The organism is Providencia rettgeri, from assembly GCF_001874625.1.
Taxonomy (GTDB): Bacteria; Pseudomonadota; Gammaproteobacteria; order Enterobacterales; family Enterobacteriaceae; genus Providencia; species Providencia huashanensis.
Genome location: NZ_CP017671.1, coordinates 922,743 through 1,038,085, shown reverse-complemented (window position 1 = coordinate 1,038,085; position 115,343 = coordinate 922,743). Strand labels below are relative to the sequence as shown.

The 115,343-nt window shown below is 40.3% G+C and carries 114 protein-coding genes and 3 pseudogenes (1 of these 117 only partly in view); 53 read left to right on the top strand and 64 right to left on the bottom strand.

The genetic code is table 11. From position 1 onward, the window contains the following. Positions 1 to 113: 113 nt before the first annotated feature. Positions 114 to 1,154, bottom strand: a complete 1,041-nt coding sequence (locus tag RB151_RS04540; protein ID WP_071547782.1) for a YagK/YfjJ domain-containing protein — start codon at positions 1,152 to 1,154, stop codon at positions 114 to 116. Positions 1,155 to 1,978: 824 nt separating this feature from the next. Here RB151_RS04540 and RB151_RS04535 point away from each other — a divergent pair. From RB151_RS04535 to RB151_RS04490, 10 genes are all read left to right on the top strand, one after another. Further along, positions 1,979 to 2,956, top strand: coding sequence for a hypothetical protein (locus tag RB151_RS04535; RefSeq protein WP_071547781.1), 978 nt, complete (start codon positions 1,979 to 1,981; stop codon positions 2,954 to 2,956). A gap of 268 nt (positions 2,957 to 3,224) precedes the next feature. Then, entirely contained in the window at positions 3,225 to 3,953 is a 729-nt protein-coding gene (locus tag RB151_RS04530; RefSeq protein ID WP_071547780.1) for a DUF3944 domain-containing protein, read from the top strand. A gap of 56 nt (positions 3,954 to 4,009) precedes the next feature. Beyond that, positions 4,010 to 4,687 carry a helix-turn-helix transcriptional regulator gene (locus RB151_RS04525; protein WP_071547779.1) on the top strand — a complete coding sequence of 226 codons (678 nt, stop codon included), beginning with the start codon at positions 4,010 to 4,012 and terminating at the stop codon, positions 4,685 to 4,687. A 9-nt stretch (positions 4,688 to 4,696) separates the two neighbouring features. Continuing rightward, positions 4,697 to 5,746: a hypothetical protein gene (locus RB151_RS04520; protein WP_071547778.1), complete on the top strand. Its 1,050-nt coding sequence runs from the start codon at positions 4,697 to 4,699 to the stop codon at positions 5,744 to 5,746. Between the two features lie 57 nt (positions 5,747 to 5,803). Continuing rightward, positions 5,804 to 6,022, top strand: coding sequence for a hypothetical protein (locus RB151_RS04515; RefSeq protein ID WP_071547777.1), 219 nt, complete (start codon positions 5,804 to 5,806; stop codon positions 6,020 to 6,022). Positions 6,023 to 6,111: 89 nt separating this feature from the next. Continuing rightward, positions 6,112 to 6,528: an antirestriction protein gene (locus RB151_RS04510; protein WP_071547776.1), complete on the top strand. Its 417-nt coding sequence runs from the start codon at positions 6,112 to 6,114 to the stop codon at positions 6,526 to 6,528. 240 nt (positions 6,529 to 6,768) lie between these two features. Continuing rightward, positions 6,769 to 7,203 carry an antirestriction protein gene (locus RB151_RS04505; protein WP_071547775.1) on the top strand — a complete coding sequence of 145 codons (435 nt, stop codon included), beginning with the start codon at positions 6,769 to 6,771 and terminating at the stop codon, positions 7,201 to 7,203. A gap of 95 nt (positions 7,204 to 7,298) precedes the next feature. Continuing rightward, positions 7,299 to 8,120, top strand: coding sequence for a DUF932 domain-containing protein (locus RB151_RS04500; protein WP_071547774.1), 822 nt, complete (start codon positions 7,299 to 7,301; stop codon positions 8,118 to 8,120). A gap of 17 nt (positions 8,121 to 8,137) precedes the next feature. After that, a complete protein-coding gene (locus RB151_RS04495; protein WP_094301198.1) occupies positions 8,138 to 8,620 on the top strand; it encodes a JAB domain-containing protein in 483 nt (160 codons plus the stop codon). Positions 8,621 to 8,628: 8 nt separating this feature from the next. Beyond that, positions 8,629 to 8,850 (top strand): DUF987 family protein, encoded by a 222-nt coding sequence (locus RB151_RS04490; protein WP_071547772.1) that lies wholly within the window; start codon positions 8,629 to 8,631, stop codon positions 8,848 to 8,850. 116 nt (positions 8,851 to 8,966) lie between these two features. Here RB151_RS04490 and RB151_RS04485 read toward each other — a convergent pair. Continuing rightward, positions 8,967 to 9,110 (bottom strand): annotated as a pseudogene (locus RB151_RS04485) (IS1 family transposase); the annotation flags it as partial. 866 nt (positions 9,111 to 9,976) lie between these two features. Between RB151_RS04485 and RB151_RS04480 the strand changes: the two are divergent. Continuing rightward, on the top strand, positions 9,977 to 10,987 hold the full coding sequence (locus RB151_RS04480) for an FUSC family protein (RefSeq protein ID WP_071547771.1): 1,011 nt from the start codon (positions 9,977 to 9,979) through the stop codon (positions 10,985 to 10,987). Positions 10,988 to 11,395: 408 nt separating this feature from the next. Here the strand turns inward: RB151_RS04480 and RB151_RS04470 are convergent, their stop codons facing one another. The 19 genes from RB151_RS04470 to hypT form a co-directional block, all read right to left on the bottom strand. Further along, complete coding sequence (locus RB151_RS04470) at positions 11,396 to 11,773, bottom strand: CrcB family protein (RefSeq protein WP_042848762.1); 378 nt, start codon at positions 11,771 to 11,773, stop codon at positions 11,396 to 11,398. A gap of 12 nt (positions 11,774 to 11,785) precedes the next feature. Beyond that, positions 11,786 to 12,166 (bottom strand): fluoride efflux transporter CrcB, encoded by a 381-nt coding sequence (crcB, locus tag RB151_RS04465; protein WP_042848763.1) that lies wholly within the window; start codon positions 12,164 to 12,166, stop codon positions 11,786 to 11,788. A gap of 150 nt (positions 12,167 to 12,316) precedes the next feature. Continuing rightward, positions 12,317 to 12,916, bottom strand: a complete 600-nt coding sequence (locus RB151_RS04460; RefSeq protein WP_071547770.1) for an ATP-binding cassette domain-containing protein — start codon at positions 12,914 to 12,916, stop codon at positions 12,317 to 12,319. A gap of 19 nt (positions 12,917 to 12,935) precedes the next feature. Beyond that, positions 12,936 to 14,171 carry an SLC13 family permease gene (locus RB151_RS04455; protein WP_071547769.1) on the bottom strand — a complete coding sequence of 412 codons (1,236 nt, stop codon included), beginning with the start codon at positions 14,169 to 14,171 and terminating at the stop codon, positions 12,936 to 12,938. Between the two features lie 101 nt (positions 14,172 to 14,272). Beyond that, entirely contained in the window at positions 14,273 to 15,448 is a 1,176-nt protein-coding gene (locus tag RB151_RS04450; protein ID WP_042848766.1) for an ion channel, read from the bottom strand. Positions 15,449 to 15,478: 30 nt separating this feature from the next. After that, positions 15,479 to 16,468, bottom strand: coding sequence for an urea transporter (gene yut, locus RB151_RS04445; protein ID WP_071547768.1), 990 nt, complete (start codon positions 16,466 to 16,468; stop codon positions 15,479 to 15,481). Positions 16,469 to 16,609: 141 nt separating this feature from the next. Further along, positions 16,610 to 17,575: an urease accessory protein UreD gene (locus RB151_RS04440; RefSeq protein ID WP_042848768.1), complete on the bottom strand. Its 966-nt coding sequence runs from the start codon at positions 17,573 to 17,575 to the stop codon at positions 16,610 to 16,612. Positions 17,576 to 17,577: 2 nt separating this feature from the next. Next, on the bottom strand, positions 17,578 to 18,210 hold the full coding sequence (gene ureG / locus RB151_RS04435; RefSeq protein ID WP_048608267.1) for an urease accessory protein UreG: 633 nt from the start codon (positions 18,208 to 18,210) through the stop codon (positions 17,578 to 17,580). 29 nt (positions 18,211 to 18,239) lie between these two features. After that, entirely contained in the window at positions 18,240 to 18,926 is a 687-nt protein-coding gene (locus RB151_RS04430; RefSeq protein ID WP_042848770.1) for an urease accessory protein UreF, read from the bottom strand. Between the two features lie 29 nt (positions 18,927 to 18,955). Further along, entirely contained in the window at positions 18,956 to 19,612 is a 657-nt protein-coding gene (gene ureE / locus RB151_RS04425) for an urease accessory protein UreE (RefSeq protein WP_042848771.1), read from the bottom strand. 63 nt (positions 19,613 to 19,675) lie between these two features. After that, complete coding sequence (locus RB151_RS04420) at positions 19,676 to 21,394, bottom strand: urease subunit alpha (RefSeq protein ID WP_042848772.1); 1,719 nt, start codon at positions 21,392 to 21,394, stop codon at positions 19,676 to 19,678. A 62-nt stretch (positions 21,395 to 21,456) separates the two neighbouring features. Next, entirely contained in the window at positions 21,457 to 21,882 is a 426-nt protein-coding gene (locus tag RB151_RS04415) for an urease subunit beta (protein WP_042848773.1), read from the bottom strand. A gap of 19 nt (positions 21,883 to 21,901) precedes the next feature. Then, positions 21,902 to 22,204 carry an urease subunit gamma gene (locus tag RB151_RS04410; RefSeq protein ID WP_042848774.1) on the bottom strand — a complete coding sequence of 101 codons (303 nt, stop codon included), beginning with the start codon at positions 22,202 to 22,204 and terminating at the stop codon, positions 21,902 to 21,904. Between the two features lie 221 nt (positions 22,205 to 22,425). Further along, positions 22,426 to 23,205 (bottom strand): ATP-binding cassette domain-containing protein, encoded by a 780-nt coding sequence (locus RB151_RS04405; protein ID WP_071547767.1) that lies wholly within the window; start codon positions 23,203 to 23,205, stop codon positions 22,426 to 22,428. After that, positions 23,205 to 24,011 carry an ABC transporter permease gene (locus RB151_RS04400; RefSeq protein WP_042848776.1) on the bottom strand — a complete coding sequence of 269 codons (807 nt, stop codon included), beginning with the start codon at positions 24,009 to 24,011 and terminating at the stop codon, positions 23,205 to 23,207. Before RB151_RS04400 ends, RB151_RS04405 begins: the two co-directional genes overlap by 1 nt. Then, positions 24,008 to 24,991: an ABC transporter permease gene (locus RB151_RS04395; protein ID WP_410054837.1), complete on the bottom strand. Its 984-nt coding sequence runs from the start codon at positions 24,989 to 24,991 to the stop codon at positions 24,008 to 24,010. The genes RB151_RS04400 and RB151_RS04395 overlap by 4 nt, the downstream gene beginning before the upstream one ends. Then, positions 24,976 to 26,565, bottom strand: a complete 1,590-nt coding sequence (locus tag RB151_RS04390; protein WP_071547765.1) for an ABC transporter substrate-binding protein — start codon at positions 26,563 to 26,565, stop codon at positions 24,976 to 24,978. Before RB151_RS04390 ends, RB151_RS04395 begins: the two co-directional genes overlap by 16 nt. Positions 26,566 to 26,668: 103 nt before the next feature. Continuing rightward, on the bottom strand, positions 26,669 to 27,913 hold the full coding sequence (locus tag RB151_RS04385; protein WP_042848779.1) for an ammonium transporter: 1,245 nt from the start codon (positions 27,911 to 27,913) through the stop codon (positions 26,669 to 26,671). A gap of 930 nt (positions 27,914 to 28,843) precedes the next feature. Beyond that, on the bottom strand, positions 28,844 to 29,752 hold the full coding sequence (hypT, locus tag RB151_RS04380) for a hypochlorite stress DNA-binding transcriptional regulator HypT (protein ID WP_042848780.1): 909 nt from the start codon (positions 29,750 to 29,752) through the stop codon (positions 28,844 to 28,846). A 460-nt stretch (positions 29,753 to 30,212) separates the two neighbouring features. Between hypT and RB151_RS04375 the strand changes: the two genes are divergently transcribed. The 6 genes from RB151_RS04375 to RB151_RS04350 all read left to right on the top strand — a co-directional run bounded on the left by RB151_RS04375 (position 30,213) and on the right by RB151_RS04350 (position 37,764). Next, positions 30,213 to 30,941, top strand: coding sequence for an aspartate/glutamate racemase family protein (locus RB151_RS04375; RefSeq protein WP_071547764.1), 729 nt, complete (start codon positions 30,213 to 30,215; stop codon positions 30,939 to 30,941). A gap of 80 nt (positions 30,942 to 31,021) precedes the next feature. Next, entirely contained in the window at positions 31,022 to 32,323 is a 1,302-nt protein-coding gene (locus tag RB151_RS04370) for an anaerobic C4-dicarboxylate transporter (protein ID WP_042848782.1), read from the top strand. Between the two features lie 733 nt (positions 32,324 to 33,056). Beyond that, positions 33,057 to 34,130, top strand: coding sequence for a zinc-binding dehydrogenase (locus tag RB151_RS04365; RefSeq protein WP_042848783.1), 1,074 nt, complete (start codon positions 33,057 to 33,059; stop codon positions 34,128 to 34,130). Between the two features lie 149 nt (positions 34,131 to 34,279). After that, a complete protein-coding gene (locus RB151_RS04360; RefSeq protein WP_370661211.1) occupies positions 34,280 to 35,140 on the top strand; it encodes an ABC transporter substrate-binding protein in 861 nt (286 codons plus the stop codon). A 157-nt stretch (positions 35,141 to 35,297) separates the two neighbouring features. Next, positions 35,298 to 36,782: a sugar ABC transporter ATP-binding protein gene (locus tag RB151_RS04355; RefSeq protein WP_042848784.1), complete on the top strand. Its 1,485-nt coding sequence runs from the start codon at positions 35,298 to 35,300 to the stop codon at positions 36,780 to 36,782. Between the two features lie 4 nt (positions 36,783 to 36,786). After that, positions 36,787 to 37,764 (top strand): ABC transporter permease, encoded by a 978-nt coding sequence (locus RB151_RS04350; protein ID WP_370661210.1) that lies wholly within the window; start codon positions 36,787 to 36,789, stop codon positions 37,762 to 37,764. 63 nt (positions 37,765 to 37,827) lie between these two features. Here RB151_RS04350 and RB151_RS04345 read toward each other — a convergent pair whose 3' ends face one another. From RB151_RS04345 to RB151_RS04335, 3 genes are all read right to left on the bottom strand, one after another. After that, positions 37,828 to 38,835, bottom strand: coding sequence for a LacI family DNA-binding transcriptional regulator (locus tag RB151_RS04345; protein ID WP_048608281.1), 1,008 nt, complete (start codon positions 38,833 to 38,835; stop codon positions 37,828 to 37,830). A 215-nt stretch (positions 38,836 to 39,050) separates the two neighbouring features. Further along, positions 39,051 to 39,845 carry a sulfite exporter TauE/SafE family protein gene (locus RB151_RS04340; protein WP_048608283.1) on the bottom strand — a complete coding sequence of 265 codons (795 nt, stop codon included), beginning with the start codon at positions 39,843 to 39,845 and terminating at the stop codon, positions 39,051 to 39,053. Between the two features lie 56 nt (positions 39,846 to 39,901). Further along, on the bottom strand, positions 39,902 to 40,246 hold the full coding sequence (locus RB151_RS04335; protein ID WP_042848788.1) for a thioredoxin family protein: 345 nt from the start codon (positions 40,244 to 40,246) through the stop codon (positions 39,902 to 39,904). Between the two features lie 128 nt (positions 40,247 to 40,374). On the opposite strand from RB151_RS04335, the gene RB151_RS04330 reads away from it, so the two are divergent. Next, a complete protein-coding gene (locus RB151_RS04330; protein WP_071547763.1) occupies positions 40,375 to 41,250 on the top strand; it encodes a leucine-rich repeat domain-containing protein in 876 nt (291 codons plus the stop codon). Here the strand turns inward: RB151_RS04330 and RB151_RS04325 are convergent. Then, positions 41,243 to 41,476 carry a hypothetical protein gene (locus RB151_RS04325; RefSeq protein ID WP_158516013.1) on the bottom strand — a complete coding sequence of 78 codons (234 nt, stop codon included), beginning with the start codon at positions 41,474 to 41,476 and terminating at the stop codon, positions 41,243 to 41,245. The two genes, RB151_RS04330 and RB151_RS04325, sit on opposite strands and share 8 nt — an antisense overlap. Positions 41,477 to 41,685: 209 nt before the next feature. Between RB151_RS04325 and RB151_RS04320 the strand changes: the two genes are divergently transcribed. Next, the gene (locus tag RB151_RS04320) at positions 41,686 to 41,841 is read left to right on the top strand and encodes a SymE family type I addiction module toxin (protein WP_071547762.1); all 156 of its coding nucleotides are present in this window, start codon (positions 41,686 to 41,688) and stop codon (positions 41,839 to 41,841) included. Positions 41,842 to 41,884: 43 nt separating this feature from the next. On the opposite strand, the gene RB151_RS04315 is transcribed toward RB151_RS04320, so the two are convergent. After that, entirely contained in the window at positions 41,885 to 42,409 is a 525-nt protein-coding gene (locus RB151_RS04315; RefSeq protein ID WP_225832857.1) for a hypothetical protein, read from the bottom strand. Next, positions 42,406 to 42,675: a hypothetical protein gene (locus tag RB151_RS04310; RefSeq protein WP_071547761.1), complete on the bottom strand. Its 270-nt coding sequence runs from the start codon at positions 42,673 to 42,675 to the stop codon at positions 42,406 to 42,408. The genes RB151_RS04315 and RB151_RS04310 overlap by 4 nt, the downstream gene beginning before the upstream one ends. A 112-nt stretch (positions 42,676 to 42,787) precedes the next feature. Between RB151_RS04310 and RB151_RS04305 the strand changes: the two genes are divergently transcribed. Next, complete coding sequence (locus tag RB151_RS04305; RefSeq protein WP_071547760.1) at positions 42,788 to 43,015, top strand: SymE family type I addiction module toxin; 228 nt, start codon at positions 42,788 to 42,790, stop codon at positions 43,013 to 43,015. Positions 43,016 to 43,066: 51 nt separating this feature from the next. On the opposite strand, the gene RB151_RS04300 is transcribed toward RB151_RS04305, so the two are convergent. Together RB151_RS04300 and RB151_RS04295 are read right to left on the bottom strand one after the other, a co-directional pair. Then, positions 43,067 to 43,378, bottom strand: a complete 312-nt coding sequence (locus RB151_RS04300; RefSeq protein ID WP_071547759.1) for a hypothetical protein — start codon at positions 43,376 to 43,378, stop codon at positions 43,067 to 43,069. Between the two features lie 4 nt (positions 43,379 to 43,382). Continuing rightward, positions 43,383 to 45,047: a polymorphic toxin type 50 domain-containing protein gene (locus RB151_RS04295; RefSeq protein ID WP_071547758.1), complete on the bottom strand. Its 1,665-nt coding sequence runs from the start codon at positions 45,045 to 45,047 to the stop codon at positions 43,383 to 43,385. A gap of 217 nt (positions 45,048 to 45,264) precedes the next feature. On the opposite strand from RB151_RS04295, the gene RB151_RS04290 reads away from it, so the two are divergent. Then, positions 45,265 to 45,420: a SymE family type I addiction module toxin gene (locus tag RB151_RS04290; RefSeq protein ID WP_071547757.1), complete on the top strand. Its 156-nt coding sequence runs from the start codon at positions 45,265 to 45,267 to the stop codon at positions 45,418 to 45,420. 34 nt (positions 45,421 to 45,454) lie between these two features. Here the strand turns inward: RB151_RS04290 and RB151_RS04285 are convergent, their stop codons facing one another. The 3 genes and pseudogenes from RB151_RS04285 to RB151_RS24580 all read right to left on the bottom strand — a co-directional run. Beyond that, positions 45,455 to 45,844, bottom strand: coding sequence for a DUF6896 domain-containing protein (locus RB151_RS04285; RefSeq protein ID WP_048609012.1), 390 nt, complete (start codon positions 45,842 to 45,844; stop codon positions 45,455 to 45,457). Position 45,845: 1 nt separating this feature from the next. Further along, positions 45,846 to 46,160 carry a ParB/RepB/Spo0J family partition protein gene (locus tag RB151_RS24135; protein ID WP_048609013.1) on the bottom strand — a complete coding sequence of 105 codons (315 nt, stop codon included), beginning with the start codon at positions 46,158 to 46,160 and terminating at the stop codon, positions 45,846 to 45,848. A gap of 150 nt (positions 46,161 to 46,310) precedes the next feature. Continuing rightward, positions 46,311 to 46,397, bottom strand: a pseudogene (locus tag RB151_RS24580) (hypothetical protein); the annotation flags it as partial. A 265-nt stretch (positions 46,398 to 46,662) separates the two neighbouring features. Between RB151_RS24580 and RB151_RS04275 the strand changes: the two are divergent. Beyond that, positions 46,663 to 46,842 carry a SymE family type I addiction module toxin gene (locus RB151_RS04275; protein WP_071547756.1) on the top strand — a complete coding sequence of 60 codons (180 nt, stop codon included), beginning with the start codon at positions 46,663 to 46,665 and terminating at the stop codon, positions 46,840 to 46,842. A 296-nt stretch (positions 46,843 to 47,138) separates the two neighbouring features. On the opposite strand, the gene RB151_RS04265 is transcribed toward RB151_RS04275, so the two are convergent. Next, entirely contained in the window at positions 47,139 to 48,023 is an 885-nt protein-coding gene (locus RB151_RS04265; RefSeq protein ID WP_048609017.1) for a hypothetical protein, read from the bottom strand. Positions 48,024 to 48,208: 185 nt separating this feature from the next. On the opposite strand from RB151_RS04265, the gene RB151_RS04260 reads away from it, so the two are divergent. Then, positions 48,209 to 48,364, top strand: coding sequence for a SymE family type I addiction module toxin (locus RB151_RS04260; RefSeq protein ID WP_071547755.1), 156 nt, complete (start codon positions 48,209 to 48,211; stop codon positions 48,362 to 48,364). Positions 48,365 to 48,409: 45 nt separating this feature from the next. Here RB151_RS04260 and RB151_RS04255 read toward each other — a convergent pair whose 3' ends face one another. Both RB151_RS04255 and RB151_RS04250 read right to left on the bottom strand, forming a co-directional pair. Then, positions 48,410 to 48,733 carry a hypothetical protein gene (locus RB151_RS04255; protein WP_071547754.1) on the bottom strand — a complete coding sequence of 108 codons (324 nt, stop codon included), beginning with the start codon at positions 48,731 to 48,733 and terminating at the stop codon, positions 48,410 to 48,412. Between the two features lie 16 nt (positions 48,734 to 48,749). Beyond that, positions 48,750 to 49,400, bottom strand: a complete 651-nt coding sequence (locus RB151_RS04250) for a hypothetical protein (protein WP_071547753.1) — start codon at positions 49,398 to 49,400, stop codon at positions 48,750 to 48,752. Between the two features lie 367 nt (positions 49,401 to 49,767). On the opposite strand from RB151_RS04250, the gene RB151_RS04245 reads away from it, so the two are divergent. Further along, positions 49,768 to 49,923, top strand: a complete 156-nt coding sequence (locus tag RB151_RS04245; protein WP_071547752.1) for a SymE family type I addiction module toxin — start codon at positions 49,768 to 49,770, stop codon at positions 49,921 to 49,923. 39 nt (positions 49,924 to 49,962) lie between these two features. Here the strand turns inward: RB151_RS04245 and RB151_RS04240 are convergent, their stop codons facing one another. The 3 genes from RB151_RS04240 to RB151_RS04230 are packed head-to-tail and all read right to left on the bottom strand — an operon-like array spanning position 49,963 to position 51,049. After that, complete coding sequence (locus tag RB151_RS04240) at positions 49,963 to 50,229, bottom strand: contact-dependent growth inhibition system immunity protein (RefSeq protein ID WP_225832854.1); 267 nt, start codon at positions 50,227 to 50,229, stop codon at positions 49,963 to 49,965. A 19-nt stretch (positions 50,230 to 50,248) separates the two neighbouring features. After that, positions 50,249 to 50,566 (bottom strand): RNase A-like domain-containing protein, encoded by a 318-nt coding sequence (locus RB151_RS04235; protein ID WP_071547750.1) that lies wholly within the window; start codon positions 50,564 to 50,566, stop codon positions 50,249 to 50,251. Positions 50,567 to 50,596: 30 nt separating this feature from the next. Continuing rightward, positions 50,597 to 51,049, bottom strand: coding sequence for a hypothetical protein (locus tag RB151_RS04230; RefSeq protein WP_071547749.1), 453 nt, complete (start codon positions 51,047 to 51,049; stop codon positions 50,597 to 50,599). Between the two features lie 162 nt (positions 51,050 to 51,211). Here RB151_RS04230 and RB151_RS24130 point away from each other — a divergent pair, with 162 nt between their 5' ends. Continuing rightward, positions 51,212 to 51,493 (top strand): SymE family type I addiction module toxin, encoded by a 282-nt coding sequence (locus RB151_RS24130; protein WP_315984924.1) that lies wholly within the window; start codon positions 51,212 to 51,214, stop codon positions 51,491 to 51,493. Positions 51,494 to 51,545: 52 nt separating this feature from the next. Here RB151_RS24130 and RB151_RS24125 read toward each other — a convergent pair whose 3' ends face one another. Together RB151_RS24125 and RB151_RS04215 are read right to left on the bottom strand one after the other, a co-directional pair. Then, positions 51,546 to 51,938, bottom strand: coding sequence for a hypothetical protein (locus RB151_RS24125; RefSeq protein WP_071547748.1), 393 nt, complete (start codon positions 51,936 to 51,938; stop codon positions 51,546 to 51,548). 14 nt (positions 51,939 to 51,952) lie between these two features. Next, positions 51,953 to 52,768 carry a hypothetical protein gene (locus RB151_RS04215; RefSeq protein ID WP_071547747.1) on the bottom strand — a complete coding sequence of 272 codons (816 nt, stop codon included), beginning with the start codon at positions 52,766 to 52,768 and terminating at the stop codon, positions 51,953 to 51,955. Here RB151_RS04215 and RB151_RS04210 point away from each other — a divergent pair. Then, a complete protein-coding gene (locus RB151_RS04210; RefSeq protein WP_071547746.1) occupies positions 52,736 to 52,933 on the top strand; it encodes a SymE family type I addiction module toxin in 198 nt (65 codons plus the stop codon). The two genes, RB151_RS04215 and RB151_RS04210, sit on opposite strands and share 33 nt — an antisense overlap. Before the next feature lie 52 nt (positions 52,934 to 52,985). On the opposite strand, the gene RB151_RS04205 is transcribed toward RB151_RS04210, so the two are convergent. Together RB151_RS04205 and RB151_RS04200 are read right to left on the bottom strand one after the other, a co-directional pair. Further along, a complete protein-coding gene (locus RB151_RS04205; protein WP_071547745.1) occupies positions 52,986 to 53,342 on the bottom strand; it encodes a hypothetical protein in 357 nt (118 codons plus the stop codon). A gap of 39 nt (positions 53,343 to 53,381) precedes the next feature. Then, positions 53,382 to 54,134, bottom strand: a complete 753-nt coding sequence (locus tag RB151_RS04200) for a hypothetical protein (RefSeq protein ID WP_071547744.1) — start codon at positions 54,132 to 54,134, stop codon at positions 53,382 to 53,384. A 197-nt stretch (positions 54,135 to 54,331) separates the two neighbouring features. Here RB151_RS04200 and RB151_RS04195 point away from each other — a divergent pair, with 197 nt between their 5' ends. Next, entirely contained in the window at positions 54,332 to 54,487 is a 156-nt protein-coding gene (locus RB151_RS04195; protein ID WP_081363933.1) for a SymE family type I addiction module toxin, read from the top strand. 52 nt (positions 54,488 to 54,539) lie between these two features. On the opposite strand, the gene RB151_RS04190 is transcribed toward RB151_RS04195, so the two are convergent. Next, positions 54,540 to 54,908 (bottom strand): hypothetical protein, encoded by a 369-nt coding sequence (locus RB151_RS04190; RefSeq protein ID WP_071548820.1) that lies wholly within the window; start codon positions 54,906 to 54,908, stop codon positions 54,540 to 54,542. Between the two features lie 4 nt (positions 54,909 to 54,912). After that, positions 54,913 to 56,499, bottom strand: a complete 1,587-nt coding sequence (locus RB151_RS04185; RefSeq protein WP_071547742.1) for a VENN motif pre-toxin domain-containing protein — start codon at positions 56,497 to 56,499, stop codon at positions 54,913 to 54,915. Between the two features lie 198 nt (positions 56,500 to 56,697). Between RB151_RS04185 and RB151_RS04180 the strand changes: the two genes are divergently transcribed. After that, on the top strand, positions 56,698 to 56,853 hold the full coding sequence (locus RB151_RS04180; protein WP_071547741.1) for a SymE family type I addiction module toxin: 156 nt from the start codon (positions 56,698 to 56,700) through the stop codon (positions 56,851 to 56,853). Positions 56,854 to 56,897: 44 nt separating this feature from the next. Here the strand turns inward: RB151_RS04180 and RB151_RS04175 are convergent, their stop codons facing one another. Together RB151_RS04175 and RB151_RS04170 are read right to left on the bottom strand one after the other, a co-directional pair. Continuing rightward, complete coding sequence (locus RB151_RS04175; RefSeq protein WP_225832848.1) at positions 56,898 to 57,422, bottom strand: hypothetical protein; 525 nt, start codon at positions 57,420 to 57,422, stop codon at positions 56,898 to 56,900. Next, entirely contained in the window at positions 57,419 to 58,531 is a 1,113-nt protein-coding gene (locus RB151_RS04170; protein ID WP_071547740.1) for a VENN motif pre-toxin domain-containing protein, read from the bottom strand. The genes RB151_RS04175 and RB151_RS04170 overlap by 4 nt, the downstream gene beginning before the upstream one ends. Before the next feature lie 242 nt (positions 58,532 to 58,773). On the opposite strand from RB151_RS04170, the gene RB151_RS24120 reads away from it, so the two are divergent. Next, a complete protein-coding gene (locus RB151_RS24120; protein ID WP_225833231.1) occupies positions 58,774 to 58,884 on the top strand; it encodes a type I toxin-antitoxin system SymE family toxin in 111 nt (36 codons plus the stop codon). Between the two features lie 21 nt (positions 58,885 to 58,905). Here RB151_RS24120 and RB151_RS04160 read toward each other — a convergent pair whose 3' ends face one another. The 3 genes from RB151_RS04160 to RB151_RS04145 form a co-directional block, all read right to left on the bottom strand. After that, the gene (locus RB151_RS04160; protein WP_048609026.1) at positions 58,906 to 59,250 is read right to left on the bottom strand and encodes a hypothetical protein; all 345 of its coding nucleotides are present in this window, start codon (positions 59,248 to 59,250) and stop codon (positions 58,906 to 58,908) included. A gap of 3 nt (positions 59,251 to 59,253) precedes the next feature. Beyond that, entirely contained in the window at positions 59,254 to 60,060 is an 807-nt protein-coding gene (locus tag RB151_RS04155; protein ID WP_048609027.1) for a hypothetical protein, read from the bottom strand. 607 nt (positions 60,061 to 60,667) lie between these two features. Beyond that, entirely contained in the window at positions 60,668 to 61,543 is an 876-nt protein-coding gene (locus tag RB151_RS04145; RefSeq protein ID WP_071547738.1) for a hypothetical protein, read from the bottom strand. Positions 61,544 to 62,054: 511 nt separating this feature from the next. Here RB151_RS04145 and RB151_RS04140 point away from each other — a divergent pair. Then, a complete protein-coding gene (locus RB151_RS04140; protein WP_071547737.1) occupies positions 62,055 to 62,231 on the top strand; it encodes a SymE family type I addiction module toxin in 177 nt (58 codons plus the stop codon). Positions 62,232 to 62,263: 32 nt separating this feature from the next. Here RB151_RS04140 and RB151_RS24115 read toward each other — a convergent pair whose 3' ends face one another. Beyond that, complete coding sequence (locus RB151_RS24115) at positions 62,264 to 62,686, bottom strand: hypothetical protein (protein WP_048609034.1); 423 nt, start codon at positions 62,684 to 62,686, stop codon at positions 62,264 to 62,266. 9 nt (positions 62,687 to 62,695) lie between these two features. Continuing rightward, positions 62,696 to 64,177: a VENN motif pre-toxin domain-containing protein gene (locus RB151_RS22870; RefSeq protein WP_081363931.1), complete on the bottom strand. Its 1,482-nt coding sequence runs from the start codon at positions 64,175 to 64,177 to the stop codon at positions 62,696 to 62,698. Positions 64,178 to 64,218: 41 nt separating this feature from the next. On the opposite strand from RB151_RS22870, the pseudogene RB151_RS04120 reads away from it, so the two are divergent. Further along, positions 64,219 to 64,407, top strand: a pseudogene (locus RB151_RS04120) (helix-turn-helix domain-containing protein); the annotation flags it as partial. On the opposite strand, the gene RB151_RS04115 reads toward RB151_RS04120, so the two are convergent. Further along, on the bottom strand, positions 64,404 to 64,652 hold the full coding sequence (locus RB151_RS04115) for a hypothetical protein (RefSeq protein WP_145927296.1): 249 nt from the start codon (positions 64,650 to 64,652) through the stop codon (positions 64,404 to 64,406). The pseudogene RB151_RS04120 and the gene RB151_RS04115 sit on opposite strands and share 4 nt — an antisense overlap. Before the next feature lie 214 nt (positions 64,653 to 64,866). Here RB151_RS04115 and RB151_RS04110 point away from each other — a divergent pair, with 214 nt between their 5' ends. After that, the gene (locus RB151_RS04110) at positions 64,867 to 65,025 is read left to right on the top strand and encodes a SymE family type I addiction module toxin (protein ID WP_071547734.1); all 159 of its coding nucleotides are present in this window, start codon (positions 64,867 to 64,869) and stop codon (positions 65,023 to 65,025) included. 238 nt (positions 65,026 to 65,263) lie between these two features. On the opposite strand, the gene RB151_RS04100 is transcribed toward RB151_RS04110, so the two are convergent. Continuing rightward, positions 65,264 to 66,802: a VENN motif pre-toxin domain-containing protein gene (locus RB151_RS04100; RefSeq protein ID WP_071547732.1), complete on the bottom strand. Its 1,539-nt coding sequence runs from the start codon at positions 66,800 to 66,802 to the stop codon at positions 65,264 to 65,266. 80 nt (positions 66,803 to 66,882) lie between these two features. Here RB151_RS04100 and RB151_RS04095 point away from each other — a divergent pair, with 80 nt between their 5' ends. Next, the gene (locus RB151_RS04095; protein ID WP_080750944.1) at positions 66,883 to 67,170 is read left to right on the top strand and encodes a SymE family type I addiction module toxin; all 288 of its coding nucleotides are present in this window, start codon (positions 66,883 to 66,885) and stop codon (positions 67,168 to 67,170) included. A gap of 40 nt (positions 67,171 to 67,210) precedes the next feature. On the opposite strand, the gene RB151_RS04090 is transcribed toward RB151_RS04095, so the two are convergent. The 6 genes from RB151_RS04090 to RB151_RS04065 all read right to left on the bottom strand — a co-directional run bounded on the left by RB151_RS04090 (position 67,211) and on the right by RB151_RS04065 (position 83,947). After that, positions 67,211 to 67,516, bottom strand: coding sequence for a hypothetical protein (locus RB151_RS04090; protein WP_042848802.1), 306 nt, complete (start codon positions 67,514 to 67,516; stop codon positions 67,211 to 67,213). Between the two features lie 6 nt (positions 67,517 to 67,522). Then, a complete protein-coding gene (locus tag RB151_RS04085) occupies positions 67,523 to 79,282 on the bottom strand; it encodes a hemagglutinin repeat-containing protein (protein ID WP_071547731.1) in 11,760 nt (3,919 codons plus the stop codon). Between the two features lie 11 nt (positions 79,283 to 79,293). Then, on the bottom strand, positions 79,294 to 81,003 hold the full coding sequence (locus RB151_RS04080) for a ShlB/FhaC/HecB family hemolysin secretion/activation protein (RefSeq protein WP_042846835.1): 1,710 nt from the start codon (positions 81,001 to 81,003) through the stop codon (positions 79,294 to 79,296). 453 nt (positions 81,004 to 81,456) lie between these two features. Then, a complete protein-coding gene (gene ccmB, locus RB151_RS04075; protein WP_042846836.1) occupies positions 81,457 to 82,122 on the bottom strand; it encodes a heme exporter protein CcmB in 666 nt (221 codons plus the stop codon). After that, complete coding sequence (gene ccmA, locus RB151_RS04070) at positions 82,107 to 82,739, bottom strand: cytochrome c biogenesis heme-transporting ATPase CcmA (RefSeq protein ID WP_042846837.1); 633 nt, start codon at positions 82,737 to 82,739, stop codon at positions 82,107 to 82,109. Before ccmA ends, ccmB begins: the two co-directional genes overlap by 16 nt. A gap of 29 nt (positions 82,740 to 82,768) precedes the next feature. Beyond that, positions 82,769 to 83,947 (bottom strand): ion channel, encoded by a 1,179-nt coding sequence (locus RB151_RS04065; RefSeq protein WP_042846838.1) that lies wholly within the window; start codon positions 83,945 to 83,947, stop codon positions 82,769 to 82,771. Between the two features lie 329 nt (positions 83,948 to 84,276). Here RB151_RS04065 and cptA point away from each other — a divergent pair, with 329 nt between their 5' ends. Next, complete coding sequence (gene cptA, locus RB151_RS04060) at positions 84,277 to 85,986, top strand: phosphoethanolamine transferase CptA (protein WP_042846839.1); 1,710 nt, start codon at positions 84,277 to 84,279, stop codon at positions 85,984 to 85,986. A gap of 44 nt (positions 85,987 to 86,030) precedes the next feature. On the opposite strand, the gene RB151_RS04055 is transcribed toward cptA, so the two are convergent. Then, positions 86,031 to 86,717 carry a DUF421 domain-containing protein gene (locus RB151_RS04055; RefSeq protein WP_042846840.1) on the bottom strand — a complete coding sequence of 229 codons (687 nt, stop codon included), beginning with the start codon at positions 86,715 to 86,717 and terminating at the stop codon, positions 86,031 to 86,033. A 308-nt stretch (positions 86,718 to 87,025) separates the two neighbouring features. Here RB151_RS04055 and RB151_RS04050 point away from each other — a divergent pair, with 308 nt between their 5' ends. The 4 genes from RB151_RS04050 to RB151_RS04035 all read left to right on the top strand — a co-directional run bounded on the left by RB151_RS04050 (position 87,026) and on the right by RB151_RS04035 (position 90,774). After that, positions 87,026 to 87,349, top strand: a complete 324-nt coding sequence (locus RB151_RS04050) for a hypothetical protein (protein WP_042846841.1) — start codon at positions 87,026 to 87,028, stop codon at positions 87,347 to 87,349. A gap of 216 nt (positions 87,350 to 87,565) precedes the next feature. Next, positions 87,566 to 88,009: a GNAT family N-acetyltransferase gene (locus RB151_RS04045; RefSeq protein ID WP_071547730.1), complete on the top strand. Its 444-nt coding sequence runs from the start codon at positions 87,566 to 87,568 to the stop codon at positions 88,007 to 88,009. A gap of 71 nt (positions 88,010 to 88,080) precedes the next feature. Next, positions 88,081 to 88,347: a DksA/TraR family C4-type zinc finger protein gene (locus RB151_RS04040; RefSeq protein ID WP_042846843.1), complete on the top strand. Its 267-nt coding sequence runs from the start codon at positions 88,081 to 88,083 to the stop codon at positions 88,345 to 88,347. Positions 88,348 to 88,767: 420 nt separating this feature from the next. Continuing rightward, positions 88,768 to 90,774 carry a BCCT family transporter gene (locus RB151_RS04035; RefSeq protein ID WP_042846844.1) on the top strand — a complete coding sequence of 669 codons (2,007 nt, stop codon included), beginning with the start codon at positions 88,768 to 88,770 and terminating at the stop codon, positions 90,772 to 90,774. A 98-nt stretch (positions 90,775 to 90,872) separates the two neighbouring features. Here the strand turns inward: RB151_RS04035 and RB151_RS04030 are convergent, their stop codons facing one another. The 4 genes from RB151_RS04030 to hpaR all read right to left on the bottom strand — a co-directional run bounded on the left by RB151_RS04030 (position 90,873) and on the right by hpaR (position 99,695). Further along, positions 90,873 to 91,475, bottom strand: a complete 603-nt coding sequence (locus RB151_RS04030; RefSeq protein WP_042846845.1) for a hypothetical protein — start codon at positions 91,473 to 91,475, stop codon at positions 90,873 to 90,875. A gap of 11 nt (positions 91,476 to 91,486) precedes the next feature. Next, a complete protein-coding gene (locus RB151_RS04025) occupies positions 91,487 to 96,781 on the bottom strand; it encodes a DUF637 domain-containing protein (RefSeq protein ID WP_225832842.1) in 5,295 nt (1,764 codons plus the stop codon). Positions 96,782 to 96,805: 24 nt separating this feature from the next. Further along, positions 96,806 to 98,566 (bottom strand): ShlB/FhaC/HecB family hemolysin secretion/activation protein, encoded by a 1,761-nt coding sequence (locus RB151_RS04020; RefSeq protein WP_081363930.1) that lies wholly within the window; start codon positions 98,564 to 98,566, stop codon positions 96,806 to 96,808. A gap of 673 nt (positions 98,567 to 99,239) precedes the next feature. Beyond that, positions 99,240 to 99,695: a homoprotocatechuate degradation operon regulator HpaR gene (hpaR, locus tag RB151_RS04015; RefSeq protein WP_042846846.1), complete on the bottom strand. Its 456-nt coding sequence runs from the start codon at positions 99,693 to 99,695 to the stop codon at positions 99,240 to 99,242. A 428-nt stretch (positions 99,696 to 100,123) separates the two neighbouring features. On the opposite strand from hpaR, the gene RB151_RS04010 reads away from it, so the two are divergent. The 15 genes from RB151_RS04010 to RB151_RS03940 form a co-directional block, all read left to right on the top strand. Then, the gene (locus RB151_RS04010; RefSeq protein ID WP_042846847.1) at positions 100,124 to 100,753 is read left to right on the top strand and encodes a fumarylacetoacetate hydrolase family protein; all 630 of its coding nucleotides are present in this window, start codon (positions 100,124 to 100,126) and stop codon (positions 100,751 to 100,753) included. Beyond that, entirely contained in the window at positions 100,753 to 101,532 is a 780-nt protein-coding gene (locus tag RB151_RS04005) for a fumarylacetoacetate hydrolase family protein (RefSeq protein ID WP_042846848.1), read from the top strand. Before RB151_RS04010 ends, RB151_RS04005 begins: the two co-directional genes overlap by 1 nt. Beyond that, a complete protein-coding gene (gene hpaE, locus RB151_RS04000) occupies positions 101,532 to 102,998 on the top strand; it encodes a 5-carboxymethyl-2-hydroxymuconate semialdehyde dehydrogenase (protein ID WP_042846849.1) in 1,467 nt (488 codons plus the stop codon). The genes RB151_RS04005 and hpaE overlap by 1 nt, the downstream gene beginning before the upstream one ends. 223 nt (positions 102,999 to 103,221) lie before the next feature. Next, complete coding sequence (hpaD, locus tag RB151_RS03995) at positions 103,222 to 104,103, top strand: 3,4-dihydroxyphenylacetate 2,3-dioxygenase (RefSeq protein WP_042846850.1); 882 nt, start codon at positions 103,222 to 103,224, stop codon at positions 104,101 to 104,103. Positions 104,104 to 104,112: 9 nt separating this feature from the next. Continuing rightward, positions 104,113 to 104,496, top strand: a complete 384-nt coding sequence (locus tag RB151_RS03990) for a 5-carboxymethyl-2-hydroxymuconate Delta-isomerase (protein WP_071547729.1) — start codon at positions 104,113 to 104,115, stop codon at positions 104,494 to 104,496. Between the two features lie 40 nt (positions 104,497 to 104,536). Next, the gene (locus tag RB151_RS03985; RefSeq protein ID WP_080750906.1) at positions 104,537 to 105,763 is read left to right on the top strand and encodes a Bcr/CflA family multidrug efflux MFS transporter; all 1,227 of its coding nucleotides are present in this window, start codon (positions 104,537 to 104,539) and stop codon (positions 105,761 to 105,763) included. Next, positions 105,760 to 107,223, top strand: coding sequence for an NAD-dependent succinate-semialdehyde dehydrogenase (locus RB151_RS03980; RefSeq protein WP_042846852.1), 1,464 nt, complete (start codon positions 105,760 to 105,762; stop codon positions 107,221 to 107,223). The genes RB151_RS03985 and RB151_RS03980 overlap by 4 nt, the downstream gene beginning before the upstream one ends. Positions 107,224 to 107,415: 192 nt before the next feature. Continuing rightward, a complete protein-coding gene (hpaH, locus tag RB151_RS03975; RefSeq protein WP_048608303.1) occupies positions 107,416 to 108,219 on the top strand; it encodes a 2-oxo-hept-4-ene-1,7-dioate hydratase in 804 nt (267 codons plus the stop codon). A 9-nt stretch (positions 108,220 to 108,228) separates the two neighbouring features. Then, positions 108,229 to 109,035 (top strand): 4-hydroxy-2-oxoheptanedioate aldolase, encoded by an 807-nt coding sequence (gene hpaI, locus RB151_RS03970; RefSeq protein ID WP_071547728.1) that lies wholly within the window; start codon positions 108,229 to 108,231, stop codon positions 109,033 to 109,035. 163 nt (positions 109,036 to 109,198) lie between these two features. Continuing rightward, the gene (gene hpaX, locus RB151_RS03965; RefSeq protein WP_042846855.1) at positions 109,199 to 110,566 is read left to right on the top strand and encodes a 4-hydroxyphenylacetate permease; all 1,368 of its coding nucleotides are present in this window, start codon (positions 109,199 to 109,201) and stop codon (positions 110,564 to 110,566) included. A gap of 189 nt (positions 110,567 to 110,755) precedes the next feature. Beyond that, positions 110,756 to 111,646 (top strand): 4-hydroxyphenylacetate catabolism regulatory protein HpaA, encoded by an 891-nt coding sequence (gene hpaA / locus RB151_RS03960; protein WP_042846856.1) that lies wholly within the window; start codon positions 110,756 to 110,758, stop codon positions 111,644 to 111,646. A gap of 513 nt (positions 111,647 to 112,159) precedes the next feature. Next, positions 112,160 to 113,722, top strand: a complete 1,563-nt coding sequence (gene hpaB, locus RB151_RS03955; RefSeq protein ID WP_042846857.1) for a 4-hydroxyphenylacetate 3-monooxygenase, oxygenase component — start codon at positions 112,160 to 112,162, stop codon at positions 113,720 to 113,722. Between the two features lie 19 nt (positions 113,723 to 113,741). After that, positions 113,742 to 114,260 carry a 4-hydroxyphenylacetate 3-monooxygenase, reductase component gene (hpaC, locus tag RB151_RS03950; protein ID WP_042846858.1) on the top strand — a complete coding sequence of 173 codons (519 nt, stop codon included), beginning with the start codon at positions 113,742 to 113,744 and terminating at the stop codon, positions 114,258 to 114,260. A 227-nt stretch (positions 114,261 to 114,487) separates the two neighbouring features. After that, positions 114,488 to 115,045, top strand: a complete 558-nt coding sequence (locus RB151_RS03945) for a LemA family protein (protein WP_071547727.1) — start codon at positions 114,488 to 114,490, stop codon at positions 115,043 to 115,045. Positions 115,046 to 115,075: 30 nt separating this feature from the next. Next, positions 115,076 to 115,343 carry the 5' end (the start) of a hypothetical protein gene (locus RB151_RS03940; protein ID WP_173424827.1) on the top strand. It continues 773 nt past the right edge of the window, so the window shows 268 of its 1,041 coding nt (coding positions 1–268); its start codon is at positions 115,076 to 115,078; the stop codon falls past the right edge of the window.

The window sequence follows — 115,343 nt, the reverse complement described above, 5'->3', positions numbered from 1 at the left end:
GGTAAAACTCCTGTTTTTAATGTGTGTAAAAAGCAGGAGCGATATCGAAAAATGGGATGTGGATATCACTCCACATCATTAACCGGATGTGTAAAAAATAACTTGGTTGCTAACTACTGGCGTTTTCTTGGTTTGATTTCACCTCGCCAAAAGGTGCGTTTAAGTTCAGGCACAGCCAGACGGACCCATGCATCGGCTTTACATAAATACCTTACCGCATTGAACAATCCTTTCTTACTCCCCGCATCAGCACGTTTTAGTAAGCCAATCCCCAGTTCACGATACTTTTCTTTTTGGTAATTACAGTTAAAGTACAGGCCTGCCCACTCTGTAATACGTTCTTGCCAGAGTTCACCAATGAGTTTACCCAGCGTGATGTCCTGCCTCACTTTCTGACCGTTAAAGAAAAACAAAGCGTGGTAATGGAAGCCTTTTTCCATACCGAATTCCAATTTCAAGATATACCCGACGCAGCATGAAAAGAGTGGGTTGCTATTAATGGCTTTGTACAGGGCTTGGCGATGCTGGCGAAGGTGATGAGCTTTGACTCTGTGACAAATACCACTTTTGTAAGACAGATCTACTCGTACAACTAACAGTTTGGAGTAACGTTGGTACAACGAGTCAATGTACTGCTGAGCCCGTCTGTAGTTCCTCTGAGCGCCTTGCTCGAAGGTATGAACTTGCTTTTTGTAGTCAGGGCTCTTCAATGTGCTTTGAAACTCACGGAAGACTTCATTAAGCCACTGAACGTGTTCAGGGGTATCCACCAACCAGTATTTATCTTTGTCTATCAGAATGTCGCTTAGGCGGTATTTGTTAACAAGAGAGACCAAGAGCACAAGAGTGGGATGCAAGCGCTGTATTTGCGATATTTTCATTGATTGAATGTAACGGGTGAACTTGAGCGTTTCTAAAAAGAGCTCACCTTTGGGAGATGTCGAGGTGAGTTTTAAGCGTGGGTTATTAGGCGACAAAGGAATGCCTTTATATAAATCTAATTTATGAGTTAGATGTTTTGAAAGGTGTTTAATATTACCCATGAGTAGAGACACCAGCTCACGCAGTGAGTGGTCTCGAGTGAGCGTTAAACAGTCATGTTCAAACGTGGTTGAGAGAACAACTTGATTTAAGTGAAGTGCACAATTTGTCATTTTAGTTACCTGCGATCGAATAAAGGTTCGTATCATCAGGCAGAGAAGTTATTTTTAATTTTTAATGGGTATCAGTCCTAATCTCTAATGAAAAGTAAGGGCCGATAATGATAACGAGTCAGTCGCTTAACAAGATTAGTATTTTACGGTGCTCCTTAATCAGTATTTTCAGATAATGAGGAAGCCGTATGTAAAGGTGATTACTGTCAGTAGAACTCTAATTACCCGTTGTTGATATGATTTGTGTTATTTATTAAATACGAGCATCTATTTACCGCTTAATGTAAAAATAGGGTTCAGTAATCACTATTTGAATACGTTATTATTCTAGCGGAGTAATTGGTTTAAAGACTGTACAATAAGAGTAAGCAGTGTATACTTAGTAGACAATTAATCGTAAGCATTGTGTTTGCTACTATAATGAAAAACGTAGTGTATAATTATAAGGTGATAAATTGAGTATTATCATAGTTAATATAGTTATAATATAATAATAAACAATCCTAGTTTTGATATGGTTGCTTTTAGGTCAATTAAATACAAAAGCATACCCTATACATAAAATAACACTACAATGGCTTAGTCAGTAGAATTGAAAAGTTAGTCCTTTTTTCAAGCGAAAATTCACGTTATTTCTCGCGATAACAGGCTCCTTTTTATCCATTCAATGATAAATCACCGCCTTTTTTCACTACATCCCTACAACAAATAACCTTCCCTTTTTCATCTTTTTTGTACTGATATGCCTACAACGTCACATAAAAAAAATAAAAATAGATTCATAATAAACGCACATACACTACGACGTAGAAGGCAGATTTTAGATGGTCATTCAATCATACATCAACAACTTAATAAAAAATAAAAATGGAATAAAGGCACTTTTCTTTATTAGAGTTTTGCTCGGAAATAGATATCTTGAGCATCTGAATACACCCGGTTTAGATGTAAATAACTTCACAATAATTAAAGATACGTTAAATTATCTTCTCGAAAGAAGAGATTATCGAGATGAGGAATATCTTTTCTCAGCAATGGATGTAACGGAGAGGAATGTATTACCGGAGTCTGATTTCTCTTGGTTTTTTAATGACGAAAATGCATGCGCTTTTATTTGGGGAGTGTTATTTAATAGTGGTGATAATTCGGGATTTTATCGTCGATATGCTTTCGATATTGATAGAGCGGCATCAGGATTTTATTTATCCAAATATAATGATGATGTCCCAAGAAATTGGTTTGAATTACTTCGCATTGAACCTGTTCAATTATCACATATAGATAGATTCAAAGCGATTACCTATTTTTTTAATTGCGCGGTTTTTCAGCGCAATACAAAAAAAATGCTGATGGACGAAATTAAGGCGCAATGGAATGAGGAGTCTCAAAATGTCAAAGAGATGACTTGGTTAAGCGATGGAGGAAGAGATGCGGCTATTTGGACATGGGAATACTTAAAAAAATATAATGATAAAGAAAGAGCTGAGCGTAGTTACGGGGGGATTAATACTCTTGAATTATTTAATCCAAGTGGTGAAGGGGAATTACCCTTAGTTATTTATGCCGTACTGCGCTCTTGGCATTTTAGACACCATAGTGAGAGAAAAATGTTGTTATTGGATATGAAAAAAGCGTGGAGACAACGTGCATATCGTAAAGGACGAAACAATATAAAAATATTAAATTGTGAGTTGGATATTGATGTAAAAAATCACTTGGATGAGTTGGCCCAAGCCTACAATAAGTCCATTGTTGATATGGTTACGGAGCTGATTGAGAAAGAATATCACGGTCGCAAATGATGAGCATAATAGACTAGTTATTTAGAATTTCCTCATGGTTGGTTTATCCCAGTCTTTTAAGTTGGTGTTAACTCAAGAAAATTTCAAATATACAGTACTGTTATGACATATGAAATAGCATACATATCAAAATGATATAACTCTTTTGTGACACACCCTGTCATTTCCCTTCATTTTTCCTCCGAAAAAAAGTCAAATAGCCGGACATAACCTGTCCGGTGAGGTTGTTATCGTGGTGTTCTCTTTTTCAAGCTAAGGAATAACACCGATGGCAACTTACCGATTAGATACCGATTTAGCGTTCTTACGTGAATGCAGTAATGAAGAACTGGGCTTACTTGTATCCGTCCTGACTCACGACAGTAAAGATGGACAAAAGCGCTGGACTGAAACCTTGACCAGCTCACCTGAATATCAACTCTACCACCCTGAACACCAACAATATTGGATGTCGATTGCGGCTGAGCTGCAAGCCTTTGGGGCTAACAGCTTGATGAGTCTCGTTCGAGGTAATAAAGGCGTGTTGTACCGTGAAATTTTACAAGATGTCTGTGACCACCTTGATGTCAATTATCCAAAGGAGGGTAATACCGAAACCTTGGAATTAAATTTGTTATTGAAAGTATTAGAAAAAAGCTTAAATGAGCTGACCACAGAAGAGCTACAAACCTTCTCTCGTGATATGCAACTTAACCTCACCAACCCCACGCCACAATTGATTTTGATTGCGGTTCAAGCGGCTATCCGTACCTCAGGCATTGCTGCTCTGGAAGTGGCCACACTCTCAGCCATTGGTGTGATTAATGCGCTCGGCGGGGTTGCCACCATTGGTACACTCTTTGCCGCACACCGAGCACTTTCCTTGATTGCTGGGCCGATTGGTCTTGCCGTGAGCTCGGCATGGCTTGTCGCTGACTTAGCGGGACCCGCTTATCGCGTCACCGTCCCCGCCTGCATCATTGTGGCGTACTTACGACAAAAAGCCTTATCGCAATAAGGCCCACCACTCCCATTTTATCCGCTTGCCGGAGCTATTTTAATAAGGACAACATCATGTCGACATCTGTGTCTCGCCATGACCGGCTTGCGTCTCGGTTGGCGTTTATTATCAGTCAATTATTTCGAGGAGAAACCGTTTATTTATCCGAGCTGTCAGAAGAGCTCAATGTCTCGACTCGTACCCTACGGCGTGACTTTAATGAGCGCCTTCAATATCTGGACTTGGAATATCACCAAGGTGGCTATCGATTGGCAGCATCACAGCGTCCCTTTCGTACCGATAAGGACATATTGCGCTTTGCCGCCATTACGCATGTCACCTCACTGTTTCCGGCTTTAGACAGGAAGCTGCTGACGGTTCTGCTCGACCCGACGATTGATTCACCGTTCATTGTCTACCATACACCACCTAAGCAGCGTCCTTCGCTGTTTGGGGGATTTTATGTCCTCACACAAGCTATTGTGAAACGGCGTTTACTGCAATTTACCCACCAAGGAAAAAGCATCACGAACGTCGCCCCGTATAAGTTGATTTATTACCACGGTCATTGGTATCTCGCCGCTGATATCGCGCAGCACATTCATGTCTTTGATGTGATCGCCTTGCAAGACGTGGTCATGACGGCGCGGGGCTTTCGTTATCGTGAAGACCTCAACCAACGGTTATGTGAAGAGGCGTTTATTCAAGCCTTGCCCCATTACCAATATATTCAATCACTCGTTAAATTATAAGGTATTAAGATGAAAACTATTTTTTATACCGTCTGCATCAGCAGCGCACTCTTGCTGGGATGTGATGATGCAACCTCAACGACTGCTAAGACTGTTTCCCAAGACATTTTGCGTGTTCAAGGATTGATTTATGATTACGACCGCAGTGTCACACTCGGTGGGGTACTCAACCATCGTAAAGATTGTGTTTCGCCAACATGGGAAACCTTAACGGATGAACAAGAAAGGCCCTTGGTGGTCTATAAGTGTCAGTTAGCTAAAGGGGCATTACAAAACGCCATTAACCACGATTTAAATAACTGGTATCAAACGGCAATAGACGGTATGACTAAATTCATACCGCGCTTTGCCAATGCGGAAACACCGAAAACAGATTCAACCCTTGAGGAGCAGAGACTTACACAGGTTTTACAGCTCATCACAACACTGTCCCAACATGACTGGTCATTGCTCAAAGGCAATGTTGACCAGCCCTATGCAATGACGACACCGATTGCATTTAATGCCGGTTATACTCCGTCAGAGGAAGCCGAGCGCCAGCTTAAAGCGTGGAATACGTTAACGGAGACATTGAATGACCACGCCCCTGATGTTGGCCTGTATTTATTACCGTGGTTAAACCAAACGGAAAATGTCGAGGCAATGCTCCGGAAAAAGGTCTCTGAGCTTCAGCAACACAATGCCAATGCGTTAACACAATTTAGACACCAGCAAAATGAAGCCATTCAAATCACGGAGCAATACATCACAGACCTAAAACGTGCACAACAAAATGCACACGACTGGTCAATCACCCAAGTTTTTATTTGGAGCCTCGTTAACCCTGAAAAGCCTGTTCTAACGCATGTTCTGTATAACCTAGAGGATAAACAAGGGCAGGAGGATTTTACCCCTATGATGGAAAAAACATTGAGCCGTTTAGCAAGAACAGATGCCGTCGCATGGGCGTATCAAGGTAAACTTGAAACCCCTCAAATTATTAACGGAATAGCAAAAGCGTTATTTTACTACCAAACACAATCCTTTCAAAAACCGGATATCGCCCGATATCAATACTGAGTTTTCACACACTATTCGGCGTTCATATTCAATGAACGCCTGACTAAAGGGTAATCTATGTCCATTTTTAAACTTATCGCCACCTCTGTGAGTGTTGTGACACTGGTGTCTATCACCTACTACACCCAGAAGACGGTCAATGAACAACTTGCGCTTGAAGGCAAGTATTCCGACACGGAAATTCAAGCGGCTCGACTTGGGGCGACGCTTGCTTGCACAACCTTATTGGGGGGAGCCATTGAACGACTACTCAACGGGCTATTTAGTGACCACTAAAACTCAACTATTTCAATGTAGATTCAACATAACGGCAGACCAATCGGTCTGCCTTTTTTATTTCGTAACATCCACAAAAGGGCTTTTTTATGACACTTAAACCCATCATCTCAACACCCGCTTCCAACCGCCAGCGCACGCATTTTTGGCAAACTCATTTTGGCAACGTTAAAGGCTTTTCAACCTTTGAAGTGGTGATTTTTACTACCATGGGCCAGTTTTGTGAGGACTACCACGGCGGGTATTGGGAATATTGCACTTTATCTAATGGCGGCGCTTTTATTTATCCCGATTTGAATCAAGAGGAGCTTACGCTATTCAATCAGCATAACGGCAATGAGGCTAACGTTAGCTGTGAAGCGGCAGGCATTGCTGTGTGTTTGATGATGTACAGTTTATGGTCATTTCAAACGGAAAGTGACATCCTCGTCGATCGCTTTTATCAATTGCGTGATTATGCGGCGCAACACCCAGAACGTTCCGCCATTTTCCATCTAATCGATTAACCACGTCCTTATTTACGCCTTCGTATTATCTGATTCATTATAAAAGCATCATCAGACTAACCCATTAATTAACTTACATTTATTTTTATATCTATATTATTTTAGTGAATCAATCATCAGAATGCGTCACTAAAAATGATACTCAATATACCTATCATTTCGAGAAAGCTCTGCACCGCAAGGTGTAGGGCTTTTTTGTTTATTACTGTCTATCAATATCGACTGAATTGGAGTTCTATTATGTTTACTTTACAAGAGCAAGAATCAACGGTTATCAAAACCAACCTCGTCAATTCCCGTGGTCGTAGTACCTTCTGGCGTTTTTACTTTGGTACTGTGCCAGACTGGCAACGTATTGAAGGCGATATCTTTAACATGATGGCGAAGCTTTGTCATCGCTATCAAGATGCTTTCTGGGAGTTCAGTATGCTGTCTAATGGCGGCGCATTTATCTGGCCTGATATGCTCGAAACCTCCCTGCAAATGTTTAACCCGCATAACGGAAATGAAGCTGAGTTAAGCCCTGAAGCAGCCGGTATCGCAGTTTGTCTAATGGTGTATAGCATCTGGTCGTTTAAAACCGAGAGTTCTGTGCTGGTAGAGTATTTTTACCAACTTCGTGACTATGCAATGCAACATCCCGAGCAAGCACAAATCTTTCGCCTTATAGACTGATTTATCAGTCACGGTTTTATCTTTCCCCCACCAGCAATCTTCATTTAATCCATTTATCGAATGATTTATCAGTTTAATTATTGAGGAGAACCCCTATGTCTCGTTTAGCTTCCCGTTTTGGCAATGCTTACTCTATTCGTCGTGACCGCCCGCTAACTACCGAAGAGTTATTTCGCACAGTACCTAGCGTATTTTCAGAAGAAAAACACGAATCCAGAAGTGAACGTTATACTTACATCCCTACGATTACCTTATTGGATAGTCTTCAAAAAGAAGGCTTCTATCCGTTCTTTGCTTGCCAAACGCGTGTGCGAGATGACAGCCGTCGAGATCATACTAAGCATCTGTTACGGCTGAGACGCCATGACCAAATTACGGGCAGCCTAGTGCCTGAAATCATCTTACTCAATAGTCATGATGGCTCATCGAGTTATCAGATGTTACCGGGGATGTTCCGATTCGTTTGTCAGAATGGCTTAATTTGCGGACAAACCTTTGGTGAGGTGCGTGTACCGCACAAGGGCGATGTGGTGGAAAAAGTGATTGAAGGGGCTTATGAAGTGTTAGGGCTATTTAAACGCATGGATGAGCAACGTGATGCCATGCAGTCCCTATTATTACCGCCACCAGCCCAACACATCTTTGCTCAATCTGCTCTCACATATCGTTATGGTGAAGCGCATCAACCTGTGACCGAAGCGCAAGTATTACAGCCACGCCGTGTAGAAGATAAGAAGGACGATCTTTGGACGGTGTACCAACGTTTGCAAGAAAATTTAATTAAAGGGGGATTATCAGGCAGAAATGCGAAAGGTAAACGCGCTCGCACGCGTTCAGTGAATGGGATTGATGGTGATGTGAAGCTTAACCGAGCCTTGTGGGTGATGGCTGAAAATATGCTTCAACTAGCCTCGTAATGATGGAGATATTAACGATGGAGAGTATCAATACTTATACGAATACCTTAACACTGCTTCCTAATGAACAACGTACTATCAAACGTGCGTTGACCATACTGGATAAGTATCTGCGTGAACCGGGTATTGCTTTTACATCAACGCAAAATGTGAGGGATTGGTTACAGCTAAAAATGTCAGCATTAGAGCGTGAAGCGTTTATTGTGCTCTACTTGAATCAACAAAATCAGTTGATAAACAGTGAAACCCTGTTTGCTGGCTCGATTAGCAGCACACAGGTTTATCCTCGTGAAGTCGTCAAACGAGTACTTCATTTTAATGCTGCTGCCGTTATCTTTGCACACAATCATCCGTCAGGCGATATCACACCAAGCCAAGCGGATAAATCTATCACGCAACAATTAATAAAAGCATTGCAGCTAATTGAAGTTCGAGTACTTGACCATCTGATCATCGGTGGTCAGCAAATCTTCTCTTTCGCTGAGCATGGCTTAGTATGAGGTGAACCATGAATATCATCCGTAAATCCGCAGCAATGAAGATCCATCAGCAACATTTAGGCTCTCGCCTTGCTCGTTATTGTGGGGGAAAGTATAAATGGGTTGGTAATAGCGAGCATTATATTGGTAAGGAGGTGCCAGATTGTCGTGGCGTGTTAGCTGTTTATGTTGAACGTTGCCAAGACAGAGATGGCCCTTATGCGTGTGTCATGTGTGTGACATTGAATTGAATAAGTACTGATCACTTTGAGTTTATCCTATATTGGATGGATAAATTAAGCCTACTTCCACTTTGATTACTATTTTTATAAAAAATGGGTCACGTATCCAAAGGGTTGATGGCATTTCAAACGTAATACTCTCGCTCAATGAAAGTCCCAATGATCTTGTCATGCATGCCAGATGATTTTGAATACCCTAACGTCTTGCGATTAAGTCGTTTCAATCGGTTACGCAACGTCAGATTTTCACGCTCAATTCGCTGGAGAAAAAAGACTGGATTCAATGGCACATATCAAACCGTTGGATCTTAACTGAATTAGGCATTGAGGAATTAAACAAAAATGACACAATAAGACATCATTAAACATGTCAAATTGGCAATACCATGATTCATACTAGAAACAATTAACATGAACATGATCCCCATTAAATGTATACTTAAAAAGGATTCGAATACGTTATAATTACACCTGTCATCTGTGCAAAAAACCAATCTATTTGCTGCGCTCTATCGCCCCAACCGTGCTCAACAAAACCCACCAAACGGACCGAGGGTACAAAAGAGGGTACAAATAAAATCAAATTCAATTAATATTTTTAAATACAACTAGTTATAATGAAAAGTCGATTCCGAGTCCGGCACCACCTCATTATTAACAGACGTCAATCGACGTCTGTTTTCGTTTGTAAAGCCCGCTAATTTCAACACTCTCCTAAGTTTCAACTCGACTCTATCTATTATCAACTTCATTGTCCGAGTGTTGTTTAAGAGTACTCGATATTGTACTCACATCCCCCTCAGGAAGCTCACTATAACTGTGACTGATATATGTGATATTGCCAGCGTAATGTCATTAGGTAAAAATTGACGCTTACCTATGTGAGGCCCATACCGATGCTCTCTTGTTTATCGTGGGCTGCAACAATTTTTATCTGTTAAAAAACCTACTCAGTTTTAGGAACCAACAGAATAACCACCAATTAAGTTTACCAATTAGTTAAAATTTACATAAAAATTAGCTTAATATTATTTAAATAAGCACCTTTGTACATAAAAACAATACGTTTTCCGACTATATAACTTCATTCAAAAATATGATACAAACAACTTAAAAAATGAAATGAGTGAGCAATATGAAAGATATTAATAAAAAATTAAAATATGTTAACTTTAGAAATAACGGAACATTTTTGATTGCAGCAATAGTAAACTCAACTATCTGTTTCTCTTTATTTGGCACCATTGGTGGAGTATTTGGCGTTATAACAACATTATTCTCTAATATCGTCTATGATGCAAAACCTGATAGCAGCAATATTTTTTACATCTTTTTTCTATTATGTTTGGTTATCGTTGGTGGGGGAATTGGTTTTCTACTAAAGCTAACCATTTATTTTTATATCTATTTATTTATCCTATCATATTGTTATTACCTTTTTTACAAAAAAGATGATTATTTAGATCGCACATTTCCATTTTTAATTATTTTTTCCTGTATGGGAACAACGTTAGACTCTATTAGCATTGACTTGCCAATGGCATATCTCTCGGGGGTTGCCGTTAGTTTAGTCATTTTTAGCCTACTGAAACATAAAAACAATGAAATTCATGCGTTTAAAAATGGGTTATTTTCAAAAGCAATTTATCATAGTGACGAAAAAATATATATAAGAGCCTTCTTTTTCAGCTTTTTTCTATTCTTAAGCCTTTCAATACCCGACTATCTAAATCTATACAAACCTTATTGGGCTCCTCTAACATTCATTATGTTACTCCACCCAAAAGAAATGAATATAATAAAAGTTACGTTACTTAGGTTTTTAGGAAGTCTATTAGCAGCAGCTTTTGTCATCACTATGTTTAGTATAACAAAATCAAAAGAAACTTATATTTACTTATCTGTATTAGCTTTAACCATATTTTTTATCCCTACATTTTTCCGTTTAAATTACATGCTAAAGACCTTCTCTATTACTGTATTTGTTTTACTTCTTCTTGAGGAAACGCTATTTTTACATAACCCAACTTATTTACTTCCCATATCAAGGGTATATGAGACATTTATAGGCGGGGTTGTAGCAATCCTTGCTAGCTTGGTTTTAAACATTATAAGGATTATAAAGAAAAGGAAAATCACAAGTTAATAGTAAGGAAAAACAGGGAAGCTTCTTCTTTATAAGCCATGAAGCTTCCTCTCTTTTTAGACCACAACAGACGCTAGTTATGACAAAAAAGCAAATGTAGCTTTATCAAATTTTTGTATATCTATGCACTTATTTTTCACGTCTATTACAATACCAATGGCTAAACCAACGTGTAATGTAAATATAAATCAGAATAACTAATGTAACAATAAAAACATCCATATCTAGAGTTTTAGTATCAAAGCCAATTATACTTATGAAGATCACAGGTGATAATATTAAAAGTATTATATCAAAAAATAATTGTAATCTATAAGGCTTTGAAGTGATCCCATGCCATATTGATTTACCTATTTTCATTTCAAAACCTCTTATTCTCTTATAAATTTAAAAATATTAGTATGATAATTAACTATATTGCTTATTACCTACTGAGTATCCGATATAAATCGCAACAAACCCGATAACGATACTTAAAACCAAATAGCTTATTGCAACTAAGAAGAACTGTGGGTACTTCATTATTTCCACTGCTCCATACACAAAGCTGGAAAATGTCGATAACCCTCCCATGATCCCTGTAGCTAAAAAAGCATTCATCCCTTGGCTTATTTTATTTCTCATAAGTAAGCCTGCAACAATACCCAACAATAAGGATGCGACGATATTTGCTATAAATATGTCAAGAGGGAAATGGTCATTCATGGTTGGAACAGATATCATCAATAACTCGCGACAAATTGCACCAATTGCACCACCAATAAAAACTAAGATCATGATATTCATTTTTAGCCCCTGTTAGTTTGCTAACCAAGCACCAGTAAATGCCGCAGCTAACCCAACTAAAACCGAAAGTAATAAATAAAATAAGGCGAGCAATTTTTGTCTAGTTTGAGTTAACTTCAAGGCATCAAGCTGCATACTACTGAACGTTGTATACCCCCCCAGTAATCCAGTTAAAATTGCTGATTGTAGAAATGCACCATAACGGTCATCCCAATCGATCGCAAAATAACGGCTTAAAAAACCAATAACAAATGCTCCTGAAATATTAATAATGAATGTTGATAATGGGAATTTCCCATGATAGCGCTCCCCCACTAAGCGACCAATCCACCACCGCAGTAATGAACCAATACCGCCGCCAAAACCGACTAATAAAATATCAACAGCTACCATTGCAACGCCCTCTATTTAATATCATAGATATAAAGACATCGTTTTTAGAATTTAAATTAAAGCACACACATTAATTGAACATCGTTAATCAATAATCGTTAAATGACGATATTAAATAGCCAGTAATCTTATTTAGCTTTATAAGATAATTCATTCTGATATTGCCATATTCCAAACCAATGTACACACCTTTTCCAATAGGAACTTATTATGACTAAAAACAATCATCGATAATGGTCTTTCTTCCGAAAGTTGAATTAAAAACTGCCATATATCTTTCTGTAAATGCGCATCTAACTGTGCGGTAATTTCATCCGCAATTAATATTTTTGTTCTTGGGTCTAAGGCTCTTAATAAGGCAATTCGAGCAAGTTCACCACCAGAAAGCTCACTTGGCCTTCTAACCAACCACTCTGATTTAATGAACAACCTTTCAAGGTAGTATGGGTCAGGCTCCCAAGCATCCCTAACACTTTCCCCTACTGTCCGGTACGGGTTAAAACATTTTTCAGGGTGCTGAGGAACTAACTGAATAGGACAATATTCTTTTTGAGATAAACTTTTACCATTAAATAATACATTTCCTTGGGTCGGTATTTGCCATTGTGCTAATACACGGCCCAAGGTTGTTTTACCAAAACCACTCGGTGCTGAAATCCCTAATCGCTCATTTTTATCCAGTGAAAAAGAAAGCGAATCCCATAAGGTTCGGTTATCTTGCTTTATACATAAGTTTTTAACTTCTAACATATTTTCAGCTCTCTATAAGCTAATAGATGGATAACCAAACAACAGCAATAAAAATACAAATGATGGAAATAATACCGCCAGATCTAGTGAACTCTAAAAACGATATTTTAATGCCGTGGGCTGAAGATTGTTCAACGGCAATAATTCCAGCAATACTACCGAATATAAATATATTACCTGCAAAACAAGCACCTAAAATTAACGCTGCACCGAGTAAATCAACATTGCCATGAGGGTAAACAAACTGGATCAATAAAATAACCGTTGGTGTGGTTCCGACAAAAATACTCATCACGATAGTGACTAAAAATAACGTAATCGGGCTATTTAGGTCGATACCTTTACCCAATAAGTAATGTAGTATCTCTTGAGGAATACCCGTATTTGAAAATGCGGCATTAATAATAAATAGCCCCATCATTAGCAGAATTAAGTCACCATCAACATGCTTTAACATGTCACTGGACGCTATTTTTCTGTTTAACAATAAAAAGCATGCTGCCGATAATGCAACAAGCTCACGCGGCAAATCACTGAATAAAAAAGCCAAAATAACAGCAAATAAAACTGTAGCGGCCTTTATTGTTTCCCACCAATTAAATTCAATAACTGAAGGCTCACCACTAGACATTAATAATTTTTTATCTTCAGATAAATACCAGCGGTTACGATAAAGTAAGGAGATCACACACCATACAATTGGAATTGAAAATAATACTGGAATAGCCGTAATATTGAGTATTCCAATAAAAGATAAGTCCAATCCTTGTGCAACAACCATATTTTTAGGGCTACCAATTAAAGAACCGGCGGCACCATTATTGGCAGCAAAGCAAAAGCCAAGTAAAAAAGGAATAGGGTTAAGGCCTCGAGATAACGTGATAGACACCAATAAAGGCGTCATTGCAACGACAACAATATCGTTTGTAAGTACTGAAGCAAGAAGTGCCCCAACAATAATGAAAACCGCCATTAATTTGGGTGGGCTAATATTTAAGCTAGCGACTTTTTGAGCCGCTTGGTGATAAAAACCTGATACCGTAAATGATGCGGATACCACCATTAAACCAAATAATAGCCCAATTGCACTGTAATCAATAGCATCCCAAGATAATTTTGGCGAGATAATCCCAAACCCTATCATGGCCAATGCACCCGCTACAGATGCGCCAGTACGGTCAATTTTAATCCCAGGGAAAGTCCCAAAAGCCATTGCGACGTACACTAAAATAAAAATAATAACGGTTAGATCCATAATAAATTCTCTATCTCTTATCTATATTTTTATTTCTTCGTATAAATGATAAAGCTGTAGATATTCCATAACAGCAATTATACAATTGAGACCCTTGCATACTATGAATCTAAGATGTTGTTTGAAAAGATAATATTTTCCATCACTTGGTTATTAATATTTTCTCCAAAAATCATTTTAATCAACACTTCACTCCCTAAAGATGAGAGAGAAATAAGCAAGTCTGCATGCAATAACTGCATGTTTTCGTAATTTTTATCATCATTGACAGCAATAACACTTTTAATGTTTCCGCCAACAATTTCTTTCGCCGCTAACATAGAAATAGTATTTTCAGAATCAGAGCTACCTAGAATAAATAATGCTTTAGCCTGGCCTAAATTAGCGCTATTTAATGTATGTTTATTAATTTTCTCCGTGGCAATAACTTGCGCATTATCTGGATAGTTCTTTTTCTGTTCTTCATGGCAAAGTACCATGACGTCTAAGTCGCGTTTTCTTAATCCGTGGTAGGTGTTTAAAGCTAAAGGGCTTGCGCCAACAATAATGTAATGGTTTTTCATACGAAATAATCTCTTCTTAACAATTTCTTGTGTGCTCTTTGCAAATACCCCTAGGAAATAGACAATAGAGGTTGTAAAAATTGTAATACCTAAAATAACAATCGAAATTGTAAATAACCTAGCTTCAACACTAATCGGAATAATATCGCCAAACCCGACTGTCGTCATACAAACTAAAGCGAAATAGAATGCGGATGAGATATCAGTAACATGAGGTTGAAATTGTTCGCCTAAATACAAAGTCCCAAATACAGAATAGCCCAGTAGGACGCTTAAGCTCATAAAAGCAACAAAGCCAGCGCCAGATAAGCTATGGCGATTAAATGCTTTCCAATTTGCAATGGCAATAATCAACACTATTAGTGAAAAGGTTCCAGTCAGCGCATTTTCTCTCGCTAATACCAAGTTAATTAACATAATAATGAACAGCATAAAGCAGCTAAATAACCAACCTATACGCAGTCCTAAATAAACAGGAATAGCAAGAATAATGAGCACTACACCAATAGCAAACCTTGGAATATCTAATAATTTAACTAAACCTAAAGATTGTAGCCAATCAACAAAACCTAGATGCTGCGAGTATAAATGGAAATCATAAGTTGAAATGATGGGGGAAATAATCAAGCCCCCATCAGCAAGTATTAATAATGAGAGCACTATGCGTAGCATTCTCATATTTTGAATATATTTATATATTGCATTTTTTTTCATAATTGAATACCAAAAAGTTTTATTGCAATATTATTGCCGATGCTTAGGCATAATATCTTGGTTCGGTACTAAAAATAGCCATGATGCTAGAACAAATGGCATCGTTAAAGTCGGGATACCAAATGGTTCAAGAATAATGTCGAGTGCGCCTTGAACAAATACGGTGAATATCACACCAACGATGGCATAAACCACCACCCGATAGCTCGGTTTATTAAACGTAGAACCTAGAGCAATCGCGGTTAATACAGCGCTAAATGAATATAAACCAGTGTGAATACTCGCAAAATCACCTTTTAAAAAGGTCGCAACGATAAAAGCAAGAAGAGAACCAAATACGGCAAATATCGCCGCCCACATAGAACTCACCGCTAGACCAATTACAAAAATGATACCAACAACCATGCTACTAAGTAAAAATACTTCAGAAATACCACGAAAAATATCAGCGATTAGGTCACTGTGAGGAATTGACCCTATAGGTTCAATAAGTTGTTTTGGCAGAGCAGGAGTTGGTAACGCAACGCCTTCAATACCTAAGAAGTTATAACTCGCGAGCAGAATAATCCATGATACTAAAACAAAAGGAGCAGTTAATGCTGCGACTTTCCAATTTTTTAGAAAATCCATTAAAGAGATAGTGGCTATAACGGAAACAATGCTCCCTAATACGATAGTTAACCAAACAAATGGGGTATTCTCTAAAAAAGTCGGTAGTGCAACTCCAACTAAGCAGCCATTATAACCATAAAGCCCTGAACGCAACGATTCAGTATCTAACTTACTAATATAAGCTGTAAGTGTAGCGACAACGGTGCCTAACAAACAACCTAGAGCGACTTGCGGCATCCCTTCTAAAAAAGCACCGATGAAAATCGCAATAAAAAATAGAAGTCCGGTTAGTGCGTTATTTTGAAACATAACTTGAGCACAGCCACGCAAAACGATATCAATAAATTGTATCGCTATATTTTCGCTGGCCAACTTATTCCAAGCGTTCTGGTTTATTGTTTTTTCCATCGTGAAATTCCTTAATAGGAATATCAGTAGAGAAATTATAAAAATCACTCTACTGATAATATATTAATAAATTACCTTGATAACCCAAAAGGTTATTTCAGTCACTTTATGACTACTGTGTATCTCATTGCTAAAAAATATTTAACGCCATAAAAAAGGTTCTTGTAGCGAAATACCTAATATTTCTTCTCTCGCTATTTGCCAAAAATACCTGACGGCATCCTTCACTTTTGGACTATCAACCCCCAATGCTTTAAATATTAACCCACACTCATTCGGTAATTGAGTTGCCCCAAAAGCAATTTCATTTTTCGGGTCATATATCGCATCTAACCGTTCTAAAATGCGTTCATGATGAATTTTAGGTGTCAGTAAAATCACATTGCCAAAAGTATCGAAGCTATCCATAACCGCAGTAATGTTTAGCGGTGCCTTTTTGGGCTCTAAAATATATTTTTCAACAAACAACTCTTTATTTAACGATGACTCTGCTCGAATATGTGATGAAAAAACATCAAACCCAAACTGCTCATCTGGGTGATGATATTTTCGACCTGACATCAGTATTTCTGAGTAAATCATCGTTGCACTTGGATGAATATTAATCCGCGTGTCAGTAATAAACCGAGAATTACGGTGAGGAATGATTGGGTCTGGTAAATATTCTAAATACCCATCTTCCTCAACGACAATATTCTGGTACTGTGTAGCGTAGTTCGCTTCCATCATATGAACTTTGGTCGCAGACTGCGTTGTCACATGAGCACAAGCCCCCTTTTCAACAATAATATCAAGGGCTTGTCGGTCACCTTGTAATAGGCTACCTGAAGTTGAAATCATCGTGACACAAGGCAGTTGGGGCATCAGTTCATCCCAATAAAGTGCTTTTTGCACTAATGAGGGAACACGACGCTCCATTTCCACCAGCTCACTACGATATTCACCTTGAGCAAACCTTAATTTTAAGTAACCACTTTTACCAACAGCACCACTTTGCATTTGTTTCGGTTCATCTTGATATGCGGCGAGTTCAGGTGCATTGCTGCCTAAAATATGAGCTTTAACACGCGTTGGAGTATTTGCTATATCTGCCCTGAAATTCGTCATCTTTACCCCCTTGGAACTTGGTGCGTAAAGAGGAATTTATCCATGATCATATCAACTAACTCAATAACCCCTTCCCCTGTTTTACAGTTGGTTAGTACATAGGGACGGTCGCCACGAACGATTTTCGTGTCGTGTTCCATCACATCAAGGCTAGCACCAACATAAGGCGCTAAGTCAATCTTATTAATAACTAAAATATCAGCTTGTACTAAACCTGGGCCATTTTTACGTGGAATTTTTTCACCTTCAGCTACATCAATGACATAGATGTAGAAGTCTGCTAGTGCAGGACTAAAAGTTAAAGTAAGGTTATCGCCACCACTTTCAATCATGATCACGTCGCTATCAGGGAAACGTTCTTCCATATCTTCAACTGCAGCAATGTTCATGCTTGGGTCTTCACGTACCGCGGTGTGAGGACATGCCCCCGTTTCAACACCTAAAATTTTCTCTTCATCAAGAATACCTTTCAAGGTACGTTTTACTTGTTTCGCATCTTCGGTCGTCACAATATCGTTTGTGATGATTAGCGGCTTAATGCCTCTTTCAATAAGGATCGGGGTGATCACTTCAATAATTGCAGTTTTTCCTGAGCCAACAGGCCCACCAATTCCGATCCGAGTCATTTTTTTCATCGTTTTTCCCCAAAATTTTTAGTTGTTCGTTAGTTCATAAACAAACGGACAAATGATTTAGTGTGTACCGCAGCTAAGACATCAATAACAGGAACATATGAGGACATTTGTTCTATGTCACCACAGGCTGCGATGTCACAAAAAACCTTAATTTCTTCATTTAATTCAAAAAGAATATGCTGAGTTTCATAGTGAGTGATACGCATTAATCGCATCGCCGCACTTAAAATTGTCATGGCAATACCATATTGGTGCATCACGACAACATCTCTTTCTGTTATTCCTTGTACTGCCATAACCATGGCTTGTATCACCGGCTGGGTTCCCGGAACCTCATTCGCTTTGATTTTTGCAAGCCATCCACTCACTAGTGGATCTTCAAAAATATGAACTGAGATTTCAGCGAGTTTTTTCCCCATTCGGGTTGTCATTATTCGTGCTTCTTCATTCAGCTTACGGTTATTTACAGCCCAATCAATTTTCGCCAATGTGTCGCTATCTTGAGCAAGAGTGGCGCGATGTGCAGCCACAATAGCAATGCAATCTGAATGTGCAGCAACCTTCAAAGACGTGTGAACAAAGGATTTCAGCGTTTCTTTGTCGTGGACAACACCTTTTTGAATGGCGGATTCAACCCCATTTGAAAATGTAAATGCACCAATTGGCAATGCTGAATCACCAAACTGCATAATTCTAATTAGGTCAGATGCTTCCATATCACTTTCCTTACTCATTAACACGAACGTTATTTGTGTGTATGAGAGTGCCCATGGTCATGATGATGATCATGGTTGTGATCGTGGCTGTGCCCATGACTATGGCTGTGTCCGTGGATCTGCCCTAATTCCACATGAACATGCGTATCCGTTTCTTCTGCCCCACCAAATAATAAACGCGCTTCAGAGTGGCTCAATTCAGGTAAAATAGTTTCGCCCTTCACGAAGGTAAAGGTATCTTCACCAAAACCATGCGTGCGCATGACCGACCCCATTACCTTTTCACTTACCGTTAGCGGTACGTAAACAAGGTCTCCCTTTAAAACGGCTTTCCAGTGTTGGTTACCTAATGCATGCCCTAATTCGAAGCTAATACGAATATGTTCTTCTGTACTTAGATTTTTTAGGTGGGATAAGTTGACCATCATGACGTCACGTAAGGAGATCTGAACTATCGTCATTGCGTTGGTAGCTTCATCAAATAGCAAAACGTCGCCATCAGATAACAAGACATTCCTGTCCAGCGCGATACCTAAATCTTGGCCTTTTTCGGTATTTTTACGGCAGCGGCTTTTCTGAGCTTCTCGTTGATCGAGGATCAAAATATCAACATCAGCATTTTTCTGACGTGCTTGCCACACTGGGTCTTTTTTAACATTGCCAAGAATATGTTCAATAATGATCATAATATTACCTTTTATGTTAATTCTGCCCACCACCGGCGGGCAGATAATCCAAACATGTACTGATTAGCTAAAGAAATAACGTTGATTCATTGCAGCTTCGCTAATCGGCTGGCAAGTTGCGTGTTCACCATTCACTTTTACAGCAAAAGTTTCAGGATCAACTTCGATATTTGGTGTTTCACCGTTACGCACTAAATCACGTTTCCCGATAGCTCGGCAGTTATTGACTGCAACCACTTGGCGCTCAAGATCGGCTTTTTCTTTAATGCCATCATCTAATGCTGCTTGTGAAACGAAAGTCACACAGGTGTCATTGACAGTTTTACCCATCGCACCAAACATTGGACGATAGAAAACAGGCTGAGGTGTTGGCAAGGATGCATTTGGATCACCCATTGCAGCCCAGTTGATCATGCCACCTTTAATGACCAGTTTTGGTTTAGCCCCAAACATACGTGGGTCCCATAATACGAGATCGGCCATTTTGCCAACTTCAATCGAGCCTAAGATATGGCTGATGCCTTGAGCAATTGCAGGGTTGATTGTGATTTTTGCCACGTAACGCAGAACACGGAAGTTATCATTACCCGGAGCATCTTCAGGTAGCTTGCCACGGGAAGCTTTCATGGCGTTCGCAGTCTGGACAATACGTAGCCAGTTTTCCCCCACACGCCCCATCGCTTGTGAGTCACTTGAGAACATCGAAATAGCGCCCATATCATGCAGAACGTTTTCTGCTGCAATGGTTTCAGGGCGAACACGGCTTTCCGCAAATGACACATCCGAAGGGATATTTGGGTTCAGGTTATGACATACCATGATCATGTCAAATAGCTCTGACTGGCTATTCACGCCAAACGGTAACGTTGGGTTGGTTGAACTTGGTAATACGTTAGGTTGGCTAACAACTTTAATGATATCTGGAGCATGTCCACCACCCGCACCTTCTGTATGGTAGGTGTGAATAGTTCTACCTTCAAAGGCCTCGATGGTGTCTTCAACATAACCACCTTCATTTAAGCTGTCTGTATGCACTGAGATTTGTACATCAAATTCATCAGCAATACGTAACGCATGACGAATAGCGTTCCCTGTTGCGCCCCAGTCTTCGTGAACTTTCAGCCCCGCAGCACCTGCAACTAATTGTTCGATAAGTGGCTCACGTGTATACGAGTTACCTTTCCCTAAAATACCCACGTTAATAGGTAAACCTTCGATAGCACGTAACATAGAGCGCATGTTCCAAGGGCCTGCCGTCACTGTTGTACCGTTAGTTCCATCAGTTGGGCCAATACCGCCACCAAAGAAAGTTGTCACACCATTTGATAACGCGGCATAGGCTTGTTGCGGAGAAATCAAGTGGATATGGGTATCAATACCGGCAGCCGTTAGGATTAAATGTTCACCAGAGATAGCATCCGTAGATACCCCGACAACCATGCCCGGTGTGATGTTATCTTGAATATTTGGGTTACCACTTTTCCCTACACCAACAATTTTACCCGCTTTAATCCCCACATCGGCTTTAATGACACCTAAACGTGCATCCACGATGGTGACGTTAGTGATAACTAAATCTAAAACGCCATTGTCGCTGGTAAAAGTGTTATTTGCTCCCATACCATCACGTAAAGATTTACCTCCACCATAGACAGACTCTTCGCCATATCCACGTAAATCTTTTTCGATTTCAATATATAAGTCGGTATCGCCTAAACGAATTTTATCGCCTACTGTTGGCCCGAATAAACCGTTGTATTCTTGTCTAGAAATTTTTGGCATGTTATTTACCTTTAATGTTAAGAAGGTGCATTGTTATTCATCATTACTGACATCTAACGCGCTTACTGTTCCTTATGCTTAAAACCACGAGCAATTGCTTTATTTAAGGCGATTGCTTTAGCAGGACGTTCAGTAGCGGCAACGTTGTCACCCGCCCAACCATCAACAAGGTTATTAAACCCATAGACACTTTGTTTTCCGCCATAAGGGATCAGTGAAACTTCTACTTCATCACCTGGCTCAAAACGAATTGCCGTTGTAGAGGCAATATTTAAACGCTTACCGTAAGCCGCTGCACGGTCGAACTCTAATGCATGGTTAACTTCAAAAAAATGAAAGTGGGAACCAATTTGCACAGGCCTGTCACCGGTATTACGGACTTTAATTTTTGTTTCAGGTTTGCCAACGTTGAACTCAATAGGCTCATCTGCAAAAATAACACCACCTAAAGGAGTCGGGGCTTTAATGTTTGTTTTTGAATTACTCATATTTCACCTCATCCTTCATTTATTTAATCGGATTATGGACGGTCACTAAGCGAGTACCATCAGTAAAAATAGCTTCTACTTGAACATTTGGAATTAAGTCTTCCACGCCATCCATAACGTCTTTTTTTGTTAAAACAGTCGCTGCTTCTTTCATCACATCCTCAACGGTTTTACCATCACGGGCACCTTCAAGTGCAGTAACCGTGATAATGGCAACGGCTTCGGGATAATTTAATTTCACGCCACGTGCGCGGCGTTTTTCAGCCACATCAGCAAGTGTGTAAACCATCAATTTTTCAATTTCTCTTGGGGTTAACTGCATAACGCCTCCTCAATTGATAAAGCTTAGTGTTAATACTGATAAGTAATCATTTTATGAGCGAATAACTCATTTTATTTTTAAATATAAATTGAGTTAAATATCTAATAACGACGAGTTAAATAAATAAAATTCACACCAACAAACACTCAAATTAAGATAATCGAAATAAGAGTTTTTATTTATTGATGACTTCCTACATTTAATTTTTAAATAATATTTATTCACTGAGTCCAATTCATAAACTGTTGTTCAGGCAAAGAATTCCATAGAGATTGAAACCACTTCCCTCCTCCGCCTTGCTTTAATATTTCACTGCTGAGTACTTCTTCTAAAACACCATTACGCAATAACGCAATGCGATCAGCAAAACGCACCGCCATTGCAAGGTCGTGAGTAACCCATAAAACACCTTTACCAGCAAAGCAAAGAGATTTGATATGTTGTAGAAGTTGTATCGCATGTTCATCATCTAGCCATGATGAAATTTCATCCGCAAGAATATATTCAGCTTGGGAGAGCGTCGCGCTACAAGCGAGAACGCGTTTTGCCATTCCCCCTGAAAGCTTATTGGGATAACTATGAATTAAGTCTGCTTGTAAATTGTATTGCTGTAAGTGCAATGCAACGTCATGCATTTTAATATGCTGCCCACTTAATACCGCAGCACGTTCAAGTTGAGGGCCTATCTTAATGAGTGGATTTAATGCACTAATCCCTTGTGGGATATAGCACAGTGAATTACCGCGATATTGTTGTTTTGACTTTTCTGTCAACTGGCACCCATTTAATACAATATCACCGCGACAACGCATATTTTCAGGTAATAAACCTAAACTACTTTGTAGAAGTAAACTTTTCCCTTCTCCACTTCCTCCTACCAATGCAACCATTTCACCTGGCGCAATATCCAATGAGATATCTTGTAAAAGTGGAGACCAACGCTTTTTGCCTAGCCAGCGAAATTTCGCAACATCAATCGTTAGGTTATCAAAACTTAGCATCAATCGCTCCTCAACCATAATTGTTGTACCGCTTTAGCAAACTGATCAAATAACAGCACTAACCCAACTAATGCGACGCCCGGAAACATAGCTAACCACCACGCACCAGTACTTAAGTAACGCAATGCATCGGAAAGTAAAATACCTAACGATGCTTCATGTGGAGACAAACCAAAACCCAAAAAACTCAATGCCGCACTGTGTAATATCGCATGTGGGAACATCAATAACGTCCCTACTAACCATTGTGAAAGGATCATCGGTAAATAGTCATATCGGCATCGGTAAAGCGCACTATTTCCAATCCGTTTCGATAACATGATGTAATCTGTTTGTTGCACTCGAAGCAACTCGGAACGTAAGACCAACGTTAGCTTTGGCCAATGAGTCAAAGCAACAGCCCAAATTACGCCCACTTTTCCACCACCTAACGTAAAGCAAATCAATATCAATAATAGCAAGTGAGGCAAGGCTAACAGGGAGTCAATACAGCCACGAATAACATAATCCATCGTCCTACTGAACGAAGATAAACTTGCCATCACAAGCGCTATCACTCCACTCGATAATGCTGCGGTGGTGCCAATTTGTAAGCTGGTCGCTATTCCTTGAAATACTCTGTCCCACAAGTCTCTACCTAAATTATCCGTACCGAATAAATGTGCCCATGAAGGCGCTTGTCGACGGTCGAGTAAATTCACATCCACATCAGTTTGAGAAAGCCATGCGGCATAAGCCCCTAAAACCAATAAACATAACAATGAAATAACTAACTTAATTAAGGCTTTATTTGGGTTATAAGTCATGGCTCTCGGAGTACCCCTTTATTCACTCTCTCAAGCATCATGTCAGAGATACTATTACTAAAGAAAATCACTACCGCACATAGCATCACGATCCCCATTAACAAAGGGATGTCACCACGTAAGCCAGCATCAATGGTTGCTTGGCCTAATCCAGGATAAGCAAACACTTTTTCTGCTAGTAATGCTCCGCTGAGCAACTCACCAATAGAGGCGAACTGTAAACATATTGCGGGTGTAATCGCATGTTTTACCACATGAAAGCTTATCATCGACCACCCTTTATCCCCTTGAGCTTTCGCGTAGTGGATAAACTCACTGTTCATCACCTCAGCAACTTTCGAACGAGTATGCAGAGCTATATTACCAATGCCTAACATCCCTAGAGCCACTACAGGTAACACAAGATGGTGCACTTTTTGTGACAGTGTGGATGATTGTTCATCTAAGCCAATCGGCCAAGCGCAACAAATCGGTGCCCACTGTAGTGAAACAGCAAAAAGTGACAATAACAGTAAACCAACCCAAAAAACGGGGATCGACGCCAATAAATAAGATAGCGTTGAAATAATTTTATCTGGCCATCTATTTAGGTAGCGCCCTGCTATCAGCCCCAAACCAAAACCAATCACCCCAGAAAACAGCCACGCCGATAATAACAAAGCTAACGATGGCGCTAACCTATCGGTAATCACCTGTGATACAGGGATGTTATAGAGCATGGAATACCCCATATCACCTTGTAACAACTGAGAAAACCAACGCCAAAACTGCATCCACAATGGTTGGTCAAGCCCCCAGCGAGCCGCAATCAACGGATACTGGTCTGGGGGAACATGCATTAAATCATTACCAATATAGGCTTTAATTGGGTCTATAGGTGAATAGCTAAGGAGAATAAAAACCCCAAATGCAGTCACCACTAATAAACAGATAAACCTGAACAAAAGCCCTATGGTTGTCCGCATTACTTGCAGGTCCAAGCCCAGTCATCAACATTATTCAACACTGACCATGAACCGTGGATTTCAGGTGCCCCTTTACCTAGCTCAACACAGTTATTCAATAAATAAAGATGTTGTACGTTCATTAACCAAGCCCAAGCGGCGTCACCTTGAATACCAGTTCCTGTTTGTCCATCCCAATCCACTTTTTGCCAAAATGGAATAGCGGCATCTTGATCTGGTTGGCGAAGTGCTTCTTCTATCACCTTATCAACTGCGGGATTTTTATAGTAACCTGCGTTATAAAACCCGACACCCGCCGCTTTGCTGCTGTAGTTATGCACCAGTTCCATTGGGTCAAGGCTCCCCCACCCAAATAATGTTGGGTTGGCATGCATGTACTTTTCCACGGTTTCCCAACTGCCTGATTTTAAATCCATCTCAATGCCAATCGGCTTTAAGCTAGCCCTTACGGCTTGAGCTAAATCACGACGAGTGCTATCACCACTGGCATACCACAGTGTCAATTTCGCAACCTTACCGTCTTTTTCTCTTAAGCCGTCTTTATTAATTTTCCAGCCAGCGTCTTCCAGTATAGATTTCGCTTTTTCAATATCTCCATCTTTAAACGAAGATTGAGGGTTATTCCAAGGCAAGCCTTCAACGCCCGTATAAGCAGGAATAGCAAAGCCTTCTAAAACAGCATCTGCTAATAGTTTGCGGTCAATGGCGTAATTGATCGCTTTGCGAATAGCAACATCAGAAGTAATGTCGTTACCAATTGGGTCGCCTGAGGCATTTTTCTCGCCCGCTGGCGGAATTGGGAATGAAATCCCTCGGTTTTCAACACTATGGCGTTCAATTAGTTTCATACTTTTGACATCTTTAGCATTACTCGCGACAGCTGCGGGAATGCGTACAATATCTAGTTCACCACTTTGAGCGGCAGCAAAAGCGCCATCTTCATTGAGAAAGACAAAAACCATTTTATCGAAATCGTTTTTAGGCCCCGCATAGAAAGGGTTTCTTTCTACGATTAATTGCTGGCCCGGCTGGAAATTCACTAAACGGTAGGGGCCTGCTCCGATAGGGTTATGTGCATATTTTTTTGCATCATATTTATCTGCTGAAACAATGCCTAATGAGCCCAAAACGTTAATAAAGGTGCTTTGGGGTGAGGATAATGTGATTTTAACGGTTGATGGGTCAATCTCCTGCGCTTTAGCAAAGTTCCCCATATCCACTTTTCCACCACTTGCTGCGGCATTGTTATAGGTAAAAACGACATCTTTTGCCGTTAAAGGGGAGCCATCGGAGAATTTAAGTCCATCCTTTAATTTTAATGTCCACTCTTTACCATCATCTGAATGTTCATATTTCTCAAGCATGTAACTATGCCATGACAAATCCGCTTTTTGCTTGAGTAATGGGCTATGTAAAAGTAAATAGCTGCCGTGGCTCCAACCTAACATTGGGTCAAACCCCTCGGTTGGTTCAGAGCCAATCGCTAGACGCAAAGTTTGTGGTTGCTGTGTATCGGTCGCAGCATTTGCACCCATCGATAGCCCCATAAAACAAATAGCCTGAATAGCTATTGCTATTTTCTTTTTCATATACCCATCCTAAATTACCAGCTGTATTTAGCAGCTACCCCAACCGATGGTTCAAATAAACCCACCAATTAGGATAAACTGCAAGAAATAATATATTTGCTAACTAATCTGCTTTTTCTCGGTACGCGTCTTCGTCAAATCCAACAATATCTAAATTGTCACCAACCGCATTTTGGTCGACTCTAACTGGCGTAAATTTATTGATTATCCAAAGAATTAAGATTGTAAAGACAAAGGACCAAATACTGGTAAAGACAACAGCTACAGTTTGCTTCACAATTTGCATGCCGTTACCTTCAATTAACCCCGCGGGACCTTTCGCATTCCAAACCGTTGATGCAAATACACCGACTAAAATTGAGCCTGTAATACCACCGACACCGTGCACACCGAAAACATCTAATGCATCATCTAAATGGCGTCGGACTAAGAAAACACAGGTATAGCAGACGATACTGGCAATAACCCCAATAATTGCTGCAGAACCTATTGAAACATACCCCGAAGCCGGTGTGATAGTAGCTAACCCTGCTACAGCCCCTGTTAAAAAACCGACAAGTTTAGGTTTTCCTGTATGGAAGCGTTCAATAATAAACCAAGTAATTGCTGCAAATGCGGCGGCGATATCTGTAGTAATAAACGCTGAAACAGTTACAGTATTGACTTGCAATTCAGAGCCCGCGTTAAAACCATACCAACCGAACCACAATAAAGCCGCGCCAAGTGCAATATACGGAATATTGTGAGTACCATCCGATTTAACGGCTCTTTTACCGACATATAACGCTGAAGCAATTGCAGCGAAACCTGCTGTTGCGTGAACGACAATACCCCCCGCAAAATCAACAACGCCCCATTTAGCAAAAATACCATCTGGGCTCCACACCATATGAACGAACGGTGCATAGACAAATAATGTCCATAGGGTTAAGAATACGAGATAAGCAGGGAAATTAACTCTATTTGCGAAAGCCCCGGTAATTAAGGCTGGAGTAATAATCGCAAACATCATTTGATATCCAAAATGAACCAGTATTGGTAAGCCGCCATCATTACCGGTATACATCGTTTGAGGGCTTATGTTATTCAAGAATGCATAATAAAATGGGTCACCGACAATCCCATTAATCGAGGGACCGAACGATAATGAATAACCAACTACAAACCAAATAATTGCCACCCACCCCATAGAAAAAAAACTCTGGGACATAATAGTAATAACGCTTTTACGAGAGACTAATCCACCATAGAAAAAAGCAAGTCCAGGAGTCATTAGCATAACAAGGCTCGTACAAAGCAGCATAAATGCAGTATTTGGGACATCCAAAATTGACAATATATTCTCCATGGATACTCCTAAATTAACATAACAATATTTAAATATTAGAAATGATTTATAATTGAAACTATACTCATAATAGAGTGATCAGTAAGATTATCAATAAAAAAATCGAAACTAAATTCAATAAAAACAATTAGTTCATTTTTCAATTGTCAATAAATGATATTCCTCTGTTTTTTAATATCCAAATAAAAAGCACCTACTATATTTTTAAATTTTTCGTTAGCATAAGCAAATAACTACTCGACTTATCCGGCAAGCTTTTTCATCCCAAGCCTGCTACTTCACAACACACCGATAAAAACAAACCCTTTAATTACAGATGGTTATATAAAAACCAAAGCTTACCCTAATATATGAGCAGCCCCTAAGGGAAAAAGCTATAGCAAAAATTACCTATAACAGTAGGCTGATTTTGCCATATCACAGATATGTAAAAGCTTAGTATTTAATACAGTTCCGATAATCAATTTTTAAGTAAAGTCAAAACTTATTGACACTCATTCTCATTTTTAGCTAACGCTGAAGAGAATACATTAATAATATTTTGTCTATTAAAGTACTTTTTTTCTTTTAACCACAAATAACCAATCCAAATAAGACAATCTAAAAGAGAGTAAATTAAAGTTTTCTTTAAGAAACCTAAACATGTTTTCCAAATAGGTGTTGGTCACACACCCAAAAATACTCTCTCAGCAACGATAAGCTTAAACATTCACTAAAAACTAAAGCTATTTTCCAGGGTAAGACCCCAAGCGCTGATAATCATTGACGGAATACAAGCTAAAATTAAGGCTACATAATTAATCTGACTACCTGAATAGAGGTCTTTTATACACCTTATGACTTAATTACCAGCTAAGACCCCATCAATATCATCGTAGGATAACGCTCAATATATCCAGATGTTATGTATCATAAATTATTCCTTTTCCATTACAAATGCCGTAAATCTTCTGGAATATTTTTCTTTAAAATACGCCAAAAATCCTCTGCTGTTTTATTCAAGCGAGTATCCATGCGGTAAATGTAAGCTTGAATAGGTATCGTTAATTCTGGGGTGTTGAGACAGACTAGTTTTTTTTCTTTTAACTCATTAACTACCGAGTAAATCGGCAACCATGCAATTCCGTGACCATCCAATGCCATATTTTTTAGCAATTCGCTCATTGATGACATAAAGAGTGTTTTAGAGTTAATCGCACCAAACTCACTTAATCGACGATTAACTAACCTTCCCATATAAGAAGCACTGGTGTAGTTCAATAACGGTACTTGAGGTTGGTAGATATCAAATAACGGTTTGCCAAACTCATCCGCTGCACAAATTGGGTACAACTCGGACTCAAACACATTTAAACAAGAAAATGGCGACTGCATTAAATCCTCATCATAAAATGAAATGATAAAATCGCTCTTCCCTTCTCGCAACGTATTTACCACTTGAACCACATCAATGGCTTCAACATGATAGACAAATTCTTCCCCATAACCTGATAATGCATGAACTAACTTAGGCAATAAGCTTAATGACAGCGAATGCGCCGCAGCAATTTTAATATTGGGCAGACTCAGCACATTGTGCCCAGATAATTCATTTAAGTTACATTCTAATTGCTGCAATAAGCTACGAGCTTGGGAATGGAATATTTTGCCTTCTTCAGAAAGCTGTAAAGGGGATGTGGTTCTATCAAACAATTCAACACCTATTGCTTCTTCTAATGCCTTGATTCGGCGACTAAAAGCAGGTTGAGAAATATTTCGTTGTTCTGCTGCATGAGAAAAATGCCGACATGACTCCAGTGTTAAAAAATCATATAGCCACTTTGTTTCTATATTTTTCATGTTATTAAGCCTTAAGTGGACTTGCTGTTAAAATATAAAACATTAAAAGTTTTTTTATTGATATCTTAAGTTAATTGTTAGTTAAAATATTAAGCTGATATTGTAGATTCATTATTTGTATTATGCATAAGCCTACCATTTAAAACATTAACAAAAATCAAAAACTAATTTTATTTATTTCATATCTTTTCCACAAAGCCAATGCTACTCAGCCTTTCAGCTTACATTATTAAAATAATTTAATTTTAGGATTAATTTTTAATGCGTATCTTGCATCAAACCATACTTACTTGCATTTCTCTTCCTAGATAAACATTGATAAATATTATCCACAGATTAATCAGGGATAAATAAGTTAATAGCTAATTAAATATTAACTTATATGTTAAATAATTTAAGTAATATAACATCTCACTACCCTTATTTTATAAAATAAGGTGTATGAGGCAGGAGTATTAAAATGAAAGGTTTAATTGGAGTGTTAGGAGGAATGGGGCCTGCTGCCACCGTCGATTTATTTAATAAATTTGTGAACTATACTGTCGCAAATAAAGACCAAGAGCATATCCCTTTAATAATATCATCCATTCCTGATATTCCAGACCGTACTGAAGCGTTATTAAACCATGGCGTATCCCCCTTGCCCTTAATGACTGATTATTTAAAAAAACTCGAAACTGCTGGTGCTGAATGTATTGTTATCCCTTGTAATACTGCACATTTTTGGTTTGACGAGCTCAAGCAGGCCTGTCACGTCGATATGCTAAGTATTGTTGAAACGACAATGATGGAAGTGCTAGCCACTAAGAAAAAACATATCGGTTTATTAGCAACCAATGCCACTATGCTTATGGGGTTATATCAAAAAAATATAGAGAGTGAAAAATTAAAGTGTATTACTCCAGATATTAAAAGCCAAGAAATGGTAATGAAAAGCATTTATTTATTAAAGTCGGGAAATAAAAAAACAGCGGAATCCATCATGAAAGAACAAGCCGAATTATTATTTTCTCGAGGTGCTGAAATTATTGTTTTAGGTTGTACTGAAGTTCCCGTCATTCTTGAAAATGAAACAAATAAATACCCTGAAAAATACATTGACTCAACCAGCTCATTAGTCAGAGCCAGTATTCATTGGTATGAAAATAGAGTTGGACGACAAAATCTAATGATAAATAGAAACGCATAAAAACATTTATAACTCATATTAATTATCAAAAATTAATTTTTATATTACTAATGACAATATATTGTCTATTGGAGACGATTATGGTTTGGCTAGAAATCATTGTGGTATTAGGCGCAATTTTCTTCGGTATACGTATGGGAGGAATAGGTATAGGGCTATGCGGTGGATTAGGTTTAGCCGTCTTAACGATTGGATTTGGTTTACCTATAGGCTCTCCCCCTGTCGATGTTATTTTAATTATTATGACCGTCGTAGTTGCAGCGTCCGCATTACAAGCTGCTGGAGGTATGGATTACTTGGTACGCCTTGCCAGCAAATTTATGCGTAAAAACCCTAAGTATTTGAATATTATAGCACCAATTACAACTTGGGTAATGACTATCATGGCAGGAACCGGCTTTATTGTGTTCTCCATGCTCCCCGTGATTGCTGAAATTGCGAAAGATTCGGGTATCCGCCCATCCAGAACCTTAGCAGGCTCAGTTGTTGCATCCCAAATCGCCATTTCTGGTTCGCCAATCAGTGCGGCGATGGCTGCCATGTTAACCATTATGGAAGGGAATGGTGTTACCTTTATTGTGGTTATGTCTGTTTGTCTACCAGCCTCTTTCGTCGCAGCAATGGTCGCAGCATTTATCGCATCACGCCAAGGCTGTGAACTAGAAGATGATGAGGTTTATTTAGAACGCCTACAAAAAGGGTTAGTTCATAAATACGAAGAGAAAAAAGGCGAGAGCACTACGAGAGAAAAATTCTCTGTCGTCCTATTTATTATTGCGACGTTTGCTATCGTTATACTAGCTGCATTCCCTCAATTGCGCCCTGGTTTTGATATTGGTAAACCCATGGGAACTCGAGATATCATCATTATCTGTATGCTCAGTGCTGCATGTTTAATGGTTGTTTTTTGTAAAACATCGCCAAATTCAATTGTTTTAGCGCCAACTTTCCGTTCAGGAATGAGCTCCCTCGCGGTCATATTAGGTATCGTGACTTTAGGAACTACATTTGTCGATGCGCATATGGACCAAATTAAAGCCATCGCTGGAGATGTATTATCCGCCTACCCTATTTTGTTAGCTTTAGTGCTATTTTTTACCTGCGCATTACTCTACTCACAAGGTGCCACCACACCATTAATTATTCCTTTAGCCATTGCCTTAGATGTTCCAACATGGGCTATATTGGCATCTTTTGTCGCCGTCACTGGGGTTTTTGTTCTGCCTACCTATCCAACGTCTTTAGCCGCAATAGAGTTTGACTCAACCGGTTCTACACGCGTCGGAAAATACATTTTAAATCACCCATTTATGTTACCAGGGCTAGGCGGAATAATTGCAGGTGTCGCCTTCGGTTTTATCATTGCACCGATGGTCGTTTAACCTTCTGCTTTCGGTGCGAGAGAATCCCCCTCGCACCACTTTATTTAATAGTAGTTCGACAGTTTCCTTAACAAAATGAAGTTAAATATTGGCTCTAATTGGCTTTATGCTTTGCTTGATAAATTACAACAAAGTATAAAGCTCTTTTTTTGTAAAAGTCATTCTTAAGAAAAATAGTAGCAATAACCAATCAAAATTATCTATTACTCTGTTTAGTCTTTTTAAATAAAATTTTATTTCTTAAAATAATGGCTATTTCACCAATATAGATCACTTTATTTGATAATCATTAAAATTATTTTCATTGAAAAATGTGAGCTGAAATGTTTTTGCATACATTCCCCTCTTCTGAAAATAGTTAAAATAATTATACTCGGCGTTACATTCATTTCTTAAAAAGAAGTAAATCGAGAAATGAGAATTTTTTTATGTTTAATTTCATTGCATTACAAACATCCATAGCGTTCCCATTTACTAATGAAAACACTTAGAGAGACGACTAAAATTAGGATTTAAATCACAAATTTTAGTTTTTTAAATACCTAGTTTCAAAAATGACGACGTCGTCATATTAAAAAAAATTTATTTTATCTATAACATTAAATAACCATTTTTCTTACATTCGTACCGTTATTGATAGTTAAGCGTTAAAAAATCAAGTCATGAGTTATAAAAAAAACGCTTAATGTTGACGTCAACATTAGGGCTAACAACTAGAAAGAGGTTTTAGAACATGAGTAAGCTACCTGAAAAAATGAAAGCCGTTGTTTGTCATGGTCCCCATGATTACCGATTTGAAAATATAAAAAGACCAATACCAGGATATAGAGAAGTTGTTATCAAAGTCGATGGGTGCGGGATCTGTGCTGGTGACTGTAAAGCGAATGATGGTGCTCAAATGTTCTGGGGAGATGACCCGTGGATCAAAGCACCTGTAGTGCCAGGCCATGAATTTTATGGTCGTGTCGCTGAATTAGGTGAAGGCTCTGCCGAAAAATTTAAATTAAAGGTAGGTGACCGCATACTAGCAGAACAAATCGTTCCTTGTTGGGAATGCCGTTTCTGTAAATCTGGTAAATACTGGATGTGTGAAACCCATGATATCTATGGCTTCCAAAAAGAAGTTGCCGATGGTGGTATGGCTGAATATATGCGGTTTTCTGAACGTGCAATTATTCACAAAATCCCTGATGAACTTTCGGATAAAGATGCCGCTTTAATTGAGCCAATGGCTTGTGCTATTCACACGGTACGCCGTGGTGATATTGACTTAAATGACGTCGTCGTCATTGCCGGTGCTGGGCCTCTTGGATTATGCATGATCCAAGTTGCTAAACTGAAAACTCCGAAAAAACTGGTCGTTATCGATGCTATTGATGAACGCCTTGAGCTAGCAAAAAAATTTGGGGCTGACGTGGTGATCAACCCGCTTAAAGAAGACGCCATCAAACTAGTTAAAGAGATGACCGAAGGCTACGGTTGCGATGTTTATATCGAAGCGACAGGCGCACCTATTGGCGTTACTCAAGGCCTAGAAATGATCCGTAAATTGGGGCGTTTCGTTGAGTTTAGCGTCTTTGGCAAAGAAACAACCGTTGACTGGTCGATTATTGGTGACCGTAAAGAATTAGATATCCGCGGAGCTCACTTAGGCCCATACAGCTATGAAGTCGCTATCGACCTATTTAGCCGTGGTTTAGTCAGTGCCGATGATATCGTTACCCACTTCTACTCCATCGATGATTGGGAAGAAGCCTTTGTTATGGCCAAATCGGCAGACTCAATTAAAGTCGTCATTAAACCATAAATATATTAACCGTTTGTCGCAATTGATAATTCAAATAAACATTAAACAAAGTAATACCCTACATATAATTAAACGCTCGTTTAGGAGAACATCTTATGTTGAGTAAATTCAAAAAGTTAGCTGTAGCTGCAAGTGTACTAACCTTAGGTATGGCGTTTAACGCTACGGCTAAACCAGTTTCCGTTGGCATGTCGTTTCAAGAGCTAAATAACGAGTATTTTGTCACCATGAAAGAAGCCTTAGAGAGCGCAACAGGCGATATGGGTGCACAATTATATATTTCTGACGCCGCTCATGATGTCTCAAAACAAACCAGCGATATCGAAGATATGTTACAGAAAAAAATCGATATTTTGCTAATCAACCCAGCCGATAGTGTCGGTGCTGAAACTGCAGTACTTGCAGCGAAGAAAGCCGGCGTCGTTGTCATCGCTATTGATGCGCAAGCAAATGGGCCAATAGACTCTTTTGTAGGTTCTAAAAACTACGATGCGGGCTTAATGGCAGGTAAACGCCTAGGTGAAGCACTTGGTGGTAAAGGTGAAGTCGCTATTTTAGATGGTATTCCAGTAGTCCCAATTCTAGAACGTGTTCGCGGTTTCGAAGCCGCCATGAAAGAATATCCAAATATCAAGATTGTGACTAAATTGAACGGTAAGCAAGAGCGTGATACTGCAATGAATGTCACAGAAAACATGCTACAAGCTAACCCTACACTAAACGGGATCTTTAGTGTTAATGATGTCGGTTCTTTAGGTGCATTAGCCGCAATTGAATCCTCTGGTCGTGATGTGAAATTGGTCAGTGTTGATGGTTCACCTGAAGCTGTTGCTGAAATTGCAAAAGGTAACTCTCCGTTTATCGCAACTTCTGCGCAGTTCCCGCGTGACCAAGTCCGCATTGGCTTAGCAATGGGGCTAGCAAAATATTGGGGCGCTAACGTACCGAAAGAAGTCCCTATTGATGTTAAGTTAATCGACAAAACTAACGCTAAAGATTTCCACTGGTAATCGTTCGTTTTATAAATAATGTATTGCACCCATATCCTATGTATAGGTGCAATACATCTCCAATAACAATTAATAATAAAATGCATATTGGAATATTTATCTTCCAAATGACTTTGTTACCCATTTTTAAGCGGTGAAGAAAATATAGGGAAGCAATATGATGCAATTATTAGCATTAAAAGATGTCAGCAAAACTTTCCCTGGGGTTAAGGCGTTAGATAATATCAATCTCTCTTTGGAAAAAGGAGAGGTTCACGCATTATTAGGTGAAAATGGCGCAGGCAAATCAACGCTAATGAAAGTTTTATGTGGAATACATAAACCTGATAGCGGGCAAATTCTGATTGAAGGTAAGGAACATACGTTTCATAACTACAGAGACGCCATTAAAGCGGGTGTGGGTATTATTTTCCAAGAGTTTTCACTAATTCCTTATTTAAATGCTTTTGAAAATATTTTTTTAAATAGAGAGTTAAAGAATAAACTTGGTTTATTAGATAGAAAATCAATGCGTAAAAAGTCTCAGGAGATATTAGCTGAGCTAGGTGTGAATATTAATATTGATGAACCTATTAGCCATTTAAGTATCGCAGAACAACAATTTGTCGAAATTGCAAAAGCACTTTCTTTAGATGCAAAAATCCTCGTATTAGATGAGCCTACAGCGACATTAACACCGAATGAAGCCAATCATTTATTTGATGTTATGCGTGATTTAAAAGCTAAAGGGGTTGGGATGTTTTTTATTTCTCACCATTTAGAAGAAATTTATGAGATTTGTGACACTATCAGCGTATTACGCGATGGTCAATACATCGGTTCGCGTAAAGTCGATGATACCGATTTAGATGTGATTATCGAAATGATGGTCGGTCGTGAAGTAGAAAATATTTACCCTCATAAGCGCCAATTTGATCAACAAGAGGTCATTTTAGATGCTGAGGTCCAGCGTTTTGCTAATAGCCCTGTAAACCATATTCAGTTAAAAAAAGGGGAGATATTAGGGTTAGCTGGTTTAGTCGGCTCAGGCCGTACCGAAACCATTCTTGCCATGATTGGTGCTGATAAATCCTATAAGAAAAAAGTTATTTTAGAAGGTAAAGAAGTCAAAATTAAATCAGCTGCGACGGCTTTACAATTAGGAATTGGTTTATTACCTGAAAGTCGAAAAACTCAAGGACTTGTTTTGCCTTTCTCTGTAAAAGAGAATATTTGGTTAAATAACCACGCTCAAAAATTATTTTTAATCCAAAATAAAAAAGAACTCACTTTATCTATTGAATTAATTTCTCAAGTAAAAGTTAAAACACCAGAGCCTCACACTGCCGTTTCCACTCTAAGTGGTGGTAATCAGCAAAAAGTTGTTATTGCTCGCTGGCTAAATAAGCAAGCTAAAATTCTTATTTTCGATGAGCCTACTCGAGGAATTGATGTTGGTGCGAAATCAGAAATCTATCAGTTAATGCGCTCTCTGACTGAAAAAGGGATTTCTATCATTATGATTTCATCAGAGTTGCCAGAAGTTATCGGTGTTAGTGACCGAGTTTTAGTTTTTCGAGATGGTGAAATTGCCGCTGAGTTAAATGGGGACGATATAAACTCAACTCAGATCATGGTACATGCAGCCGGCAATATTATATAGGATAATGACTATGTCTAATCAAAGTGCTATTCCATTAACTAAAAATAAATTTAGTTTTTCTAAGCTAACAAAAATACCTGCATTTTTACCACTCGTTGGTTTAATTCTTTTATTTACATGTATGTCCATTTTTAATGAGCATTTCTTAACGGTAAATAATCTTTCAACGATTGCTCGTCAGGTTTCAATTAATGCCATTATTGCTATTGGTATGACATTTGCTATTTTGACCGGGGGGATTGACCTGTCAGTCGGTGCTGTTATGGCTCTTTCTGGAACTTTAATGGCGGGTTTAATGAAATATTATGGCATGGACCCCTATGCCGCAATCGCTCTTGGCCTATTATCAGGTATTGCATTCGGTTTTATTAATGGAATATTAGCCGCTTACGGTAAAATGCCACCTATCATTGTCACACTTGGTGCCATGATAATCGCCAAAGGCTTAGCATTAATTTATACCGGTGGCTATCCTGTTTCAGGGCTCCCCCAAGAATTTGCTTTTTGGGGACGTGAAGAATTAATGGGGATACAAGTTCCTATTTTATTAATGCTGGGGCTTTACTTAATTTTTTATGTTGTTTTAAACCACGTTTCATTTGGTCGCTATATTTATGCTATCGGAGGTAATGAAGAAGCCGCTCGTCTTAGTGGTATCCGTGTCGAACGCTATAAAATGTTAGTTTATGTGATTAGTGGTTTTACCGCGGCATTCGCTGGCCTTATTTTTACTTCCCGTGTTATGAGTGGCCAACCTAATGCAGGTGTAGGCTTTGAATTAGATGCTATTGCCGCCGTTGTGCTTGGTGGTGCATCCATCGCTGGTGGCCGAGGAATGATTATCGGAACCTTAATTGGAGCAATGATATTAGGTGTTCTCAATAATGGCTTAAATTTACTCGGTATTTCCCCTTATGTACAATATATTGTAAAAGGCTTAATTATCTGGGGAGCAACATTAATTAGCTCAATGAAACGCTAAGCTAAACTTTTATTAAAATAATATAATAAAAAATTAAAGGGCCTCTAAACGAGGCCGCTTTAATTAGTAAACAACCAGTTTACCATCTACAAATATTTGCTTTGTTTGGTGATTTTTATTTGTTTCACGCTCTATTTCAGAAAATAATAAATCTGTAGTTAACTCACCAAGGTAAACAGAGTCATGATGAACACCTGAAATAGACAGGTGATAAGTATCAGCATATGGCGGTAAATCGACTGAAAAATAACGGCAAGACAAGCCTAATTCTAAAATAATTTTATACATACCTGCTGTGATAATACCATTAAGCCCCACAATATACATATTAGGTGTGTATAGTTCTTGAACCTTCTCCCTTAAATAAGCTTCATCATTTTTATTAAACATATAGCTACTGTATAATACATGAATGTTCCCCCTATTTGGAAAGGCCTCATATATTCCTGATAAACGCGACAAACTAATTTCCGAGTCTTTAGGACCAGAAACAATTAACGTATTATCACAATCTTGCTGACTCAAAAACTTACCTGTTAATGCCCCAATTTCAAAGTTTTTCAAAAATAAACCCGAGTATTTATTTTCATAGCCATAAATTGCACGGTCTACAAAAACTAAAGGTACATTGTGCTGGTCAATTAAAGAAAGGTAACTTGGTTGATAGCCTTTATCATCGCGAACAGGAGATAGCAGAATCCCACTAGCCTTATAGCTAACTAAGGTCTCAATAGCCGTTTTCTCTGCTTTTTCATCGCTATCCGAGTCAAAGATCATCACCTGATAGCCTTTTTCTTTCGCTAAACGAGAAACTGTTTGAATTAATACAACATAAAATGGGTTAAATGTGCTATCAGTAACCACACCAATTATGCGGCTATTTTTATTCTTCAAATTCCGAGCGAAAAGGTTAGGAACATAATTTAGCTCTTGAGCTATTGCCAATATTTTATCTCGAGTTTCTTTCTTTACCATTTCTGGATGGTTAAATGCCCTTGAGACTGTAATATCCGTTACATTAGCACGCTTAGCTATATCTATTATCGTTGTTGAGCTATCTTGCTTTGCCATAATTATATTAGTTAACCTTTAATGACCACCCCGATGAATATAATATTAGTTCATATCAATCTTTATCAGGGCAGAAAAAATGCGATTATTCATTATACCTATTTGCGGATGAAGATAAATCGATTTTATGCCATTATGATAGGTTAAACTACAGTTTATCAAAAATAGTGGCATACCACATAGATTAATCGATCACCTATTAATCCCTTAATAAATCAAATAAAATTCAACTCACTTAATGATGAAATAAACAAGCCTAATGCAACAATAATGACCAATATTGAAAATATTGTTTTAATCATTTTAGCTGAAAGATAATTAATTATTAACCTCCCTATTAATAAACCAATAATACAAGAGACAATAAAAATAGAGCTAATTTCTTTTGGATAGGGGAATCCATTTAATACATTAATAAAAATACTAATACTACCAATACAAAAAATCACCAGTAATGATGTTGCGATAATACTCTTCATATTTAAATTGGTAAACTTCCGTAGTGCTGGGACTATCACAAAACCCCCACCCACCCCGAGCAACCCTGTCAATAACCCAGAAATTATACCAATACCACCAAGTACAGCAGCAGTTTTCATATTCCAAATAAACTTTCCTGTTTCTTGATTAATTTGGCAAACTGAATGCGTTAACTCACTTGGTTCGCCCAAAAAACCTCGATAAGCCACATAAAACATAACCATGCTGAAAGTGAGCGTTAACCAAACCGGAGAGATAATATGGGAAAGATAGATACCATATTTAGCCGTAGGTATGCTTAATAACGCAATCCAAATAGCAGCTTTATATCGAATAGTTTTATTTATAAGCCCTTGAATTGCACCAACCAAAGCAGCGAGTGTCACTGCCAAAAGACCAACTGGAGCGGCTAAAGCTACACTCCAGTTCTGGCTTACCATCAGGGCGGGGACAGCAAGAATCCCGCCACCGGCCCCAGTTAAACCAAGTAAGCAACCGATTAATACACCTTCTAAAATAAGTATTAACATTGTGAATGTCTTGTATGAGTAGTTAGAGTTAACTTAACGCAAAAAATCGAATATTACTAACTATCGAGCACCTGCTTCAATACCATTAATACATTATTTAAGGGTACCTCTCCTGCAATCGTGTGAACTAACCGAGTGTCCTGAAAAATTGCGATAGTGGGTACAGTTTTTATCCCGTACTTAGGTGCTAAAGTTGGTGATTGTGCAATATCGACAACCCCAAAAACTATTTTTTTATCATCAATGTGGTTCGCGACTTGTTGGAAAATAGGTTGCATGTTCTTACATGGTACACACCAAGAAGCCGAAAAATAAACAATAACGCACTGCCCAGGTTGTTGTTCAGGCTGATAAAGCATACGTGAAAAATTGTCGCTATCTAATAACAAGATATTAGACATTATTTCCTACCTTTTGTTATGTATTATTTTGTTTAATTAGAATATCGTGGTTGTTTTATACTATTACTGACTTTGAGCGTTACCTGAAATTTAAGGGTAACTCACTTACTCATCATAGGGAGAAACCTATGTTACACCAACATTCAGATTCTAGTTTAGCGTTAAATTTAGATTCAGGTCACCATCTAGAAATTGATTCATTAATTTCATCGCCATTTTCCTATAGTGTTATTAGTGCATATAACAATAAGTTAGCGGAGTTCCCATCATTAATAACCCAATGTAAATCATTAAAAGTCCTTAACTTATCTTGTAATGAACTTAAATCAATCCCTACTGACATAGCAAGCCTTTGTTATCTTGAGATGCTAGATTTAGGGCATAATAGCATTAATGAGGTCATTACCGAAATTGGTAACCTAAATAAGCTACAATTTCTTTATTTAAGCGATAATGGTATTAAAAAGCTTCCTGAATCATTATCAAACCTACACGACTTGTTATATTTTAATGCCACTGATAACCAATTAAAAAAACTTCCTGACCAATTTTCTAAGTTAACAAATTTGAAAGAATTAAGATTATATAACAATCAAATTACAGATTTAACAAACTCGATCACGCAGCTATCAGGTGTCCATGAGGTTTATTTAATGAATAATTCAGTAACTCATATACCCGATGATATTTTAGGTTTAGCTGCAATAAGAATACTCGACTTAAATAATAATAAAATTGATAACATATCTTCAAAGATATCAAATCTTAAACATCTTCACACTCTTAATTTAAGGTTTAATAAACTATATTCACTACCGAGCTCTATTGGGGAAATTGAGTCACTTCAATATCTAGATTTACGTGCTAATCAGCTTAGTAATTTACCCGATAGCCTAGTAAATATACCAAAACTAATGAAGCTAGACTTACGATGGAATAATTTTAGTATAGAACCTGCGATTGTAAAAATACTAAGAAGCCGAGGTTGTACTGTTTTTATATAAGCTTGTTCATATTATGAGTTTGCAAAGATAACCATTGTGTATATTTATGATGTTTTAATAAATTTTGCCATCTGAGTAGAGGTATATCTTGCTTCTGATTAGCCTTATCACGAAGGATTATCTCACCTTCCGATACCGCAGCATGCGTGGTATTGCTGTCTTTCCCTTTGTTATTCACATTGGTCAGCAGTGAACCCACCACTTTGATAGTGCCCATTGCTCTCATGTTTTACACGATGGACTCAAAAATCATGTAAATAGCTAAAAGCCCAAAGGGCAAGATATGATTGGTTATTTTTTAGATTTGGCGAACGCCTAAGAGAAGAGCATACCGATGATTGGCATGACGGGGAGTAGTCACAGTGGCTAGAGACGAGTGTAAAGTAAAAAACACCGACAGCTAAAGAACAGGCGGTAAAATCAAGACAGTATACAGTGGGGTACTTGCCCAACCGACAGCGCCCGAACCCCAGCCCACAGCTGATTATCAGTGGTAAGTGTCTGAATGAGCTTGGGTTTACGGTGGGAAGTCATTTCACCCTCACACGCCAAGCCGGACAGTTGATTATCCGGCTGGCTGAAGGGGAATAAGGCAGATAAGGAGATCCCAGTATAGAGCTGGGATTTTAAGCAATCAAATAATAATAAGTTCACCATGTTGATCGAAAGATGCTTTAACATCGTAATTTCGAGTGTATACATTAACAACATGTCTTAAATAATTTTTAAGATCCCAATCTGTAGCTTCTACGGTTTCTTCATTTTCATCATATTGATAAATAAGGTCAGGGTTATCAGAAGCTGTTAAAACAAAAAAATACTGCGTATAGCTTTCTACAGAGATAAAAAAAGGTTTTTGCTTCAATAAGTCATGTCTTTGAATAGAAGCTAAATCTTGTCTTGAACCGATCTGAAACAAAATATCCCCTCTAATAGTCTTTTGATTTTGGTAAAAAAGAAGAGGGTCATCACCAAAAAGACCACCACTGCAACGACCAATACTTGTTAAAAAATCATACAACTGGTCTGTAACTTTAATATCGTATAAGCGTTCAATTTTCTGGATTTCATCAGCTGAGTAACCTCGCATATAGCTAAAATCAATCGGTAATTCTGGATAAACAGAATGCAGATAATTGATTAGTTCATTGTTCATCATTTGTTTTTACCCGTAGAGCCTTGATAGATATTTACATTAAGATTTTTATTGTTCTCTGCAAAATTTTGACTTGTATAGCCACAACTCACACACATTCCTTGTTTATTTTGAGATGTATTTTGTATTGCCATGTTTACATCTGCTTTTTGTCCTTTGTATGAATCTTGAATGTGGTTAAATAACTTCTGTTCGGCATGATTGAAATTTGTTTTCTTCGCATCAATGTCACCTACACTAGTGAAGCTATTTTTATCTTCACGTATCACTTTATAGCTAAACGGTGGACAACAAAGAGTAATTAACCAGATTTTTAGCGCAGTTAAAACGAGGTGCAACTCGCTTTAACTGCTAACCACAGCAACTAAAGGAGTAGTCACCATGGCTAAGCGCGATTGTAGTGTAAAAACACCGACAGCTAAAGAAGAAGTGGTTAAAACCAGACAGTATACAGTAGGTTACGCCCCGAACCGCGGTAAGCCCAACTCCAGCCCACAACTCACCTTAAGCGGTAAGTGGCTGAAAGAGATGGGGTTTGAGGTCGGTAGACACTATACCCTCACTCGCCAAGCCGGACAGTTAATTATCCGGCTGGCTGAGGGGGAGTAAGGCGGCTAAGGAGATCCCAGTGTAGGGCTGGGAGCTTTTTTCCTAAAAGGATTATTGAACTTCTTTTCTATAATAAACGCACATACCACTGGGTTGTATAATATCCATCGGATAGTCAACCTGTTTAATTACTAAATTAATGTCAAATTCATCATCGAAGTCAGCAATAATCTCCGAGCTAACAATAGATGCATTTTCTTCATCATCTTCTTGGACTACCCCGTCATAATAGAAATATATTTGAATATCATCGTCAATTAATTCAACAAAAATTGTTCTAATATTTGGCGTTATTGCCCCTAACAGTGCTCTTTGTGCTGATAACTTTAAGCGATTAGCTAAATTAATATCTTTTTGATTCATACTATTACTCCGATGGCCTTGATGGGACAATATGAACACCATTTTTCCCATAATGCACAATACCATTTGTTGTTGGTTGAGATTTACCAGTTTCAGGATCTGTATAATTCCCAATAATTTTTCCATAATTAATTCGTTCTTTCGATCCTGGTTGGCCGACTGGTATTTTACCAACTTGCTCACCTTTACCTAAATTTGGTAATAACGCCTCCGGAAGAACAGTAATTATGCTTTTGTTTTGGTTGGCATTTAAAGAAATCTTATGCTCATTTGTTCCTACAATATGCTTATTTTGCTGTCCTTTATTAATTGTTAATTGATTTGAACTGCTTTCAGAAGATTGATTGCCTTTTGGGCTTGTTTCATTTGTACCTTTATTCCCTTTAATAGCCGTTGATATAACAGTAATACCTGTGTTCTTGCCTACACCGGCTACCCCTATTTTATCAAGGCCTTCTTTGCCACCTAAAGCAAGTTTAACTTCGGGTGTCGCTGAATTAAAAATTGCCGCTGCGGTTATCTCATTCTCATTTTTAACTAAGTTAACCAGCGCTTTTCTATCATCAGCACTTAAAGAGTCTATCCATGCAATCCATTTTAACGAGTCCGCTTGGTCTACCCCAGTAAGCACATCAGACCATGACGTGATACTGGCTGTAATTTTGCCTTCTTTCGCATCAGCGACAGCTTCATCTCGTTTCTTTTTACTCAGCTCGCGGAACTGGTCAAATATGAGTTCTTTATCTGCACCAGTTTCTGTCGCTTTGATTAACTCTTTTCTTAAATCAAGGACATCTTTGTTCGATAAATAGTTATTCTCAACCGTGGTCTTCCCTGCCTCGGCGGCATTGCCTGCGCTCGATGTATCGCCGCCGGCTATTCCCGCTGCCAAACTCGCAAAGGCGCTCACTGTCGCTTTTTCGTCTTCCGTCAGCTCACCGAGCGTTTTACCGTACAGTTCTACCGACAGCATCCCCATCGCTTCACCCGTCATGGCTCCCAGCGATTGTGCCCCTGCATTTTCACCTTTTGCCAGCGCTAATGCAACATTCGCAATACCATGGGCCGCTAAACGCCCTGCTTTATTTTCCTCTCCAATATTCTTGGCTATCTGATTGGCAATATACGGTGCACTCGCATTCCCCACCGCTTTATTCACATCACCGCTCACCAAGCCTTGGATTAACGCCGTCCCTGACTCCACGATACGGCGATTATCACCACCAACGCCCCATTCTGACCCTTGAACCGCTTTCTCTATACGGTCATTTAATACTGCGTTCCGAATGGCCGTTTCATCCCCTTTTAAGTTCGGATCTTTGATAGAAGCAATGGCTTTCTTACGCTCATCGTCTGTCATTGGCGTTTTATCAAAGTTTTTCCTTTCGTTCTTAGTGGCTTCTATCCTTTCATTCGTCACCGCTATATCAGTAATCTGCTTACCTAACTCGCCCACTAACTGCGTTTTCTCTATCCGCTTTTGCTCTTTCTCTTTATCAAAAATCGTATTGAGTTTTTCATGAGCATTGTCTGTATCTCGGCTTAATTCGCTGACATCTTGTTTCTGATTGTCTTTATCGCGAATAACAATGTTACCCTCCGATACCGCTGCATGCTTGGTATTGCTGTCTTTCCCTTTGTTATTCACATTGGTCAGCAGTGAACCCATCACTTTAAAGCGCCCATTGCTCTCATGTTTTACACGATGGACTCAAAAATCATGTAAATAGCTAAAAAACCCAAAGGGAAAGATATGATTGGTTATTTTTTAGATTTGGCGAGAGATGATTAGTGTGACGGGGGAGTAGTCACAGTGGCTAGAGACGAGTGTAAAGTAAAAAACACCGACAGCTAAAGAACAGGCTGTAAAATCAAGGCAGTATACAGTGGGCTACTTGCCCAACCGACAGCGCCCGAATCCCAGCCCACAGCTGATTATCAGTGGTAAGTGGTTGAGTGAGCTCGGATTTACGGTGGGTAGCAACGTTACGCTCACCCGCCAAGCCGGACAGTTGATCATCCAGTTGGCTGAGAGCAAGTAAGGACGATCCCAGTGTGATGCTGGGATCTTATATACTAACTTTTAAATGTATAAAATTTATCAGAAACAAGTAATAAATCCTCTGACCTAACCATTTCATCTAATAGACTTTTCAATTCAGCATCATTGTCTAATTGAAAATACTGGATCAAACGCCATAAATCAAACATTTCAGGCTCGGCAATGTTGCAATGAATATCTACTACCGTTGCACTGGATGAATCATCTTGATAAAATTTGATTCCTTTTCCGTGTTTTGAGAAATTCCAAGTATTATCATCAACTTGGATCGTTCCATGTTTAGGAAAATCCAATAGAAATTGATAATCCTTTGCATTAGGATACTGTTGCATAAAAGATGTGACTAACTTCTTTTGGATAACAACAAAATTTCTCAATGCTGAATCATTTATTGGGATTAACATGTTATCTCCTAGCCCTTGCTTCTGCTGCTTCGCGTAATAATTGGTCACCTTGCTCTTTCGTGACTGTATTAATTCTAACAGGAATATCTTTAATACCAGCCTTTCTTGCAGCTTCAGCTCGATGGTGACCGTCAATAATAATCATTTTTCCATTAACAACGGCAACATCAATTGGTTCATCTTTATTGAATCCGTAAGTGCCTTGGATTAAATAAATTGAGCCAACATACATTCCTGCATATTTACGGGCATCTTCATCTGAGTAACCAAAGTTTTTAAATGCTTCGGTATAACCTTCAACCAAATCAAAGGCCATTAAACCTTCAGGAGAAGTCGAACTCAGTAATCTATCAATTTCCTGATAGCCTGCTTGCGCCGTTTTAGGATTTTGATACGTTAAATCAACATAAGTCTCTAATGTTGCAAATGCGTCTTTTCTTGCTTCTGTACATTCAGGCGAAACACCACCGGTGCATGCATCAATGACTTTCTGAGTTGTTTCCTCATCTTTAATACGTAATTCAGCGAGTTTCTGCTGTTCATCCTTGGTGATTTTTCCTTGTTTCTCTTTATACTCCAGCGATGTTTTTTGGCGGTGCTCTGAATCACTCAGATAGTTATTCTCAACAACAACTCATTCCATTGCGATTTAGCCAGATAAAACCACTTTTCCCCTGTGTGTTCAGTCAGTTACAACACTTTTTCCCAGTACATTTTGACCGCCGAACCCAAAATTCCCGACGTGTGTTTTTGGCTTTGCAGAACATGTTTTCACAGCACTTTGTAGTAAAGTAAAAACACCGACAGCTAAAGAAGAAGTGCTAAAAACCAGACAGTATACAGTGGGTTACGCCCCTAACCGCGGTAAACCCAACCCCAGCCCACAACTGACATTCAGCGGTAAGTGGCTGAATGAGCTCGGGTTTACGGTGGGCAGTAACGTCACTCTCACCCGCCAAGCCGGGCAGTTGATTATCCGGTTGAGTGAGGGAGAGTAAAGAGTTAAAGTGGCTAAATAGATCCCTGAATACAAAAAGGGGATCTATTATTCGATTTATAAGTATACATTAAACATCATTTAAGCCGCTTATGATTCCTGTAAACAATTAACATATGTACACAGCTAGTGAACACTCCTAAAACTACACCTAAAATTATTAATTCCTTAATTGCAGGAATATCAATAACAAAAACATTTAATTTCACATATCTAATTGCTTCAATAATAAGCTTAAGTAATAAAAACATAACAAAAGCCCCAAACGAGTAGCACATAGATATAATTAAAAAATAATTAATTACTTTCATTTCCATCCTTTGTCATGAGTGGCTTTAATATTTCCGTTGTTTCATTACCTATAAACTCGGAGCCAACAGCGCCGAATATACTCCCTGTAATAGCTGGTATCGGAGATATTACAGGAGGTGCCGATATAGATGGCATTTCTACTAAGTACCTTTCTTTAAGTCCACTTGACCATGGATTCAATTTGTTATTTAAAACATTTGTAGTCCCTAGACCAACACCATAACCTAGCGATGAACCGATAAATGATCCGCCTATCGAAGCCCAAGGAGATTTGCCATCAATTAAACTTGAAACTCCAGCTCCTGTTGTATTGGTTGTGACGGTTCCCCAATATCCCATTCCTGGTGTAATTCCTCCTGTTAATAATGAACTTCCGAAATTTGTGTAACTAAAATCAGTATTATCAGGATCTTTATAAATGTTATATCCCTGCATTCCTAAGTTTGCCGTGCCTGTGGTTGTTACCCCTATCACGCGGTTAGCTAAAGATGTGCTACCTAACCAACTAGATACATAAGGGCTAACAGTTTTGCTTGCCATTGGCAAAGCCAAAGTAATTGTTGCTATTGCAGCCCTAGGAATTTTATTTGTTCTTTCTAAGTCACCATAGTTATCGATGATTGGTGTCAACTGATTGATACTCGTTTGTGCTATGTAGCGACAATCCGAATTACAGTTACCTGAATTTAACAATGCTCTGAGCTCATCTTTTTGTTGCTCTAAATAATCTTTAGAAATTTTTGTATCCAATGCTTTCTGTAGCTGTTCTTTATCCAAGTTTTCAGCAATAGCAATTAATTTCTTTTTGTCCTCATCTGTGGCTGCACTATCATACTTATCAATCCACGATGTGATTTGTTTAGCACTCAAATAGTTATTCTCAACAACAACTCATTCCATTGCGATTTAGCCAGATAAAACTACTTTTCCCTAGTGCATTCAGTCAGTTACAACCCAGTTTTTCCAGTGCATTTTCACGTTTGGACTCAAGATCCCCGACGTGCATTTTTGAGCTCAGAAAGAGATAAAGCAGAATTAAAACCAGACACTATACAGTGGGTTACACCCCGAACCGCGGTAAACCCAACCCCAGTCCACAACTGATATTCAGCGGTAAGTGGTTGAATGAGTTAGGGTTTACGGTGGGCAGCAACGTCACGCTCACTCGCCAAGCCGGACAGTTGATTATCCGGCTGACTGAGGGCGAGTAAGGCGGCTAAGGAAGAACCCAGCACAGAACTGGGATCTTTATACATTTAAAAATCAGACCACTCTGCGTAGCTAATATCATCTTCGGTTAATTCAGCAAAGCCATCTTGACTTAGCATTTTATTAAAATAAAGGATCGTGTCTTCTAACGCCTCCTCGATAGTATCTCCATACCCAATAGCACATTCAGGAGAACCATCAAATTTTCTTTTTATTGCTAAATCAGTCATTCCAGTGAAATTTCCAGATTGGCTTTCATAAATTTTCACCTTCATTTTTGAATAAGGTAAAATAGGGATCATCGTAACCGTGAATTCTGCAACTGTTTTCTCTATACGACCCACATTTTCAATGTTTAAATCATGCCACATAATGTATTTCTCACTATTATTGTTTTCCAAACGATATTATTTTTCCATCCGCTGTTTTATCTAGATATTTCCCGTTTTTATAATAACGAGTTACGTTGTCTGTAGCCCCTCTTATCTTAGAGGTTTTAGCCCCTTTTAGACTTCTAGAGAACTCTTCTGCCTTTCGTTGGTATTGTTCAATATCACTTGCACCAACTTCTTTTCCATGTTTTTCGTAATGTTTTTGTAACGACTCTTCAGGTAAATTAAAACTACCTTGATGCCATTGATCCTTAATTTTGTTCTTATTCTCAGATAAATAGGTAATATCTTCTACTGTAATCTGAGCAGGTAGTGGGGTTATATGGGTATTATCAATACGTTCAGGAATTTGATCTCCGCCGGTATCTGTCCGTCCTTGTTCAGGTATTTGATTGCCACTTGTGTCTATTGGCCCTCGTTCTGGAATCTGATTTCCACCGGTATCTATCCGACCTTGTTCAGGAATTTGATCACCACCAGTATGAGGTCTAACACCGATCCGGTCTCCCCACGTCTGGCTACCAAACATTTCCCTCGATAGACCTTTACCACTGATGATCTGCTCATCAATGTAAGCAATTTGCAGTGGGGATAGTCCTTCCATTGCCGCAGTATCACCTTTTCTTGCGGCCATCCCTGCATTCATCGCTTCTTCGATTTGGTCTCGTGTTAAACCAAAATTAACACCTAATTTAGCGATCTCATTCCGACAACTATTGTTTTTAACGCATACGCTATAGCCTTTTTCTAAGCCTTTTACGACGGCCTCTTTGACTACACTCAGTGAGTTATTCTCAACAACAACTCATTCCATTGCGATTTAGCCAGATAAAACCACTTTTCCCCTGTGTGTTCAGTCAGTTACAACACTTTTTCCCAGTACATTTTGACCGCCGAACCCAAAATTCCCGACGTGCGTTTTTGGCTTTGCAGAGCATGTTTTCACAGCACTTTGTAGTAAAGTAAAAACACCGACAGCTAAAGACGAAGAGGTTAAAACCAGACACTATACAGTGGGTTACACCCCCAACCGCGGTAAACCCAACCCCAGCCCGCAACTGACATTCAGCGGTAAGTGGTTGAGTGAGCTAGGATTTACGGTGGGTAGCAACGTCACTCTCACCCGCCAAGCCGAACAGTTGATTATCCGGTTGAGTAAGGGAGAGTAAATTTTTTAAGGAGAACCCTTGATTCTGGTTCTCCTTATTTCATAGAGCATCATGAAGTTTTTTAAACCACTCCAATACAGTTAATTGATCCTCTGAAGGCATATAATAGCAATTATGTTCATATAAATAGCTTTCAGGTAATTCCGTTCCTGATTTTATCATTTCCGATAATTCTTTTTTTAACCTGAAAGTAGACTCCGGTGTTTCCCTTTCTACAAAATTATTTAAAGCCTCTATATCACTAGATGCTTCACAATCCCAGTCTTGATGAAAGTAACACCCTAATAAATAATTAATTCTTTCCATATTCATGATTTTCCTTACACTAACGAGGATATGCTGTTTGGATACGATAGCCATTAGGCATTAATGGATCTTTATCTATCACTATTACCATTTTATTTGAATCAATAGATTTTGTTTGCCCTTTGTAGATCACTCTACCTATATTCGTAGCTGACTCATAATTCAAGACTATTCGAGTATCACTTCCAGACATAAAAGCAGATATTTTATCTTGATTTGCAGCCACACCATTTCCTATAGCCCAGTCAGCTGTCTTCATATCAGTGAATGTTGATGAAGCACGAACTTTCGGGTCAGCTTCAAATCGAGCTAACAATTGAGCATCGGTCTTACCCACATGCCTCCTTATAGCATGCCCTCCCAGATTTTAATGAAAGATTAATGTTGTTCCTGTTTCTTTTGGAACATTTGTATTCTTAGATGCTGTTCCTTTAGCATCATATATAGTTTTACCATCAAACTGATTATTTGGATGCTTAACATCTGTCACTTTCCCTGTATCTTTAAAGCTATACTCACCTTTCCCTGCATCCCAACTCGGCATTTCCTTACCGCTCTTCGCAAATGCCAAATAAGCTTTTGCCGCTGTAAATTGTAATGCCTTAGCTGTCGTTGTTGGAGGTGAGCCACTTAATATTTCGGCGGCTTTCTCTGGAGTCATTTGCTCATTAGACCAAAATACGTCTAATGGAATACCGACCATATTCCCCCATGCTTCAAGGAAGCCTCTTGCAGGATCTTGTCCTTCTGGGTGATCACCTTTCGCAAAGTCATTTAGAGCAGCATTAACATCATGAATGCTATACCCTTTCTTTTCCATTGACTCGGCGAGTGTGAACGCCGATTGTCCATAATCAGCTAGTCCGTGTGGCAGACTCAGTGCATTATTCTCAACAGCAACTCATTCCATTGCGTTCTTGCTAAATGAAATCACTTTTTTCTAGTTCACTCAGTCAGTTACAACACTTTTTCCCAGTACATTTTGACCGCCGAACCCAAAATTCCCGACGTGCGTTTTGGCTTTGCAGAGCATGTTTTCACAGCACTTTGTAGTAAAGTAAAAACACCGACAGCTAAAGAAGAAGTGCTAAAAACCAGACAGTATACAGTGGGTTACGCCCCTAACCGCGGTAAACCCAACCCCAGCCCACAACTGACATTCAGCGGTAAGTGGCTGAATGAGCTCGGGTTTACGGTGGGCAGTAACGTCACGCTCACCCGCCAAGCCGGACAGTTGATTATCCGGCTGGCAGAAGGGGAGTAAGGCGGCTAAGGAGATCCCTGCCTGGGGCTGGGATCTTTCACTGATTTTCACCTTAATTTAAATCGGAGATATTAAACCTATATTTTTCAGGAATACTTTTAGGATAGCTATCAAGCATAACCCCCCAAGGAGAGAACTCTAAATAAAATGCTCCTTCATTCCATAAACATAGTTTACATAAAACCATTATTTCCTTCAGATGATTAAGGATCTCATTATCATTATTGTTGCAAGCTTCCTGTATAAGGATCTCAATATCTTGCATGAGCATCACAATATCATCTGATTTCATAAAAAAAGACGGTGATGCATCATCAATATTCCAAATTATATTGAATTTATCCGATTGATTTTCCCTTTCTAGATAACTAGCATTTCGTTCATGAAATGTTCGGTATAATACTTCATTATCATTAGATGATTTTATTAAGCTAATTAACGGCATAAGAGTCCTATCATTTATAATGCACCGGGGAATGTATTGATTAAATTACCTTTTCTATCAGTAATAATGGTAATAACAGACGTACTTTTTCCACGCTGATCAACACCAATAGACTTACCTATATCAACTTGCCTAACAAATTTATCAGTTTCAACTTTCCCCCCTATTTGAATTGGATTATAAACAGGTTTATTTACTACATCAGGTCGTTGCAACAACTCTTTAACTTCATTATTTGTAACAGTAAAACGACTTTTATTAGGCACACTAGCATCAATGTCATGTTTCCCCATCGCATAGTCAAATCCTCTTGTTTTACCATTGTCATATGTCACATTTTCAACATTAACCCTCGATTGCGTAATTCCTGGATTCTCTGGAGTAGCAAATTTATCTTTGCTTACATTCAGCTGTTTTGTTTCAGAAATAACTGTTTGCTTACCAGTTGTTCCTTTATCTAAACCATCCTTTCCATAAGGTAATGAGTGTCCATCATACTTAGCATCGCCTTTAACAACATCGGTAACTGTACCTTTTCCATTATTCGGTGAAAAAGCACCTTCTCCTGCTGCCCAGTTACTTCCTTCTGGTAATTTTCCAGTAATTTTACCACCAGTCACTGGTGCAGGAACTTTTTTGCCCGGAATAAACACTCCAGCCATCATTGAGCCAAGCTGCTCGGCTGCTAGTTGATCTCCTTCTCCAGCGCGTTTGGCAAGATCTTGGATTGCATTCCAACTATCACCATTTACTAACGATACCGCAACATCTGCTGCTCCTTGATGTTTACCTGCTAGATCATCAAGAGCTTTCTGGCAATAACTACTCATCGTAGCACAAGCGGTTATGCCCCTAACCGCGGTAAACCTAACCCCAGCCCACAACTCACCTTAAGCGGTAACTGGCTGAAAGAGATGGGCTTTGAGGTGGGCAGTCACTACACCCTCACCCGCCAAGCCAGACAGTTGATTATCCGGCTGGCTGAGGGGGAGTAAGGCAGCTAAGGAAGATCCCAGTGTAGGGCTGGGATTCTATTAAAATCACTTATTAGTTATGATTGATATATATTGCATTATCGTTAGGAGGGGGAGCTTCAGACCATCCCATACTAACTACAATTTTTCGGGCTAGTATTCTCATTTTTTCCCATTCTGGGCTGGATGAAAGCGCTTCATTATCCCAAAATCTCACATTGCTTGGACCACTGATAGATAACATATAATCATCAAATTCTTTTATCATAGAGCTTTGCTCAATAGATAATAATTCATAATTTATATCATCTAGCGCAATTTCCCACTCAACAGCAAGTTGATCTGCCACATTAACAAAATCAGGAAATAGCCTCATTTGAGTATCGCTTGGCTGCATGAAAGCACGAGTAATCCATTCTAATTGTTCCATAATATCTACTCTTTTGTTTTATTAATTATTGTAGCTTTCTCACCTTGTGTAGGCTTGTATGTACTTGGATCTACTACTTTCATGGTGCCTTGAGTTGTCGTGGATACTTTGTAATAACTGCCTCCATGTCTGCCACCATCCTGGATGGTATTGGATTTGACTGATCTCAGGATGCCCTTTAACCTCAATAATAACAGCTTGGCCAGAACCTCTAGATGATTGGCGAACGTTAACTTGATAGCCAGCAGCTTTGAAATCTTTAGCTATATCATCTGTAGAACGCCCCCAAATAGCTTGAGGCGTTTTAGTGAAATTAGTTGCTATATTTACTGAGTTGTCTGGTTTTACATTGCTTGGTTTAGGCTGCTTCAGTGCTGTACCTTTATTACCACTACCCTTAATCCCAGCAACAGAAATTCCAGCTCCCGGCACAGCACCACCGACACCCATGTTATCCGCAGCATCTTTTGTATACAGTGCGACTTTAGCTGTGACTGATAAGGAATCATAAATGGCTTTAGCACTTTCCGCACTCTCTGCTTTCACAAAATTGACAAGCTGAGCACGATCTTCCGAACTTAGGTCATCAAAAAAAGCAGATATTTTCAGGGCGTCTGCAACTCCAAGCCCCGCATTTAGCTCCCCCCAAACACCGATGGCATCAAAGGGACCACCACTTTCGATTTCTGCAACGGCTTTATCTCTATTTTCCTTGCTGATTTTACCGTATTTGTCGTAAATGCCGGTTTTGTCTGCGCCAATCTTATCCGCTTCTTCAAGCTCTTTCTTCATGTCAGCGACATTTTTTGAGCTCAGATAGTTATTCTCAACAACAACTCATCCCATTGCAATTTAGCCAGATAAAACCACTTTTCCCTAGTGTATTCAGTTAGTTACAAGTCGGTTTTCTAGTGAATTTCGACCACTAGATCCGATTGCCCCGACGTGCATTTTTGAGCTTAGAGAGAGATAAAACCAGACACTATACAGTGGGTTACACCCCCAACCGCGGTAAACCCAACCCCAGCCCGCAACTGACCTTTAGCTGTAAGTGGTTGAGTGAGCTCGGGTTTACGGTAGGTAGCAACGTTACGCTCACCCGCCAAGCCGGACAGTTGATCATACGGCTGGCTGAAAGAGAGTAAGATCATTAAGGAAGATCCCAATATTGGATTGGGATCTTTTCGAGGCTGTAATTTAATTTATGATTTCAATTGATGGTTCTACTGATGCTAATACTTCTATAACCTCATCAATAGTAACAATTAAATAATGCTCAATAACTTCATCATGTATATTTTCACTTTGCTCATGAAACCATTCTAGATATGACGAATTTTCAACTTTATAAACCCCAGTTGTCATTTTTCCGTTGAAATAATCCAGCATCTTTAATAAATCACCCTCATCTGTAACCCTAAGGGAATATATCCATTCAAATGATAAAGTTATTTTTTCAGTAGGCTTACTTAATGAAAGAGATAAAATAGCTTGATCATACTTAATGCATTCTAACTGAATGTCAGACAATGATGTGCTTCCATAATTAACTAATGATTCTTGCATCACTTTAGTCCTCATATCTAAACTTAATTTGCTTGTTTCCATACTGTATTTCTACTGTAGGTCTTCCGTCTGAGCTTTTAGTTCTAACAATCACTGTACTTCCATCAGAAAGTTTACCTACTCGCCCTGTTGGTATTTCTTTAACATTAGTAGGTGATAATGCATCAAACTCTCTATTGGCAGCTTCTGCGCCTCCTGTTCTTTCATATTGTTTTGAGCGGCCAGTGGTCTTTCTGCCTACCTGTGAAGTTGCAATCAATGCATCTACTGACGTTTCCTTATCTTTAGATTCTTTTTTAGGTTTGTCATCATTCGGTGGCTCTATTCCATTCGGAGAGCCAGTGCTAGTACCACCGACTACGCTATTTTGTTCAGATGAAGGTTTACTTCCTGAATCATTAGGGCCACTTTCTGATAGAGCTATTCGATCACCCCATGTCTGAGTCCCAAACATCTCTCGAGCCATTCCTTTTCCATTGATGATTTGTTCATCAATGTAAGCGAGCTCCTGCGGTGAGAGTGTTTGTAGCTTAGTTGTATCACCTTGTCTTGCAGCTATCGCAGCTTGTGTAGCATTTTCTATTTGATCATTTGTGAGGCCAAAGTTAACCCCTAGCTTAGCTAATCCATTTAAACAGCTGGCATTTTTAGCACATACGCTATAGCCTTTTTCTAAGCCTTTCACCATCACGCCAGTCAGCGCATTATTCTCAACCGTGGTCTTCCCTGCCTCGGCGGCATTGCCTGCGCTCGATGTATCGCCACCCACTAATCCGCCGGCTATTCCCGCTGCCAAACTCGCAAAGGCGCTCACTGTCGCTTTTTCGTCTTCCGTCAGCTCACCGACCGTTTTACCGTACAGTTCTACCGACAGCATCCCCATCGCTTCACCCGTCATGGCTCCCAGCGATTGTGCCCCTGCATTTTCACCTTTTGCCAGCGCTAATGCAACATTCGCAATACCATGGGCCGCTAAACGCCCTGCTTTATTTTTCTCTCCAATATTCTTGGCTATCTGATTGGCAATATACGGTGCACTCGCATTCGCCACCGCTTTATTCACATCACCGCTCACCAAGCCTTGGATTAACGCCGTCCCTGACTCCACGATACGGCGATTATCACCACCAACGCCCCATTCTGACCCTTGAACCGCTTTCTCTATACGGTCATTTAATACCGCGTTCCGAATGGCCGTTTCATCCCCTTTTAAGTTCGGATCTTTGATAGAAGCAATGGCTTTCTTACGCTCATCGTCTGTCATTGGCGTTTTATCAAAGTTTTTCCTTTCGTTCTTAGTGGCTTCTATCCTTTCATTCGTCACCGCTATATCAGTAATCTGCTTACCTAACTCACCCACTAACTGCGTTTTCTCTATCCGCTTTTGCTCTTTCTCTTTATCAAAAATCGTATTGAGTTTTTCATGAGCATTGTCTGTATCTCGGCTTAATTCGCTGACATCTTGTTTCTGATTGTCTTTATCGCGAATAACAATGTTACCCTCCGATACCGCTGCATGCGTGGTATTGCTGTCTTTCCCTTTGTTATTCACATTGGTCAGCAGTGAACCCACCACTTTGATAGTGCCCATTGCTCTCATGTTTTACACGATGGACTCAAAAATCATGTAAATAGCTAAAAGCCCAAAAGGCAAGATATGATTGGTTATTTTTTAGATTTGGCGAGAGATGATTGGTGTGACGGGGAGTAGTCACAGTGGCTAGAGACGAGTGTAAAGTAAAAAACACCGACAGCTAAAGAACAGGCGGTAAAATCAAGACAGTATACAGTGGGGTACTTGCCCAACCGACAGCGACCGAACCCCAGCCCACAACTGATTATCAGTGGTAAGTGGCTGAATGAGCTCGGATTTACGGTGGGCAGTCACTTTACCCTCATTCGCCAAGCTGGACAACTGATCATCCAGCTGTCTGAGAGCGAGTAAGATCGTTAAGGGAGATCCCAGTGTTAAGCTGGGATTTTAAGCAATCAAATAATAATAAGCTCACCATGTTGATCGAAAGATGCTTTAACATCGTAATTTCGAGTATATACATTAACAACATGCCTTAAATAATTTTTAAGATCCCAATTTGTAGCTTCTACGGTTTCTTCATTTTCATCATATTGATAAATAAGGTTAGGGTTATCAGAAGCTGTTAAAACAAAAAAATACTGGGTATAACTTTCTACTGACAAAAAAAATGGCTTTTGCGGTAATAAATCATGTTGTTGGATCGCGGCTAGATCTTCTCTCATACCAGATTGCATTAGTATGCTTCCTCTAATTGTTTTTTGGTTTCGATAAAAAAGAAGAGGGTCATCACCAAAAAGACCACCACTGCAACGACCAATACTTGTTAAAAAATCATACAACTGGTCTGTAACTTTAATATCGTATAAGCGTTCAATTTTCTGGATTTCATCAGCTGAGTAACCTCGCATATAGCTAAAATCAATCGGTAATTCTGGATAAACAGAGTGCAGATAATTGATTAGTTCATTGTTCATCATTTGTTTTTACCCGTAGAGCCTTGATAGATATTTACATTAAGATTTTTATTGTTCTCTGCAAAATTTTGACTTGTATAGCCACAACTCACACACATTCCTTGTTTATTTTGAGATGTATTTTGCATTGCCATGTTTACATCTGCTTTTTGTCCTTTGTATGAATCTTGAATGTGGTTAAATAACTTCTGTTCGGCATGATTGAAATTTGTTTTCTTCGCATCAATGTCACCTACACTAGTGAAGCTATTTTTATCTTCACGTATCACTTTATAGCTAATGCCGCCAATATTCACTGTATCTGGTGATTTTCCTGACCATGATTTGCCACTAACAGAAATATAATAGTCTGTTTTACCGTTAGCAGTCACCGATGCTGTAGCATAACTAACAGCTGAATCTTCTTGTTGTGCTGAGGTTTTTAAATATTTGTTTGTTTCTTGCCTAATTGTATTTAAATTCAGTGCAGGGTCATTAACTTGCTTCAAGTCATGAACTTGATAGTTATTTAACTTATCTCCATTGCTTTGGTTAGGCGTTGTTTTGGGTGGTATTTGTTCATTTGGTTTTGTTGGGGTTACACCTGGTTTCGCAACATCTTTCCCAAACTGCTTAACTAAAGCGCTTGAGTTCGCAATTGCTGCACCGCTGCCAATCAGGTTGAGTGAACCTATATACAGCCCCGCATACTTACGCGAATCCGCTTCCGAATAACCAAGGCTCTTAAACGCTTCAGTATAAACTTCTACCAAAACAAACGCTTGCTGTGCTTCTGGTGATGTCGACTTCAATAACCTATCAAGTTCTTGATAACCCGCTTGTTGCGTTTTTGGGTTTTGATAAGTCAAATCAACATAGGTCGCGATTTTCTCGAATGCGTCTTTTCTGGCGGCGGTACACTCAGGTGAAACACCGCCGGCACAGGTATCAAGTAATTTTTGGGTTGTCTCTGTATCTTTGATCTGTTGCTCAACTTCAGTAATCTTCCCTTGCTTCTCTTTCAGCTCCAGTGACGTCTTCTGGCGGTGCTCTGAGTCGCTCAGATAGTTATTCTCAACCGTGGTCTTCCCTGCCTCGGCGGCATTGCCTGCGCTCGATGTATCGCCACCCACTAATCCGCCGGCTACACGATGGACTCAAAAATCATGTAAATAGCTAAAAGCCCAAAGGGCAAGATATGATTGGTTATTTTTTAGATTTGGCGAGAGATGATTGGTGTGACGGGGGAGTAGTCACAGTGGCTAGAGACGAGTGTAAAGTAAAAACCCAGGCAGCTAAAGAACAGGCTGTAAAATCAAGGCAGTATACAGTGGGGTACTTGCCCAACCGATAGCGCCCGAACCCCAGCCCACAACTGATAATCAGTGGTAAGTGGCTGAATGGGCTTGGGTTTACGGTTGGCAGTCACTTTACCCTCACTCGCCAAGCTGGACAGTTGATCATCCAGCTGGCTGAGGGGGAGTAAAATTATTAATGGAGAACTCAGTTATTTATTAGGATCTTCGTAACGTTTATCTTGCTGTATAAGAGGTTCAATTTCTGATTGCCATATGAATTTTTGGAATAATTGAGCCTCTGTTGGATTTTTCATGTCTCTCAAATAATTTCTGATGGCCTTTATTGCTATATTAAAGTCTTTTTTTTCTAAATCATAAAAATTCATTTGATCAAGAACAAAAACTTCCATTATTGTTTCATAAATTTGGGGATATCTTGCCTGTAATGCTTTATCAAATAATACTTCTAAAGCCCCCGAGGCACTCCTATTTAAAGATACACTAAGATTTTTAGTGCTATTCTCACTATACCCAATACCAATATAAGCACCCATAATTTACCTCAAAATAATAATTTTATCCCGTTGAGACTTTGGTAACGTCTTGACATAATCCATAAATATTTGTTGATTTTTAGGAGTCAGTACACTGAAATCAACAGGAACTATATCTGCCTTATTTAAATGTTTAATAATCTGGTCTTGTCCAGGAGGTAATTTGCCGGCTTCTCTCGATACAGTCATGTTCTTCTCATAGAACTTATTAATTCCATCAATTTCAGCTTGCTTGAGATTCTTTGTTGTATACATTAAATCAACAGTTTTTCCTTTATTAGCTCCACTTGTGATAATAAAATCTGCACTTGCCTTTCCCGCTATACCTTCAGGTAATCTATCCATTTGCCCCAAGGAAGTTTCTAACCTAGCCGCAGCGGCTGCCTCTGCGGGATTAAACTTTCCATTACCCAACGAATCAACAGTATTTAACCGCCCATGACCTTCTAAGGGGGTTGTATTAACTTTAATTTCAAGGAAACCATCTGCATTCTTGAGGAGCTTGCCAGTTGTTACTACTGGCGTTGGCACTTTTTTACCCGGTATAAAGATCCCTGCCATCGCGGCACCAAGCTGCTCTGCCGCCAATTGATCACCTTCGCCAGCGCGTTTGGCAAGATCTTGGATTGCATTCCAACTGTCGCCATTGATTAATGACGTAGCAACATCTAACGCTCCTTGGTGTTTACCTTCTAGGTCATTCAGGGCTTTCTGACAATAATTGCTAGCCGTAGCACATGCAGTGACAGCCGCAGCGCCATCAAGAACATAATCACCACCTGCAATCGCCAAGTCACCCGCATCTTCCAATGCACCTATAACACTATTAATTGCTGTAGAGGTAGTGCCTTCACCAAAGGTTTCTCGCGTTTGGTCTTTCCACCATTTGGCGCTTTCTTTGTAGGATTCTCTTAACTGATCACCCGACAGTGAGTTATTCTCAACAACAACTCATTCCATTGCGATTTAGCCAGATAAAACTACTTTTCCCTAGTGCATTCAGTCAGTTACAACCCAGTTTTTCCAGTGCATTTTCACGTTTGGACTCAAGATCCCCGACGTGCATTTTTGAGCTCAGAAAGAGATAAAGCAGAATTAAAACCAGACACTATCCGGCTGGCCAAGGGGGAATAAGGTAGCAAAGGAGATCCCAGTATGGCGCTAGTTTTTTCTTTGTAGAAATATTAGCGTCTTTTATATTCAAAATAACTGACTAAGCAAGCTACTATACTAAAGAAAAAACCAAATCCTATTCCCAAGCACATATAATCTATAATATTTTCTTTAGTAATAGAAAAAAGACTATTTTCCATTGAGTAATAGTATATTAATTCTACTAGTGTTTTTATTATTAAAAGAATAAAAAAAACCATAAAAGAGAATGCAACTGAAAGTAGAATGAAATATTTAAAAAATTTCATTTTTGTTCCTCGTCATTCAATTTTTTTATTTTATCGGTAACTATTTTATTCGTCCCTTCAGCCCCCAAAGCGCCAGCGCCACTTCCAATAATACTTGGTACTACTGATACAGTTGGTGGGGCTGATATTGATGGCATTTCAACTAAATATTTTTCTTTAAGTCCATTAGACCAAGGATTGAATTGGCTATTTGCAGTCTTAGTTATTCCCACTGTTCCCCAATACCCAACAGTCGATCCTACAAGTGCCCCGCCCATTGAAGGCCAAGGAGATTCACCATCAATTAAACTTGAGACTCCAGCTCCTGTTGTATTGGTTGTGACGGTTCCCCAATATCCCATTCCTAGTGTAATCCCTCCTGTTAATAATGAACTTCCGAAATTTGCGTAACTAAAATCAGTCTTTTCAGGATCTTTATAAATATTATATCCCTGCATTCCTAAGTTTGCCGTACCTGTGGTTGTTACCCCTATCACGCGGTTAGCTAAAGATGTGCTACCTAACCAACTAGATACATAAGGGCTAACAGTTTTGCTTGCCATTGGCAAAGCCAAAGTAATTGTTGCTATTGCAGCCCTAGGAATTTTATTTGTTCTTTCTAAGTCACCATAGTTATCGATGATTGGTGTCAACTGATTGATACTCGTTTGTGCTATGTAGCGACAATCCGAATTACAGTTACCTGAATTTAACAATGCTCTGAGCTCATCTTTTTGTTGCTCTAAATAATCTTTAGAAATTTTTGTATCCAATGCTTTCTGTAGCTGTTCTTTATCCAAGTTTTCAGCAATAGCAATTAATTTCTTTTTGTCCTCATCTGTGGCTGCACTATCATACTTATCAATCCACGATGTGATTTGTTTAGCACTCAAATAGTTATTCTCAACAACAACTCATTCCATTGCGACTTAGCCAGATAAAACCACCTTTCCCTAGTGCATTCAGTCAGTTACAAGCCGATTTTCCCAGTGCATTTTCACGTTTGGAGTTGATCGCCCCGACGTGCGTTTTTGGCCTCTGTCATCACTTTTTACCTAAGACGCAGTTTAGCGCAACGGCGGCGTGACTGCCAACTTGTTGGCGGGCACAACGCCGTTCTGCGGGTGTGGGCGGCATAGAGCCCACCCGTGACGCGCGCGGCACGTTGAAGCGCCATTCTTCCTGGTTAACCGAGGTTTTGCATGACCATGCCTGACTCGGGAAGCCCCCTGGGGGGCTGCATGGGCTGGACGCGACTGGGCGCCGAGGCCGAGCCGCGGGGGCCGATATAATGCGGATTAGGCGAACCAAGCCACCCTGTTTTGCTGAGTATGCTACATCACCGATTGGCGCGGTGCGCCTAAGCGCGATTGTAGTGTAAAAACACCGACAGCTAAAGAAGATGTGCTAAAAACCAGACAGTATACAGTGGGTTATCCCCCTAACCGCGGTAAACCCAACCCCAGCCCACAACTGATATTCAGCGGTAAGTGGTTGAGTGAGTTAGGGTTTACGGTTGGAAGCAACGTCACTCTCACGCGCCAAGCCGGACAGTTGATTATCCGGCTGGCTGAGGAGTGAGAGTATTAAGAAGGCCCTGTGTAAAACAGGGTTTATTTACTCTTAAATTCATGTGAAAAACTATCTAAAATACTTTTCACGGGCAAAGAAGCATTTGACTTGAGATGGTATATTTTACCACTAATCTTGCCCAAATCATCCTCAGATAAACTACATATATCCATAGATCTTAACGAGTCGATACAACTAATAAATAAATCATAATTCTCAGTATCAATGAGCTTTAAAATAATATTTAGCTCATGACTATTTTTTAAATCACCCAAGGATTCGACCAATCTAGTTTTCCAAAATATAGATTTGTTCGATAACTCATTAAATAGGCATGCCCAATCTGATTCGTTGAATTTACTTAAAATTTCAGCAGATTCAACAACACCGCAATCATACCAATAATCTCCAGGTTCATTATCATTACTAAAATCAGTAATACATAAATCAAATTCTTTATACATATACATGCCTCAATCGATTGGATTAAAGCCAGGAGTCGGTTTTCCACCTACAGGATACCCAGCTGTAACTTGATTTCCTTTTTTAATCACATCAATTTCTACACCATTAATTACACCACGATGTAATGTTTCACCTGTTGAGCTTCTTTGCCCAATAGCCGTGGAATTACCAATTTTATTTACAGAATCAATAATGCTTCTATCTGACCAATGCTCTGGGAATAGTGTACTTGTCTTAATTTTTGATAAGTTCCCATCTGGGAACTGAGTCGTAAATTTCACAACTCTTGTACCGTCTGGATTCAATTTTATTGTTTCCACAGCATAATTTGGATTTTCATTACTCACTGAAGGCGAGTGTCCGCCAATTAATTTATTTGAGTTTCCAACTCTTTGCCCCACAAGTATCTTGGCTTCTATTTCAGGTGAGATTACTGTTATATTGGGTTGATTAATTATCGGGTTAGTTTCTTTCCCTTTTTGCCCGCCCCCTTTCGCTGCACTATCTATCTTAGAAGAACCTGTACCGCTAGCTCCTCCTTTCCCACCGCTCGATGTAGTGGCTCGACCATCAATCAATCCATTCTCATTCATCACAATTACAGTGGCTAAAATCCCTGTTAGCTCTTTGAGGTTTTCTGTTTGTGATGAATGTTTATTTATCCTATTTTCTAATGCAGGCTCGAGTTTAGATATTGAATCTCTTACCATTTCTTGGCATTGTGCATTACAATCTGGCAAGCCTTCCAATGCTTTTAGGCCAGCTAATGCACTCTTCATATCATTGGTTGATATCCCCCAAGCTTCCGCTTGTGACTGAAGTTGCCTGTCTAATTTATCAATATCTTGTTGTAACTGTTTTCTCTCTTCTGGTGTTTTTGCATTAGCGAATTCACCAACAAAAGTAATGATTTTTTCAGCATGTAAGAAGTTATTCTCAACCGTGGTCTTCCCTGCCTCGGCGGCATTGCCTGCGCTCGATGTATCGCCACCCACTAATCCGCCGGCTATTCCCGCTGCCAAACTCGCAAAGGCGCTCACTGTCGCTTTTTCGTCTTCCGTCAGCTCACCGAGCGTTTTACCGTACAGTTCTACCGACAGCATCCCCATCGCTTCACCCGTCATGGCTCCCAGCGATTGTGCCCCTGCATTTTCACCTTTTGCCAGCGCTAATGCAACATTCGCAATACCATGGGCCGCTAAACGCCCTGCTTTATTTTCCTCTCCAATATTCTTGGCTATCTGATTGGCAATATACGGTGCACTCGCATTCCCCACCGCTTTATTCACATCACCGCTCACCAAGCCTTGGATTAACGCCGTCCCTGACTCCACGATACGGCGATTATCACCACCAACGCCCCATTCTGACCCTTGAACCGCTTTCTCTATACGGTCATTTAATACCGCGTTCCGAATGGCCGTTTCATCCCCTTTTAAGTTCGGATCTTTGATAGAAGCAATGGCTTTCTTACGCTCATCGTCTGTCATTGGCGTTTTATCAAAGTTTTTCCTTTCGTTCTTAGTGGCTTCTAGCCTTGAATGTCAGTGCTGATATGCTTCTTTTTGAAGCCAACGAACGTGACCCTGATGAGCGCCTTAAGCTACAGTTTGAAGCGATTTCACAGCTGGATGAGAAAGAGAGAGAAGCGATTGAGACCGTGATTAACAGCATCTTACATATGCATGATGCTAAACGGTGGACAACAAAGAGTAATTAACCGGATTTTAGCGCGGTTAACTCGCCCACTAACTGCGTTTTCTCTATCCGCTTTTGCTCTTTCTCTTTATCAAAAATCGTATTGAGTTTTTCATGAGCATTGTCTGTATCTCGGCTTAATTCGCTGATATCTTGTTTCTGATTGTCTTTATCGCGAATAACAATGTTACCCTCCGATACCGCTGCATGCTTGGTATTGCTGTCTTTCCCTTTGTTATTCACATTGGTCAGCAGTGAACCCATCACTTTAAAGCGCCCATTGCTCTCATGTTTTACACGATGGACTCAAAAATCATGTAAATAGCTAAAAAACCCAAAGGGAAAGATATGATTGGTTATTTTTTAGATTTGGCGAGAGATGATTAGTGTGACGGGGGAGTAGTCACAGTGGCTAGAGACGAGTGTAAAGTAAAAAACACCGACAGCTAAAGGACAGGCGGTAAAATCAAGACAGTATACAGTGGGTTACACCCCCTACCGCGGTAAACCCAACCCCAGCCCACAACTGATATTCAGCGGTAAGTGGTTAAGTGAGTTAGGGTTTACGGTGGGTAGCAACGTTACGCTCTCCTGCCAAGCCGGACAATTGATTATCCGGTTGAGTGAGGGGGAAAGTTAGTTAAACCACTTCATTAACTATTATCCTATTTATTATACATAAAGTAGGTCACCACTCCTAGCATTGGGCTTAATACCAATGCTAGCTTGCATGCTTTTTTTATATACTCAAATGAAAATGTAAATTCTGTATTCATCAATAGCCATGTATAACTTTCAGCAAAGAAAAATGAAAATACCCCCATAGCAAAAATTACAATAGCCCACATTGAAGTTAAAAAAGAAGAAAAAATCCTTTACTATTTCTGTGATTCATTGGCATTTTCCTGCTCTTTTTTAATTGCTTCTTGGGCTTGGCTATTAGTGATTTCAGTCGTTAAAGATGAACCTACATTCCCTCCGATCCCTGGCAGTACTGCTGGTGATAAATCTTTTGATAACCCTAATTGCCCTTTATTCGCACCACCTTGTATTCTAGGGTTATATTTAGGATCGAAACCCTTTGTTTCCATATACATCCATTTATTACCACTCCACTTTATGAGACTGCCTAGTCCATAGCCAATTCCTGAACTAATTCCAGACGTTCCAGCGCCTAGCAATGGATCTTCACCTTTTAATTCACTTGAAAGCCCCCCTCCGAAAGCATTCCACCCTACTACACCATAAAAATTAGAGTTTTTAGTAATTCCACCTACGTGAGCAGCAATGAGTACATCAGTGTAATTAATGGGTTTATCTCCAGATAACTGAATGAGGTAATTAGCACTTCCACCTATACCCGCTACAATAAGCCCTGTTCCTGAATATAATCCTAATCCAGCAACGCCAGCGGCATGTCCCGAAGTTTCTAAATTACCGTCATTAATACCTTTAGCAATTTCCGCTTTACAATTTTGATCGCAATCTTTGACATCAGCAAGCCAGAACCCAAGATTTCCACCGAGCCCAGCGCCAGACATAGTGTTATTCTCAACCGTGGTCTTCCCTGCCTCGGCGGCATTGCCTGCGCTCGATGTATCGCCACCCACTAATCCGCCGGCTATCCCCGCTGCCAAACTCGCAAACGCACTCACCGTCGCTTTTTCATCTTCCGTCAGCTCACCGACCGTTTTACCGTACAGTTCTACCGACAGCATCCCCATCGCTTCACCCGTCATGGCTCCCAGCGATTGTGCCCCTGCATTTTCACCTTTTGCCAGCGCTAATGCAACATTCGCAATACCATGGGCCGCTAAACGCCCTGCTTTATTTTCCTCTCCAATATTCTTGGCTATCTGATTGGCGATATACGGTGCACTCGCATTCGCCACCGCTTTATTCACATCACCACTCACCAAACCTTGGATTAACGCCGTCCCTGACTCCACGATACGGCGATTATCACCACCAACGCCCCATTCTGACCCTTGAACCGCTTTCTCTATACGGTCATTTAATACCGCGTTCCGAATGGCCGTTTCATCCCCTTTTAAGTTCGGATCTTTGATAGAAGCAATGGCTTTCTTACGCTCATCGTCTGTCATTGGCGTTTTATCAAAGTTTTTCCTTTCGTTCTTAGTGGCTTCTATCCTTTCATTCGTCACCGCTATATCAGTAATCTGCTTACCTAACTCACCCACTAACTGCGTTTTCTCTATCCGCTTTTGCTCTTTCTCTTTATCAAAAATCGTATTGAGTTTTTCATGAGCATTGTCTGTATCTCGGCTTAATTCGCTGACATCTTGTTTCTGATTGTCTTTATCGCGAATAACAATGTTACCCTCCGATACCGCAGCATGCGTGGTATTGCTGTCTTTCCCTTTGTTATTCACATTGGTCAGCAGTGACCCCACCACTTTAAAGCGCCCTTTGCTCTCATGTTTTACACAATGGACTCAAAAATCATGTAAATAGCTCAAAGCCCAAAGGACAAGATATGATTGGTTATTTTTTAGATTTGGCGAGAGATGATTGGCGTGACGGGGGAGTAATCACAATTGCTAGAGACGATTGTAAAGTAAAAACCCAGACAGCTAAAGAACAGGCTGTAAAATCAAGACAGTATACAGTGGGTTACTTGCCCAACCGACAACGCCCGAACCCCAGCCCACAGCTGATAATCAGTGGTAAGTGGCTGACGGAGTTAGGGTTTACGGTGGGCAGTCACTTTACCCTCACACGCCAAGCCGGACAGTTGATCATCCGGCTGGCAGAGAGCGAGTAAGACTTTTAAGGAAGATCCCTGTATAGAACAGGGATCTTATTTATATCAGGTCTTCGCCGTTAAGAAGCACTACTACATTCTCCTTTCCTAGCTCTTTCTTTACTAATTCAGCAATATCATCTGTAGATATAACTAATGTTTTGTCATTAACAGACATATAAAAATATGACCTAGGAGTTAAACCAAATTCATTAGCTATCTCTATATCTATCTCATCAGGTAAAGCCGCTTTAGATAAATAATATCGTTTGGGGAATACATCAGAATATTTCTTATAAAATAAATCTAATTTATCCTGAAGTTCTTTAATGCTACTAGTTGTAAAGCAAGTAATTCCTATTGACATAATTTATCATTTAATCCTTATCGCATTACCTGATTTATCAACAACAATAACTTTATCTAGCCCTACTATTGGCCACTTAGTTAGCTGTTGCTGTATTGCTGGAACTGAGACAGTTGTATCCGACATATTTATGACAACATTAGTTGTTTGCCCACTAGTAACTTTACGTTTTACTTCACTATGTATATTTCGAACGCTTCCTGATTTAGGTGCATAGTTATCAAAGATTTCGCCATTGATCCTGTAATCAGGGTCTTTTTTACCGGCAACAATAGGGTTTTGTTCTACATGGAAGCCTGACTTCGATAATATCTGTGCACTTTCATTTTCTCGATTGAGTGAGCGGATATTTTCTTTTGTCATTTGAGGCGTTGTTTTAGTGACATGCCCAGTTAATGAACCTTCTGATTTCGGGATGGAGTTTCCTATCGTCCCTGTTTGCCAAACATTTGTTTCTGGAGAAACTATCCCACCTGTCGGTTTTTCAACCACTTTATTGCCTGCAATACCACCAAATACAGCTAAAGAGCCAAGGCCAATATTAATTCCACCTTCTGTATAATTACCCTCAATAACTTGACCTATCCCTGTTCCTGTTTGGTAAGAGCCTCCCGCAATGAGTGTACCCCGAATAATTGAGCCATGCACACCAGGTAATGCAACCAACGCATCAGCACCAACCGCAGCTTGTCCCGATTGAACGCCATACATTTTTAAGTAACTAAGCGCCTCGTTATACGCTTTCGCATCTGCATAAGCGGCAACAAATGCACCACCATTAACAAGATTCTGAATAGCTGCCTTTGCCTCTGTTTCACTAAATCCATACACCGTTTGCAGCTCATAGCCGTACTGATTGAGTTGATTTGCTAAGTCTTGTTGTTGGCTTTCATTTAATTGGCCATTGCGATATTGCTCAAGTAACACATTGCTCGCTTTATCTTCATTGGTGAGATAGACAATGTTTTGGGAGGCTTGTAATAGGTTTTTACCTTCCTTTTGATCATCAAGAGCTTTTATCAGCTTTTCATTTTTTGTGGCCGATAAAAAATTATTCTCAATCGTGGTCTTCCCTGCCTCGGCGGCATTGCCTGCGCTCGATGTATCGCCACCCACTAATCCGCCGGCTATCCCCGCTGCCAAACTCGCAAACGCACTCACCGTCGCTTTTTCATCTTCCGTCAGCTCACCGACCGTTTTACCGTACAGTTCTACCGACAGCATCCCCATCGCTTCACCCGTCATGGCTCCCAGCGATTGTGCCCCTGCATTTTCACCTTTTGCCAGCGCTAATGCAACATTCGCAATACCATGGGCCGCTAAACGCCCTGCTTTATTTTCCTCTCCAATATTCTTGGCTATCTGATTGGCAATATACGGTGCACTCGCATTCGCCACCGCTTTATTCACATCACCGCTCACCAAGCCTTGGATTAACGCCGTCCCTGACTCCACGATACGGCGATTATCACCACCAACGCCCCATTCTGACCCTTGAACCGCTTTCTCTATACGGTCATTTAATACCGCGTTCCGAATGGCCGTTTCATCCCCTTTTAAGTTCGGATCTTTGATAGAAGCAATGGCTTTCTTACGCTCATCGTCTGTCATTGGCGTTTTATCAAAGTTTTTCCTTTCGTTCTTAGTGGCTTCTATCCTTTCATTCGTCACCGCTATATCAGTAATCTGCTTACCTAACTCGCCCACTAACTGCGTTTTCTCTATCCGCTTTTGCTCTTTCTCTTTATCAAAAATCGTATTGAGTTTTTCATGAGCATTGTCTGTATCTCGGCTTAATTCGCTGACATCTTGTTTCTGATTGTCTTTATCGCGAATAACAATGTTACCCTCCGATACCGCAGCATGCGTGGTATTGCTGTCTTTCCCTTTGTTATTCACATTGGTCAGCAGTGAACCCGCTGCATTCCCCATTAACTGGTCTTCAAATGGTGTGCCTCCTGTACTGAAACCACCACTTTGGCTATCCACCTTGTACTCCGCTTTGTTTTTAATATCACCAAAGCCCAGAGTACCTGTATCCAATGTGTTTTTATCCGCCTCTGCCGTACTGCTTATGACCGCACCATCAAGTTGTGTATGCTCACCCACCGTAATATCAAAACCGCCTTTGCCTGCATTGATACCCGTTTGCTTATCTACCGATTGATAATCGCTGTGCATTTCGGTTTTATTGGCATTCACGGAAGCTGTGGTATTCAACCTTGACCCAATACTGCCAGATACACTGCCACTTTGTTGCTTCGAGTCATATTTGTCCGTCGCTTGTTGGCTAGATAGGGTCAAATCCCCACCCACATTGGCTTTAACGCTTTCACCGCTCACTTGCGCACCGGTTAGCGTGGTGTCTTTGCCACTGTTCAGCGTCAGTTGTTTACCCGCATTAACCTCTGTATCGGTATAGAACTGGCTATTGCCTTTCTCAAAACCATTGCCTTTATTCACGCTCGCATTAACATTCCAACCGCCCGTACTAATACCTGCACCGATTGAACTGCCTTTACTTTCGTTCTTACCATTCACGGTTTGAGTGTTGGTGGCACTGGTCAGGTTAATATCATTTTTCGCAGTTAAGGTTATGTTTTTACCTGCATCCACTTGGCTGCCTTGTACCGTCAGGTTGCCTTGGCTACCCTCTTTTTTACCTGTGGCTGTAAGGTTGACATTGTCCCCAGCACTTAAGCTGCTACCTGATGCGGTATTTTGCTGTGTTTTCGTGGTGGTTTTTGAAGAACTACTGCCATAAGACACATTGACGCCAAAGGCATCTGCCACACTACCACCTTCTTTCAGTCCAGCCAACTCACCGGCTTGCTGAGCTTGTACACCCTGTAAGCCCGCTTTCATTCCTTTAAGTGCAGCTAACTGACCATCATCTTCTTGTTTCGCTGATTTTGCAGTCTGCGCCATACCATCTAACAGGCTACCCGTTGTACCGCCTAACGATACCGTCAACCCACTGGATTTACTTTCCACCGTGGTGATATCCGTACGGCTATTTTCAGCCGCGGTGATACTCACATCACTGCCCGTTACATTGATATCTTTCGCCGCAATCACATCACTGCCGTGAATATTTGCACTGCCACCAGCGGTTAAGTTTACATCTCCCGCCGTACTGCCAATCACACTGCCTTTTTTCTGGTTGCTATCGGTTTCGGTAGTCACTTTTTGTGAAGTTGAACCAACCGTGAAACCTAAACCGCCACTGCTCATTAACCCTGATTTTTTGGTTTTCGACACATGAGTTTCATGCAGTGCTTCGTCAGAAGTGGTTACATTCAATTGATTGCCAGCATTGACGGTAACATCGTTAGTTCCGAGTATATTACTCCCCTCGATATTCACGTCATTCCCTGCCGTCATTTTCACACTATCGCCACTGAATGTACTACTGATGGCTGTGCGCTCATTCACCTCATCATGGGTTTCTTTGGTGGTACTTGATAAGAAGCCTTTATCCTTGTGTTTGGTGTGTTTCGCATAATCACTTGTTTCAATACCGGAAGTAATATTTATGTCACGCCCAATATTGATCGCTAACTCCCCACCGCTACTCACGTTTGCTGCACGGGCAGACAGGTCTTGCCCCGCAGATAAGGTTAAATCCCCTTGAGTTTGGATTTGTGTGCCAACCTCTGTGCTGTTAGCGCCACGATAGTAATTGCTTGAATTATGGGTGTAATCAAATGCCGAGCTAACATCGCGAGTTTCTAAACTAATATCACGCCCTGCAATTATCGATGTTTTGCCATCAACCCCTAAGTTGCCGATATCTGTCGCGATTAGGTTTATATCTTGCACCGCTTTTAAGGTAAGCTGACCATTATCACCCGTGACATAGATACTGGCAGGACGATCGAGCCATTGTGATTTGCCATCCCCACGCTGCGCCGTTTCACTGAGAATATCGCGCCCCGCTGATAACGAAACATTGTCTAAACCACGGATTTCCCCACCAACATTTTTAATATCTTTTAGGGCATCAAGCTGTATGTCTTTGCCTTGGATGCGGCCGCTATTTTCGATATTTTCAGCACGTAAGTCCGTCAATTCACGGCTACTAATTTCGCCGCTATTAAGGATATTGCCAGTCATATTCACAGAAACATTGCGCCCCGCCAGTAATGCTCCATTGCCGTTTAGATCCCCTTGGCGAGCACGAACGTACACCTGCGGGACACTCACTAGTTCAACACGTCCATCCGGCAACGTGACTTCCTTATTCACCATCCACACAATATCTGTGGTTAAATTCGCCATCTGTTCTGGCGTTAAGGCGATACCCGGTGTCAGGTTAAATTGGTTACCGAATGCCACACCATTGGTTAACAGTGCACGATACTGTTCCTCGTCACTACTGTAGTTACCCAGTAAACGCTGCCCAGTAGTTTCAATCAGTTGGTCACGCACTAAACGCTGCTCATAGTAACCATCACCTAACCGCTTATGCAGTTGTTCATTCGTGACAATATCAATACTCGACAACCATTTTTTATAGTTAGTGAAGCGTGGGTCTGTTTCAATCAGGAATTGGCTATCACTGTTAGGTGTTAGATTAAATAGACTGTTGTCGGGTAATTGGGTATTTGGTCCAACGGTTCTGATCACTGTATCGAGGTTATCTTTACCTTGAGAGCCAGTCTCTGCTGTGATGTTCTCCCCTTTACCAGCGTCATTTTGCCCTTGAATGTCAGTGCCGTTACCCACATTGGCATTTTCGACTTGCAATGATGAGTCAACTGATTTGTCATCTTTGACATCCACTTCGGCTGAAATCGACGGTAATTGCGTCACTTCCATTTGTTGACCTGGTAACAAGTCTAATGGCGTATTTTTACCCTCTTTTAGCGTTTGTTCAGTGATAGCTGAACCTTGGTTATCTTGTAGGCTTGCAGCAGAAACCCCCTCCGCTTGCCCGTCAAGTTTATTCACTTTCACTGAATCGAGCTGAGTTTTATTGATACCACCCGCATTTTCGGTGACTTCTAATAAATGTAATGCTAAATCTTCTTCGCTATTAACCCCTTGGTATTTTGACGTGCTAGTACGCGTTTTCCATTTTTTACCGCCTTTATAGCGATAAATCGTGTTTCCATCCTCAAAAATACGACGAACACCTTGCGCTTCTTCGTTGTTTAGTTCATAGCCTGTTAAGATCAGGTTTTGCCCTGCCACAACACGTGAATTTTCATTGTTCAGTTGCTGCCCATCAATCGTCAAATGCTTACCACTGGTGATCAGTGCTGCATCGCGTTTGATAACTTGTGTTTCATAAATAATACGGTCGTAATCATATTCATAAAAATATTTTGTCCAGTTTCCGTATTCAAACATCCGCCAGCGATTGGATTTTTCATAATGAATACCCACTTCTTTATTGAGCGTGCCATCTTCATTAATCGCATAACGAGTTTGATTACCATTTCTTGGTTGCAACTTATAACGGTTACCATTACCCGCATCATACCAATCAAAGTGCTCACGACTGACCTCCACTGCATCGTCAGTCAGTTGCAAATGGATATCTTTGTTTTCAAGTAAATCAGTTTTCAGTGTGAGGTTGCCTGACGCTTCAATATTTGCACTGTGGTTTTTCACACTTTTGGCATGACCAGTGGCTTGTAGTTGGTCATTTAATTGCTTACCGATAACTAAATCACCGTCACTGTAAATCAAACCATGGTCACGGTTTAATAGCTCAGAAACCGCAAGGTTAACCTCTTTACGCCCTGCAATAACGGCCGCTTTATCCCCTTGCTTATCATTCAAGAGGGAATTGATCGCTATTGCTAGGAAATCTCCGTAAATACGCCCTGTGCCTAGATTATCTAAAGAATTCGCAACAATGTGAGTTAATACACCGTCTATAAGCCCAGTATTAAGCACCTGACCGCTGGCTTTAATTCGGGTATTTTGCCCACTGATCTCGCCGGAAAGTTGGTTGATAACGGCCGTAGTGGTTAACGCCAGTTCGCCAAGGCTAGAAAATAACCCTTTATTGGTAAAGCCTTGTGCAAAATTCGCGGTTAAGTTCTCGCCAGCTTGAATGCGCCCTGTATTTTCAAATAACTGGTTAAGTGTCAGTGATAATGCTTTTTGTGCAATCACCTTGCCTTCGCCCGTTAATTGGTCCGCAGAAATAGCGGCTGAGCCATTACTAACCATCACCCCTTGTTGGTTCGATAATACTAAGGCTTTACCTTGGGCATTATCAGTTACATTCAACTGAGTTCCCGCTGAGAGCATCCCTTGAATATTATTCAAGCTTTGTGCCACATTCGCTTCAATGGCTTGCCCTGCACGGAGTGCACCGCTTTGGTTATCTAATGTCGTGGTTTTCAGGGTGATATTCTGCCCTTCCAAACCTTTACCTGTTTTAGCTGTATTTTTGTTATCAATAGATTGAGCTGAAATATCGAGGTTTTCATTAGCCTTGATCCAGCCTTGTTGGTTTTCAATTTGCTGTTTTACTGCCAATTCAACATTATTGAGGCCTTGAATAACACCACTCGCATTATTGAGCTGTTGCGTATTCACGTTCAAGTTTTGACCAGACAAAAGCTGCCCTTGCTGGTTTTCAATCCGTTGATGAATATCCAGCGTTGCATTTCCCTGTGACTGAACAACCCCTTGAGTATTATCAAGGTTCTTTCCTGTCACGTTTAACGCCGATTGGCTCAGTAATAACCCTTTTTGATTATCAATCTGCTCAGCATTCACGGTAAGTCCAAGTTTTCCTTGAACAGTACCTTGGGTATTAGTTAAATCCCCTGTATTCAGTTCGAGCTTGCCATTACTCGCTAATGTGCCCTGTTGGTTTAATAGCACCTGTTGCTGGGTATTGATATCCATTGACTGACCCGCAAAAATTTGGCCATTCTGGTTTTCAATACCTGTGGTGGTGAGCGATGCCGCTTCCGAACTTTGAATTTGTCCTTGCTGGTTAAGGAGCTTGCCACTGTCAATGGATAAGCCTCCACCACTTAATATGCCACCATTTTTTTGCGTGTGGCTATTATTCACCACTTCACCATGGGAATTCAGAGTCAGCTGATGGCCTGCTTGCAGTCGGCCTTGTTGATTATCCAGCGCTCCCGTATTCGCCGTTAAATCATTGGCGGCAAGAATTTCACCTTCGCTATTATCAACACGCTTTTTCTGGCTATTGAGTGAAATTTGACTAGCTTGAATTTTCCCTTGGCGGTTAATTAACTCTCCAATGGTTAATGCTAAATTTTGGCTAGCAAAAATCCCCTGTTCATCTGTTTTAGCTAGGTTAGTTAAACGCTGTCCTTGGGTATCAATATTAATGGATTGCCCTTTGATCACCCCTTCGCTGTTATCCAATTGTTGGATATTCATTGTCAGCTCGGACTGACTTCCCACCAAACCTTGCTGGTTATTAACCCCTTGGCTGTTCAATGTCAGTGCATTTTTTGCCACAATACGGCCCTGCTCATTATTGAGCTTACCGGTAGTTAGGGTTAAACCCCCTTGCGCATAAATCCCTTTGTCATCACCGCTTTGGGTATTAATCAGTTGCTCACCATGGGTATCAATCAGCATCTCACTGCCTGATTGAATTGAGCCTTGCTGGTTGTCTAGTTGGCCGCTATTTAATACTAGTGTTTGCTGAGCTAACAGTGAGCCCTGTGTATTATCAAACCGCTGGTTATGGGTATTAATATTGATAGCATTGGCTTGTAAGTAGCCCAACTGGTTTTGCAGCGCCTGATTGCGCATCTGTAAAAGGCGTTCTGCGGCAATTAACCCAGCTTGGTTATTGATATTATTAGTAATGTTCAGTTTTGCATTACCATGACGAGCAACCAGTTTACCTTCTCGGTTATCAACGCTATCTGCGCTAATATTCAGGTTATTTTCACCAACAATAGCCCCATGTTGGTTCAATAACTCACTCAGCAAATTAATAGTGAGCTCACCGTTCTTCGCGGTAATAATTTGCCCATCGTTGTTATTCAAAGAATCAGCTTGTAGAGTAAAATTACCGTTACTCCCTATTTCACCCGCTTGATTGTTCAAATAACCTTGTAACGTAATTTCCCCTGCTGTATCGCCAGTTTGCAATAATTTCCCACCTTGGTGGTCAAGGGTATTTGCCGTTATTAAGATTTGTTCGGCCTGAGTGATAGCCTGATTCAGTGAAACAGCACCCGTTTGAATATTCAACGTATTTGCGGCCAGTATTTCGCCTTTATCGCCATCCAGTGACTGGCTGTTTAATGTCACATTCCCCATACTGGCGATCACTTTTCCCGTACGGTTGATCAACGATTGGGCTTCCATAAACACGCCTTGGCGGCCTGTTAGCGTTCCACCTGTGTTATCCAGAGCATGCTGAATTTGTAAGTCTAACTTACCCATTTTTGCGCTGAATATGTGACCTTGTTGATTATCAAGGGTATTGGCTTTGATCAGCCAAGAACCATTACCACTGATATCCCCTGTGTTATTATCAAGATGTTGGGATAGGTTAATAGTACCTTGCTGCTCACCCAGTTGGGTCATCGTCCCTTGTTGATGCGTTAAATTATTCGCTGTCAATTGGATGTGTTGTGCTTGCGTAGTCGCTGCACTTAGGTCAATGTCTTTACCATTAAGTGATAAGTCACCTTGTGCAACCATCTCCCCACGTTGGCCTTGCAGGTTTTCAGTCGAAACCGACATATTGCCTTGTTTACTAATCACTTTCCCATCGGTATTCGTGAACGAGAGCGTGTTGAGCATAAAATTTTGCTCGGCAAACAATGTCCCTTGGGTGTTATCTATGCCCTGCTTTGCATTTAAGATCAAAGCCCCTACTTTTGATGCCACTACCACACCTTGCTGGTTAGAAAGCTTAGCCACATCCAAGCTTAATGTGCCTTGGCTACTAATATTTCCTGATTGGTTATCAAGGTGTTGAGCTAGTTTAATTTCCCCTTTTTCACTACCTGTTTGTAGCATTTGGCCACGTTGATGGGAAAGGCTTTGCCCATCAATTTGGATATTATCGGCTTGTGTCACTGCATCATTGAGGTTCAGGTTATCCCCTGTTAAGGCGAGTTTACCTTTCGAAAGGATTTCCCCTTTCTCACCATCCAGTTGTTTTAACGCCAGATGATTATCACCAAAACTGGCAATAACTTTGCCCGATTGGTTAATTAAATGCTCTACTGCGAGCTGAACCCCCTGATTACCTAATAATATTCCTTGCGTATTATTCAGCGCCTGTTGAATACTCAGTGTCAATTGCCCCTGTTTGGCGGCAATGATTTTCCCCTCTTGGTTATTCAACTCGTTTGCCACAATATCAACTTGACCATTACTGGAGATTTCCCCTTTCTGGTTATCAAATTGATTTTGAATATGCAGCTTGGTTTTTCCTTCCCCTGTTTGCAATAAGGTTGCGCTCTGATGGATGAAGTTATTGGCTAAAATAGAAATTTGATCCGCTTGGGTTAAACCTTGGTTTAAGTTGATATCAGCGCTTTCGATGCCTAATGTGTTTTTCGCAAAAATAGTGCCTTGTGCACCGTCTAAACTATTTGCTGTCAATAAAGCTGCACCCGATAAACTGCTGATTTTACCTTGTTGGTTAATCAGTTTATCCGCTTTGATCATCAAATACTTATCGGTTTGGACAACACCACGGGTGTTATCAAACACCTTTGCAGACGTAACATCTAAGCGATGGTTCAATTTACCGTCTGTATTGTCGACTTTTTCTGCCTGTAAGCGTAAATCACCTTTGGATGTGATACTTCCTTGGTAATTATCAAGCTCATTAGTCACATTAAGCCCCATGGCTTTACTCCCCGTCTGCAACATATTGCCTTGACGGTGAGATAATGTATTCGCTTGTAACGTGATTTGCTCTGCTTGGGTGGTGGCGTTATTTAAATTCACTGATTGTGCGGTTAAATTCAATGCACCATTGGTGAGGATCTCCCCTTTTTGCCCATCTAGTGAATCCGCTTTGATAGTTAGCCCTTGCTTACCAGAGGCTAACAACGTGCCTTGCTGGTTGTTCAGGCTTTGGCTTTGAATATCCATTTTGCCATCACGGCTTAATAACTGACCCGATTGGTTATTCAGCTGTTGCGTGATAACGGAAGTCTCTCCCGCTAGATTGACCTCACCTTGTTGATTACCTAATACCTTAGTGTGTAAGGTATTTTTTGAATTTCCTTTTTGAACGAGCTTACCCTGTTGGTTGTCGATAAACTCGGGAGCAGATAAGGTGAGTTGATGAGCAACAATCTCCCCTTTTTGGTTATCAATGCCGCGTTTAGCAGTCAATGTCGCGTTGTTCGTTGCCAGTAAATGCGCTTCTTGGGTGCGAATATCCGTTGCGGTAGACGTCAGCGCGATATTTTTGGCTTGGGTATTGGAATGGGATAGATCTACCCCGCTGCCTGTTACTGTTAATGAGTCTTTAGCAACAATATCCCCTTGTAATGCTATTTCTTTCTCGCCTTTAACCGTTAATGAACCCGCTGATGTAAGCTTACCTTTACTATCGACCCCCGCGGCTAATAATGCGGTACGGTCACTATTGATTTGCTCAGCACTTAGCGTTGCATCGCGCCCTGCGACGATTTGGCCTTTATCGGTGTTGGTTATTACCTGTTTCGCCTTAAGTTGGATATCATTTTGCGCCAGTACGGTGCCTGTGTTATTGATAGCTTTCTGGCTATTTATTGCAATATTGTGACTGGCGGTGATCACCCCAGAGTTACCCACTTTACCATCAGCAGAAAGTGTAATATCCCCGGCTTCTGCACCAATATGCCCTGCATTTCGTACCCCAACACCATGTTCTGTACCACGCATTTTGATGGTATTGGCATACATCCCCCCTAATGCAGCCACATCTAGAGCAAATTCAGGCTTATCATCAGTAGAGGAGTTATCCGTTTTAAGAATGGTTTTCCCATCCGCCGCAACAGTATTTTTTCCTGTCGTAATCGCTAAATCTTTCGCATGTAATTTGGCATTAATATTCACTGAGCGAGCGATCAACGCTGTGTAGTTAGTCCCATTGCCGTTATAGCCTTTACCGACAATATTGATACTGCCTTTATCAACGTCAAAGCCCTTAATTTTGCCATTTTCAATCAATGTTTTACCGGCAGAAAGTAACGCCTTGTCCGCATTAATAAAACCACAACCATTACAGGTGATCCCTGCTGGGTTGGCGATGATCACATCGGCTTTTTTCCCTGCAACTTCAATAAAGCCATTGAGCTGGCTAGGGTCGCGGCTATTCACCTCATTAAGGATGATCTTAGCTTCCCCTTTGGCGAGCCAATCATTGCCTTGGATCATGCCACCGAGTTGCGTATTGACGTTGGTACTACTGTTGTTGAGGATCGCCCCTTTATGATCAACATCGAATTGGCTGTATTGGTTACGAGATACACCATCGCGATTTGGCGCTTGAATGTTAACTTGTGGCAAACCATTTTGTGTATTCACGACAGTCGGTTGCTGGTTACCCGGCGCTTTACCATCCGCAACAATCGTTGACGAAGAAGCGCTAAAGCTCACCATTCCCAATGTTAGCCATAGGGAAGTGACAATCGGCTTGATTGACCAACGTACGCGGTTATTTGCGGTTTTCTCAACACGGTTTTCACTTGAACAGGCAGGGCCCGCACGATGACTGCGCGTAATATCCGCCACCACCATCACCATTTGGCGGGCAGTATTAAAAATTAAGCGATAAAATAACTTGTTCATCCTGAGAGTCCTTAATAATTCCAGTTAACCGAAAACGCAAATGTAGCAGGGTCTGTTTTAAAACCATCGGGTTTAGAGAATGGGGTGCCAATTGAAAGGTCATAGCTTAAGTTGGCAGGGTTGATTGCACCACGTAGGCCAATCGCGCCGCCTGCAAGGTGTGTACCTAAATTAATGTCAGTTCCACGCCCGCTAATTTTGCCGTAATCGACGCCCACATATAGCTCTTGAGCGGGGACAGGTAATGCCCATGATAAGGTGTTACGTAGCGTCCAGCCTTCATCCGCACTGAGAGTACGTTCGCCATCAAACCCACGGACTGTCCAACGGTTACCAATACTGAATTGGTCTTGGGGGGTCAGCGGCCGGTCACTCCGTTGGCGTAAATATTGCGTATCAAAACGCAAGGTTTGGTCAGCTACGCTGAAAGGCACGCTCGCTGAGGCTGAAAACTGCATAATAATGGCCAGTGCCGTCGCATAATCTTGGGAGTCTTTACTGCGAAACTCTTCAAAAGCAGGCATCGCACCAAACCAACGCGTACCGTGTTGATAACTTGCCCCTAAATTAATAGTTGATTGCCCCACATATTGGCGGTGATTTAAGCCCAATTTCCATGCGGTAGTGCGGCGCTTTTGGTTTTCAATTTCGGTGTTTTGTACAAAGTTACGGGTTTCACGCAAATTCACATCATAGGTGGCGGTCGTTTTAGCCGTCGCATCACGGTACAGCACATTACTCAGTTGCAGGTTCAGGCTTTTGCTTTTACCGCGATATTCAATATCACTGTTTGCACCAGCGATGGTTTGGGTGTATTCATAATCACTTGCGGTAGTGGCAAATTGCCAATACCCAAAGGGTACCGAATAATGAGCGCTGTAGTTGGCAGTATCTTTATCGCTGGAAAAACTTAAATCCCGCGTTGCCGTAATGTAGAAAAGGTCACTAAGCGAAGTCGGGTTATCCAGTGCCAACATCACCCCTGCTTGGTTTTTACCGGTACTTTTTGAGCCTGTATTGTCCACCCACGCACCTGCATGCCAATAGCGTGACTGCTGCCGATTAATTACGATTTGGGTTTCCCCTGGGCCATCCCCCGGCACCATTTCCATTGAGGCTTGCACAGTAGGTAAACGTTGTAGATTTTCTAAACCTTGCTCGATATCACGCAAATCTAATAAATTACCTGAATGCGCTGGCATCGCGGTATACAGCGTACTGTATTGTGATGAGTCATCCGTAAATATGACTTTTTGCACTTTTCCGGGCATCACAACCAACTGGAGAACGCCAGTCGATAAATCTTGTTCGGGAACCAATACGCGACTGGTGATCCAGCCATGGCTAATTAATCTATTTTGGACATCTGTCACTAATAAATTAATGCCATCAATACCAATACAGTGACCCACTGCCTGATTCGCTAGCCTTTCAATAGGCACCCAATGGGGAAATGCCTCTTGCCCACTGACAGCAACTCGTTCAATTAAGAAACAGGGATTCTCTTGCGGAAATTTTAACCGTGTTTTTGCTATAGCCGCGGATAAATTTACATCAGGGGATTTCGCATCAAACTGTTGTTGTAAAGTTTGTTGTTGATGCGTTTGGCGATTGAATAAGTTATCGGTGTTATCCGGCTTCAATAACTGTTCTTTTGCTAAAACAGGAAAACAAAAGGTAGAAAAAAGAGTTCCGAGTAGTAAGGTACGTACATTAATCATTAGCTTTTTTTAATTATTTACATTTAAGTTAAGTCAATATACGTAACTTTACATTTTTTTGTTTAAATGACAATCCTAATGTTTATTATTTAATGTTAATTATTTAATTAAAATGTAAATACAGAATTTTCTTACAAAGATAAATTTATCAAATGGATAGCAAATACAATATCCATGATAGTTGTACTCAATATAAATTTTCGGCTTAGTTAACCCCAAGTAAATGCACTTAGAATGAAAATTTAAGTAAATTAGAATCAAATAGTTGCAAGGTACACTCAATTAGAGGGTAAAGAGAATCTAATTAATTACATTTAAAATAGTTTGTTACACTTTTTTATCAGGAAGGAGGAAAAAACTTATTCGAGTTTTTAAAACCCTCTTTTCTCCCCTCGAACTAAAAAGACGAAGGTTTCAGAGGGCTTTTTGATGAATATAGATGAGATAAACCAGTTAGCTATTACTGATATTGATTTTTAATGCCGCAGCAATCGCTAAAGGGGAAAAAGTGATACTCGCAGCGAATAAAGCCGCTAAAATAGCAAAATAGCCATCTAATGGCATTTTAAAACTATGGGCTTCCATCGTCCCTGTCGCATAAATAAGTACTGGGATATATAAAGGAAGAACTAGCAGGCTCACTAAAACACCGCCCTTCTTCAATGAAACCGTTAATGCGGCCCCAATCGCCCCAATAAAACTCAGCACTGGTGTCCCTAATAGTAACGTCCCCACAAGCACTAAAAGTGTATCAGCACTGAAAGACAGCATTAATGCGGCAATGGGAGATAACAGGATCAACGGCAGACCAGTCACTAACCAATGGGCGATAACTTTAGCGAATACGCTAATAAATAAGGGGTGTGGTGCGAGTAACAACTGTTCAAGGGAACCATCAAGATAGTCGTCTTTGAATAAGCGTTCTAATGATAAGAGTGACGATAAAATTGCAGCCACCCAAAACACCCCTACGGAGATACGCGCTAATAACTGGGGCTCAGGCCCGATACTTAGCGGAAATAATGTGATAACAATTAAGAAAAACCACAACGGGTTCATCAGTTCAGAAAAACCACGAAATGCAATTTTGAGTTCTCTATTAATTAATAACCAAAACATGATTCAACCCCACCAGTCAGTTTTAGTGACCCAAATTGCCCCGACATGGCTTGATGAGAGGTAAATAAAATGATGCCCCCCTGTTTTGCATGTTGATGAAAACGCTCTGTTAAGCGTTCCACACCAGCTACATCAATCGCAGTAAACGGCTCATCTAATACCCATAATGGTGCATCACTTAGCCATAACCTAGCTAAGTTCACTCGGCGCTGTTGCCCTGCTGACAGTTGGCTAACAGGGATATCTTCATAACCAATTAAAGAAACTTCCTCTAAAGCAGACCAAATCTGCTCTCCAGCATCCCCTTTATGATGCATTTGATGATAAAACTTTAGGTTTTCGTAAGGGGTCAATAAGGATTTAACTGCCGGTTTATGCCCTAAATAAAGTAGGTGACGGGTAAACTCCTCTTTAAGTTTATCAATCGGCTGATTATTCCAACAAATAGCCCCCTCATCAGGTTTTAATAGCCCAGCCACCATGCGTAAAAGGGTGGTTTTCCCCGCCCCATTTGGCCCTTCGACCTGTAAAATTTCACTGGGCTGCACCGTAAAATCTAGCTGGTGAAATAACACTCTATTTTGCCGATGGCAACTCACCTGTTGAGCACTTAGCATGAAGCAGAATTCCTGTTTTGATTTAAAGGTTAGCTTTTTGCAACTTTATTCAACAGCATATCACTAATCGAGTCATTGGATATTGCGTCACCGCAAAGCACTTGCATCAAAACTTCAGAGCCTAGAGTCGATAATGAAAACAGCATATCCGGCTTCAATAAACGAACTTTATCCATATTGTTTTCTTGGTTGATCAAAACCACAGTTTTAACTGGGTTATCACTCCCTGCTAACTCTTTCACGCCCAATAAAGCAAATGTACTGAGTGAATCACTGTCTGTCATAATCAGCACACACTTAGCATGCTTTACATTGGCTGCAGCGAGTAATTCACTACTCGTTGGGTCCCCAGTTACAATGTTATCTTTTTCTGGATAGTGACTTCGATGGTTTTCTTGGCAAATAACTGCAACAGGTAATTCACGTTTTTTCAGGCTTTGGTAAACATTCACAGCCATTGGGGTACTGCCAATCACCACATAATGATTTTTCATATAAGAAAACCTCTTACGCACAATTTCTTTTGTGCCTTTCGCTAATACCCCAACGATATAAACCACTGAAGTGGTAAAAATCGTGATCCCTAAAAGAATGACTGTCACTGTAAATATCCGTGCATCCACGGTGACTGGGACAATGTCGCCGAAACCGACTGTTGTCATACAAACCAAAGCAAAATAAAAAGCGGTCGTGCCATCTTTAACGACAGGTAAAAATTCATCACCAATATACAAAGTACCAAAAATTGAATAGAGCAATAATGCAATAATACAGGTAATGGCCACGAACCCTGCACTGGTTAAGCTATGGTGATGATATAGCTTCCAAAATACGCAAAGTGCCACTAACAAAGCGAGGGAGAAATAGCCTTGGTGAATATTTTCTTGCACTAATTTTAGATCAACAAATGAAATGATCCCGAGTAAAAACAACGAAAACACCCAGGCGATCCGCGCACCATTGACCATAAATAACGAAAGGAAAATCAATGAAATCCCCAATAGGAAACGCGGGATATCCAGTAATTTCATAAAGCCTAATGATTTTAACCACTGTGTTAGCCCTGATTCACGCCAATCAATGTAGTCTGTATAAGCGCTTAAAACAGGTTTTAAAATCATTGCACCATCAATAATAATCAGTAAAGAAAGTAATACCCTGATTGATAAGGATGATTTCAGAAAAGCCACAAATGAGTTGTCTAACATGAGTTGCTCTCACCCTTTATTGATAAAATTTGCAAATTTTTGATATACCATAAATATATCAAAGGATAATATCAATTCGCTAAATGCGATAACACATAATTATCCGTCATCATAGTATTTCTATAATAACCTATAAAACATCGTCTATAATTGAATGTCACCTTATTTGGCTATTTGCTAACATGAAAAAAACAAAGAAAAATTAAGAAATCCTTATTGATAGATAACATATTTTTGAACTTAATTTACACCTTTTTATCTAAACACCGATTTCCCAATTATTTTTCAATGTGACTTAACGATAATAGAAAACAAGAGTTTACAAAACTATGGTTAACACTACACGCTCTGCAAGATTTAGCTGGATCTCTTTGTTCTGGTTATTAATCTACTTTTGGTATTTTTCGTCATTATTACAGCTATATGTGCTTGTTACTGGGCAAAGCAACTCTATCGGCTTAAGGGACTCATTACTTTACAGCTCCCTTTGGCTAATCCCCGCCTTACTTTTTCCAAAAAAAATTAAGCTGGTTGCAGGGCTGATAGGTATCGTCCTGTGGCTATCTTCTGTGGTTGCTCTCGCCTATTTTGTTGTTTATGGGCACCAAATATCACAAAGTGTTATGTTTGTGATGTTTGAAACCAACACCAATGAAGCTGGGGAGTTTCTTAAACAATATTTTAGTTTCAAAGTGGTTGGTGTAATACTGGCTTATACTGTCGTTGCTATTTTTCTTTGGACACGCCTAAAACCAGTTACACTTCCAAAATCAGGGCGAATCGGTATCTCATTACTGATTTTAATTATTCTGTTTGGTATCCCTTATTATAATAAAGGAATTAAGCAAGACCGCCCAATAGCCAATGTCGCCTCTTATGTGAATAGTAAACTGGCATACGCAGCTCCATGGCAGTTTGTGAGTGGTTACTTATTATATAAGAACCAACTTGCGAATATGGAAGAGCTCATTCGCGATAATAGCAAGATCCCACCATTAGAAAACTTCGTCGATGCGAATGGTAACACTCCTCGGACATTTGTGTTGGTTATCGGTGAATCCACCAGCCGTGATAGAATGAGTTTATACGGCTACACACGCCCAACAACGCCTGAATTAGATGAGCTCGCTAGGGATTACCCAACAAATTTGTCAGTATTTAATGATGTCGTGACATCGCGTCCTTACACCATTGAAGCATTACAACAAATTCTCACCTTTGCAACTCAAACAGAACCGGAGCTATTTAATTCCCGCCCTTCCATCATGAACATGATGAAACAAGCAGGTTTTAAAACGTTCTGGATCACCAATCAGCAAACGATGACCGAGCGTAATACGTTACTTACAGCGTTCTCTCGCCAAACGGATAAACAGTATTACCTCAATAATGATATGGCACAAAGCTCGCGTATATACGATGACGTGGTCTTTGCTCCGTTTAAAGAAGCGCTCGCTGACCCTGCTGAGAAAAAATTCATTGTTGTACACCTATTAGGGACGCATATGCGCTATGAATTCCGCTATCCGGAAGAAAAAGCCATATTTAAAGGGAAAGACGATGTTGTCCCCAAAAACCTTAATGAAGATGAAGTAAACGATTATAACGCTTATGATAATGCACAACATTATAATGATTATGTTGTTTCAACATTAATTAAAGACTTTGATTCTTCAAAAGAAAATGGCTTTTTAGTCTTTTTCTCCGACCACGGTGAAGATGTCTACGATACACCGCCACACAAAATGCTAGGGCGTAGTGAAGGCAAACCAAGTAAAGTCATTTACAATGTTCCTTTCCTTGTTTGGCAGTCCCCTGAGTGGTTGAATACCCATCAATTTGATTTAAATGATAAAACAACTCGCCCATTTAGTACTATGGATTTTATCTATGCATGGTCTGACTTAGCTGGGTTAAATTATACTGGGTTTGAATCTCAAAAAAGCTTATTTAACAATGAGTTTAAACCGCAACCCCGTTATATAGGCGACCCTGAAAATAAATCATCACTGATGCTTTATGATGATTTGAAGAAATAATATGAGGGTAAGTAGATGAGGTTTGCTTCATCTACTTACTTGCTTTATGCAATAATTTTTAATTCATGGCTATTTTTACGGTTTATCTTACCATCTCGTAAAATAAAACTAACTTCTCCGCGCCAAAATTCAGCTAAGAAAATATCATCGACAGAAGCAATTCCTTGTAATTCAATTTGCTGCATTAGCCATTCTTCATCCCTTTCAATAGAATCTAACTCGCTATTTCTAACGATGCCATCTTTCATCAAGATCACCGAAGGCATATTTTTTTCATCACAAATAACCGTTAGCTGCCCATCAGGCTCTATTTGTGCATAATAAATTTCTTGAAATGAGTGAATACCTTGGGCGTGTATCCGTGAAGAAATATTAATAATGTCGATTTTATTTCCTTTTTTTAAGATATTTTCCATAATGAACTGCCCTTTTTTGATGATTGGTATGGGATTACCAATTGCAACATTACGAAAAAAATTAAACTTTTTTGTTAGAAAATTCAAAGAGCTAATAAATAAAACACCAATTATTAAAATAGTAATATACTGATAAAGAGGGATAGTATCACTGTAAATGACCCCACCAATTATTCCCCCAAGCACAAAATTGCCAATAAAATCAATTGGTGTCATCTGGGAAAGCTGAGTCTTTCCTGATAAATTCATATGTGTGATAACAATAGCGAAACCAATAATAAACTTCAAAATGATAAACGAATAATAGTACGTCATATTGCTATCCCTCTATTATCTCAATTAAAAATATATTTTTATCGTTTGTAAACCGACAGCTATTCATCATTTTAGCTGGTTTGCTTACTTATATGTCTACATGACCGACTTAACCATTAAAATATTTTATTTGCCTTTCAACCAAGTCGGCCATCAAGTCTCTTTATCTACCCTAATTTATATTAACCTTTCAAAAAATCATTAATTTTTTTTATAACAATTTTACTTTCAACTATATTTAAATATGAGCATTATGATTAATGCATTTGCATGATTTCAATCACCCCTTTAATACTAAGGATATGTTTATGAATACGAAAGTTATCGCCTCACTATTTTTTGCTGGCATTATGACGGCCATAGCAGGCTGTGATGACGCATCCAAAGGGAATGATACGGTTAAGCAAGCTGAAGAAAAAGCACAACAGCTAAAAGAAGATGGTCAGCAAAAAGCAAATGAACTCTCTGAAGATGTAAAAAATAAGACCGAGGAATTAAAGCAAAACACGGCTGAGTTTGGCCAAGAAGTCAAAACAGATGCTATCAATAAAGCGGATGAAATGGCCACCGATGTGAAAGAGAAAACGGAGTCACTCAAAGCCGAAAACGATGCTAAAACAGATGAGAAATAAGTTTTAGTAACGCTAAAAATAGGAATAAGCTTTGATTAATCAATAAGTCAAACGCCTATACTCTCACCTTATCTGCAACCTTAAATGCAGGCTTAAATGCCTGCATTTCCCATTTTTTATTTTTCGTAACAATAAAAGTACTAAAACCTTCCTTACTTAATGGTTATCTCGTTATATAGTGGGGTTTCTTTTATAACGTCGATATCAGGATTTTTCATGCAAATTAAATATAGCCTTGGACATGCAAGCCCCAAACTCGTGGAAGATGCATTTGACCTACGCCAACAAGTCTTTACCCACGAACAAGGCTTCCCTGCTGACATCGATGTTGATGAATATGATGATACTGCCTTGCATGTCGTTTTGTACCTTAATCAACACCCAGCAGCAGTGTTACGTTGCATTCTGTTTGAAGAGACCGGGTTAGTCAAAGTGGGCCGTGTTGCGGTACAAAAACAGCATAGAGGAAAAGGGCTAGGCCGCGAACTCATGAAATTTGTTGAGCATTACGCACAACAACATCATTTCAAAAAAATAGGCCTTTCTGCACAACATACTGCCATCGAGTTTTATCACTCTTTAAAGTACCAAACAGAGGGGGAAATGTACGATGAAGACGGAGTGGACCACATCTATATGACTCGCTCTCTAGAACAATAATTGACCTTGAATTTAATTTTCTCGCCTCTATATTAATATTAGGTCAATAATTAAACAAACCGAGGTTTCTTATGGCGAATGGCTGGGCAAATGAAAATGCCGTTCAAGAACAAATTGATGCAACATTAGATGACGCAATCACCAAAGCTCGTAGCCAGTTACATTCAGGTGAAAGTGCTGAGATTTGTGAAGAGTGCGGCGAAACCATTCCTGAAGCCCGTCGTTTAGCCTTACCAGGGGTCAGGTTGTGTATCAGCTGCCAAAATGAATTGGATAAAAAAAACGCTGCGTATAGCGGCTATAACCGCCGTGGAAGTAAAGACAGCCAGCTACGATAATTCTGTTAATCTCACTGCTAACTTATCGTTTTTACGTAAAAAACCGCTTGTTTTATCTATTTCGATTAACTTCTCCATAAAGAATGTAAATATTACATTATAACTTATTAATAATATGATAATTAACATGATATTTTTATTACATCCTTATTTTATTTCCCGCTGTTGTTGATCATTTATCCATATCGTGGCAGTATGTCCGCCTGATTTTTTACACTAAAGAGGGTTCAAGGCTCAAAATTAATCACTACTTTTAGCCGTTTTTACTGCTATTAACACGATGTATTTATTGTTCTTTCTACTTTGTTTCCTTAGGAAACCTTTCACAATTATCCATTGTTTCATTAAGAAGGACAGCAGGTTGCATACTTTGTCTCTTATTGGTATGCCAAAAATAAAATAAAACAAAAGAAGGTTGTTATGAGTCAAATAAATGATGATTCTAAAAAAGTTCGCTCCAAAATTAGTCCCCCAGTATTTTATAGCTCCGCAATTGTTATTTTGGTCATTGTTGGCTTTGCTGCCTTAATGCCCCAAGTTGCAGAATCTCATCTAAGTCATCTTCAACAAAATTTATTTAATAACGCCAGCTGGTTCTATATCCTTGCTGTTGCGATTGTTCTATTGAGTGTGACTTATCTGGGACTCTCTCGTTATGGGCAAATAAAATTAGGACCGGATCACGCACAGCCAAATTTTAGCTATGTTTCATGGTTTGCCATGCTATTTTCCGCTGGTATGGGTATTGGTTTGATGTTCTTTGGTGTTGCTGAACCAGTAATGCATTATCTGAACCCACCTATTGGTGATCCCCAAACCGTTGAAGCCGCTAAAGATGCCATGCGATTAACCTTTTTCCATTGGGGGTTACACGCTTGGGCGATTTACGCCATAGTTGCATTAATTTTAGCCTTTTTTAGCTATCGCCATGGGCTTCCTCTTACTTTACGCTCCGCTCTTTATCCTATTATTGGCGAGCGTATTTATGGTCCAATTGGTCACGCTGTCGATGTTTTTGCGGTTGTCGGTACCGTATTTGGTGTCGCCACATCGCTCGGTTTTGGTGTTTTACAAGTCAATGCGGGGATGAACCACTTATTTGGTCTGCCCGTTAATGAAATGGTGCAAGTTGGGTTAATTATTGCTTTTACAGGCTTAGCGACTATCTCGGTGGTCTCAGGGTTAGATAAAGGTATCCGTATTTTATCTGAACTCAACCTTGGTTTAGCCTTCCTATTGTTGCTCCTTGTTCTTATTTTAGGGCCAACAGTATTACTGTTGAAATCGTTTGTTGAGAACACAGGTGGCTACCTATCAGAGATCGTCACTAAAACCTTTAATCTTTACGCTTATGAACCCAAATCAAGTAGTTGGTTAGGGGGATGGACTCTCTTGTATTGGGGTTGGTGGTTATCATGGTCTCCATTTGTAGGGATGTTTATCGCTCGTATTTCTCGTGGGCGTACTATCCGTGAGTTTGTTACTGGAGTACTGTTTGTTCCTGCCGGTTTCACTTTAATGTGGATGACGTTCTTTGGTAATACTGCGATTGATTTAATTAAAAATCAGGGAGCTACTAAGTTAGCGGAAACCGTACAATCTGATGTTTCTCTCGCCTTATTTGAATTTTTAACTTACTTTCCTTTTTCTACTGTATTGTCATTTTGCGCCATGCTGATGGTCATTGTGTTCTTTGTGACTTCGGCGGACTCAGGTGCAATGGTTGTTGATACCCTTGCCTCAGGTGGTGATTCAAATACCCCTATTTGGCAGCGTATCTTCTGGGCAGCCCTGATGGGTATTGTTGCTATCACTATGCTACTCGCTGGTGGTTTACAAGCCTTGCAAACGCTGACGATTGCGAGTGCATTACCATTTGCTATGGTCTTGTTAGTCTCTATTTATGGTTTGTTTAAAGCATTGCGTGTCGATGCCTACAAACGCGATAGCCAACAGCTCGCAACGATCGCTCCTACAGCAAGCCGTAATCCTATACCGTGGCAGCGTCGCTTACGTAATATCGTTTATTTCCCTAAGCGTTCACATGTTAAGCGTTTTATCGAGGAATCCGTGAAACCTTCAATGGAAATGGTATCAGAGGAACTCGAGAAGCAAGGGACGGTTTGCCATATCCACACCGACAGAGATGACCGGATCGGGTTTGAAGTGGATTTAGGTAATGATATGAACTTTTTATATGAAGTTCGCCTTCGTTACTATATTCAACCGTCTTTTGCCTTAGCAGGTATGGGGGATGAAATTGATGAAGAGAAAAATGAAGAACAACGTTACTACCGTGCTGAAATCCACCTAAAAGAAGGTGGGCAAGATTATGATGTGATGGGTTGGGCTAAAGAACAAATCATTCACGATATTCTTGACCAATATGAAAAACATATTCATTTCTTACACTTATTGGGTAAGTAGCATTAAAAAAGAACTTAGTCATTAGAGACTAAAGTTTATACCGCAGTAACCGCCATCTTTACGTAAAGATGGCGGTTATTTATAATACTTTCCTAACTTTAATCATGGTACATACGAGGAAAATATTCACTAATTTTGTCGTTATCGAATAACTGGTCTACAGTGAAATCAATGGTATCAGAGACAACGATATAGTTTCGAAGAGGGATTGGAATATCATCTATTGTTAAAAATACTGTCGGAACAATAAAACGATAATAATCCCCCATTTTTGTTTTTCCATCATATCCTATTGGGTAGTTATCACCTTCTGAAGGTAACTCTAAAGCTTCATAACAAAACATTCCCATTTTGGTAGCTAGTGAAGCAATACAATTTTTATTATTTTCAAGTCTAGAATTAAAACTTTTTATTAATTCATCCTTATCTCGGTATGATTCATAAGAGTAGCTTGAATATAAATCGATTGTATAACTACCTCTCAAATTTATTTCGTTAATATATTCTGTTGAGTCTCCATCTATATATTCACATAAAAGGTTAACATCATTTTTGCTAATAGATGAGTTAAGTAAAATTGTAGGTAGCCAACCATAACCATTACTTAACATCAAGGATAGCAATCCATTTTTATCTCCGGCGACCCAACTATAATTACAAGCAAAATCAGGTGACCAATTATTATCTAACTGTAATTCCATAGATATCCTTATTATTCTAAAAATACTTTGATGCAATTTTTACAAGTAGATACAAGCGCTTCTGGCGGAACTTCTGATATATCAAATCCATGAGCATCTCTAGGTCTATATGCTTGTGAAATCCTTATATCTGTTGGTTTAACTCCTTGTCGTATTAGCTGGTCAGCAGCTAATACCTCTCCACATCCCCCAACAATATTATTACAATAAATAGTTTTAGTCCCAACATCAGCTCCCCCCAACTTTTTCTTGAGAAGAATTATTGTATCTTTATGAAGCATATCGGCCTCAATTTTATTACCTACGCTACCTTTGACAATGATAGTGCCACTTTTTATATCATATGCAGCAACCATGGTTGCTGTATCTCTAGCTTTGTTTTTAGATGAAAATTTATTAATTTCCTCAATAACTTTTTTATTAGCCTCAACACGTAATTTCTCAGCGTCTAGAAGAGACTTTAGTTTACTCGCATCTTGTTTTCCAGCTATTAGCATATGCTTTGAGCTGTTCATGGCGGTATTTGCGAGTGCTTTTGCCGTATCCTCTGAGCTTGCTAATAATTTATAACCCGCTCCTAAAGCTGCCCCGCTAGAAATAGCGGATTCTGGAGCAATAACTTCAGCTGAACTAATGGCTAGTTTATTGATGCAGAGCACTAGCCCTGCTTTGCATCCCTGCACCCCTAATTTCGCTGCAGCTAATATTTCAGGAGATGCTGCTAAAACAATTTCACCGCCAATAACTGCGACATATCCACCTGCTGCAACAAAACCAACAAATATTGCCGCTTCTTGGCGCGCAGCAACTCTTTGTGCGGCAGCTTTATCTCCTTTAGCTGCTGCCATCATATCCAGATTGTTCTCTATAATTATTTGCTGTAGTTGATGCTCTGTATAATTGTACGTATAAACCAGCTCAGCAGAATTAGCGGCAGAAAAAGCCCCTTCTGGCTTATGGGTAATTAATGCCCCTGCAAATCCACCTAATACTTTAGTGAATTGAGTTTTGGCATCATTCCCCTTAATAGCATCTTGTAGTAATGCGAGTTGTCTTTCTTGCTCATTGATATATTTTGGCTCAAACAATTTACTGTTTAATGTTATTGCAGCCAACTCTGCTGCTAGTGCACCAACAACTGCACCTTTCGCATCTCCACCAGCAATTTCAGCACTTACACCCGAAACAACAGAGTGACTTAATAGTTTTCCTGTATGGCCTAGAATCTCCCCATTGTCGCCAATAAGTCGAGCACCCTCAGCATTAATCTGATTTCCAATATTACTGAGTAAGGCAGTCTTAAAGTTATCAGTAAAACTGCCACCTTGTATTGTGGTATTCACTGTTGAGCTAATTACCGATTGAGCTGCAACACGCTGGGCAACTTTACCCCAATCTCCATTGCTTAATAGCGGTAATTTAGCATCTGCTGGATTACCTTTAGTCCACCCCATTTTTATATCTAGGCCATTGAGCGCTCCTGAAATCACCATCTGGGTGATGATTGATTTGACGACATCGCTTTTGCCCAATGAATTCAGAGTTTTGGATAGATTCCCTTGGTTTTCAGCCAATGCGACTGCGGCTTGTGTGGAAAGTGCTGTCATGCCTGAGTAGGCTGCGCCGGAAATGACTGTTGCAGTAGTTCCGCTAGATCCAGACGCTGCCCAAGCTGCAAACTGTGATGCCGTACCTGACGTCATCGCCGCAACGGTTATCATGATTAACGCTGACGCCACTGGATTTAAGCTTTGGCTTTTATAATCCCAACTGTCATACGCATCTTGAACCAATCCCCATTGCACATCCTTGCGGTCTTTTAGACCCGCTAACCATTTGGTGCCTTCTGTTTGACCTAGAGCATTCAGGGCATTTTGTAAGCTTTGATTATTTTTGGTTTTAACATCCGCAGTAATCCCTTTATTCGCATCAACAGTCAGTTTTCCACCAATATGCAATGCAGGTAAAACCCATTTATCTGAGGTATACCCTTTGTTGCGTTGAGTGATATAAAACCCTTTAGAATTTGTAATTACCTGTTCAAATTGCGAATTTTTGACAGCTTTAAAATTGACCTTGCCTGTTTGGCTGGTGATTTTGGCATTCTTGCCCGCATTAATTTTAGTGGCTTCTAACGTCACATCATCTTTGGCGTACAAATTAATATCGCCGCCTGCGGTAAATTCAGTGACTTTATTGGTTTTATCACTACGTGTTTTTCTAACTTCCTTTTTAGTAATACAAAGCGTCCATCGATTACATTTCTTTTTATACTCTTCGAAGTAACTAGTTTCCTCCATCGCTTGCGCATAGAGATATCCGCCTTTTGCTGCAATATCCATTGCCCCTTTGGCGACGAGGCGAGACGCTTGGAAAAGAATGCTCCCCTCAGACAAAATGGTCAGGGTTTTACCGCTGTTAATTTCAGTGCCTATCTGGCGATATAACTCTTCAAATCGTTTACCTGATTGTTTTCGATAATTCGTTTTGACAGACTCTAAGCGTACATTTCCCCCACTTGAGAGTGTGATGTCACCTAGGGATTTAATTGTGCTACCTTGTGCGGTCAATGCACCATTGGAGGCCAGTGTGACGCCTTTATCACCGGAGAGTGTCGAGGTCACATAACGTACATCTTGATTGTCTTCGTTGGGGTTGGGAATGGCGGAATAAGCGGTAGCCGTTAATTTAATATCACGGCCTGAAATTGCAGTAATTTTATCTTTTGATTGGAGATTGGCGGATTGCAAGTTAATATCACGTGCCGCATTTAACGTAATATTACCATTCGCAATAAGTTGAGAGCGCAGCTCTGGGTAGCGATTGGTTTTAAATATATTATCAACATCTTTAATAGATTTTGAGCCTAATAAAATATCTTGTCCTGCATTGAATGACAGTGATTTTCCACTGTTGAAGGCAATGCCACGCGCTTCAATATTTTTACCTGCGGTGAGGTTTATTTCCCCCGAACTAGCCCAGTTTCCTATTTTTGTGAGTAACGCATTGATATTGGCAGCAGGCTCTGAAGCTGCGAGTTTCATTAAATTGGATTCATCGCGACGAATAATAATATTGTCATTGGCACTGATAGAGAGTTTATTCGTTTTGGCTAACTGCACATTATCAAATGTAACGTTTTTACCGGCTTGTATATTTAATGAGTTCGATGCGTTAAGGACCGGGGGCGATAACACATTCCCCTTAAAAGCAGAGATAGGATTCAAGTTATACTGAATACTGCCATTTCTCGCAATTAAGGTACCGTCTTTAGCGGTTAAGTTGACTTGTTTAAGATTAAGGTCATTATTCGCAATTAGGCTTTGTGATTGTTTTGCAGCGAGCTGTGCATTATGAATATTGATGTTTTGACCTGCGATAATAGACAGATCATTTTCAGACTGTAAGTTAGAGGAAATATTTATATTATTAGAATTTAAGATAATATTTTTGGCAGTAATAGCAAAAGAAGGATTCCCTATTTGTACTATTTTTGCAACGGGCTTATCAGTATTAGGAAGTTTACTTTCAAGATTAATAGTATTTTTAAAATCAAGGACAACATTATTTCCAGCTGATATCGTTTTATAGTTTAAAGTTTCAGGCGCCCAAGAATAAAATTTATCGATTAATTTAAAATCTACTGGCTCACTAACATAAAAAATATCATAAGTTCCATTATCCTCACTTTCATCTGCAAATTTTCCTAAATCTGCATTAGATGTATCGTATTTATACCAAAGATCTAATTTTCCTGAATCAAAAGAGGATATTGATGCATTTTGCCCAGTCAATATCACATTGTTTTTTGAAGCAATTTTTCCAAAATCACTAACTAAATTATTTGCGTTAATATAGGTATTCTTTCCTGATGTTATAGTCCCAATGTTTCCTAGACCCAAATACTGTTTTCGCTCAACATTAATACTGTCACTGTTGATTAAATCAATTTTCCCGAACCATTTTTTATAGGAGAAGTTCTCTAATCGAGGATAAAGTGAAATAATCGATACAACACCTTGCCTTTTTCCAAAGTAAGATGAGACAAAATCTTCACTATAGTTAGTTGTTGCATTGATATTAGAAGTTTTTATGGGAGATGCATTCGCCGTATTTGTCAGTTTTTTGGTCCGAACCACCAAATCCCCCGCATTGGTCTTTATTGTCCCTGACTTATTCTCAATCAGGGTACTCAAATCCCCTTTGGCATTTTTTTGCATCCACAGATTATCTTGTGCCTGAATCAGTGCGTTATTACCCGTATTACTGACTTTGTCAGCAAAGACACGTATATCCTTACCTGCGATAACTTTCCCATTATTGGTGAGGGTGTTGGTGGCTAATGTGATGTCCTTGATGGCATTCACTTTAGCGTTGGTGTTAATTTGCAGATTTTTGGTGCTGACATTAATGTCTTTTTTACCTTGGATATTGCCTGCAAGGGTAATTTTGCCATCGACAGTTAACGTTAGGTCATTTTGATTAGTTTGCACATTGCTGAGGTTAACCCCCACCCCTGCCTCCGTGCTGACCAATTTAACTTGGTTAACATACATCCCCCCTAGCGCCTTAGTATCGATTGAGACACTCGGTTTTGCCCCTTCACCGGCAATCGGTGTCACGGTGCCTTTTTGAAAATCAATACGGTTAGTACCTTGCATCAAGGTCAGGTTTTTGGCTTTAATTTGCCCATTCAGTTCTGTGGCACGGCTAATAATATCGGCATAGGTTTGCGCTTGCGCATTCATGCCATTTGCCCCGATAACCACACTACCTTTTTTCACCTCAACCGCAGACAATGCGCCCTTGTTATCAAGAATGGGTTTCCCCGTGGTCAAAGTGATCGCAGGGGTATTCACAAAACTACAACCATTACAGGTAATCCCATTCGGGTTGGCAATGACGACATTCGCCCCTTTACCAACCACTTCCAACTTACCTTGTAATTCAGAGCGGCTACTGCCAGTGACTTCGTTGATAATCAGATTGGCGGCGTTTCCCTTTAAATTCGCATTGGCTTTAACCTGCCCTGCGATTTGGGAATTCACATTAGTGGTGGCGTTATTGAGTACCGCGCCTTGTTTATCGACACTAAATTGTTGGAATTTATTATGCGATACCCCCGCCCCATTCGGCGTAGCAATATTAATAATCGGGACATTCTTTTGTTGACTGACTTGGGTGTTTTTATCTGCCGCAGTCATAGCGGCTCCCCAAGCGGGATGCAAAGGGTAGACAGCGGTTAAGAAAATAATGGTGTAACTTAATAACCGCTTAGGCCGTGAAGGCAGTTGTTCATTTAGCATAAATAATCCTTTAAAAACGTAAAGCTACAGAGAGAATGAAACCGACCAGTAGGTCGACCAATGGTCTGGTTTAAGTTGTGAGGGATAATGCAAAGGTTTACTAAGTAGAAACTGAGAATAAAACAGGCTATTACCGGTAAAAGAGAGGCCAACGGCTCCCCCCGCTAAGGTGTTATGTTCAACGTGGTATTTATCTGAGGCGATAAAACCATAATCTAAGGCGCTGATTACACGAAAGTGCCCAATGCTAGTCGTCGAGATATCTTTATGAATTTCATTGCGCCAATACCCGCCTCGGTTACCACTTAAAGACTGCTCATGGTAGCCACGAACAGAGTACTGACCCCCAATACTTATGCGTTCAATGCCGTATAAGTTATCAGGTGAATATTGACCGTAAAATGAGGTTAAATAAGTCATACCATTGGAAAAATAATACTGGTAGCTGCTGCTTAGAGTGAATTTTCGGTAATGGCTGCGCGGCGAGTCTTTCGCAAGAGTATCAGGTGAGGCACCAAAGGCGGATACCCCCCATTCAGCGACAGGGTTAAACGTGAAATAACCTTGCCCGAGCATGGTGCTGTACTGCGGAGTAAATGAGAGTGAGGTTAAGGTTGGGCTACTGATACTCAGGGTTTGGGAAGCTAACTGAGTATTGGCGTTTTTATGTTTTAAACTGCCTTGCAGGGTTAGGCGCTGTTTGCCATCGCGATAAACTAAGCGGTTTATATCAAATTGTTGATTAGTATTTTTTCCTTCATAACGGTATTGCTGACCCGATGTATAAAATGGCTGTAACGTATTATTACGATAAAATTGATAACGATAAGACCAGTAGCCATAAGGAACATTCAGATTAGCAACGATATAACGATTATAGTGGAATGCACTTCCATCCAGATCTGTATTGGCCGAGGCTGACCACTGTTCACCAAACCCTAAAGGGGAATCTACCGTTAAACTCCCCGTAATCAACTGTTTTCCCGTTGCCTTCATACCTGAGTTATCGAGGCTCAGTTGGCTAGTGATAGGCCATTTATTCCCTTGCTGATGAATAATAATCCGAGAGTAGCCATTTTGGGTTCCTGGCTGAATATCGATGGTGTATTTGATAGATGGTAATCGGTTGAGTTGCTCCAGTCCCTGTTCAATATCCCGTAGATTTAATATTTTGCCTTGTTGATGAGGAAATATTTGCTGAACTAAGCGCTCAGGGGAATTTTCAATCTCAATAGTTTCAATATGCCCTTCAATAACTTGTAATAGCAATTGATGTGAGGATAAATCTTGCTCTGGAATGATGGCTTGAGAAGTAATAAAACCCTGTTCTATATAGTAATTAGTCACATGCTTGGCAAGCTTATATATTTCACCTAGCGTGAGGCAACGTTTTAAGTAAGGTGAGGTTAATTGGGTTTGTATTGTGCTGCTAAGGCGTGTTGAGCCGACAAATTGGATCCCATTGATAGGGAAACATATTTTATTTTTATTAGGGGGAAGCGATGCATCCTCAATAGGGATTGTACTTTGTTTTTCTAATAGACTACGTTGGGTTAACTCCGATTCCAATCGTTGTTTCTGTTCAAATTGAATGCTTTCCTGTGCAGAGGATAGCAATTGATTTTCTGTGTAGCCATAAGGCGAAATGATGAATAACGATAAGTATAATAAACGCCGCATAATTTGATGATTTGTCATGTTATCTAAATTTTCGTTATAAATAGTAAAGTTACCGTAATGTAACTCATTCTCATTAACTGTTTTTAGATAAAAAATATCCACCATGAATAAAATTTAATATTTTTATTTTTAATGCGTTTTTTTGTATTTTTTTATTTTATTGCTTCGATTAATTCTTCATTAACGGTAAAAATTATTGTTATATGCTGACAATCAATCGATTGATTTTATTGATAGTGATTTTACTGATGAGTTTGGCACTAGTAAGTAGAGCCATCGAGGTAATTTCACAATTGCAAAAAAGAACATGACAGTGAGGAATTGACTACCTATCTAATAAGTATCAGTGAAGTTCGACTTCAGTGAATCTACAGGGAAAGTGAATCATTTAAGTATCTAAATAATTCAAATTGCAGGAAGGGGACAATTGAGGATAGTTTGGGGAGCATACATTAGTATGTGACCCAAATAGCCGAAAGAAGCCAACACAGCTAGAGCTCAAAATATAACGAGTACAAATTAATTTTCTAAATAGTTCGAACTCTAGCAAGGTGGCAATTGAGAATAGTTTAGGGAGAATATATCAGTATGTGACCCAAATAGCCGAAAGAAGCCAACACAGCTAGAGCTCGAAATATAACGAGTACAAATTAATTTTCTAAATAGTTCGAACTCTAGCAAGGCGGCGATTGAGGATAGTTTGGGGAGCATACATTAGTATGTGACCCAAATAGCCGAAAGAAGCCAACACAGCTAGAGCTCGAAATATGACGAAAATTTAGGCGCTCTTTCTCTTATCAGCAGAAATATTACTATAATCTGGGCTCTCTAATGCAATTAGCTCATCTAATAGCTCGGTTAAACGTTGCATTTTTTCCTGAGAAAAGGCCTGCTCTATTTTTTGATAACCCTCTTCCACTTCTTGGCGCGCTTTGTCATATAACTCTTGCCCTGCGGGCGTCAAAGAGACATACAATTTACGTTGGTCATTCAACGGTTTTAAGCGGAAAATTAAGCCCTCACGTTCCATACGGGTTAAGATCCCCGTTAAACTTGGACGAAGAATACAGGTTTGGACTGATAATTCATGAAAATCAATTGAACGTTTATCAGCTAAAACCCGAATGATACGCCATTGCTGTTCAGTCAAATTATACGACTTCAATATTGGCCGAAAGAACCCCATTGCGGTTTCCCTTGCCTGCAACAATGCAATTGTCAATGATTCATGCATAAGCTTAAAACTCACCACTCAATTAAAGTTATTTAATCCAATTTAGGTGCTTCACGGTGACTACCATTTTGCTGTATTGGACGTTATTTTGTTCAATCGCACACTGTCTATACTGACTTTTACACGACCAATTTACTTATTACCAAGAGTAGCACGGTCAAATAACAATCTCAAAGAAAAACCCTAAAATATTAATGAGTAAATAATTTAAAAAACAACATACAAGTTAAATATTTGTAAACCATAAAAAATAGCAAAAATAATAAACCATACAATAACAATGGGTTGCATCATTGCTATCTGATTATGTTAATACGATCACAATTAAAATTAACATTTCCATAAACCTATTGCTAATTTTAAAATTATACTTTATTAATATATTAATAATTACTCGAAAGTTAAATTCTTTTCATAAGGAGTTGTCAATGAAAGGCACTGTTTTTGCCGTTGCCCTCAACCACCAAAGCCAGCTTAATCACTGGCTAGAGGCATTCCAGCAAGCCCCTTATAAAACCCCACCTAAAACACCAGTGTGGTTTATTAAGCCGCGTAATACGCGTATTAACTCAGGTGAGCCAATCATCCATCCTATTGGAGAAGAAGTTCAAAGTGGTGCAACGCTAGCGCTAGTCATTGGTAAAGAAGCACGTAAAGTGAGTAAAACCGATGCACATCAGTTTATTGCAGGGTTTGCACTAGCAAACGAAGTGAGCTTGCCAGAAGACACCTTCTATCGTCCTGCCATTAAAGCTAAGTGTCGCGACACCTTTTGCCCAATAGGTGAAATGGCGACAACTTCGCTAAATGCTCCTGTCGATATCATCACTCAAGTAAATGGTAAGGAAGTGGATCGTTGGTCAACAAAAGATCTGATCCGCGATGCTAGCGAGTTAGTGGCAGCACTAAGCGACTTTGCCACCCTAAAACAAGGGGACGTGATCCTAATAGGCACGCCACAACAACGTGTCACTATCAAACCGGGTGACGAAGTGGTCATCCTAGCAGAAGGCTTCCCTAGCCTGAAAAACACCGTTGTGGCAGCAGGAGGAAAATAATGTCTACTATCACTAAACGCGCAAAAGTTCTGTTTAAAGGCACTGAATATTCCGTCACTGTTGGCGACAACGAAGAAATAACCTTACCAAACGGGGATGTTATTGCTGGTGATTCTTCCGATATCGTGTGGTTACCTCCTGCACAAGGGACTTTATTTGCCCTAGGCTTGAATTATGCGGATCACGCAACAGAATTAGAGTTTAAGCCACCTGAAGAGCCGCTAATTTTTATTAAAGCTGAAAATAGCTTAACGGGCCACCGCCAAGTCTCAGTCCGTCCAGATAATGTTGAATATATGCATTATGAGTCTGAATTAGTGGTCGTAATTGGTAAAGCTGCCCATAAAGTATCGAAAGAAGACGCGATGGATTATGTCGCAGGTTACACCGTGTGTAATGACTATGCGATCCGCGACTATCTTGAAAACTATTATCGTCCAAATTTACGTGTTAAAAGCCGCGATACCTTAACACCAATTGGTCCTTGGATTGTCGATAAAAGCGCAGTTAAAGACCCTCATAACCTAGCTTTATATACCTATGTTAATGGTGAACTTCGCCAAAAAGGGACAACTGCTGACCTAATTTTCGATATTCCATTTTTAATTGCTTACCTCAGTGACTTTATGACACTGCAACCGGGGGACATGATTGCCACAGGGACACCAAAAGGGCTGTCTGATGTGGTACCGGGCGACGAAGTCATTGTTGAAGTTGAAGGTGTTGGCAGACTAGTCAATACCATTATCAGCGAAAAAGAATATGAGGAACGAGTGTAATGACTAAGATTAACCATTGGATCAACGGAAAAAACGTTGCTAGCAAAGACTATTTTCAAACCACCAACCCAGCAACTGGCGAAGTATTGGCTGAAGTCGCGGCTGGTGGGCAAGATGAAATCAACCAAGCCGTTGCTGCTGCAAAAGATGCCTTTCCTAAATGGGCCAATACCCCGATGAAAGAGCGCGCTCGCTTAATGCGTCGCCTTGGTGAACTCATTGATGAAAACGTCCCTCAAATAGCGGAAATGGAAACCCAAGATACTGGTTTACCTATTCATCAAACTAAAAATGTGTTGATCCCTCGTGCCTCACATAACTTTGAATTCTTTGCCGAAATTTGCCAGCAAATGAATGGTCGTACCTACCCAGTTGACGACAAAATGATGAACTATACCTTAGTTCAACCTGTTGGTGTTTGCGCACTGATTTCCCCATGGAACGTCCCATTTATGACGGCAACATGGAAAACAGCCCCTTGTTTAGCGCTGGGTAATACCGCTGTGTTGAAAATGTCTGAATTATCACCATTGTCCGCTAACCGCCTTGGGGAGCTGGCACTTGAAGCAGGTATCCCTGCGGGTGTTCTTAACGTGGTTCAAGGTTACGGTAGTACTGCCGGTGACGCGTTAGTTAAACACCATGATGTACGCGCGGTTTCCTTCACAGGGGGTACCGCCACTGGCCGCACCATCATGCAAAATGCAGGCTTGAAAAAATACTCAATGGAATTAGGCGGAAAATCCCCGGTTCTGATTTTTGAAGATGCAGACATTGAACGCGCATTAGATGCCGCACTGTTCACTATTTTCTCAATAAATGGCGAACGTTGTACCGCAGGTTCTCGGATCTTCATTCAAGAAAGCATTTACCCTGAGTTTGTAAAACGCTTTGCTGAACGTGCAAACCGCCTCATCGTCGGCGACCCGAACGATCCAAAAACACAAGTCGGTGCATTAATCAGCGAACAACATTGGAACAAAGTATCTGGTTACATTCGCTTAGGTATGGAAGAAGGTGCAACCCTATTAGCTGGTGGCCCAGATAAACCAACTGACTTACCTGCACACCTAAGAAACGGTAACTTCTTACGCCCAACTGTTCTGGCCGATGTTGATAACAGCATGCGTGTCGCACAGGAAGAAATTTTTGGTCCAGTTGCTTGCTTAATTCCGTTTAAGTCAGAAGAAGACGGTTTACGCATGGCAAATGATATCGAATACGGTTTAGCTTCCTATATTTGGACACAAGATGTGAGCAAAATCTTACGTTTATCTCGTAATATCGAAGCCGGTATGGTGTTTGTTAATACCCAAAACGTACGTGACCTACGTCAGCCATTTGGTGGTGTTAAAGCATCCGGTGTTGGCCGTGAAGGTGGCGAGTATAGCTTCGAAGTCTTCGCGGAAATGAAGAACGTCTGTATCTCCTACGGAGACCATAACATCCCTCGCTGGGGTGTGTAATAAAAAGCAAAATTATTCAGTAGCAAGCTACACCATTCTTTATTCTAAGTAATTTTGAATCAATGATAATTAATTTGGCTACTTATCCTCAATAATTCGTATTGTAGCTAGGCGGCAAGTGAAGTTATCCCTAGGAGCATACTGAAGTATGTGACTAGGGTAACTTTATGAAGCCAACAACGCTACGGCGCGAAGTATGACGGATAAGCGAAGGAGGAAGGAAATGGGTAAGTTGGCACTCGCCGCAAAAATAACACACGTCCCATCCATGTACCTATCAGAACTACCGGGTAAAAATCATGGATGCCGCCAAGCCGCTATCGATGGTCATAAAGAAATTAGCCGTCGTTGTCGCGAATTAGGCGTTGATACCATCATTGTTTTTGACACGCACTGGCTGGTCAATAGTGCTTACCACATCAACTGCGCCGATCATTTTAAAGGTATATATACCAGTAATGAACTCCCTCATTTTATTCGTGATATGGAATATGAATATGATGGAAACTCAGTCCTAGGCCAAATGATCGGCGAAGAAGCGCGCAAATTAGGTGTTCGAGCTCAAGCTCATGAAATTCCAAGCTTAACTCTCGAATATGCGACTTTAGTTCCTATGCGCTATATGAATAGCGACCGCCACTTTAAAGTGATTTCTATCTCCGCATTCTGTACTTCTCACAGCTTTGAAGACAGCCGGAAATTAGGCGAAGCCGTACTGACCGCGATCGAAAAATACGATGGCACCGTGGCTGTATTGGCTAGTGGTTCTTTATCACACCGTTTTATTGATGACCAAAAAGCCGAAGATGGTATGAATAGTTACACCCGCGAATTTGATGAGCAAATGGACAAACGTGTTGTGAAACTATGGCGTGAAGGTCGTTTCCAAGAGTTTTGCAAAATGCTGCCTGAATATGCTGATTATTGCTATGGCGAAGGGCATATGCACGATACGGTAATGCTATTAGGCATGCTGGGTTGGGATAAATACGCGGAAAAAGTGGAAGTGTTAACGGATTTATTCGCCAGCTCGGGGACAGGGCAAATTAACGCCGTATTCCCTCTTCCAAGTTATATTACTGAAAAACAAACCGCTACTGTATAAGGAATTGTTATGCCTCATTTTTATGCAGAATGCACAGAAAACATTCGTGATGAAGCCGAGCTCCCAGCGTTATTCGCTAAAGTGAATGATGCCCTTGCTGGGACGGGTATTTTCCCACTAGCTGGAATTCGTAGTCGCGCTATTTGGCTAGATACTTGGCAAATGGCCGATGGTAAGCACGACTATGCGTTTGTCCATATGACGTTAAAAATTGGTGCTGGTCGTTCCCTTGAAGATAAGCAAAAAACAGGGGAAATGATTTTCGACCTCATCAAAAACCATTTTGCTGATTTAATGGCAAAACGCTACTTAGCACTATCTTTCACCATGGAAGAGCTAGACCCTGTATTAAATTACAAACAAAACAATGTGCACGCCCTATTTAAAGGGTGAGGGTTTAGGCAGTAACTAATCGTTGTATTGAGAGGGCAAGATGGTTAAAAGTTTCGATAAACACATACCGCACTACCTAATCCCATTATTGGGGTCATTAGTGGCATTCGGCCCATTGTCTATCGATATGTATCTTCCTGCCCTACCTCAGATGGGGGTTGCTCTTCAAGCCTCTCAGGGGCAAATGCAGTACACACTAGGCGCTTTTTTTGCTGGCTTTTGTGTCGGGATGCTGTTTTACGGGCCACTGAGCGATTTGCTGGGCCGCCGTAAAATGTTGTTAAGTGGCTTGGCAATCTTTACCGTAGCAAGCTTATTATGTGCTCAAGCCTCTGATGCCAATACGTTAATTATTTTCAGGGCGCTACAAGCTTTTGGCAGCGGTGCTGCAATCGTGATGGCGAGGGCAATTGCTAGGGATGTGTATCCCGCAAATGAATTACCTAAAGTGTTGTCATTAATGACACTCGTCACCATGATTGCTCCATTACTTGCCCCATTACTAGGTGGTTTTCTACTTATCCACTTTCAGTGGCAAGCTATTTTTTATTTGTTGGCGCTGATTGGCCTATCTTCCGTGGCGGCAATTTTTTTCTTGCTCCCTGAAACATTACGCCACCAGCGGGGCACTGAGAATATTATTTGCGTTGCTTTTAAAAACTACGCTCAGGTGCTCAGCGACAAAGAAGCACTGAGTATTATCGGTACCATGGCGTTCTCTTTCGCAGGGATGTTCGCCTTTATTAGTGGCTCACCATTTGTTTACATCAGCTATTTTGGTGTTTCTGAACAGCATTATGGCCTGTTATTCGGCTGCAACATCTTGGGGATGATTGTCATGCTGTTACTCAATGTTAAGTTGCTAAAAACCTATAGTTTGACGCGTATATTGACCATGCAAAGCGGTTTTCAACTTGCGTTTGGCTTATTGTTGTTACTTTTTTATCAACAAAGCCTCTCCATAATTGTTATTCTGGTGGTACTGTTCCTATCGATGGTAAATGCTATCGGCACTAACAGTTTGTCACTGTTACTGCAACATCGCGGAAAAATTGCAGGTAGCGCCAGTGCACTCGCAATTTCAATTCAATTTGCATTGGCTGCTCTGGCTAGTGTTGCAGTTTCTGTATTACAGGATGAATCCCCATTTGCTATGACACTCGTTATGGCTATCTGTGCTGGGTTAAGTTTCACAAGCCAATATTTATCGGCTAAAAATCCCCACTCACAGGTGCAATCAGTGTCTTCGGAGAAAAACGAAAAATGAGCATAAATACCAATTCTACATTATTCCGCCAACAGGCTTATATCAACGGTCAATGGGTTGACGCACAAAACAACAACGTGTTTGAAGTGACAAACCCTGCGAATAACCACGTTATCGCCAAAGTGAGTAATGTAGGGGCGTTAGAAACCCAGCAGGCTATTGAAGCTGCTGAAAAAGCCCTCCCAGCATGGAGAGCTAAAACTGCGAAAGAACGTAGCCAGATTTTAAATAAATGGTTCCATTTGATGATGGAAAACCAAACAGAATTAGCGCAATTGCTCAGTGCAGAACAAGGCAAGTCGATAACCGAATCGATGGGAGAAATTGCCTACGGAGCCAGTTTTATTGAATGGTTTGCTGAAGAAGGTAAACGCATTTACGGTGAAACTATTCCGTCACCACTCCCAGGTCGCCGCCTTGTAACAATAAAACAACCTGTCGGTGTGGTTGCGGCAATTACGCCTTGGAACTTCCCTAATGCGATGATCACCCGCAAAGTCGGTCCAGCTCTAGCAGCCGGTTGTACTATGGTACTAAAACCCGCCGCAGAAACACCACTCTCTGCGCTTGCACTCGCGGCATTAGGTGAACAAGCAGGTATCCCTGCTGGCGTATTTAACATCGTCCCAGGCACAGATGCCCAAGCCATTGGCGGGGTAATGACCTCCAGCCCTATTGTCCGTAAATTGACTTTCACAGGTTCTACCCGTGTTGGCAAATTATTGATGGAACAATGCGCTAATACTGTGAAAAAAATGTCCCTTGAGTTAGGTGGTAATGCGCCATTTATTGTCTTTGATGATGCGGATTTAGACGCAGCAGTACAAGGGGCTTTAGCCGCAAAATTCCGTAACAGCGGGCAAACCTGTGTATGCGCTAACCGCATCTTAGTTCAAGAAGGTGTCTATGATGAATTCGCCGCTCGCTTAGCAAAAGCTGTAAATGAACTAAAAATTGGCCCATCAACCCAAGCAGATTCACAGCAAGGCCCGCTGATTAACCAAGCCGCTGTCGATAAAGTGACAGAGCACATTGCTGATGCTGTTTCTCATGGTGCGAAAGTGATTGCAGGTGGTAAACCAGCGTCGTTGGGTGGTTTGTTCTTTGAACCTACAGTGATCACCGGTGTAACCGAATCCATGAAAGTCGCTAAAGAGGAAACATTCGGTCCACTCGCGCCTTTATTCAAATTCCGTGATGAGCAAGAAGCCATTGCACTAGCGAATGACACTGAGTTCGGCTTGGCATCCTATTTCTATTCAAAAGATATCGGTCGAATCTACCGTGTTGCTGAGGCTTTAGAAAGCGGAATGGTCGGTATTAATGAAGGCATTATTTCAAATGAAGTGGCCCCATTTGGTGGCATTAAGCAGTCTGGTCTGGGGCGTGAAGGCTCACGCTACGGAATTGAAGATTATCTGGAAGTGAAATACCTCTGTTTCGGTGGTCTTTCTAATTAGAAAGACACATTAACTGGCGGTATTCGCTTTTAAAATCTTAGCTCTAAATAATTCGAGTTAGAACAAGGCGGCAAATGAGACTAATCCCTTAGGAGCATACCCGTGTGACTAGGGGATAGGCGCCAGCCTATCGTGAAGCTAACGCAGTTATAGCTCGATGTATGACGAGCTGAGGTGCAAAAGGAGAATAAGATGTTACAAAAAGATGTCATATTGCAAATAGCCCAACGCCTTAATCAGGCTGAAAAATCACGTGAGCAGATCCGCCAGATTTCGTTGGATCACCCAGAGATGACGATTGACGATGCTTATGCCATCCAAAAAGAATGGGTTGGTTTGAAAATTGCTGAAGGACGTATACTCAAAGGCCATAAAATTGGGCTAACCTCCAAAGCAATGCAAGCAAGCTCACAAATAGATGAACCTGATTATGGCGCGCTACTTGACGATATGTTTTTTGATGACGGTTGTGATATTCCCACTGACCGCTTTATTGTCCCTCGTATTGAAGTAGAGCTTGCTTTTGTTCTCGCAAAACCCTTACGCGGCCCCAACTGCACCATCTTTGATGTCTATAACGCAACTGATTATGTGATCCCTGCTCTTGAGCTAATTGACGCACGCTGCCATAACATAGACCCAGACACTAGCCGTCCCCGTAAAGTATTCGACACAATTTCGGATAATGCGGCTAATGGTGCAGTGATTTTAGGCGGCAGACCTATCAAACCACGCGACTTAGATATGCGTTGGATTAGCGCACTGTTATATCGCAATGGCGTGATTGAAGAGTCTGGTGTCGCTGCCGCAGTTCTCAATCATCCCGCTAACGGTGTTGCTTGGTTAGCCAATAAATTAGCGCCGCATAATGTCCAACTTGAACCGGGCCAAATCATTCTTGGTGGTTCATTTACTCGACCTGTTCCTGCACGTAAAGGCGATGTGTTCCACGTCGACTACGGCAATATGGGTTCTATTAGCTGCCGTTTTGTATAAGGAAATACTATGGATCTGTTAGAAAATAAATTTAAAAAAGCCTTAAAAAGTGGTCAACCGCAAATTGGGTTATGGCTTGGGTTATGTAGCCCATACAGTGCTGAACTTGTTGCTGGTGCTGGCTTCGATTGGCTATTGATTGACGGTGAACATGCACCGAATAATGTACAAACTATATTATCTCAATTACAAGCAATAGCCCCTTATCCATCACAGCCAGTCGTCCGCCCACCGTGGAATGACCCGGTGATCATCAAACAATTGCTGGATATTGGTGCTCAGACACTTTTATTACCTATGGTGCAAAATGCTGAACAAGCAAAACAAGCCGTCCGTGCGACTCGCTATCCACCAGCGGGAATACGCGGTGTTGGTAGTGCATTAGCGCGTGCGTCACGCTGGAACCGTATCCCCGATTATTTAACTCGTGCAAATGATGAAATGTGCGTAATCGTGCAAGTAGAAACTCGTGAAGCAATGAATAACCTGCCTGAAATTTTAAACGTTGAAGGAGTGGATGGCGTATTTATTGGCCCAGCAGATCTCAGTGCCGATATGGGTTTTTCTGGTAACCCTAATCACCCAGAAGTTAAAGCCGCAATAGAAAAAGCTATTGTACAAATTCGTGAAGCCGGTATCGCCCCTGGGATCTTAATGGCGGCACCAGACGTTGCCGAACACTACCTGAAACTCGGTGCCCTGTTTGTGGCAGTAGGTGTGGATACCACATTACTTGCTCGTACCACTGAAGCGCTGGCAGCTAAATTTGGCAAAACCGCCTCAGAGGTCACTCCAAGAACACCAAGCGTTTATTAACAATAAGTATCGCTACATAGGTCAATTTTAACCCTACAGACAATTACCCTATTTAGCTAAATAAAAAAGCAATATCACAATATAGGGCAGACAGCACCATGACTGCCTACTAGTCCCTTGTACCTATAAAATCTTCAAAAGAAAGAATTGAGGGCCCTACAATATGAGTAATCAACAACTTGCAAGCACTAACCCTGCTGAGCAACATAAAAATTTAACTGAGCCACAGCAACGGGTAATTAATAAACTATTCAAACGGCTGATAGTATTCTTATTCGTACTATTTGTGTTTTCATTCTTAGACCGGATTAATATCGGCTTTGCCGGCCTAACTATGGGAAAAGATATCGGCCTCACTTCCACCATGTTTGGCTTAGCGGCAACCTTATTTTATGTCACTTATGTTATTTTTGGTATTCCAAGCAATATCATGCTCAGTATTGTGGGGGCTCGCCGTTGGATAGCCACCATCATGGTGCTTTGGGGAATTGCCTCAACCGCAACCATGTTTGCGACCGGGCCAACCAGTTTATACATCTTACGGATGTTAGTTGGGATAGCAGAAGCAGGTTTCCTACCGGGCATTTTAGTGTATTTAACCTACTGGTTCCCCGCTTATTTCCGCGCTCGTGCTAATGCCTTATTTATGATAGCCATGCCAGTTACCATGGCATTTGGTTCACTCGCATCTGGCTATATCCTTGGTTTAGATGGCGTTTTAAACTTAAAAGGCTGGCAGTGGTTGTTCCTACTAGAAGGTTTCCCATCAGTGATCCTTGGGGTACTCGTTTGGTTCTATCTGGATGATTCTCCGAAAAAAGCCAAATGGCTGACCCAAGAAGATAAAGACACGCTTCAAGAAATGATGGACCAAGACCAACTGGAATTAGTGCAACCCCATGGCTCAAAAAGCCATACAGCAATGCAAAATACCAGTTTATGGAAAGAAATATTCACCCCTGTTGTCTTGATGTATACCGTCGCTTATTTCTGTTTAACCAATACATTAAGCGCAATTAACATCTGGACACCTCAGATCATGCAAAGCTTCAATGAAGGCAGTAGTAATGCCATGATCGGCCTGTTAACTGCAATCCCACAATTTTGTACCATCTTAGGGATGATCTACTGGAGTCGGCGGTCAGACCGTTTGCAAGAACGGAAAATGCATACTGCCTTACCGTATTTATTCGCCGCCGCAGGCTGGGTACTTGCTGCCATGACGAGTCACCCAATTATCCAATTGATTGGGATTATCATGGCCTCGACAGGTTCTTTCACTGCCATGGCCGTATTCTGGACGACCCCTGATCAATCCATTAGTTTACGTGCTCGAGCTATCGGTATTGCGGTTATCAATGCAACGGGTAATATAGGCTCAGCCGTCAGTCCACTATTGATAGGTTGGCTAAAAGACCAAACAGGTAGCTTTAATTCAGGCCTCTATTTTGTGGCAGGTTTGCTGGTCGTCGGTGCACTATTAGTTATCGCTATCCCAATGAAGAACTCAAGACCAAGAGCAACACCTTAATATTTTGATGGTTTGAATGATTTGAAGGTTTTGAATGTTTTAATAATTTATGCTGCAAATAATTATTAAAGGGTGTTACCCAAAATAATTTGGTTTGCAGCTAGGCGGCAAGCAAGTTAACCCTTAAGAACATACTGCGGTATGTGACTAGGGTTGGCTTGTGAGGCCAACAACGCTGCGAGCCGAAGAATGAAGGGTAACTCAACTTTAATTACGAATATCGACATCAGTACAGACTACGACGAAACCCAAGGTAACGATGACGTTCACTACCAAACCTTTGGTAACATGGCGGCTTTCTTTGGCCGTGATATGCAAGCCCATCGCCATGACGGTTTTTTCCAATTACACTATTTGGTTACTGGTCATATCACCCTACAACTTGATGAATCTCGTTATTCGGTTCAGGCACCTTTATTTATTCTAACGCCCCCATCTGTCGCCCATGCCTTCTTTACCCAAGAAGACACTGATGGCCACGTACTAACTGTACGGCAAGATTTAATTAGCCCACTATTGGGTTCGCTTTACCCTGCTAACCCTGACTTAGTCAATATTCCAGCAATTTGTTTATCTGTTGCAGACAAACCCGAAGATATTGACACCTTCAATCATTATTGGGCGCTAATGGCTCGTGAATCGGCAAATAACGCTGTAGGGAAAGATCAGGTTTTATCCTCTTTAGCACAGGCTTTTTTTGCTTTTCTACTAAGGTCAATCCCTCTTGATGAGCACCCGACCACAGGTGTTCGAGGGGAGCATCGTTTATTCCAACGCTTTAATCAACTCATTGACTTACATTATCATGAGCACCTAGCAGTACCTGAGTATGCAAAAAAACTCGGGGTCACTGAATCTCGATTGAAAGATATGTGCCGCCGTTTCGCGAATAGGCCGCCTAAACGGCTCATTTTTGATAGGATATTAAGGGAAGCAAAACGTATGCTGCTATTTTCTGATAGCCCAGTCTCTGAAATTGCCTACCAGCTTGGTTTTAAAGACCCCGCTTATTTTGCCCGCTTTTTTAACCGATTAGTGGGTTGTTCCCCAAGTTTATGGCGCGAACAAAATATCCACTAGTACGGGTAGTTTTATCACAAAAATAACACATGTATTGCATATTAAGAATGCAATACATTTTCATGCTTCCTGATAGCCTATCTTTTCCCACCACCACACTTTTATTTTACATTTTAAAAACATTTTGATGTTTTATTGATTTTGTTTCAACATTATCAACAATGTCAAACTGATTAACAAAAAGTGAATGTCAAGATTAAAAAATAACCACCTGAAACCAAAATAATAAATATATATTAATATATAAATAAAGCATAATTAATTGATATACATTGTTTTTATGTTTAATCTGATAATTACATTAACATCAAAACATCGAAGTGATCACAATTCTTTCATAAAAAACCATTTACAACGAAAAGTACCCGTTAACCTTTAAAAAGTCTCTTTAAAACTTACTCAGAAAGCGATTCAATTAATAAACACAAAAGAAACATAAAATTAACATAATTTAGCTTGCAACCTTTGTACCCCTATCATTGCAAGCCCTCATTGTGAGATAACGAGGTAGACATGAAACCAGAAGATTTTCGTTCAGATGCTAAACGCCCTTTTAATAGCCAGGAATATCTAAAAAGCCTACAAGATGGCCGTGAAATCTATATTTATGGCGAGCGTGTGAAAGATGTCACCACTCACCCTGCTTTTCGTAACTCCGCCGCTTCTATAGGACAATTATATGATGCGCTTCATGATAAAACGACTCATGACCAACTTTGCTGGAACACTGACACCGGTAATGGGGGATACACACATAAGTTCTTTCGTTTCGCCACAAGTGCAGATGAATTGCGCCAACAGCGCGATGCAATCGCAGATTGGTCACGCCAGAGCTATGGATGGATGGGACGCACTCCAGACTATAAGGCGGCATTCGCCAGTTGTTTAGGTGCTAACCCAGAATATTACGGCCAATTTGCTGATAACGCCCGTAACTGGTATAAACGCATTCAAGAAAGTGGGCTTTACTTTAACCATGCTATTGTTAACCCACCTATCGACCGCCATAAACCCGCAGATGAAGTAAAAGATGTTTATATAAAACTAGAAAAAGAAACTGATGCAGGTATTATCGTCAGCGGTGCAAAAGTCGTTGCAACTAACTCTGCGTTAACGCACTACAATTTTATTGGTTTTGGCTCTGCGCAAGTCATGGGTGACAACCCTGATTTCGCACTGATGTTTGTCGCCCCTATGGATGCTGATGGCGTGAAACTGATTTCACGTGCATCTTATGAATTAGTCGCAGGAGCTACTGGCGCACCATTTGATTACCCATTATCAAGCCGTTTCGATGAAAATGACGCAATCCTCGTGATGGATCATGTGTTAATTCCATGGGAAAACGTGTTGATCTACCGCGACTTTGATCGCGCTCGTAACTGGGCAGTACAAGGTGGTTTCGCTCGCCTGTTCCCGTTACAAGCTTGTGTACGTTTAGCGGTGAAACTCGATTTCATCACCGGTCTTCTGCAAAAAAGCTTGGAGTGTACTGGTGTTATCGACTTCCGTGGTGTACAAGCAGACTTAGGTGAAGTGGTTGCATGGCGCAATTTGTTCTGGTCATTAACTGATGCAATGACCTCTGAAGCAAAAGCTTGGGAAGGCGGTGCATTCTTACCTGATACTCAAGCAATTCAAACGTATCGTGTTATGGCACCAATGGCCTACACCAAAATCAAAAATATAATAGAAAGTAACGTCACCAGCGGCCTGATTTATCTACCATCTAGCGTTCGTGACATGAATAACCCAGAGATTGATAAGTATTTAGCAAAATATGTTCGTGGCTCCAACGGTATGGATCATGTTGAACGTATTAAGATCTTAAAACTTATGTGGGATGCAATCGGCAGTGAATTTGGTGGCCGTCATGAGCTGTATGAAATTAACTATGCAGGTAGCCAAGATGAAATTCGCCTGCAATGTCTGCGTCATTCATACGGTTCTGGCAATATGAAAGCCATGACAGATATGGTTGATCGTTGTTTATCCGATTACGATCAGCACGGATGGAAACGTCCACACCTGCATAACAACAATGATATTAATCAGTTAGATTCGCTGCTAAAATAATCGGCAGCAGGAGGTCAAAATGTCTTTAGAAAATGAACATCGCCTGCGTTTCAGAGATGCGATGGCAAGTCTTGGTGCAGCAGTTAACATAGTCACCACGGATGGTACTGAAGGTCGCTGTGGGATCACCGCAACCGCAGTCTGTTCAGTTACAGATACGCCACCAACTTTGATGGTATGTGTCAACCGCAATAGCGCCATGAATGCGGTATTTCAAAAGAATGGCCGCCTGTGTGTAAACGTACTAAGCCATGATCAAGAAGAACTCGCCTGCCACTTCGCAGGTATGAAAGGTTCAACCATGGAAGAGCGTTTTAGTTGGAATGTGTGGGACAACGGTATTTTACAACAACCTTTACTGAAAAATGCCCTTGCCAACCTCGAAGGTGAAATTACGCAAGTCCAAGATATTGGTACTCACTCAGTGTATATGGTTGAAATGAAACAAATCATTGTCAATGACACAGGGCATGGTCTGGTTTACTTTAAACGCAAGTTCCACCCTGTTATGCACCAAATACTTGAACCAACAGCGTAAGTAGCGATACAACTTGAAATATAACGAGTATATCTGACTGAAATAGCCTCTAATTTAAGAGGCTATTTTGTTATATATACTAAACTGTTACAGAAACACTTTACGATATTCCTTTTCTTTTTATATTACATTCCCTTTCACTCTTTTCTGATTGCATAATTAATAAGACTCTTATACGTTTAGCTAAAATCAAATTAAATAAAAACCGCTGACTAAAAGGCATTAATATGACCATCACTCTTATCGTTGTAGCTGTTTTATTATTATTGGCTGTTGGCTGGGGGATATCTATTTATAACCGCTTAATCAATGCGCGTAACCAAGTGAATAACCAATTTGCTAATATCGACGTGGTTTTAAAGCAGCGTGCCGATCAAATTCCACAACTGGTCACTATTACAGAAAAAGCAATGGAACATGAAAAAAGCCTTTTTATCTCATTAAGTGACGCACGCCAAAGCTACTTTAGTGCCCAAAATATGGCGGACAAGATCACCGCTTCAAATAAAATGAACCGCGCACTGGGTAACCTTATAGCTATCGCAGAAAATTACCCTACCCTCATTTCTGGTGAGCAATTCACACAATTACAATTAGCCCTAAGCGATGTTGAAAATAAAATAGCCCAACGCCGTGAAAGTTTTAACGATGCAACAACAGAGTATAATACTGCAATACAAATGTTCCCTGACAACCTGATTGCTAATGCCTTTCGTTTTACACAATTACCATTACTTGATATTTCTGAAGATGATAAAAAATATCATGGTATCCAGTTTAAATAATATCAACGTAAAGGGTATTAGTCTGTGAATATGTATTTTTTACTCGGGGCAGCGATTGGTGCTTTAATTTTATTTATCGATAATAAGTTTTCGATAAATAAAAGAGTAAATTGGGGGATCATCCCTTTTATCAGCATTGCCTGCGGTATGTGGTACTCGCTATCACCTACTCAAGGGGATTACGGCAGTATCATTTATTATATTGTGATATTGACCATTTCCTTTTTTATTATTCGTCATATCGTCAAAGCCAGTAAAGCCGGCTTTCAGCGGTATCAGCGATTACAAAATGAAGGTT

What these genes read in the sequence shown, in the direction of transcription:
- RB151_RS04540 (WP_071547782.1), bottom strand. Translation starts at nt 1,154, where the DNA reads ATGACAAATTGTGCACTTCACTTAAATCAAGTTGTTCTCTCAACCACG.
- RB151_RS04535 (WP_071547781.1), top strand. Translation starts at nt 1,979, where the DNA reads ATGGTCATTCAATCATACATCAACAACTTAATAAAAAATAAAAATGGA.
- RB151_RS04530 (WP_071547780.1), top strand. Translation starts at nt 3,225, where the DNA reads ATGGCAACTTACCGATTAGATACCGATTTAGCGTTCTTACGTGAATGC.
- RB151_RS04525 (WP_071547779.1), top strand. Translation starts at nt 4,010, where the DNA reads ATGTCGACATCTGTGTCTCGCCATGACCGGCTTGCGTCTCGGTTGGCG.
- RB151_RS04520 (WP_071547778.1), top strand. Translation starts at nt 4,697, where the DNA reads ATGAAAACTATTTTTTATACCGTCTGCATCAGCAGCGCACTCTTGCTG.
- RB151_RS04515 (WP_071547777.1), top strand. Translation starts at nt 5,804, where the DNA reads ATGTCCATTTTTAAACTTATCGCCACCTCTGTGAGTGTTGTGACACTG.
- RB151_RS04510 (WP_071547776.1), top strand. Translation starts at nt 6,112, where the DNA reads ATGACACTTAAACCCATCATCTCAACACCCGCTTCCAACCGCCAGCGC.
- RB151_RS04505 (WP_071547775.1), top strand. Translation starts at nt 6,769, where the DNA reads ATGTTTACTTTACAAGAGCAAGAATCAACGGTTATCAAAACCAACCTC.
- RB151_RS04500 (WP_071547774.1), top strand. Translation starts at nt 7,299, where the DNA reads ATGTCTCGTTTAGCTTCCCGTTTTGGCAATGCTTACTCTATTCGTCGT.
- RB151_RS04495 (WP_094301198.1), top strand. Translation starts at nt 8,138, where the DNA reads ATGGAGAGTATCAATACTTATACGAATACCTTAACACTGCTTCCTAAT.
- RB151_RS04490 (WP_071547772.1), top strand. Translation starts at nt 8,629, where the DNA reads ATGAATATCATCCGTAAATCCGCAGCAATGAAGATCCATCAGCAACAT.
- RB151_RS04480 (WP_071547771.1), top strand. Translation starts at nt 9,977, where the DNA reads ATGAAAGATATTAATAAAAAATTAAAATATGTTAACTTTAGAAATAAC.
- RB151_RS04470 (WP_042848762.1), bottom strand. Translation starts at nt 11,773, where the DNA reads ATGAATATCATGATCTTAGTTTTTATTGGTGGTGCAATTGGTGCAATT.
- crcB (WP_042848763.1), bottom strand. Translation starts at nt 12,166, where the DNA reads ATGGTAGCTGTTGATATTTTATTAGTCGGTTTTGGCGGCGGTATTGGT.
- RB151_RS04460 (WP_071547770.1), bottom strand. Translation starts at nt 12,916, where the DNA reads ATGTTAGAAGTTAAAAACTTATGTATAAAGCAAGATAACCGAACCTTA.
- RB151_RS04455 (WP_071547769.1), bottom strand. Translation starts at nt 14,171, where the DNA reads ATGGATCTAACCGTTATTATTTTTATTTTAGTGTACGTCGCAATGGCT.
- RB151_RS04450 (WP_042848766.1), bottom strand. Translation starts at nt 15,448, where the DNA reads ATGAAAAAAAATGCAATATATAAATATATTCAAAATATGAGAATGCTA.
- yut (WP_071547768.1), bottom strand. Translation starts at nt 16,468, where the DNA reads ATGGAAAAAACAATAAACCAGAACGCTTGGAATAAGTTGGCCAGCGAA.
- RB151_RS04440 (WP_042848768.1), bottom strand. Translation starts at nt 17,575, where the DNA reads ATGACGAATTTCAGGGCAGATATAGCAAATACTCCAACGCGTGTTAAA.
- ureG (WP_048608267.1), bottom strand. Translation starts at nt 18,210, where the DNA reads ATGAAAAAAATGACTCGGATCGGAATTGGTGGGCCTGTTGGCTCAGGA.
- RB151_RS04430 (WP_042848770.1), bottom strand. Translation starts at nt 18,926, where the DNA reads ATGGAAGCATCTGACCTAATTAGAATTATGCAGTTTGGTGATTCAGCA.
- ureE (WP_042848771.1), bottom strand. Translation starts at nt 19,612, where the DNA reads ATGATCATTATTGAACATATTCTTGGCAATGTTAAAAAAGACCCAGTG.
- RB151_RS04420 (WP_042848772.1), bottom strand. Translation starts at nt 21,394, where the DNA reads ATGCCAAAAATTTCTAGACAAGAATACAACGGTTTATTCGGGCCAACA.
- RB151_RS04415 (WP_042848773.1), bottom strand. Translation starts at nt 21,882, where the DNA reads ATGAGTAATTCAAAAACAAACATTAAAGCCCCGACTCCTTTAGGTGGT.
- RB151_RS04410 (WP_042848774.1), bottom strand. Translation starts at nt 22,204, where the DNA reads ATGCAGTTAACCCCAAGAGAAATTGAAAAATTGATGGTTTACACACTT.
- RB151_RS04405 (WP_071547767.1), bottom strand. Translation starts at nt 23,205, where the DNA reads ATGCTAAGTTTTGATAACCTAACGATTGATGTTGCGAAATTTCGCTGG.
- RB151_RS04400 (WP_042848776.1), bottom strand. Translation starts at nt 24,011, where the DNA reads ATGACTTATAACCCAAATAAAGCCTTAATTAAGTTAGTTATTTCATTG.
- RB151_RS04390 (WP_071547765.1), bottom strand. Translation starts at nt 26,565, where the DNA reads ATGAAAAAGAAAATAGCAATAGCTATTCAGGCTATTTGTTTTATGGGG.
- RB151_RS04385 (WP_042848779.1), bottom strand. Translation starts at nt 27,913, where the DNA reads ATGGAGAATATATTGTCAATTTTGGATGTCCCAAATACTGCATTTATG.
- hypT (WP_042848780.1), bottom strand. Translation starts at nt 29,752, where the DNA reads ATGAAAAATATAGAAACAAAGTGGCTATATGATTTTTTAACACTGGAG.
- RB151_RS04375 (WP_071547764.1), top strand. Translation starts at nt 30,213, where the DNA reads ATGAAAGGTTTAATTGGAGTGTTAGGAGGAATGGGGCCTGCTGCCACC.
- RB151_RS04370 (WP_042848782.1), top strand. Translation starts at nt 31,022, where the DNA reads ATGGTTTGGCTAGAAATCATTGTGGTATTAGGCGCAATTTTCTTCGGT.
- RB151_RS04365 (WP_042848783.1), top strand. Translation starts at nt 33,057, where the DNA reads ATGAGTAAGCTACCTGAAAAAATGAAAGCCGTTGTTTGTCATGGTCCC.
- RB151_RS04360 (WP_370661211.1), top strand. Translation starts at nt 34,280, where the DNA reads ATGGCGTTTAACGCTACGGCTAAACCAGTTTCCGTTGGCATGTCGTTT.
- RB151_RS04355 (WP_042848784.1), top strand. Translation starts at nt 35,298, where the DNA reads ATGATGCAATTATTAGCATTAAAAGATGTCAGCAAAACTTTCCCTGGG.
- RB151_RS04350 (WP_370661210.1), top strand. Translation starts at nt 36,787, where the DNA reads ATGACTATGTCTAATCAAAGTGCTATTCCATTAACTAAAAATAAATTT.
- RB151_RS04345 (WP_048608281.1), bottom strand. Translation starts at nt 38,835, where the DNA reads ATGGCAAAGCAAGATAGCTCAACAACGATAATAGATATAGCTAAGCGT.
- RB151_RS04340 (WP_048608283.1), bottom strand. Translation starts at nt 39,845, where the DNA reads ATGTTAATACTTATTTTAGAAGGTGTATTAATCGGTTGCTTACTTGGT.
- RB151_RS04335 (WP_042848788.1), bottom strand. Translation starts at nt 40,246, where the DNA reads ATGTCTAATATCTTGTTATTAGATAGCGACAATTTTTCACGTATGCTT.
- RB151_RS04330 (WP_071547763.1), top strand. Translation starts at nt 40,375, where the DNA reads ATGTTACACCAACATTCAGATTCTAGTTTAGCGTTAAATTTAGATTCA.
- RB151_RS04325 (WP_158516013.1), bottom strand. Translation starts at nt 41,476, where the DNA reads ATGAGAGCAATGGGCACTATCAAAGTGGTGGGTTCACTGCTGACCAAT.
- RB151_RS04315 (WP_225832857.1), bottom strand. Translation starts at nt 42,409, where the DNA reads ATGATGAACAATGAACTAATCAATTATCTGCATTCTGTTTATCCAGAA.
- RB151_RS04305 (WP_071547760.1), top strand. Translation starts at nt 42,788, where the DNA reads ATGGCTAAGCGCGATTGTAGTGTAAAAACACCGACAGCTAAAGAAGAA.
- RB151_RS04300 (WP_071547759.1), bottom strand. Translation starts at nt 43,378, where the DNA reads ATGAATCAAAAAGATATTAATTTAGCTAATCGCTTAAAGTTATCAGCA.
- RB151_RS04295 (WP_071547758.1), bottom strand. Translation starts at nt 45,047, where the DNA reads ATGGGTTCACTGCTGACCAATGTGAATAACAAAGGGAAAGACAGCAAT.
- RB151_RS04285 (WP_048609012.1), bottom strand. Translation starts at nt 45,844, where the DNA reads ATGTTAATCCCAATAAATGATTCAGCATTGAGAAATTTTGTTGTTATC.
- RB151_RS24135 (WP_048609013.1), bottom strand. Translation starts at nt 46,160, where the DNA reads ATGGCCTTTGATTTGGTTGAAGGTTATACCGAAGCATTTAAAAACTTT.
- RB151_RS04255 (WP_071547754.1), bottom strand. Translation starts at nt 48,733, where the DNA reads ATGTGGCATGATTTAAACATTGAAAATGTGGGTCGTATAGAGAAAACA.
- RB151_RS04250 (WP_071547753.1), bottom strand. Translation starts at nt 49,400, where the DNA reads ATGAATGCAGGGATGGCCGCAAGAAAAGGTGATACTGCGGCAATGGAA.
- RB151_RS04240 (WP_225832854.1), bottom strand. Translation starts at nt 50,229, where the DNA reads ATGGAAAGAATTAATTATTTATTAGGGTGTTACTTTCATCAAGACTGG.
- RB151_RS04230 (WP_071547749.1), bottom strand. Translation starts at nt 51,049, where the DNA reads ATGGAAAAGAAAGGGTATAGCATTCATGATGTTAATGCTGCTCTAAAT.
- RB151_RS24125 (WP_071547748.1), bottom strand. Translation starts at nt 51,938, where the DNA reads ATGCCGTTAATTAGCTTAATAAAATCATCTAATGATAATGAAGTATTA.
- RB151_RS04215 (WP_071547747.1), bottom strand. Translation starts at nt 52,768, where the DNA reads ATGAGTAGTTATTGCCAGAAAGCTCTTGATGATCTAGCAGGTAAACAT.
- RB151_RS04205 (WP_071547745.1), bottom strand. Translation starts at nt 53,342, where the DNA reads ATGGAACAATTAGAATGGATTACTCGTGCTTTCATGCAGCCAAGCGAT.
- RB151_RS04200 (WP_071547744.1), bottom strand. Translation starts at nt 54,134, where the DNA reads ATGAAGAAAGAGCTTGAAGAAGCGGATAAGATTGGCGCAGACAAAACC.
- RB151_RS04190 (WP_071548820.1), bottom strand. Translation starts at nt 54,908, where the DNA reads ATGCAAGAATCATTAGTTAATTATGGAAGCACATCATTGTCTGACATT.
- RB151_RS04185 (WP_071547742.1), bottom strand. Translation starts at nt 56,499, where the DNA reads ATGGGCACTATCAAAGTGGTGGGTTCACTGCTGACCAATGTGAATAAC.
- RB151_RS04175 (WP_225832848.1), bottom strand. Translation starts at nt 57,422, where the DNA reads ATGATGAACAATGAACTAATCAATTATCTGCACTCTGTTTATCCAGAA.
- RB151_RS04160 (WP_048609026.1), bottom strand. Translation starts at nt 59,250, where the DNA reads ATGGGTGCTTATATTGGTATTGGGTATAGTGAGAATAGCACTAAAAAT.
- RB151_RS24115 (WP_048609034.1), bottom strand. Translation starts at nt 62,686, where the DNA reads ATGTATAAAGAATTTGATTTATGTATTACTGATTTTAGTAATGATAAT.
- RB151_RS22870 (WP_081363931.1), bottom strand. Translation starts at nt 64,177, where the DNA reads ATGACAGACGATGAGCGTAAGAAAGCCATTGCTTCTATCAAAGATCCG.
- RB151_RS04095 (WP_080750944.1), top strand. Translation starts at nt 66,883, where the DNA reads ATGATTGGTTATTTTTTAGATTTGGCGAGAGATGATTGGCGTGACGGG.
- RB151_RS04090 (WP_042848802.1), bottom strand. Translation starts at nt 67,516, where the DNA reads ATGTCAATAGGAATTACTTGCTTTACAACTAGTAGCATTAAAGAACTT.
- RB151_RS04085 (WP_071547731.1), bottom strand. Translation starts at nt 79,282, where the DNA reads ATGAACAAGTTATTTTATCGCTTAATTTTTAATACTGCCCGCCAAATG.
- RB151_RS04080 (WP_042846835.1), bottom strand. Translation starts at nt 81,003, where the DNA reads ATGATTAATGTACGTACCTTACTACTCGGAACTCTTTTTTCTACCTTT.
- ccmB (WP_042846836.1), bottom strand. Translation starts at nt 82,122, where the DNA reads ATGTTTTGGTTATTAATTAATAGAGAACTCAAAATTGCATTTCGTGGT.
- ccmA (WP_042846837.1), bottom strand. Translation starts at nt 82,739, where the DNA reads ATGCTAAGTGCTCAACAGGTGAGTTGCCATCGGCAAAATAGAGTGTTA.
- RB151_RS04065 (WP_042846838.1), bottom strand. Translation starts at nt 83,947, where the DNA reads ATGTTAGACAACTCATTTGTGGCTTTTCTGAAATCATCCTTATCAATC.
- cptA (WP_042846839.1), top strand. Translation starts at nt 84,277, where the DNA reads ATGGTTAACACTACACGCTCTGCAAGATTTAGCTGGATCTCTTTGTTC.
- RB151_RS04055 (WP_042846840.1), bottom strand. Translation starts at nt 86,717, where the DNA reads ATGACGTACTATTATTCGTTTATCATTTTGAAGTTTATTATTGGTTTC.
- RB151_RS04050 (WP_042846841.1), top strand. Translation starts at nt 87,026, where the DNA reads ATGAATACGAAAGTTATCGCCTCACTATTTTTTGCTGGCATTATGACG.
- RB151_RS04045 (WP_071547730.1), top strand. Translation starts at nt 87,566, where the DNA reads ATGCAAATTAAATATAGCCTTGGACATGCAAGCCCCAAACTCGTGGAA.
- RB151_RS04040 (WP_042846843.1), top strand. Translation starts at nt 88,081, where the DNA reads ATGGCGAATGGCTGGGCAAATGAAAATGCCGTTCAAGAACAAATTGAT.
- RB151_RS04035 (WP_042846844.1), top strand. Translation starts at nt 88,768, where the DNA reads ATGAGTCAAATAAATGATGATTCTAAAAAAGTTCGCTCCAAAATTAGT.
- RB151_RS04030 (WP_042846845.1), bottom strand. Translation starts at nt 91,475, where the DNA reads ATGGAATTACAGTTAGATAATAATTGGTCACCTGATTTTGCTTGTAAT.
- RB151_RS04025 (WP_225832842.1), bottom strand. Translation starts at nt 96,781, where the DNA reads ATGCTAAATGAACAACTGCCTTCACGGCCTAAGCGGTTATTAAGTTAC.
- RB151_RS04020 (WP_081363930.1), bottom strand. Translation starts at nt 98,566, where the DNA reads ATGGTGGATATTTTTTATCTAAAAACAGTTAATGAGAATGAGTTACAT.
- hpaR (WP_042846846.1), bottom strand. Translation starts at nt 99,695, where the DNA reads ATGCATGAATCATTGACAATTGCATTGTTGCAGGCAAGGGAAACCGCA.
- RB151_RS04010 (WP_042846847.1), top strand. Translation starts at nt 100,124, where the DNA reads ATGAAAGGCACTGTTTTTGCCGTTGCCCTCAACCACCAAAGCCAGCTT.
- RB151_RS04005 (WP_042846848.1), top strand. Translation starts at nt 100,753, where the DNA reads ATGTCTACTATCACTAAACGCGCAAAAGTTCTGTTTAAAGGCACTGAA.
- hpaE (WP_042846849.1), top strand. Translation starts at nt 101,532, where the DNA reads ATGACTAAGATTAACCATTGGATCAACGGAAAAAACGTTGCTAGCAAA.
- hpaD (WP_042846850.1), top strand. Translation starts at nt 103,222, where the DNA reads ATGGGTAAGTTGGCACTCGCCGCAAAAATAACACACGTCCCATCCATG.
- RB151_RS03990 (WP_071547729.1), top strand. Translation starts at nt 104,113, where the DNA reads ATGCCTCATTTTTATGCAGAATGCACAGAAAACATTCGTGATGAAGCC.
- RB151_RS03985 (WP_080750906.1), top strand. Translation starts at nt 104,537, where the DNA reads ATGGTTAAAAGTTTCGATAAACACATACCGCACTACCTAATCCCATTA.
- RB151_RS03980 (WP_042846852.1), top strand. Translation starts at nt 105,760, where the DNA reads ATGAGCATAAATACCAATTCTACATTATTCCGCCAACAGGCTTATATC.
- hpaH (WP_048608303.1), top strand. Translation starts at nt 107,416, where the DNA reads ATGTTACAAAAAGATGTCATATTGCAAATAGCCCAACGCCTTAATCAG.
- hpaI (WP_071547728.1), top strand. Translation starts at nt 108,229, where the DNA reads ATGGATCTGTTAGAAAATAAATTTAAAAAAGCCTTAAAAAGTGGTCAA.
- hpaX (WP_042846855.1), top strand. Translation starts at nt 109,199, where the DNA reads ATGAGTAATCAACAACTTGCAAGCACTAACCCTGCTGAGCAACATAAA.
- hpaA (WP_042846856.1), top strand. Translation starts at nt 110,756, where the DNA reads ATGAAGGGTAACTCAACTTTAATTACGAATATCGACATCAGTACAGAC.
- hpaB (WP_042846857.1), top strand. Translation starts at nt 112,160, where the DNA reads ATGAAACCAGAAGATTTTCGTTCAGATGCTAAACGCCCTTTTAATAGC.
- hpaC (WP_042846858.1), top strand. Translation starts at nt 113,742, where the DNA reads ATGTCTTTAGAAAATGAACATCGCCTGCGTTTCAGAGATGCGATGGCA.
- RB151_RS03945 (WP_071547727.1), top strand. Translation starts at nt 114,488, where the DNA reads ATGACCATCACTCTTATCGTTGTAGCTGTTTTATTATTATTGGCTGTT.